This is a genomic window from Agromyces zhanjiangensis (genome assembly GCF_040496055.1).
Lineage (GTDB): Bacteria > Actinomycetota > Actinomycetes > Actinomycetales > Microbacteriaceae > Agromyces > Agromyces zhanjiangensis.
Map to the genome: position 1 here is coordinate 1 of NZ_JBEPKB010000007.1, position 112782 is coordinate 112782.

The following is a 112782-nucleotide window of genomic DNA, read 5'->3' on the forward strand; positions in this document are numbered from 1 at the left end:
GCCGCGCAGGGCCGAGCCGGGCCATCCGCGGGGCGCTCGCCCCCCCCCCCCGCCGGGGCCCCCCCCCCGGGGGGGGGGGGGGGGGCGCCGTCGACTGCGGCCTCAGCGTTGCTGGATGGCCGGCGGGAGGTACTTGTCCTTCGCGATGTCGCTCTTCGGCACGACGCCGTAGACGCGCAGCATCACGTTGAACGTCCCGTCGCGCACCGGGAGCCAGTTCGCGACCGGCACGCCGTCGGGCTGGGTCACCGACATGTAGATCGAGATCGAGCCGTCGGGGTTCGTCTCCAACCCCTCGGTGTAGCTCGCCACGAGGTACTTGTCGAGCTCGTTCGGGATCGGCTGGATGGCCTGCGGCGTGTAGGCGGTCAGCGACCAGAAGCGCTCGGCATCCGGGATCGCGTCGGCCGGGAACGTCAGCACGTAGCCATCGGCGTTCGACCCGTCGAGCGGAGCGCCGTTGCCGTCGAAGAAGGCGTGGTAGTACGCGGCCGTCTCGATCGTGTTGCAGTACTGGCAGAACTCCGTGATCGACGCCCGATCGAGGACGTTCTTCTTCCACGCGCCGATGTTGGTGAAGTGGGTCCAGTTGGTGGTGCCCCGGCTGTCGAGGTAGTTGGCGATGAGGGCGTCGTGCGCCGACCGGGCACCCTGGGCGAACAGCGCGCGCTCGGCGGACGTCAGGCTCGACCCGTCGCCGAACAGCGCGTCGAAGTCATCGGAGAGCTTCTGTTCCTGGCGGGTCAGCGGCGGGGTCCAGCCGTCGTCGGCGACCGCGACCTGCATCTGGCGCAGGAAGTCGATCGGAGCGACGCGGACGAGGTCGTCGGCGATGGTCTTCACCGGGACCCCGAACTCCTCGACCGGCTTGACGGCGGTCGGGACGCCGTCGACGAGGATCCCCTTGCGGAACTCGTTCGCCTCGTCGGTCACGTCCTCGGTGCCGATGTGCTTGTCGACCCGGAAGATCATGATCATGTGCTCGAGCGGCAGCTTGACGACGTTCGCACCCAGCAGGTCGTCCGAGGCGTTCGGTCCGATCAGCGCGTACTGGATGTTCTCCGTGCCCTCGCCCGCCTTCCGCGACGGGATGCCCGACGGGTAGACGTTCCCGTAGGGATCGACGAGCAGCACCGAGTAGCCGACCGGCGTCGCCGGGACGTAGACCCCGACCGGGGTGTCGCCGACCTCGAGCGGCGAGCTCGCGTAGAGCGTGTCGTCGTTGATCGCGACGACCGCCTGGTAGACCGGCGAGATCTCGTTCGGCCCGATGAAGTGGTTGACCGGCACCGGGAGTTCGGTGGTCTGGAAGTGCGTGAACCAGATCGGATAGAAGGTGGTGAGGTAGTTCTCGGTCGTCGAGGCGATGTCCTTGCCCCCGTTGTTGCCGGACGGCGGCGCGGCGGCCGCCGGGGCCACGGTGGTGAGCGCCAATGCGACGGCGGCGGCGGCGAGTGCGGCGATTCGGTTCGGCCCGGTGCGGGCCCGGTCGTGACGATGCATGGTCTTCCCCCTTGCCGGAGCCGGCCCGCCCGACGACGTGACAGGCGGATCCGGCGGCCGATTTCGCGCGGAAAGTACCACAGGACGTGCGGATGCCGTCGGGACCAGTGGCCCTAGCGTCCGACGAGCTCCCGGATGCCGCCGAGCGCGAGTTCGGGCGATCCGAGCAGCGCGACCAGTCCGAGGGCGAGCAGCAGGTTCGCCACCACGGTGGCCCAGAACACGCGACGGAAGCTGCGCTTGCGGGTCTTGTGCCGGAACGCCTGCTGCGCCACGAGCGCCCCGGGCCACCCGCCAGCGAGGTCGACGAGATGCAGCGTCCGCTCGGCGACGCGCGGTGCGCCCCGCCGGGCAGCTGCCTTGTCGGCCCCGTACGCCGCGACGTCGACGAGGCTCGCCGCGCCGAACCAGACGGCGAGCCACCACGGCACGGCCCCGACGAGCAGCCCCACGGCGAGCGCGGCGGCGAACGCGACGAGCACGCCCCAGCTGAGCGCCGCGGGCAGCGGGCGCGAGAGGTCGCGCTCAGGCCGGGCGGCGGGGCGCGGCGGTCGGGATGCCGCGTGCGGCCCGCGCCGCGCGGCCGTCGGTTCGGGTCGCATGACCTCGATCGTACGGGCGGCGCGGGCCGGTGGCATCCGCCCTACTGGTTCGAGAACGCGGCGTCGAACGATGCCGTCGGGCGCGGCCAGATGAGCGAGCGCACGTACTCGAGCGCCTGCGGCCCGCCGTGGAGGCGGTCCATGCCGGCGTCCTCCCACTCGACCGAGATCGGGCCGGTGTACCCGATCGCGTCGAGGGCCCGGAACGCGTCCTCCCACGGCACGTCACCGTGACCGGTGGAGACGAAGTCCCAGCCGCGGCGCGGGTCGCCCCACGGCAGGTGCGAGCCGAGGATGCCGGAACGGCTGTTCGCGGTGCGGATCCGGGTGTCCTTGCAGTCGACGTGGTAGATCCGGTCCTGGAAGTCCCAGATGAAGCCCACCGGGTCGACGCCCTGCCACATCATGTGGCTCGGGTCCCAGTTGAAGCCGAACGCCGGGCGCCGGTCGATCGCCTCGAGCGTGCACACGCTCGTCCAGTGGTCGTACGCGATCTCGGAGGGGTGCACCTCGTGCGCGAAGCGCACGCCCTCGTCGTCGAACACGTCGAGGATCGGGTTCCAGCGGTTCGCGAAGTCCTCGTAGCCCGCGTCGATGACGGAGGCGGGCACGGGCGGGAACATCGCCACGTACTGCCAGATCTTCGAGCCCGTGAAGCCGACGACCGTGTCGACGCCGAGCTTCCGGGCCACGCGGGCCGTGCGCTTGAGGTCCTCCGCCGCGCGCTGCCGCACGCCCTCGGGGTCGCCGTCGCCCCACGTGTAGGGGCGCACGATCGCCTGGTGGCGGAAGTCGATCGGGTCGTCGCACACCGCCTGGCCCGTGAGGTGGTTCGAGATCGCGAACACCTCCAGGCCGTAGCGCTTCAGGAGCTCCTGCTTCTCCTTCAGGTACCCGGGTTCCTCGTCGGCGAGCTTCGTGTCGAGGTGGTCGCCGCCGACGCCGATCTCGAGACCGTCGTAGCCCCACTCCGAGGCCAGGCGCGCGACCTCCTCGAACGGCAGGTCGGCCCACTGCCCGGTGAACAGGGTGACGGGGTGGGTGGCAGGGGTGTCGGTCATGATCGGATCCTCTCTCGGGGTTCGGTGGTCATCGGGGCGCGACACGGTCGCGCTCGGGCGGCTGCGGCATCCGTTCGCCGAGGCCCTGGTGGCGGAGGACGAGGTCGCGCACGGCGGTCGCGGGGACGCGGTCGCCCGCGCCGTCGAGGAACGCGGGATCGGAGGCCAGCAGCAGCGGGGTGTCGGCGGCGCTGTCCGGGAGTCGGCCGTGGGTGCCGCGCACGCAGGTCGGGTCGAGCGGGACGGTGCTCATCGCGTAGCGGAGGCCGAGGGCCTTCCTGGCGAGGTTGCCGGCGGCCTTGGCCTTCGCGAGCCGGTCGGCGGGGTCGAAGAAGAGCTCGGCGGGGTCGTAGCCGGGCTTGCGGTGGATGTCGACGCCGCGCGCGTACTCGGGCGCGCGATCGTCGTCGAGCCAGAAGTAGTACGTGAACCACGCCCCGGGCTCGGCGACCGCGACGAGTTCGCCCGACCGGGGGTGGTCGAGGCCGTACCGGGCCTGCGCGGCACGGTCGAGGACCTCGTCGACGCCGTCGAGCGAGCGCAGGATGGCGGCGACGCGCGGCTCGTCGGCGGGATCGGCGACGTAGACGTGCGCGACCTGGTGGTCGGCGACGGCGAACGCGCGCGAGGTCCACGGGTCGAGCTGCTCGCGGCCGTCCTGCACGTACACCTCGAGCAGGCCCTCGCGGCGGAGGGCCCGGTTCACGTCGACGGGCAGGTCGGCGCGGGCGAGGCCGTATTCGGCGAGCGCGACCACGGTGACGCCCTGCGCGTCGGCCTGGTCGAGGAGCGGAGCCATCGCCGCGTCGAGGTCGGCGGCGGCCCGCGCCGCCTCCGGGGCGTCGGGGCCGAAGCGCTGCAGGTCGTAGTCGAGGTGCGGGAGGTAGGCCATCGTGAGCTCGGGCGCATCGGGTCGGTCCAGCACGCGACGCGTCGCGTCGACGATCCACTGGGTCGACCGGATCGACGCGGTGGGCCCCCAGTACTGGAACAGCGGGAACTCGCCGAGGGCCTCGCGGAGCTCGTCGTGCAGGCCGGGCGGGCGGGCGTAGAAGTCGGGCGACTTGCGGCCGTCGGCGTGGTAGATCGGACGGGGCGTGACGGTCAGGTCGGTGCTCGCGCCCATCGCGTACCACCAGCCGAGGTTGGCGCTGGTGTAGGCGCCGCCGGCCCGGTCCCGCGCGGTCTCCCAGAGCTTCTCGCCCTGCACGAGCCGGTTGTGCTGGCGCCAGAGGAGCACGTCGCCGAGGTCGCGGAAGTACCACCCGTTGCCCACGATGCCGTGGTCGGAGGGCATGCGGCCGGTCAGCACCGTCGACTGGACCGAGCACGTCACGGCGGGCAGCACCGTGCCGAGCTCCGCACGCGACCCGCGCGCGGCCAGGCGCGTGAGGCGCGGCATGTGCCGCAACGCGTCGGCGGTGAGGCCGACCACGTCGAGGAGCAGCACCGGGCGGGTCATGCGGGCTGCCCCTGCCGCTCGGCCAGGCGTGCGGCGGCCCACCGGAGCTCGCCCGCGACGCCCGCCACCAGGTCGACCGGGTGGTCGGCGTCGACGCCGGGGAGCACCGTCCACGTGTACGTCTCGACGTCGACGTGCAGTTCGTCGACCGGCTGGGTCGCGGCGACCGCATCGAGCGAGGCCTCGAGCACGTCGGTGGTCGAGGTCAGCGGCGGCGCCGGCGGCAGGTGCAGCGGCACGTGGAAGTGCACCCGCCATGGCGCCGTCGCGGGCAGTGCGTCGAGCGCCTCGGGCAGGTCGTCGACGCGGAGGACCCCGTCGGCCGCGTCCTCGCGGACCTGGTGCAGGTAGCGGTCCTCCGCGTAGCCGGCGACCGCGTCACGCGCGGCCGGGTCACCCGGGCGCTCGACGTGCAGCGCGGCAGAGGCCTGCACCTTCACCACCCTGATCCCGGCCGCGGCGATGCGGGCCACCTCGGCCCGCGGGTCGGCGAACGAGACCGCGAGGTGGCAGGTGTCCAGGCAGATGCCGACGTGCTCGAGGTCGATCCGGTCGCGATGCGCGTCCAGCCAGGCGACGGTGTCGGCGACGTCGTCGAGCACGCACCCCGGCTCCGGTTCGATCGCGAGGCGGATGACGCGTCCGGTCTCGGCCCGGATGGCGCGCAGCTCGGCGCACAGGGCACCGAGCGCGATGAGGGCGGCGGCGTCGGCCGCGGCATCCCACCCCTCCCGCCACCCGAGCGGCAGCGTCGAGATGCTGCCCGCCCCGCCCGGCGGCAGGAGTGCCGCGAGGACGCGGGCGGCATCGATCGTGTACTCCAGCCGCGCCGGATCGGTCCAGTCCGGCCGGTACACGTCGAGCTTCACGACGTCGGCGTGGAACGCCTCGAACGGGAATGCGTTCAACGTGCGCACCTCGAGCCGCTCCTCGTCGAGGGCCGCGCGCAGCCGGTCGAGCGCCGCCGGCTCGGTCGCGAGCCGCGCCGCGAGCGGCGCCGGCAGCCACAGGCCGACCCCGAGCACGTCGAGCCCGGCGGCACGCCGGATCGGACCCGCCGCGGCGTGCAGCTGCGCCATCACCCCGTCGAGGTCCTCTGCCGGGTGGACGTTGGTGCAGTACGAGAGGTGCACGATCAGCTCGCCTCTGTCGCCGCCGTCGGCACGGCGGCGACACCGCGGAGGATCGAATTGCCCTCGAACAGCTCCGCCTCCGCGCCGACCTCGAACCCGGGCAGCGGGGTCACGTCGAGCCGACCGCTCTGCCCGTAGAACGCGACCGGGTTCTGCCACAGGACCGCGTCGACCTCGGCGGCGGCGAACCCGGCGCCCAGCATGGCCCTCCCGGTCTTCGCCGTGAGCAGCGGATCGGAACGCCCCCAGTCGGCGGCCGAGTTCACGAGCATCCGCTCGGTGCCGAGCCGCTGGAGGATCGCGACCATGCGCTGCGGGTCCATCTTCGTGTCCGGGTAGATGGAGAACCCCATCCAGCAGCCGCGCTCGGCGACGAGGTCGACCGTGACCTCGTTGAGGTGGTCGAGCACCACGAGCTCGGGGGCGATGCCCGAGTTCGCGATGACGTCCAGCGTGCGCTGCGTGCCGTGCTTCTTGTCCCGGTGCGGCGTGTGCACGACCACCGGCAGGCCGTGGCGCTTCGCGAGGTCGAGGTGCGTCTCGAGCACCTCGTCCTCCTCGGGCGTCATGGAGTCGTACCCGGTCTCGCCGACCGCGACGACCGAATCGCGGCGCAGGTACCGGTCGAGCTCCGGCAGCACCTCCCGGCAGCGAGGGTCGTTCGCCTCCTTCGGGTTCAGCGCGATCGCCGCGTGGTGGCGGATGCCGAACTGCGAGGCACGGAAGCGCTCCCACCCCGTGATCGCGTCGAAGTAGTCGAGGTAGCTCGAGACCCCCGTGCGCGGCTGCCCGAGCCAGAACGCGGGCTCGACGATGGCCCGGATCCCGGCGGCGTACATCGCCTCGTAATCGTCGGTCGTGCGCGAGGTCATGTGGATGTGCGGGTCGAAGATGCGCATGGTCAGCGTCCTGTCTCGGGTGATTCGTCGGCGACCGCGGGCAGCAGCGCCCGCAGGTCGTCGGGGATCGGGCGGCCGGCCGCCTCGCGCTCCTCGGCGAGGTCCTGGGCCATGCGCGCGAGTTCGTCGTCGGCCCGTTCGTCGAGCCGAGCGACGCCCGCGAGCGGCACCCCCATGAAGACGAGCTTCACGACGCCGTGCCGCCAGTCGTGGTCCCCGAGGTGGCGGCCGGCGAACGGTCCCATCGCGGCGGCGACGAGTCGCGGGTCGTTCGTCCGGAGCGCATCGCGGACGAGGTCGATGCCCACGGCGCGCACGAGGTCAGGCGCGGCCTGCTCCGCCACGATGCGGTCGAGCACGCCGAGCACCAGGACCCGCTCCTCGGTGTCCCCGCTCCGGTAGCGCGACTCGAGCTCGTCGGCCACGACGATCGCCGGCGCACCGGCCCTCGCCAGCGCCGCGGTCGCTCCATCGCGTCGGGCCCGGACATCGGGGTGGGGTCCCGTGGTCGCGTCGATCATGGTCTTCCGATCTCCTCGAGTACGTCGGTCAGTCGTGCGATGCTCTCCCGCACCAGGCGCGGCGCCGCGTGCGAGTGCCTCGGCAGTTCGACGGCCGCGACGCCGTCGTAGCCGAGTTCGGCGAGCGTGCGGAACGCGAGGTCGAGGTCGAGCGCCCCCGCCCCGAGCTCGAGGTGCTCGTGCGCGTGGGGCAGCATGTCGTCGACCTGCACGTTCACGATCAGGCCGCCCGCGGCCCGCAGCGCGGATTCCACCCCGCCCGGTTCGACCACCACGCAGTGCCCCAGGTCGACCGTCAGTCCGAACTCCGGCGGGTCGCCGAGGTCGGCGCGAAGCCGCAGGGCATCGGCGACGGTCTCGACGAGCATGCCGGGCTCGGGCTCGAACCCGAGCCGGACGCCGCGGGCCCGGGCCGCGGCGACGACCCGGGACATTCGATCGACGAGGCGCGGCCATGCCGCGCCGGGGTCGACGCCGTCGGGCCGCACCCCCGACCACAGCGAGACGCAGTCCGCGCCGAGGATCGCGGCGATCTCGATCGCGCGCACCAGGAAGGCCACGCGCCGCTCAGCCCCGGCGTCGTCGTCGAGCAGGTTCGGACGGTGCTTGCGGAACGGGTCGAGCACGTAGCGCCCGCCCGTCTCGACGACGATCCGGAGGCCGCGCGCGTCGAGGTCGCGGCGGAGCAGTTCGGCGCGGGACTGCCATCCGTCGGCGAACGGGTCGAGGTGCGGATGCCCGAGGGTCAGCGCGATCGCGCCGTAGCCGTTCCGCTGCACGAGGTCGAGCGCATCGGGGAGCGGGTGGTCGGCGAGGCCGTTCGTTCCGTAGCCCAGCACCGGCCGGGCGAGCGCGGTCGGGGCGGTCACGTGATCTCACGTCCCCTCGCGCCGCGACGCGTGAGCACGGCGCCGAGCGCGTCGATCGCGAGCAGGACCACGGCGTCGATCGGGCGGCCGGCGCGCGCCGTCAGCGCCGCCTGCAGCGGGACCATGGCGAGGATGCCGCGACGGGTGGCGTCGCGGACGACCGGGCCGGTCGGCGTGCCGACCGCGGCGGCCTGGGCACGGAGCGCGGGCAGCGCGAACCGAGCGGCGGCGACCCACGAGACGAGGCCCGCGGCATCGGCGGCCGGCCGCACCACGGCGACGGCCGAGCCCGCCGTGACCGCGGCGGCGGCGGCCGCCACCACGGGGCGCGTGCCGTGCACCTCGCCGCGCGCGAGCGCGGTGACGCTCGTGGTGTGTCCGGCCATCACGAGTGCGGGACGCGCGGCGACCCGCGCCGCCCCCGCCCCGGCGCCGAGCAGCACGTCGAGTCCGCGGCACGCGCCCATGACGAGCGGGCCGAGCACGCTGCGCTTGGCCGCGAGGTCGTACGCCCAGATGGCGCCGACGAGCGGAAGGGCCACGGCGAGCGAGGAACGGCCGCCCGTGAGCCCGGCCACCGCGATGCCCGCGATCGTCAGCCCGCCCGCCGTCGCCACGGCGGCCCGCCGCGACACCCGACCGGACGGGATGGGCCGCTCCGGGCGCTCGACGCGGTCGAGTTCGGCGTCGGCGGCGTCGTTCAGCGCCATCCCTCCCCAGTACAGGAGCACCGAGGCGATGGGCAGTCCGAGCCGGGGCAGGACGCCGCGCCGTCCGGTCGCGGCCATGCCCGCGGTCGCATCGCCGAGCACCGTCAGCCCGGCGGGCGCGCGGACCAGTCGGAGGAACGTGGATGCGTCCACCTCACGCCACCTGCGCGGCGGACCTCCGGACCGCGGTCCGGAGCGCCCACGACACGAGTTCGTCGGCCTGACGGGCGAAGGCGTGCACGTCGCTGCCCCAGGGGTCCTTGAAGAAGTAGCCGAGCTCGGCCACCGGGCCGACGACACCGGCGCCGTCGGCGAGGGAGAGCAGTCGCGCGAGGTCGATCACCAGCGGAGCGGCGAGGGTCGAGTCGTACGCGCTCCACGTGGTCTGGAGCGTGATGCGGGTGTCGAGGAAGCCCTCGGCGTGCACGTGGTCCCACGCGGTCTTGAGGTCGCCGAGGTCGGGCACGTTGTCGATGTGCAACGGGGTCACGACGTCGTCGCCGAGCAGGTCGTGCAGGCCGCGGTTCTTCGAGACGAGCTTGGACTGCACCGCGTCGGGGTCGGCGAGGGTCGCGCCGTCGCCGCCCCCGAGGAGGTTCGCTCCCGCCCACGAGAGCACCCGCATGCCGCGGGAGGCGAACATGGGCGCGAGCACCGTGCGCAGCAGCGTCTCGCCGGTCTTGCCGTCCTGACCGGCGATCGGCACCGCCGACTCGGCCGCGAGGTCCCGCAGTGCCGGGATGTCGAGCGAGAGCGACGGGGTGAAGCACGCGTAGGGTGCGGCCGCACCGGCGACGGCGGCGATCGCCGAGAGCGTGCTCGAGGGCAGGGGCTCGGATGCCGAGTCGTCGAGCGCCGCCTCGAGTGCGGCGCGGTCGTGGAATTCGGGTCGGTCGGCGGGGAGCGGTTCGGTCGAGGCGACGTCGATCACGACGACCCGGGCGAGGCCGTGTCGTTCGCGGAAGTCCCGGATGTCGGCGGCGCGGAGCTCGATCTCCTGGCGCTGGGTGCCGCGCGGCGTGCGCGCGACGGGGCGGAGGTCGGCGTCGACCGCGTCGAGTCGTGCGGCGACGGCCTCGACGATCCGGGCGGGAAGCATGCCGCCCGCGGCGAGGCGTCGGGCGCGGTCGGCGAGCGGGGTCTCGTCGACGTCGTGGCCGCCGACGACCAGGTCGGCGAAGCCGGGAAGCGCGACGCCGTCGAACTCCGGTCCGGCGGTGGTGAGGCCGACCGGCGCGGCGAGCCCATCGGCGAGGGCCGCGAGCCCCACGGTCGCGGTGGTCGCGACACTCCCGCGAGCGCCAACGAACCAGATACCGGTCCGTCCATCGTTCATCGTCGAACTCCATTCACTGTGCACCGTTGCGCGTGGGCCGCCAGGCCCGATCTCGAAGCTAGCCGACCTTGAGTCCTCGGTCAATCAGAAGTTGCAGGACTTCGGGGATAACCCGATCATTCCCAGTCGAAAGTCAGGCGACGCGCCCGGGGACGCTCCGCGCGAGTACCCGGAGGTACGCCTCGAGCTCCGCCGGGAGGCCCGCGCCGTCGAGGGCCGACACCGCGTCGGCCGCGCGACGGACGATGCAGGCTCGATGCCGTTCCAACGCACCGCTGTCCCGCATGATCGTGCGGACCCGCTCGACGCCCGCCTCGGAGAGGTCCGCGCGGCCCACGTCGCGGTCCAGGCTCGCCCGCTGCGCCTCCGACGACCCCGCGTACGCGAGCTGGAGCAGGAAGGTGCGCGTGCCGGAACGGATGTCGGAGCTCGTCGACTTGCCGGTCCGCTCCGGGTCCCCGAAGACCGCGAGCTCGTCGTCCATGAACTGGTAGGCGACCCCGAGGTGCCGCCCGAACTCCCCGAGCGCGGCGAGCGCCGCCGCATCCGCCCGTCCCGACGCGACCGCGCCGAGCCGGAGCGGCAGGACCACGCTGTACCCCGAGGTCTTCAGCTCGGCCGTGCGAGCGGGGCGAGCCGCCTCGGGCGGGAGCTCCTCGCCGCGCACGTCCATCAGCTCGCCGGAGATCGCCTGCCCGAGGGCGGTCACGACCTCGAGCACGAGCCCGACCCGGATCCCGTCCGGCACCGGGGCGCGGGCGAGGACCCCGACGGACTCGCCGATGGCGAGGTCGCCGGCCAGGACGGCAGCCGTCGCCGCCCGATGCTCGGCGGTCGCGACCGAGCCGATCGAGCGCAGCGCGTCCCGAGTGACGCCGAACAGGTTCGGCCGACCGTGCCTGCGGTCGTCGCCGTCGATCAGGTCGTCGTGGACGCAGAGCCCGAGGTGGAGCAGCTGCACCGCCGCCGCCAGCGCGTCGCACGCCCTCGCATCGGCGCCGCCCATGCCGAGGTAGGCGGCCGCGGCGAGCCGCGACCTGAGGTACTTCCCGCCGCGCTGCGCCGCGAGCCGGCCGACGAGCTCCGCGAGCTCGGGCTGGTCGTCGGCGGCCGTCGCGATCCCGGCCCAGGCGGTCGCGACCGCCGCCGGCGTGCGCGCGACCGCGGCTTCGACGCGGGCGACGAGCCCAGCCGCCGACTCGCCCTCGCTCCCCTCGACGACAGCGCCGGAGCCCGGCCGCCCCGGCCGCTCGTCGAGCCGGACGGATCCGATCGACGTCATCCCGCACCTCCCCTTCGTTCGCGGAGCCGGCCGACCGATCGCCCGCCCCGGTCAGTCCACGCGGCCGCCGGCGACGCCCACCCACGCCCCCGCGGATCCCGAGCTGTGCTCGACGGCGTCGAGCACCCGCTGCACGTGGAGCCCGTCGGCGAACGACGGACTCGGATCGGACCCGGAGGCGATCGCCTCGACGAAGTCGTGCGCCTGGTTGGCGAAGCCGTGCTCGTAGCCGAGGAGGTGCCCGGCGGGCCACCACGCCGACACCCACGGATGCTCGGGCTCGGTGACGATGATCGAGGTGAAGCCCTGCTCGGCCGCCGGGGCCGACGCGTCGTAGTACTCGATGCGGTTGAGGTGCTCGAGGTCGAACGCGATCGCGCCCTCCGACCCCGACACCTCGACGCGCAGGGCATTCTTGCGGCCCGTGGCCATGCGCGAGGCCTCGAACGAGCCGAGCGCGCCCGAGGCGAAGCGCCCGTGGAAGAACGCGACGTCGTCGACCGTGACCTCACCGATGCCGGTGGCCGGCGCCGACGACCCGCCCGAGATGGCGCCCGACGACGAGCCGGCGATCGGCCGATGCCGCACGAACGTCTCGAGCAGGCCCGACACCTCTGCGACGCGCAGGCCGGTGAGGTACTCCGCCATGTCGACGGCATGCGCGCCGATGTCGCCGAGCGCTCCCGATCCGGCGCGATCCTTCTGCAGTCGCCAGGTCATCGGCGACTCGGGGTCGACGAGCCAGTCCTGCAGGTACGAGGCCCGCACGTGGCGCACCTCGCCGATCCGCCCCTCGGCGATGAGGTGGCGTGCGAAGGCGGTCGCCGGCAGGCGCCGGTAGGTGAAGCCGACCATCGAGCGGATGCCGCGGGCGGCGGCGGCCTCCGCCGCGCGCGTCATCGCCTCGGCCTCGGCCGACGAGTTCGCGAGGGGCTTCTCGCAGAGGACGTGCTTGCCGGCCTCGAGCGCGGCGATCGCGATCTCCGCGTGCGAGTCGCCCGGGGTGACGATGTCGACGATGTCGATGTCGTCGCGGGTGACGACCTCGCGCCAGTCCGACGCCGACTCGGTCCAGCCCCACTTCGCGGCGGAGGCGGCGGCCCGGTCCGGATCTCGACCGACGAGGACGTCCATCGTCGGCTCGACCGACAGGTCGAAGAACCTCGGGGCGACGCGCCATCCCTGCGAGTGGGCGGCCCCCATGAATCCGTTGCCCACCATCGCGACGCGGAGTCGTTCACGCATGCCGATCGAGTGCCTTTCTGGGTAGGGGAGGCTGGGCGCCCCGAGGGGCGCCCAGCCTCGTGAGGGTTCGGGTCAGGACTCGAAGGCGAACTGGATGTACTCGTCCACGTTGTCCGAGGTCACGACCGGCGCGTCGAGCACGATCCGGTTGGCCACGCTCGGCGTGTAGAGGTCGCTCATCGTCTTGCCCTGCGCGATCAGGCGCGCCAGCGCGATGCCGTCGGCCGCCTGGGTCGACGGGTAGATGACCGTCGCCTCGAGCACCGAGTCACCGGACTGGATGGCGCGCATCGCGTTCGCGCTGCCCGCGCCGCCGACCATGAAGAACTCGTCGCGACCCGCGGCGTCGATGGCCGCGAGCACGCCGACGCCCTGGTCGTCGTCGTGGTTCCAGATGGCGTCGATCTCCGGCGCCGCCGAGAGCAGCTGCGAGGTCACGGCCTCGCCGCCCTGGATCGTGAAGTCCGCGGCGACGCGGTTGGTGACCTCGAGGCCGCAGTCGGAGAGCGCGTCGGCGAAGCCCGCAGAGCGGTCCTGGGTGAGCGGCAGCGAGTCGATGCCGGCGATCTCGGCGATCACCGCGTCGTCCTGGCCCTCGAGGCGCTCGCAGATGTACGTGCCGGCGGAGACGCCCATGCCGTAGTTGTCGCCGAGGATCGTCGCGCGAGCCGCGAACGGGCTCGAGAACTCGCGGTCGACGTTGATGACCGGGATGCCGGCCTCCATCGCCTTGGTCGCCGCCTCGGTCAGCGCCGCACCGTCGGTCGGCAACAGCACGATCGCATCGACGCCGTCGTTGACGAAGGTCTCGACCTGGCTGATCTGGAGGTTGGCGTCGTTCGTGCCCTCCGCGACGCGGAGCTCGACATCGGGGTAGCTGTCGGCCGCGGCGATCGCCGCCGAGTTGATGGCGCCGAGCCAGCCGTGGTCGGCCGCGGGGCCCGAGAAGCCGATGACGACCGTGTCGCCGGCCGCAGCGTTCTCCTCGGCGGAGTTCTGGTTCTCCGTGACGTTCGACTCGGAACCGCCCGCGGTACAGCCGACCAGCAGGCCGGCGACCGCGAGGGAAGCGCCCGCCATGACCAGCATGCGGGCTCGTGAGGTGCGGGTGACACTCATTCGTGTAGTCCTCTCATTGGATGTGACGCAGCACCGCCAGATGGACCTCGTTCCATCCGGATGCCACCACATCCAACGGAGTCCACGCTGACGTTTCGTGAGCGTAGCAGAAGATAGCCGGAATTGCGCAACTTATGTTTGTGACGCGTTATAAGTGCATGGCCCGCCAGTTCCCGGACCTGACGCGCGTGAGAGCGCGTTCGGGACGCATTCGAGGAAAATCACTTGCGACATCGCAGGATCCGGTTATGATTTCCGAGTGATCAAAGACGACCATCTTCCGGCATTACTCCGCATGAGCGGGATCTCGAAGAGCTTCGCCGGCGTCCAGGCGCTGAAGAACGTCGACCTCGAGATCGTCGCGGGCGAAGTGCACTGCATCCTCGGCCAGAACGGCGCGGGCAAGTCGACGCTGATCAAGACCCTCGCCGGAGCGCACGCTCCCGACGCGGGCACGATCGAGTGGAACGGCGAGGAGGTCACCCTCCACTCGCCGCAGGCCGCGATCGAGCACGGCATCGCCACGATGTACCAGGAGCTCGACGTCGTCGACGGGCTGACCATCGCCGAGAACATCTTCCTCGGGCATGAGCTGTCCGTCGGCGGGTTCCTCCGCGCCGGCGAGGCGAACTCGCGCACCCGGGCCCTGCTCGAGCGACTCGGCCACGGCGACCTCTCCCCATCCCGCGAGGTGGGCACGCTGAGCGCGGCGAACCAGCAGATCGTGAGCATGGCGCGCGCGCTCTCGCACGACACGCGCCTCATCATCATGGACGAGCCGTCCGCCGTGCTCGACGGCGAGGAGGTGAAGAACCTCTTCCGCGTCGTCCGAGAGCTCACCGCGGCGGGCATCGCGGTGGTGTACATCACGCACCGACTCGAGGAGATCCGGGAGATCGGCGACCGCATCACCGTCCTGAAGGACGGCCGGAGCACGGCGAACGGCCTGGTCGTCGCCGAGACCCCGACCTCGGAGCTCATCCGGCGCATGACCGGCCGCGAGGTCGAGAACGTCTTCCCTCCGGCCACGCCCATCGCCGACGACGCACCGCTCGCACTCGAGGTCGAGGGCCTCTCGCTCGACGGCGTGTTCGCCGACGTCGACTTCACGGTGCGCGCGGGCGAGATCGTCGGCCTCGCCGGCCTCGTCGGGTCGGGTCGCTCCGAGATCCTCGAGACCATCTACGGCGCCCGGCGCGCCACCTCGGGCACCGTCCGCGCGAACGGGAGGGAACTGCGCCGGGGCTCGGTCCGCGATGCCGTCCGCTCCGGCATCGGCCTCTCCCCCGAGGAGCGAAAGAGCCAGGGGCTGCTGCTCGACGAGCCCATCTTCCGGAACGTCACGCTCTCCTCCTTCACCCGGTTCGCACGGGGCGGGTTCGTCGACGAGCGGCGCGAGCGCCGAATCGCCGCCGAGCAGATCGACGCGCTCGAACTCCGGCCGGCCGACCCGGATCGCCCGGCCCGCACGCTCTCGGGCGGCAACCAGCAGAAGATCCTGCTGGCCCGCTGGCTCGTCAACCGCACGTCAGTGCTCCTCCTCGACGAGCCGACGCGCGGCGTCGACGTCGGCGCCCGCGCCGAGATCTACGCCTTGATCCGCAGGCTCGCAGCGAACGGCGACGCCGTCGTCGTCGTCTCCAGCGAGATCGAGGAGGTGCTCGGCCTCGCCGACACCGTCCTCGTCGTGGGTGACGGCCGCATCCTCACCACCGTCAAGTCAGACCAGATCGACGAGCACCAGGTGCTCGACCTCGTCATGAAAGGAACCGCCGCGTGAGCGAGTCCCAGTCCCAGACCATCGCCCCGGCCGAGGCCGGCCCCGAGGCACCGCGGCCCGAGCCGCGGAGCCGGTTCAGCGCGAAGAGCCTCCTGAGCGGATCCGTCGGCCGCAACCTCGGGCTGATCCTGGCCCTCGCCGCGCTCTTCGTCGTCGGCGCGATCACCGCGGGCGATCGGTTCACCAACATCGACAACATCCTCGTGATCGTCCGCCTCGCCTCGATCATCGGCGTGATCTCGATCGGCATGACGTTCGTGATCATCGGCGGCGGCATCGACCTGTCCGTCGGCTCGGTGATGGGCCTCGCGTCGGTGGTCGCCACGCTCTCCGCCATCCAGGCGGCGGCCGACAACTCGACCTGGCTCGTCATGGTCTTCACGGCCCTCGCCGTCGGACTCGCCGCGGGCTTCCTCAACGGCTTCGTCATCGCCTACGGCAAGGTCGTCGCGTTCATGGCGACGCTGGCGATGCTGGTCGCCGCGCGCGGACTCGCCGAGATCCTCGCCAATCGCACGACCCAGGTCGTGCGGATCCCCGAGTTCATCGAGTTCATGAACATGGACCTGCTCGGCGTCGACATGCTCATCTGGATCTTCGTGATCGTCGCGGTCGCCGGGTGGATCCTGCTCAACCGGACGACGTTCGGCCGCCGGACCGTCGCCATCGGCGGCAACCGCGAGGCCGCACGCCTCGCGGGCCTCGCGGTGCGCCGGCACACCATGTACCTCTACGCGCTCGCCGGGCTCACCGCGGGCATCGCGGCGGTCATGATCCTCGGCCGCACGACGGCGGGCACCTCGACCCACGGCACGCTCTACGAGCTCGACGCGATCGCCGCGGTCGTGGTCGGCGGCACCCTGCTCGTCGGCGGGCGCGGAACGATCACGGGCACCGTCTTCGGCGTGCTGATCTTCGCGACGCTCACCAACGTGTTCACGCAGAACAACCTCTCGACGTCCGTCCAGGCGGTCGCGAAGGGCGTGATCATCGTGATCGCGGTGCTCCTGCAGCAGCGCTTCGCGGGCCAGGGTTCGAAGTCGCACTAGCGCGCGGCACGGACGCGGCACCGGGCGTATGCCGGTGGATGCATGTGCATGCGAGTTATGTCGGAAGGTATGGGAGAATCGACGGATGGTTGACGTAAGTGCGCACGGCGAGGCGCGGCCCCATGTGAACGCCCTGGGCTCGACCGCCATGAGCGATCTCTTCCAGATCCTCCGCGACGGCCAGCCGCGCACGCGCAGCGAACTCGCGACGATCACCGGTCTCGCCCGCACGACGGTGGCGATGCGCATCGACGCCCTCACCGACCTGGGCCTCGTCGGCCCGGTCGGCGAGGCCGCCTCGACGGGCGGCCGCCCCTCGTCGCTCTTCGCGATCACGGCGAGCGAGCGGTTCGTGGTGGGCGTCGACATCGGCGCGTCGCACATCCGGGTGGCGCTCGCCGACATCACCGGGCGCATCATCGAGGAGACCAACTCGGTCATCGCGGTCGCCGAGGGCCCCAGGATCGTGCTCGACGCGGTCATCGCGGCCACGCGCGAACTCATCGAGCACACGGGCCGCCGCCTCGGCGACCTGCTCGCGATCGGCGTCGGCGTCCCGGGCCCGGTCGAGTTCAGCACCGGTCGACCCATCAACCCGCCGATCATGCCCGGCTGGGACCGCTTCGACGTCGCCGGCTGGATCCGCCAGGAGATCGACGTGCCGGTGCTCGTCGACAACGACGTGAACATCATGGCGCTGGGCGAGCGCGAGCGGGCCTGGCCCGACACCGACCACCTGCTCTTCGTGAAGATCGCGACCGGCATCGGCGCGGGCGTCATCTCGGGCGGCTTCCTCCAGCGCGGCGCGCAGGGCACTGCGGGCGACATCGGCCACGTCTACGTCTCGCGCGGCGCCGAGATCGCCTGCAACTGCGGCAACTTCGGGTGCCTCGAGGCCCTCGCCTCGGGCAGTGCGATCGCGCGCGCGCTCACCGCCGCCGGCATCCCTGCGAAGAACTCGCGCGACGTCGTCGACCTCGTGAAGAACGGCAACGTCAACGCGATCCAGGCGGTCCGCCAGGCCGGGCGCGACATCGGCGAGGTGCTCACGACGTGCCTCAGCCTGATGAACCCCTCGGTCATCGTGCTCGGCGGCTCCATGGCCGAAGCCGGCGAGCACCTGATCGCGGGCGTGCGCGAGGTCGTCTACCGTCGGTCGATGCCGCTCGCGACCGAGTCGCTGCACATCACGCTGTCCCAGACGGGTGCCGACGCGGCGGTCCTCGGCGCGAGCATGCTCGCCATCCACCACTCGCTCTCCCCCGCGAACATCGAGGCGATGATCGCGCAGTCGGCCGGCGGCGCGCTCCGCGCGGTGAAGTAGCGCCGCGCGTCCTCCGCTGGCGAGCGCCGGGGGCGGCCGGGAGTACCGTGGTCGGGTGACCGACACCCCCTTCGCGCTGTTCGACCTCGAGTCGGTCGCACCCCGCGTCGCGTCGGCGCTCCGCCAGCCTCCCCACCCCCACGAGACGCGCATCGTCGCCGACTCGGGCGACCGGGTGGCCTGGCTGCGGGCGCGCGCCCAGGGAGTGACGGCGACGGATGCCGCGAAGCTCGCCTCCGAGGCATCCGTCCGGGCCGCGGCGAGCGAGAAGGTGTACGGCGGGCGCAGCCGCGGATTCGGCGGCAGCCGGTATACCGACCACGGTCGCGAGCGCGAACCGGTGATCGCCCGATGGGTCCGCTCGGAGCACGGGATCGCGCCGTCGAGCCTGCTCTTCCACGCCGAGGCCGACCGACGGCACCTCGCGACCCCCGACGGGCTGACGGTGCGGGGCGACGGCACGCTCGAGCTGTGCGAGATCAAGACGACGTCGAAGCCGTGGCGAGGGATCCCGCGCGGGTACCTCCGCCAGGTCTGGTGGCAGCAGTACGTGCTCGGCGCCGAGCGCACGCTCGTCGTCTGGGAGCAGCACGACGGCTTCGTGCCGATCGGCGACCCGAAGTGCCGGTGGGTCGACCGCGACGAGGACCAGATCGCGCAGCTCGTCCGCCTGGCAGGGATGCTCCTCGAGGCGATCCGGCCGCAGCCCGGGACCACCGAGCCCGCACGCGTCGGCGGACCCGACCGCTCCTTCTACCGCCCGGGGCCGCTCGCGTGAGCTTCGTGCTCCTGCACGGGCTCGGGGCCGACCGCCGCCAGCCGCTCGACCTCTTCGGACCCGTGCTCGACGCGGCGAACGCGGCGGCCGACATCGTCGCACCCGACGTGCGCGCGCACGGCGCGTCACCGCTGCTCGGCGAGCCGCACGATTTCGCGCTGGACCGGCTGGCCGAGGAGGTCGCCGCAGGCGTCGCCGGCGACGGCCCGCACACGCTCCTCGGCATCTCGATGGGCGCGGCGATCGCGCTGCGGATCGCCGTGCGCGGACTGCTGCACGTGGATCGCGCGGTCTTCGTCCGCCCGGCGTTCGACGACGCCTCACTACCGACGAACCTGCGCGCCTTCCCGGTGATCGGCGAGCTCCTGCGGGAGCACGGACCCGAGGGCGGCGCCGAGCGGTTCGCGCGCACCGAGCCCTACCTCCGGGTCGCCGAGGCGTCGCCGCTCGGCGGTCGTGGCCTGATGGCGCAGTTCCTGGCGACGGATGCCGCGCCCCGCGCCATCCGCCTGGTCGAGATCCCCCGCAACCGCGCCTTCGCGTCCGATGCCGAGCTCGGCGCGCTCGCGAGCCGCGGCATCCGCTCGCTCGTCGTCGGCGCGCCGCGCGACCCGGTGCACCCGTTCGAGCTCGCGGAGCGCTGGGCGGCGGCGCTCGGTGCGGAGTTCGCGCGCGTGCCGGCGCGCGACGACGGCCAGGCGGCGCAGGCGGCGGCGATGCGCGAGGCCGTCGGTCGCCTCCTCAGCCGGTCGTGACGCGGTCGGCGTCCGGCTCGCGACCCGCGCGCGACCGGTCGACGCCCGGCGATGCCCTCGACGGCGCCGCGTGCGGCCACGGCGTCCGACTCAGGGCGAGCACGCCGGCTCCGACCAGCAGGATGAACGCGGCGATCGCGATCACGTAGACCGCGACGCCGCCGTAGCCCGCCGGCTGCGCCGGGTTCAGGAACGGGTACGGGTACCAGCCGATCAGGGCGCCCCGCACCAGCGAGTAGACCGCCCAGGCGAGCGGGAACAGCGCGATCGTCCAGAGCCGCTGCCAGGGGATCCGGTGGCGGCCGGGCGCGAGCACCCAGTCCGCGACGACGTAGAGCGGGGCCCAGACGTGCAGGATCTCGTTCGACCACGGCACGGTCGTCGCCTGGTCGAGCGAGATCTCGCGCAGCAGCAGGTTGTAGACCACGAAGGTCGTCGCCATGTAGGTGGTCGCGCAGGCGCGCACGAGGTCGTACCACGGCGGATCGGCCGGACGGGTGAACGCGAGCCACGCGCCCGCGAACAGCACGAGCGCGGTGAGCGCGTTCGAGAGGATCGTGAAGAAGCTGAAGAAGTTCGCCACGAACGCCGCGCGGTCCTCGACCATCGACCAGCTCACGACGAACTGGCCGACGATCGCGACGATCACCGCCGCCGCCGCGACGACCCGGAGCACCCCGAACAGCGCGCGCATCCATCCCCCTCGAATCCACCGGTCCTCCGCAGCCTAATGTGCCGCAGAATGGTCGGACGGGCGGCGAGCGGACGGGGGGATCGATGCGGGCACTGGTGGTCGACGAGACGGGCGAGGCGGCGGCGTTCCGCATGGCGGAGGTCCCGGCGCCGCTCCGCGTGCAGGACGAGGTGCTCGTCCGGGTGATCGCCGCCGGCGTGAACCCCATCGACCGGAAGACGAAGCTCGGTCGGGGCGTCTCGGCCGCGATCCCGTCGTACCCCGCGATCCTCGGGCTCGACTTCGCGGGCGTCGTCGAGGAGGTGCCCTACGCCGCCCATCCGCTGAAGGTCGGCGACCGCGTGTACGGCATGGGCCGCGTGCCGCGGATGACGGGAACCTACGCGGAGGTCGTCTCGATCCCGTCGATGTCGGTCGCGCCCATGCCCAGGGGGACCGGGTTCGTCGAGGCGGCGGGCATCCCGTGCGCGGCGCTCACCGCGTGGGGCGCGGTCGTCGACGTGGCCCGTGCGCACGACGGCCAGCGCATGCTGATCCACGCCGGTGCGGGCGGCGTGGGGCACTTCGCGGTGCAGCTCGCCGCGTACTTCGGAGCCCAGGTCACGGCGACGGGATCGCCGCGCAACGCCGACTTCCTCCGCTCGCTCGGCGCGGAGCGCGTCATCGACCACACGTCGGAGCGCTTCGAGGAAGTCGCGGGCGAACAGGACGTCGTGATCGACCTGATCGGCAACGTCATCGACGACACGGGCACGCGCTCGCTCGACGTGATCCGTCGCGGCGGCCTCATCGTGAACGTGCCGACGAAGTCGTGGCCGACCATGGCCGAGGAGGCGGCGGCACGCGGCATCCGCTCGACGGGCTTCGTGGTCTCGCCCGACGCGCGCACGCTGTCGGTCATCTCGCGGCTCGTCGACGACGGCGCGATCCGGGTGCACGTCGACGAGGTGTTCCCCCTCGAGCAGGGCGAGACCGCGCACACGCGCCTCGGCGGCGGACACGTACGCGGCAAGCTCGTGCTGCGCGTCGCCGACGACCCGGCCTAGGACCGTTCTCCGCGGGATCCGACCGTCGCTTCCCATCCGCGTGTCCGCGGTGAGGATGCGACGAGCGGTTCGGCCTGCGGATCGGCCGAGCTCCCGCGAAACGAGAGTCGACTCTCCACTTCTCGCCTCGGTTACGCGACTTGCGTTACGAATCATGCAGTTTCTGTTGACGAGATGTCATAAGTCGTCGAGAGTGGATCGCACGTGCTCGAGGGCGACGGAGCCCTCATGAAAGGAAGACCCCATGTGCTACGGATTCGACGGCGACCAGGCGATGCAGGCGTCACTCAGCCAGCGAGGCATCAGCAGGCGCGGCGTGCTGATGGGGCTGCTCGGTGCCTCCGCCGCCGCGCTCACGCTCGGCAGCGGAGCGACACCGGCGGTCGCCGACGTCGCCTCCAAGCCGTGGAAGCGCGTGCCGCCCGGCAAGATCAGCCTCCAGCTCTGGACGGTGCGCGCGGGCCTGGGCGCACCCTGGGGCCCCGGGGACTACGACACGACGCTGCGCGCGATCGCCGACCTCGGCTACCCGAAGGTCGAGCAGGCGCTGGGTTACTTCGGTCGCACCGCGACCGAGCTGCGAGCGTTCTACGACTCGATCGGCATCCGCGCCACCTCGTCGCACGACGGGGTGTCGGCCGACGACGCGGCGCTCGCGCTCAAGCTCGAGAACGCGGCGACGCTGGGCCAGAAGTACCTGAACGTGCCGTACTTCGCCTCGAGCTCCCTGTCCGACTGGCAGGCGCTCGCGGACCGCATGAACGTCGAAGCCCAGGCCGCGACCTCGTACGGCATCGCGTACGGCTACCACAACCACGCCCACGAGTTCACGACCGACCTCGGCGGCGGGCGGACGCCGTGGCAGGTGCTCACCGAGCGCCTCGACCCGGCGCTCGTCCACCTCGAGGTCGACCTGTACTGGGCGGTCACCGGCGGCGTGAACACCGGCGCGGCCGACCCCGTGCAGTTCGCCATCGACACGATCGCCGCCGCGCCGCAGCGGGTGCGCCAGTTCCACGTGAAGGACCGCCACCTCGACGGCGACATGGCCGACCTCGGAACCGGCACGATCGCGTTCGAGCGCATCTTCCGTGCGCACGCGGTCGAGGAGTACATCGTCGAGAACGACACCCCGGACGTGACGCCGCTGCAGACGGCCGAGGTCGGGTACGACTACCTCCGTTCGCTCCGGTTCTGACCGCGGCGGGGTCGTCGGCGGCGAGCGCGAGCGCGCTCGTGCCGTGCGTCGCCGACGACCCGGCCCGACCTAGGCGGCCGTCCGCCCTCCGGCGAGCAGCGCCGAGCCCAGTTCGCTGCGGAGGTAGAGCACGCTCCGACCATGCCGCGTGCTCACGAGCAGGCCGGCGTCGCGCAGGGCGCGGAGGTGCTGGTTCACGGCGCTCGCGGTGACGCCGAAGCGCACGCCGAGCTCGGTCGACGAGGCGGGGTCGCCGAGCGCGGCGAGCAGCGAGGCCCGGGTGTCGCCGAGGATCGCCGCGACGGCCGCCGGGTTGGCGACGCGCTCGGCCTCCCAGAGTGCGCCCTGGCCCCGCGCCGGGTACATGAGCATGGGCGGTCCGTCGCCGACTGGGGCCGACGCGCGCCGCGTGAACATGGTCGGCACGAGCGTGAGCCCGGTGCCGACGATCGCCTGCGTGCGATCGCGCGGGTCGCGCATCCGCACGCGCAGCACGTCGCCGTCGAAGTCGACGGTCGCGGTGAGTCCGTTCAGCATCGCCCCCAGCCCGTGCTGCGCGATCTGCCGGCCACGATGCACGACGTCGGCCTCGAGCACCGCGCGCATGCGCGACCAGTACGGCGCGAAGCTGGCGGCCCACAACTCCTCGAGCGCCGCCACCATGCGGCCGATCGCCGCGCGCGGGGGCCCGTCGAGCGGGTCGGGCACGCGGCCGTGCACGGCGATGAGATCGGCGTGGAACCGGTCGGCGGGCAGGTCGCGCAGCGCGGCGAGCTCGTCGTCGAGCCGGGTGAGCGGCGACGCCGGTCGCGGGTTGAGGAAGTCGGGCGTCCACATGCGGTCGTCGATGAGCGCGTCGAGCGCCTGGTGATCGAGGTCGGCCCGCGAGGCCTCCGTGCGCCGGACCCAGGGCAGCTGCAGCGGGAACCGCTCGGGAGCCTGCACGGCGCGCAGCGACAGCCCGAGCTCGCACAGCGGGGAGATGCCGAAGCGGACGGCGGCGACGTCCTGCTCGTCGAGCACGTAGCGCAACATGTAGCACAACGCTACATCGATTCCTCGGCGGCGGCCCGCCTGCGACAACTGAGTGGTGACCACCGCTCCCGCACGACCGTCGTTCGACACCCGCCTGAGGTCCTCGCTCGCCGACCCGGTGCTGCGCGCCCTCGTCGTCGCGACCATGATCAGCCGCGTCGGGCGCGGGATCTTCCTCACCGTCACCGTGCTCTACTTCACGTTCGTCGTCGGGCTGCCGGCGCACGAGGTCGCGATCGTGCTGACCCTGGCGAGCGCCGCCGGGGTGCTCGCGTCGTTCGCCGGCGGATGGCTCGCCGACCGCCTGCGGTCACGACGGCTGCTCATCGGGCTCTCGATCGCCGACGGCATCGGGCTCATCGCCTACGTCTTCGCCGGCGACTTCGCCACCGCCCTCGTCATCGCCGTGGTCGTCGGCGCCGTCGAACAGGCCGCCAACTCCACCCGGAGCGCGATCATCGCGCGCGCGTTCACCGGGGAGGCCCGGGTCGGCGCACGCGCCGTGCTCCGCACCGTCACCAACGTGTCGATCGCCGCGGGGTCCGGCGTCGGCGCCCTCGCCCTCGCCCTCGGCACGCCGGAGGCCTATCGCGCGACGATCGTGCTCGCCGGCGTCGCCTCGCTCCTCGGTGTGACGCAACTCGTCCGGCTGCCCCACTCCGTGGACGCGCGCGCACCGCGCGCGGCAGCCCCGGTGACCACCGCGACCGGCTCGACCGAAGTCACCGCCTCGCTCCGCGCCGAGCGCATCGCGCTGCGCGCCCACTCGCCCTGGCGCGACCCCCGCTACCTGCTGCTGACCGCGCTCAGCGCCGTCTTCGGCATGCAGTTCGCCGTCACGAACATCGGGGTGCCGCTCTGGGTCGCCCACGCCACCGAGGCGCCCGCGGTCGTCGTCTCCGCCGTGCTCATCCTCAACACGACGGTCGTCGTGCTGTTCCAGCTGCCGCTCTCGCGCGGCACCCACGACCTCCGCGTCGCCGGCCGCGTGTCGGCGATCGCCGCCTGGCTGATGGCGGGCGCCTGCATCGTCTACGCCCTCTCCGCGGGGCTGCCCGCCTGGGGCGCCGTGACGGTGGTGCTCCTCGCCGCGCTCGCCCACGCCTTCGCCGAGGTGCTCTCGCAGGCCGGCGGGTGGGGGCTGAGCTTCGAGCTCGCCGACCCCGTGCGTGCCGGGACCTACCAGGGCGTGTTCGGCATGGGGTACTCGCTCGGCGCGATGTGCGCGCCGCTCATCGTCACCGCGACCGCACTCGAGCACGGCCTCGCCGGCTGGGCCGTGCTCGGTGCGGTGTTCCTCGCCTCGGGCCTCGGCACGTGGGCGATCGCCCGAACGGCCGCGCGTGCCGCCGAGCGGATGCCCAGTCAACCCCCAGCGGCGCCGACGGAGGCCTCGGCTAGCGTCGGACCATGACCGCCACGCCGTCGATCGTCTGGTTCCGCGACGACCTGCGCATCGGCGACCATCCCGCGCTGCACGCGGCCGTCGAACGGGGCGAGCCGATCATCGCCGTGTACGTGCTCGACGAGGAGTCCGCCGGCATCCGCCCGCTCGGCGGCGCGGCGAAGTGGTGGCTGCACCACTCGCTCGCCTCGCTCGCGAACGACCTGCGCGATCGCGGCGTCCGGCTCGTTCTCCGGCGCGGACGGGCGGGGCGGGTCATCCGCTCGCTCATCGACGAGGCCGGAGCCGGCGCCGTCTACTGGAACCGCCGCTACGGCGGCGCCGAGCGCGAGGTCGACGCCGACCTGAAGTCCGCCCTCGCCGACGCCGGGCTCGAGGTGCAGAGCTTCGGCGCATCGCTGCTGTTCGAGCCGTGGACGATCCGGACCGGGTCGGGCACGCCGTTCTCGGTGTTCACCCCGTTCTGGAAGGCGTGCCTCGCAGCCGACGAGCCGCGGCATCCGCTGCCCGCGCCGAGCGAGCTCGACGGCTACGGCGGCCCCGACGGGCGAGGCGGGCCGGCCGGGGACGACCTCGACGACTGGGGGCTGCTCCCGACGCACCCCGACTGGGCTGCCGGGCTGCGCGAGTCGTGGGAGCCCGGTGAGCGCGCGGCAGTGCGACGGCTCCGCGCCTTCCTCGACGACGACCTCGCCGACTACGCCACCGCGCGCGACCGGCTCGACCGGCAGGCCACCAGCCGGCTCTCGCCGCACCTGCGCTGGGGCGAGATCAGCCCGCACCGCATCTGGCACGCGACGCGCGAGCGGGCGGCCGGCACCGAGGGCGCGCGCAAGTTCCTCGCCGAGGTCGGCTGGCGCGAGTTCGCGTGGCACGTGCTCTTCCACTTCCCCGACCTCGCGACGAGGAACTGGCGCGAGGAGTTCGACGCGTTCCCCTGGCCGCGGCTGCACCCGAGCGCGCTGACCGCGTGGGAGCGCGGTCGCACCGGGGTCCCGGTGGTCGATGCCGCGATGCGCGAGCTCTGGCACACGGGGAGCATGCACAACCGGGCGCGCATGATCACGGCGTCGTTCCTCACCAAGAACCTGCTCATCGACTGGCGGCGCGGCGAGCAGTGGTTCTGGGACACGCTCGTCGACGCCGACCACGCGTCGAACCCGTTCGGCTGGCAGTGGGTCGCCGGGTCGGGAGCGGATGCCGCGCCGTACTTCCGGGTGTTCAACCCGGAGCTCCAGCGCGAGAAGTTCGATCCGGACGGCCGGTACGTCGGTCGGTGGGTCCCCGAGGTGGACGACGACGGCTACCCCGAGCCGATCGTCGACCTGAAGGAGACGCGGGCCGCGGCGCTCGCCGCGTACGAGCGGGTGAAGGCCGCGAAGTAGGGCCTACGGCAGCGGGCGCTCGAGCACGTGGTCGTGCTCGATGCGGCCGCCGAGCCGGAACCCCTTCGTGCCGACGACCTCGAAGCCCTGCTTCTCGTAGAAGCGGATGGCGCGGCCGTTCTCCTGGTTCACGCCGAGCCAGACGACCGCGGCACCGGTCGCCTCGGCGACGACGAGGGTCTCGCCCATGAGCGAGCCGGCGATGCCGGCGCCGTGCGCCACCGGGTGCACGTACATCTTGCTGAGCTCGATCGCGGGACGCGTCGTGACGCTCGCCGCGGCATCCTCGTCCGCCGGCACGCCGCCCTCCGTGGAGACGAGCATCGACCAGCCGACCAGCCCGCCCGTCGCTGCGACCTCCCCGGACTCGGCGAGCGCGATGCCCGCCCCCGTCGCGCGGTCGGGTTCGGCGACGAGGATCGTCCGCTCGGGATCGACGAGGTACTCGGCGAAGCGCACCTCGCTGAGCTGCTCGGCGATGAACCAGGCGATCGAGTCGGCCGTCGTCGACGGCGGGCACGCGAGCGGGAACGTGACGGCGGCCAGGCGCGCGAGGGCCTCGGCATCGCCCGGGTTCGCGGGCCGGATCGTGACGGTCACAGGCCTGACGCTACCGCCGCGTCCGCGATCCGGCCATCGATTCCGCGAGCATCGCGTGTCGTGTCATCGCCGGGCACACTCCGCTGGTGGCAGGATCGGGCGCATGGACGCTCCCCTCGAACGCGTGACGGCCCGATCCGACGACGGACGCTCGTTCCGGATCCCCGGCCCGGTCGACGGCTTCGTCGTCGGCGCGCTGGTCGTCGTCGACGACGGCGAGCGGCGCCAGCTCGGCCTCGTCGAGCAGCGCGACGAGGAATTCGGCCACCTCCGCGGGCGGCTGCTGGGCGTCATGGCCGACGGGTTCCTCGAGACGCGCGCGACGCTGCCCTTCGTCGCCGCGAGCGTGGCGGCGATCGACCCGGCATCCGTCGACCTGCTGCACTCGGCGACCGGTGCCGCGCTCGAGATCGGAACCGACCTCACGCCGCCCGGTGGGCCGGCGCGGCTGCTGCCGCACCGGTTCAACCGGCACACCTTCTGGTGCGGGCAGAGCGGGTCGGGCAAGACCTACGCGCTCGGCGTCGTGCTCGAGCAGCTGATCGCGCACACGGCGCTGCCCGTCGTCGTGTTCGATCCGAACTCCGACTTCGTCCGGCTCGGCGAGTTGAACCCGGGTGCGGCGGGCCCGACGGCCGATGCGCTGCGCGAGCGCGACATCCGGGTGCTCCGACCGAACGTGGCGGGCGCCGAACCGCTGCGCGCCCGCTTCGTCGGCATGCCGATGGCGTCGAAGGCGGCGGTGCTGCAGCTCGACCCGGTCATCGACCGGGAGGAGTACAACGCGCTCGTGCACCTGCGCGAGACGCTCGACACGACCGACCTCGGCGCGGTCCTGCCGACCCTCCGCGCATCGGACGATCCGGTGCACCGCGAGCTGGCGCTCCGCGTCGAGAACCTCGGCCTCATGGAGTGGGAGGTGTGGGCCGGCGGCGCCGGCGCGGCGACCGACGTGATCGACGAGCGACCGGATGCCACGGTGCTCGACCTCGGGGGCTTCTCGACGCCCGAGCAGCAGCTCGTCGTCGCGCTCGCGGTGCTCGACGAGTTGTGGGCCCGGCGCGAGGAGCGCCGACCGGTGCTGCTCGTGATCGACGAGGCGCACAACCTCTGCTCGCCCCAGCTCGACTCCCCCGTCGCGATCGCCGTGCGCGAGCGCCTGGTGCAGATCGCCGCGGAGGGCCGGAAGTTCGGCCTGTGGCTGCTGCTGTCGACGCAGCGGCCCTCGAAGGTGCATCCGGGGATCATCTCGCAGTGCGACAACCTCGCGCTCATGAAGATGAGCTCGCCCATCGACCTCGAGGGGCTCGCGACCTACTTCGGCTACGCCCCGACCGGCCTCATCGCCCGGTCGCCGTGGTTCCGCCAGGGCGAGGCGCTCTTCGCCGGAGGCTTCGTGCCGGCGCCCACCCTGCTGAAGATGAACGCGCGCGTCACGCCCGAGGGCGGCGTCGACGTGCCGGTCCCCCTCCGGTGACACGGCGAAGCGGATGCCGCGGGCTTCCCATCCCGCGGCATCCGCTCCTCGTGCGCTGACGCGCGACCCGGCCTAGAGGAACCGGGCGTACGCCCCGACGGTGAGGAACGTCGGGAACTCGGGCTCGAGCGCGACCGACCGGAACACCGAGATGGCGTCGTCGAACCGGTCGCCCTCGAAGCGGGGCAGGTCGGCCACGGCGGCCGCCATGATCCGCACGATCGACGTCTGGTCGATGCGCGTGCCCTCGGCGGTGACCGTGTTGTCGTGCAGCCACTGCCACACCTGCGAGCGCGAGATCTCCGCGGTCGCGGCGTCCTCCATCAGGTTGTCGATCGCCGCGGCGCCGGTCCCTCGGAGCCACGACTCGATGTACCGGATGCAGATCGAGATGTTGTCGTACACGCCGGCCTCGGTGACCTCGCCGCTGATCGACGGGATGTCGAGCAGCTGCGCGGCGGTGACCTGCACGTCCTCGCGGAGGCGGTCGACCTGGTTCGGGCGCTCGCCGAGCACCGCGTCGAACTCGGCGCGCGCCGTCGGGATGAGGTCGGGGTGCGCGACCCAGGTGCCGTCGAACCCGTCACCCGCCTCGCGGCGCTTGTCGGCCGAGACCGCGGCGAGCGCGCGCTCGGTCACCTCTGGGTCGCGGCGGTTCGGGATGAACGCGCTCATGCCGCCGATGGCGTGCGCACCGCGCTGGTGGCAGGTCGAGACGAGCAGCTCGGTGTACGCCCGCATGAACGGCACCGTCATGGTGATCGACTTGCGGTCGGGCATGACCCAGCGGCGGCCGCGCGAGCGGAACGTCTTCACGATCGAGAAGATGTAGTCCCAGCGACCGGCGTTGAGGCCGGCGCAGTGGTCGCGCAGCTCGTAGAGGATCTCGTCCATCTGGAACGCGGCCTGGATGGTCTCGATCAGCACGGTCGCGCGGATGGTGCCGTGCGGGATGCCGATCTCCTGCTCCGCGAACGTGAAGATGTCGTTCCAGAGCTTGGCCTCGCGGTGCGACTCGAGCTTCGGCAGGTAGAAGTACGGGCCGCGACCGCCCTCGATGAGGGCCTTGGCGTTGTGGAAGAAGTAGAGCCCGAAGTCCACCAGCGAGCCCGAGGCGTGCATCGCGCGCCCCGCGCGGTCGTGGAACTTCAGGTGCTTCTCCACGAGGTGCCAGCCGCGCGGCCGGAACACGATGGTCGGCGTCTCGGACGCGGTGACGCGGTACTCCTTGCCCTCGGGGCTCGTGTACTCGAGGTCGCCCCGCAGGAAGTCGAAGAGCGACAGCTGGCCCTCGACGACGTTCGCCCAGGTGGGGCTCGTGGCGTCCTCGTGGTCGGCCAGCCACACCTTCGCGCCAGAGTTCAGCGCGTTGATCGCCATCTTCCGGTCGGTCGGGCCGGTGATCTCGACGCGGCGGTCCTCGAGCCCGGGGCCGGCGCCCGCGACGCGCCAGCTGCGGTCGTCGCGGATCCACTGGGTCTCGGGGAGGAACCTCGGGTCGCGGCCGTTCGCCGCGTCGACCCGGGTCTGCAGGCGGACGGCGAGCAGCTCGTGCCGTGTGTGCGCGAACCGGTCGTGCAGCTTCGCGAGGAACGCGAGCGCCTCGGGCGTGAGGATCTCGTCGTACCGCTCGCCGAGCGGCGCGGTGACCTCCAGGTGCGGCTGCACGGTCTGGAAGCTGCCGGTCGCCGGCGTCGGCTCGGGCGTGGGGGTCTCCGTGCGAGTGGAGCCGAAGGCATCCGTTCGCTCGATGGTGATGGTCATGATCTCGTCTCCTTCGCGGGCGCGCGCCCGTCGATCAGTGCTGGAACTGCTCTTCCTCGGTCGATCCGACGAGGGCGAGGGTCGCGCTGTTCGGGTTCAGCGCCGTGGCGATCTGGTCGAAGTAGCCGGTGCCGACCTCGCGCTGGTGGCGCGTGGCGGTGTAGCCGTCGGCCTCGGAGGCGAACTCGGCCTCCTGCAGCTCGACGTAGGCGGACATGTGGCGCTCGTTGTAGTCCTTGGCGAGCGTGAACATGCCGTGGTTCAGGGAGTGGAAGCCCGCCAGGGTGATGAACTGGAAGGCGTAGCCCATGGCCGCGAGCTCGCGCTGGAACTTCGCGATCTGGTCGTCGTCGAGGTGGCGCTTCCAGTTGAAGCTCGGCGAGCAGTTGTAGCTCAGGCGCTTGCCGGGGAACTTCGCGTGCACCGCCTCGGCGAACCGGCGGGCGAGGTCGAGGTCGGGCTCGGCCGACTCGACCCAGAGCAGGTCGGCGTATTCGGCGTACGCGAGACCGCGCGCGATGACCGGCTCGATGCCGTTCTGCACGTTGTAGAAGCCCTCGGCGGTGCGCTCGCCCGTGACGAACGGCTGGTCGCGCTCGTCGTGGTCGCTCGTCAGCAGGGTCGCCGCGAGCGCGTCGGTGCGGGCGATGATGATCGACGGGACGCCGGCCACGTCGGCCGCCATGCGGGCCGCGTTGATGGTGCGGATGTGCTGGCCGGTCGGGACCAGCACCTTGCCGCCCATGTGGCCGCACTTCTTCTCGCTGGCGAGCTGGTCCTCCCAGTGCACGCCGGCCGCGCCGGCCTCGATCATCTGGTGCATGAGCTCGTAGGCGTTCAGCGGTCCGCCGAAGCCCGCCTCGGCGTCGGCGACGATCGGCGCCATCCAGTCGCGGTCGTCGGCGCCCTGCTCGACCTGCCCGGCGCGCAGCAGCGCGTTGTTGATGCGGCGCACCACGGCCGGCACCGAGTTGGCGGGGTAGAGCGACTGGTCGGGGTACGTCTGGCCGGAGAGGTTGGCGTCGGCCGCGACCTGCCAGCCCGAGAGGTAGATGGCCTTGAGGCCGGCGCGCACCTGCTGCACGGCCTGGTTGCCGGTCAGGGCGCCGAGGGCGGCCGACCACTCCGGGTCCTCCATGCGCTCGAAGGCGGTGCCGGTGTTCTTCTGGATGTTCTCCCAGAGCTTCTCGGCGCCGCGCTTGGCGAGCGTGCGCTCCTCGCGGACCGGGCCGCGGAGGGCGATGACGTCCTCGGCGGTGTAGTCGCGCTTGACGCCCTCCCAGCGAGGGTTCGCGTCCCACTCGAGCTGCAGCTCGGCGGCGGTCTGCGTCTGGTCGCCGGGGCGGTTGATCGTGCTCATCGTGGTGCTCCTTCGGTGCAGCGGTGCGGATGTCTCGGTGTGTCCGTCCGGCGTCTCCTCCGACTCCGTCCGGGGGTCTGTGGAACCATGCTGCGCGTCCCGCACGGGGGTCGAACGACGAATCGGGGGGTGAACTTTCCCGGTTCTTCCGCGTCGCGGAACAACCGCGGGGCGACCGGATGCCTCGGCATCGCCGGGGGCAGAATGAGCACGTGACGCACGACGACGGCCTCACCGACGACGAGCGTCGCCTCGAACGGCGGCGGTCGCGGCTGGGCGTGCTCGGCGTCGCGCTCTTCGTGGGCGGGCCGGTGCTCGGCGCCGCGCTCGTCGTGGTCGGGGTGATCGTCGCGCTCCGCGAGGATCCCCGCTGGGTGCTGGTCGTCGCCGCCGGCCTGGCCGTCGCCTTCGGCCTCACCTTCGCCGGCCTGCGGCTGCTGACCCGGATCGAGCGGGCGCGATCCGATGGCGCGGCTCCGTCGGACCATGGGACGCCCTCACGCGACGTGTCCACCCGCGAGCCGACGGAGCCAGCGGACCCGGCGACCGATCGCGACGCCCGTCCGGGCGCCGCTCCCGATCAGCCCGACTCGGCCTCGCCGGGTCGCACGAGACCGGACTCGTAGGCCGCGACGACCGCCTGCACGCGGTCGCGCACGCCGAGTTTCGCCAGCAGGCGCGTCACGTGCGCCTTCACGGTCGCCTCGCTGAGGAAGAGCCGTTCGCCGACCTCGTGGTTCGACATGCCGCGCGCGATGAGCAGCCACACCTCGCGCTCGCGGGGCGTGAGGTCGGGCGCCGGTTCCGCCGCCGCGCCGGGTTGCGGTGCCGCGAGGTACCGCTCGATGAGCCGACGCGTGAGCGCCGGAGCGAGCAGGGCCTCACCCCGTGCGACCGTGCGGACCGCGTCGACGAGTCGCTCGGGCGGCGCGTCCTTGAGCAGGAACCCGGCGGCGCCCGCCCGGAGCGCGCGGTACACGTACTCGTCGAGGTCGAACGTCGTGAGGACGAGCACGCTCGGCGCACCGGGCTCGGCGCTGAGCCGCGCCGTCGCCTCGATGCCGTCGAGTCCCGGCATCCGGATGTCCATGAGCACCACGTCGGGCCGGAGGCGCCGCGCGGACTCGACCGCCGCGAGCCCGTCGCCCGCCTCCCCGACCACCTCGAGGTCGGCGGCCTCGAGGAGGCCGACGATCCCGGAGCGCACGAGGGCGTGGTCGTCGGCGACGAGTACCCTCGGCGCCGATCCGTCGACGGCGCTCACGCCGCCTCCGCCACCGGGAGGACGGCGTGCACGCGCCATCCTCCCGTTCCGGTCGGCCCGGCCGAGAGCGTCCCGCCGTAGACCCGCGCGCGTTCGCCCATTCCGGGAAGTCCGCGCCCGCTGCCGCGGTCGGCGCCCTCGACGAGGGGTGCGCTCGTCGCGGGAGGCCCGTTGACGACGTCGACCGCGACGGCGCGGTCGCGGCGGTGCACGACCACGTCGACGGGGGCGCCCGGAGCGTGCCTGCGGGCGTTCGTCAGGGACTCCTGCACGATGCGGTACACGGCGAGCGCGATGCCGTCCGGCAGGTCGGCCGCGGCGTCGTCGAGGTCGAGCCGGCAGGCGTGCCCGGCGGCCCGCGTCTCCTCGACGAGCGTCGGCAGGGCTGAGAGCCCGGGCTGCGGCGCGTAGGCGGCGCCGTCCTCGTGCAGCACGTCGAGCAGGTGCCGCATCTCGCCGAGGGCCTCCTGCGCGGTGCGGCGCGTGAGCTGCAGGTGACGCCTGGCGCGCTCGAGGTCCTTGTCGAGGAACTGCTCGGACGCGCCCGCCTGGAGCGCGACGATCGAGAGGGCGTGCGCGACCACGTCGTGCAGTTCGCGGGCGATGCGCGCGCGCTCGGATGCCACGGCGTCGGCCGTGAGGCGATCGGAGCTGTCCCTCGCGCGCTGGAGGGTGATCGCACGGTGCCGGACGATCCGTCCGGCCGCCCACGTCGCGCCCACGAAGAACACGAGGAACACCGTGCCCGCGGTCTCGATGCCCGGCGACCCGAAGTAGCCGAGCGCGTGCGCCGCGAGCATCGCCGCGACGGGGACGAGCCCGAGGAGGGCGGACGCCCACCAGGCGGCGATCCGCTCCGCGACCGTGTAGGTGGCGACGAGCAGGCTCGGGAACGGGTTGAACGTGGCGTCGGCCCCGGCCAGCGCGGCATGCACGACGAGGGCCCCGGCGACGACGAGCATCACGGTCGCCGGGACGCGGCGGCGCACCGCGAGCGGCGCCGACACGGCGATCGCGAATCCGAGCTGGGCGAGCGGATTCGAGGAGGGCACGAGCAGCGCCTCGAGCGATGCCCACATGGCGATGCCGCCCGCGATCGCGAGGTCGAGCGGCGTGGTCCAACGACGCCATCCGGCCGCCGCGCCGGCGCCCCGCCCGCCGTCGGACGCGGCCGAGGACGCGGACGCGTCCGCGGGCGGGGGCGCGGCGCCCCGCGCGGCGGAGGTCTGGTCGGTCGGCACGCGTCGATGCTACGGGCGCGGCGGCCGCCGGCGACAGCGACGAAGGTCGGCATTCCGGGCCGCCCGAAGTCGGTGCGCGGTCACGACTCGGGCGTCGCCGAGACCCGACGAGCGTCGCGGCGTCCGTCGACGACCGGCCGATGCCGGGCCGAGCGCGCCATTCGTAGCGTCGAACCGTCATCGACCGAAACGACCGAAAGGCCATGCCATGACCCCCACCTCCGACCCCGTGCTCGACGCCCGGGCCCGCGCCGCCGAGTTCGCGGCCGGATCGACCGCGAGCGGCGATCCGTCGCCGTCGAGCACCCCTGCCCACCCCCGCGACGGTCGCCTCATCGGCCGCGTGAGCGCCCGCGTCGCCGGCTTCGCGGCGATCGCCGCGGGCGCGCTGTCGATCGTCATCGGCGTCCTGCAGTTCCTCTTCCCGCAGGACGAGGACCCCACGATCGACCCGCGCACCCGGGTCATCCTCGCGATGTTCACGCTCAGCCTCTGGGCGTTCGCCGTGCTCTTCGTCGGACTCGCCCGGTACGCACGCTCGAGCTGGGGCGCGATCACCGCGGCGACCGGCACCGTGCTGCTGACGGTCGGCACCATCACGAGCGCGGTCAACGGCATCGACCTGGAGTTCTTCCCCGCGGTCGCGATGCTGGCGAACGCGATGTGGCTCGTCGGTGCGATCGCGCTGTGCGTGTCGCTCGTGCGAGCGAAGCGCGTGTCCCTGTGGCTCGCCCTGCCCCTGCCGTTCCTGCAGGTCCCGCTGCTCTTCCTCTCGCAGGTCGGCGGCGGCGTGCCGGCGGGCGCGTTCCTGCTCATCCTCGGCGGCGTGCTCCTCGCGGGCCGCATCGAGGGTCGCGCACGTCGCCTCGCCTCGCGCTGACGCCTCGCGAACCCCGCAGCCCGCGGCATCCGTCTCCCCTGACCGGGGCGGATGCCGCGGGCTGTTCCGGCGGGTCCGGGTCGTGTGCTCGTCGGCGGATGCCTCCCCGCCGCGTTTCGCCCGTATGACGAACCCTCGGCCGCTGTTTCGCCCGCGTAACGATCACCCGGACAATCTGTCAGGCGCAACGGTTCCGGGCGATGTTTCGTCCGGTTATCCACGTGTCCATTGCACAGGCGTGCAACAGGGGTTTGAATGGCCGGACGCGACGCGGCGTCAGTGAACCGGAGGTGCCCACAGGTGACGACAGCGACCGAGGCGAGGACCGTCTCACACCCTGACCAGCGGGATGCCGCACCGGGCTCCGTCGAGCTGCAGCAGGTGACGAAGCGCTACGGCGACGCGGTCGCGGTCGACGGCCTCTCGCTCACGATCCAGCCCGGCGAGTTCATCTCGCTGCTCGGGCCCTCCGGCTGCGGCAAGACCACGACGCTGCGCATGATCGCCGGCTTCGAGCAGCCCGACGCGGGCGACATCCGCATCTCCGGACGATCCGTCCTGGGTGCGCCGCCCTACCGCCGCGACGTCAACACCGTGTTCCAGGCGTACGCGCTCTTCCCGCACATGACGGTCGCCGAGAACGTTGCGTACGGCCTCCAGCAGCGCCGCACGCCCAAGGCGGAGGTCCGCCAGCGGGTCGCCGAGGCGCTCGACCTCGTGCAGATGCGCCGCTTCGCCGACCGCAAGCCCACGCAGCTCTCCGGCGGGCAGCAGCAGCGCGTCGCGCTCGCCCGCGCGCTCGTCAACCGCCCGTCGGTGCTCCTCCTCGACGAGCCGCTCGGTGCGCTCGACCGCCAGCTCCGCGAGGAGATGCAGCTCGAGCTGAAGCTCCTCCAGTCGCGGCTCGGCATCACGTTCGTGTTCGTCACGCACGACCAGGGCGAGGCGCTCTCGATGAGCGACCGCATCGCGATCATGCGCGACGGCCGCATCGAGCAGCTCGCCGACGCCGACACGATCTACGCCCGGCCGACCTCGGCGTACGTCGCCGCGTTCGTCGGCCAGCAGAACTTCTTCCGCGGGAGCGCGGCCGAGGGCGGCTCGGCGGTGGAGTCCGCGCACGGCCTCGTGCGCGGCATCCGCTCGGACCGCCTGGCGCCCATCGCCGACGGCGCCTCGGTGCAGGCCGCGGTGCGCCCCGAGTTCGTGCGCATCGAGGCGGATGCCGCGGGCGTCGCGCCGTCGACCGGTGCGAACCGCGTGCAGGGCACGCTGCTCGGCGTCTCGCACCTCGGCGAGACCATGCAGTACCTCGTGCGGCTCGGCGACGACCAGAGCCTCATCGCGCGTCGCCCCACCCCCGAGGCACCCGACCTCGCCGTCGGCCAGGCGGTCTCGTGCTCGTGGAGCGACGCGAGCGTGCAGGTCTTCCCGTCCGACGACGCGGCCGCGGCAGGCGGCTACGTCGCGCCGCCGACGCACTGACGTCCCCCGAGCGCACCCGAACCGCCCGACGCACCACCGAACCCAGCAATCCGCCCGACCCCCAAGGAGCGACATGGCCGAGAAGTCCACCCCCATCCGGATCCTCGCGAGCACCGAGCAGGTGCCGATCCTCCAGCACGCGATCGATCGCCGCCGGTTCCTGAGCTTCGCCGCAGCCATGGGCGGCACCGCGTTCCTCGCCGCATGCTCGTCGCCCGGCGGCGGCACCTCGTCGGCGCCGGTCGCCACCGGCGGCGAGCTCGAGGCCTCGCTCAACATCTACACGTGGGGCGACTACGACTCGCCCGACGTCGTCGCGTCGTTCACCTCGGACTTCGGCCCGAAGGTCACGTTCGACTCCTACGGCTCGAACGAGGAGCTCATCTCCAAGCTCGTCGCCGCGAAGGGCACCTCGGGCTACGACATCATCGTCCCGACCGGCGCCTTCATCCCCCAGATGATCGAGAACGGCATCATCCAGCCGCTCAACAAGGACCTGCTGCCGAACATCGAGCACATGGACCCCGCGTTCCTCGGCCGCAGCTGGGACCCCGAGAACGAGTACACGATCTGCAAGGCCTGGGGCACGACCGGCTTCGTCTACGACAAGACCGTCATCACGCGCGAGCTGAAGGACTGGAACGACTTCCTCGACGCCGCGCAGAACGAGGCCAGCGGCCGGACGAGCGTGCTCGACGACCCGGCCGAGGTCACCGGCCTCTACTACTGGGCGAACGGCATCGACTGGAACACCACGGACGAGGCCGACCTCGCCGCGTGCGAGGACTTCATCGTCAACACGCTCGCCCCGCACATCTCGGCGTTCGACTCCTACCCCGGCGGCCAGGCGATCCCGCAGGCCACCCAGGTGCTCATGCAGGCCTGGAACGGCGACGCCCGCATCGGCATCATGGAGTCGCCCGACCCCGACCGCTGGCAGTGGGTGCTCGGCTCGCCCGCGACCGAGCTCTGGATGGACAACTGGGCGATCCCGGTCGGCGCCCCGCACCCCGAGGCCGCGCACGCGTTCATCGACTGGACGATGGTCCCGGAGAACCAGCTCCTGCAGGTCGACTACATCGGCTACCACACCGGTGCCGCGGGCATCGAGGAGGCCGCGAACGAGGCCGGCCTCGAGATGCTCGACCTCGTGTTCTTCACCGAGGAGCAGATCGCGACCATGCACGACGGCGAGGTCAACGAGGCCCAGCAGGTCAACGTCGACATCTGGAACAAGGCGAAGGCCGCCGCCGGTGCGTAGTCTCCGCCTGCCGAGCTTCGCCCTCGCGATCCCCGCGTGGGCGTGGCTCGTCACCTTCTTCGTCGTACCGGTCGGCGCGGTGCTGTACTTCAGCTTCGGCTACAAGCCGGGCATCTTCGGCACCCACGCGACCGACGTGCTGTCGTTCGACCGGTACGCCGAGGCCCTCTCGCCGACCTTCTTCGAGGTGTTCCTGAACACCCTGTGGGTCGGCATCGCCGGAACGCTCCTGTGCCTGGCCATCGGCCTGCCGGTGGCGTACTGGATGGCCGTGAAGGCGCCCGCGAACCGCCGGGGGCTCCTCATCGCCCTCGTGATGGTGCCGTACTGGACGAACTTCCTCGTGCGTACGATCGGCTGGCAGATCATCCTCGCCCCCGAGGGGTGGATGTCGCAGCTGCTCCAGACCGTCGGCATCACCGACGGCCCGCTCGCGATCCTGTACACGCGCGCCGCCGTGCTGATCGGCGTCGTCTACAACTACCTGCCGCTCATGATCCTGCCGCTGTACGTCGCGTTCGACCGCGTCGGCCCCGCGCTGCGCGAGGCGTCGAAGGACCTCGGCGCGAACCGGGTGGGCACGTTCATCCGCGTGACCTTCCCGCTCGCCCGTCCGGGGATCATCGTGGGCCTGCTGCTCGTCTACATCCCGCTCATGGGCGACTACATCACGGCGACGGTGCTCGGCGGCGCGCAGGGGAACATGGTGGGCCAGTTGGTGGCCAGCCAGTTCCAGGCCGCGCAGAACTGGGCGCTCGGCTCGGCGATGGCGGTGCTGCTCATCCTCGTGATCATGGTCTCGGCGGCCGCGATCGGGCTGCTGCTGTGGCTCGTCTCGCTGCCGTTCCGCGCCCGCAACCGCGTCGTCCTGGAGGCCTCGGCATGACCACCACCGCACCCGAGGCGACGCTGACGGATGCCGCGCCCGGCGCCGCCGAGGCATCTGCGCCGCGCACGCCCTCCGCCCCGGTCGCGCGTCGCGCGCGACGCTCCCCGGTCGACATCGGCCTGACGGTGTGGAGCGTGCTCGTCTTCCTGTTCCTGTTCGCGCCGATCATCGTGATCCTCGTGTACTCGTTCAACAACGGGCGACTGCTCATCGCGTGGAACGAGTTCGGGTTCGAGCCCTACCGGGCGCTGTGGGAGAAGCCCGCCGTGCGCGACGCCGTCGCGGTGTCGCTGCGGACCGGTGCGATCGCGGCGGTGCTCGCGACGCTCCTCGGCACGCTCGCCGGCATCGCGCTCGCACGGAAGCCCGGCAAGTGGGCGCTGTGGTTCATCGGCCTGCTGCTGCTCGTCTCGGTCACGCCCGAGATCGTCGACGCCGTGGCGCTGCTGCCGTGGCTCGTGTTCCTCGGCCAGGACGCGGGGCTGTCGATCTTCAACGACGGCACCGTGCGCCTCGTCGTCGGCCACTCGCTGTTCTCGACCGCGGTCGTGACGTACATCGTGCGAGCCCGACTGGTCGGCCTCGACGCACAGCTCGAGGAGGCCTCCGCCGACCTCTACGCGCGGCCGCTGACGACCTTCCGGCGCGTGACGCTGCCGCTCGCGATGCCCGCCGTGCTCGCCGGCCTGCTGCTGTCGTTCACGCTGAGCCTCGACAACACCGTCGTCGCGGCGTTCGTGCAGGTCTCGGGCTCGACGCCGTGGCCCGTGTACGTGCTGAGCGCGCTGCGCGGCGGCCTCCGCCCCGAGATCGCCGCCGTCTCGACCGTGATGCTGCTGCTCACGCTCGCGGCGCTCGCCCTCGTCGCGGTGGTGCTGAAGCGCGCCGGCGACTCGGCGACGCAGATCGCCCGCACCATGTCGGGCGGCTGAACCCCGCGCGGCCGCGGTCCGACCCGAACGCCGCGGCCGCGCGGCATCCGCTCCACCAGTACGTCCACTCCCGTCCTGCCCGCGATCCGAAGGAGCCCAGCGCCATGACCCACGCAGACCTCGTCTTCACCGGTGGTCCCGTCTTCACGGCCGACACGGTCCGTGCGCGCGCCAGTGCGGTCGCCGTGCGCGGCGGTCGCATCGTCGCGGTCGGTTCGGACGACGACGTCCGCGACCTGATCGGCGCGTCGACGGAGGTCGTCGACCTCCGCGGGCGGCTGCTCGTGCCCGGATTCCAAGATGCGCACGTCCACCCGGTCTGGGGCGGGCTCGACCTGATGCGGTGCGACCTCGCCGAGCTCTCGACGCAGGACGAGTACCTCTCCCGCATCGCGGCGTACTCGGCCGCGCACCCCGACGACGAGTGGGTGCTCGGCGGCGGATGGTCCATGTCCGCGTTCCCCGGTGGAACCCCGACCGCTGCGGCCCTCGACCGGGTCGTGCCCGACCGCCCGGCCTTCCTGCCCAACCGCGACGGGCACGGCGCCTGGGTGAACTCCGCCGCGCTGCGGCTCGCCGGCATCGACCGCAACACCCCCGACCCCGCCGACGGCCGCATCGAGCGGGATGCCGACGACCACCCGAGCGGCACGCTGCACGAGGGCGCGATGTCGCTCGTCAACCGCCTGCTCCCCGAGACGAGCCTCGAGACGCTCACCGAGGCCGTGCTCCTCGGCCAGCAGTACCTGCACTCGTACGGCGTGACCGCCTGGCAGGACGCCATCGTCGGCACCTACGGCGACGCGGGCGACCCCGGGCCCGCGTACGTCTCGGCCGCGAACGCCGGGAAGCTCACCGGCCGGGTCGTCGGCGCCATCTGGTGGGACCGCACGCGCGGGATCGAGCAGATCCCCGACCTCGTCGCCAAGCGCGACGCGTACCGCGCGGGCCGGTTCGCCGCGACGAGCATCAAGATCATGCAGGACGGCGTCGCCGAGAACTTCACGGCCTCGATGCTGGAGCCCTACTGCGACGGCCACGGGCACTTCACCGACAACTCGGGCATCTCGTTCGTCGACCCCGCCGTGCTGAACCCCGCCGCCGCCGAACTCGACCGACTCGGCTTCCAGCTGCACTTCCACGCCATCGGCGACCGCGCGGTGCGCGAGTGCCTCGACGCCGTCGAGCACACCATCGCCGCGAACGGGCGAAGCGACCACCGCCACCACATCGCGCACATCCAGGTCGTGCACCCCGAGGACATCCCGCGGTTCCGCGAGCTCGGCGTCGCCGCGAACATGCAGTCGCTCTGGGCGGCGCTCGAACCGCAGATGGTCGACCTGACGCTCCCGTTCCTCGGCGACCCGCGCAGCGCCTGGCAGTACCCGTTCGGCGACCTGCTCCGCTCGGGCGCGGTGCTCGCGGCCGGCAGCGACTGGTCGGTCTCGACGCCCGACCCGCTCGCCGCCATCCACACGGCGGTCAACCGGAAGTCGGCGCCCGCGTACGCCGAGGGCGACTACGAGGCGTTCCTGCCCGAGCAGGCCATCGACCTCGCGACCTCGCTCACGGCGTACACCGCCGGCTCGGCGTGGGTGAACCACCTCGACGACGTCACCGGCACGATCCAGGTCGGCAAGTACGCCGACCTCGTGGTGCTCGACCGCGACCCCTTCGCGGGCCCGGTCGACGAGATCGGTGCGACGCGCGTCGAGCAGACGTTCGTCGAGGGCGAGCGCGTGTACGCGGCGGCGGACGCCGGCGCGGTGCGCGCGGCCTGAGACCCGATCCGCGTTCCTGCCGGACGGTCACCCATCCGGCAGGAACGGTGATCGTCGACGCCGTCGCCGGTCGCGCGCGCTCAGGCGGCGCGGCGGGCCTCGGCCACCTCGTCGAGCACCCCGGTGTGCTCGGGCTCCCACCCGAGCGAACGCGCGAGCCCGCCCCGGGCCGCCTGGTCGAGCATCAGGCTGTCCGCTAGCGCGGTGCCGAGTCGAGCGCGCGTCGCCTCGGCCGACTCGGGCACGACCCCCGCGGGACCGGCGACCGACTCGGCGATGCTGCGGACGGTCGTCGGGGCGCCGTCCGAGCCGATCACCCGACGGACCGGACCGTCATGCTCCAGCACCGCGAGGTAGAGCCGGGCGAGGTCGTCGACGTGCACCCACGTCCAGTGCTGGCGGCCGTCGCCGATGAGCCGCAGGGCGCCGCCCGCGGAGCGGGGGGCGTCCGTGATCAGCCGGAGCAACCCTCGGCCATGCCCGTACACGACGCCCGGCTCGACGATCCTGGCGTCGACGGATGACGCGAGCAGCCGCTCCTCCAGCGGCACCCGCCAGGCGACGAGCTCGGGTGCCGTGTCGAGCGGCGCATCCTCGACCAGGTCGGCGCCCGCCCCGCGGACCCACACCCCGCTCGTGAGCACGAAGCGACCGCCGCCGTCGCCGAACGCCCGGATCGCGGCCTCGACGACCGCCGCGTTGAGCTCGTCCGCACCCTGCTCGGGAGCGGCGGCGTGCACGGCGGCGTCGACGTCCGCGAACGCGACCGCGGTCGCCTCGACGTCGAAGAGGTCGAGGCGCAGCGCGGTCGCACCGCGGGCCGTCACCTCCGATGCGCTGCGGTCGCTGCGCACGACCGCGCGAACGTCGTGACCCGCGCCGACGAGCACGTCGAGCACGGCTGATCCGATGAAACCGGTTCCCCCGGTGAGCAGAATCCTCATGGCCGAGGACGCTAACGGAATGCCGGCCGGTTCCTTCAACGTTACCTACTGCTGAGGCGGCCGCTCGGCCGCCGTCATCGTCCGCGAGACGTCCCCGGCTGGAGGAGCAATGACGACCGTACCCCCGGTGGCCGGCGCCCACTCCCCGATGACCCGCTCGGACCCACCTGCCCACGGCGTCCTCGATCCCGAGTGCCCGACGCGGGTCGCGTTCGGCCGAGTCGGCGAGCGCTGGTCGATGTTCGTCGTCCTGGCCCTGGCCAGCGGAACGCTGCGCTTCAGCGCGTTGCGCGCCAGGGTCGGCGACGTGACGCGGAAGGTGCTCGCCGAGACGCTCCGGTCGCTCGTGGCGGACGGGCTCGTCGAGCGTCGCGCCTGGGACGGGGCGCCTCCGCGCGTCGAGTACTCGCTGACTCCGCTCGGCCGGTCGCTGCTCGAGCCCATCGAGGCCATGCGCGTCTGGGCGGAGGCGAACGTCCCCTCGGTCCTCGCGTCGCGCGAACGTCACTGGGAGGCGGAGGAGGAGGCGCTCCTCGGACCGGCCTGAGCCGGCCCGACCGGGCCGGGCGTCGTCGATCCGGGCCGTCAGGCGCCGAGCTGCGCTCGCACGGCGTCGTCGAACCCCTCGACCTCGAGGGTCCAGTCCGGGCGCACGAAGCGGTCGCGCTCGAGCCGCAGCAGCACCTCGCGCTCGACATGCTCCCCGCGGGAGACGACGCGCTTCTCCCCGTTCTCGACGTAGCCGAGGTGGCGCGAGACGCCGAGCGAGGAGGCGTTCCAGTCGATCGCCCCCGACTCGGCGACCTCCGCGCCGAGGTGGTCGAAGCAGAACGCGAGCACGGCGGCCCGCATCTCGATGCCGAGGCCGACGCCCTGGCGGGTCGCGGTCAGCCACGAACCGGTCGAGACGGTGCGGAGCACCGCGAACTGCAGCCCGCGCACGTCCTGGATCCCGATCGGCGCACCGTCCTCGATCACCGCGAACAGCAGCGTCCACGCCTCGGGCGTCGTCCCGATGCGCTCGCGCCACACGTATCGCGCGAGCTCGCGGCGCAGGATCTCGGGAGGCTGGTCGCTCCACGGGTGCGCGAACGGCATCACCGATGGGTCGTGGATGCCTCGGATCGCCGCCTCGGCGAGCGCGGCGATGTCGTCGTCGCGCACGAGGCGGAGTTCGAGCCGGGGCGTGCGCAGGGTGAGGCCGAAGGTCGGCCAGACGTCCACCAGGTCCATGGCACGACCATAGTCATGCCGGCCCCGCAGCGACCTCAGCCCTCGCAGGCCGCCTGGAGCTCGCCGACCGCGGAGGCGAGGGTGCTGAGTCCGGCCTGCAGGGTGGCCGGGTCGGCCGTCATCGGATCCTGTGCTGCGGCGCGGGCCTGATCGAAGAACGACGTCGCCGCGTCCGCGGCGGCCTCGGCCGACGGCCGGAGCTCCGGATTCGTGACCGCAGTGGTCGCCGCGACGATCGCGGACTCGACCTCGTCCATCGTGGCGATCGCCGCCTCCGGATCGTCGACGAGGTCGCTCTGCAGTGCCGCCCCGTCCACCGCGGAGAGTTCGTCGAGTCCGGTTCGCAGTTCCGTGCACGCCTCGTCGACCGTCTGGTCGGAGCCGGCCGACGTTCCGGCCGATGCGGTCGGAGCCGTTCCGCCGCCGGGAATTCCGGTGCAGCCGGCGAGCAGGAGCATCGCGATCGCCGGGACGGCGAGCGCGGACGTGGTGCGCAGGGTCATGTTCGGGTCCTCCGTTCGAGTCCGCAGCGGCGGACCGGAACAGCCTGCCACGGCCTGATCGGCCGGTGCACGGGCTCCCAGCGACTTCGGATGACCCTTCAGGGCTCCTCGTCGCGACCGACCCCGGCGTCGCGCGCCAGCGCGATGGCCTCGTCGCGGTCGGCGACGTGGAGCTTGGTGAAGATGTTGGAGATGTGGTTCCGCACCGTCTTCGGGCTCACGTAGAGCTCGCGCGCGATCTCCTGGTTGCGGGCCCCCGACGCGATCAGCTCCAGGACCTCCCGCTCTCGCGCGGTCAGCGTGGGGAAGGCCTCGGCCGCCGGGCCGCCCGCCCGTTCCGCGGAGAAGTAGGCGAGCACCCGGCCGGCGATGCCCGAACCGAACACCGCGTCGCCGGCGGCGACGGCCTCGGTGGCGCGCACGATCTCCTCCGGGGTCGCCCCCTTCAACAGGTATCCCCGGGCCCCCGCGCGCATCGCGGCGAACACGGCGTCGTGATCATCGACCATCGTCAGGACGAGGACCGCGATGTGCGGGCTCGCCCGAACGATCGTCCGCGTCGCTTCGATGCCGCTCAGGGTGGGCAGGTTGACGTCCATGAGCACGACGTCCGGCTGCAGTCGCTCGGCCTCCCGCACGGCGTCGGGGCCGTCGGCCGCGGTCCCGACGACGACGAGTGCGGGCGCCTCGGCGAAGACGCCGACGAGCCCGTCCCGGTAGACGGGGTGATCGTCGACGACGAGCACGCGGATCAGGTCATCGGTCATGACGGGCGCCCTCCCCTTCGGGCGGTATCGGGAGCGCGGCGCGGACGGTCGTCCCGCCGCCCGGCCGCGACACGACCTCGAACGATCCGCCGAGCTCGCCGGCGCGTTCGCGCATCGACCGGAGCCCGATGCCGGCGCCTGCGCCGGCGCCGGCGCCGGCGGCGTCGCTGCCCGTGTCGGTGTCGGCCATCCCGTCGCCGTCGTCCGAGACCTCGATCCGCAGGGCACCGTCGCCTGCGTGGAGGCGAACGAGTACCGAGGACGCGCCGCTGTGCCGGGCGGCGTTGGTCATCGCCTCGGTCGCGATGCGGTAGGCGGCGACCTCGAGCGCGGCGGGCAGCACCACCCCGCGCGTCCGGAGGTCGAGCGTGGTCCGCCCTGGCAGGAGCGAGTCGGCGCGCTCATGGATGGCACCCGCGAGGCCGAGGTCGTCGAGCGCGGGCGGCCGGAGGTCGTCGACGATCCGCCGGATGTCGAGCACGGCGTCCCGAATGCCGCCCTCGAGCCTCGTCACGCGTTCCTCGGCGCCGTTCGAATCGGGCGGCAGCGAGCGCCGGAGGTTCCCCGCCTGGAGCGCGAGCGCGGCGAGCGCCGATCCGATGCCGTCGTGGATGTCCCGTCGGAGCCGCCGCCGCTCCTCCTCGCGGGCGAGCACGAGCTGCTCGCGCGATGCCTGGAGGTCCTCCGCGAGCTGCACGGCCCGCACGGTCCCGGCGACCTGCCTGGCGAGATCCTCCAGCACACGGCGGTCGGCGGCGGAGAACGCCTCGCCCCGGGCACGGAGCCCCACCTCGAGCGTGCCGATCGACTCGCCCTGGTGCACGAGCGGGAACGCCTGCGCCTCGCTCGTCCGGGTTCCGTATGCTGCGATCGGCCGTGCGGAACCTGCCGGGACGACCGCGACGTACGGCACGCGCAGCGCCTCGCCGACGCCGGCGGTCACGGCGGGCATCAGGTCCTCGGCGAGCGCCGTGTCGGCGACCTGGCGGGCCAGGCGCGACATCGCGCGGGCCGGGTTGTCGCGGTCGCCGTACATGAGGCGGTTGACGATGCGCTGCAGCCACTCGCGCAGCGGGTAGGCGGCGATCGCGACCACCAGCACGACGAGCACCGAGACCCGCCAGTCCGCGGACGCGGGCGCGATCGATCCCACGGCGAGGACGACCGCGCCGTACACGGCGAGGGCGGTGATCGTGAGGGCACCGTAGACGAGCGTCCGATTGATGACGAGGTCGATGTCGTAGAGCCGGTACTTCACGATCGCGATCGCTACCGCGAGGAGCACCAGTGCGAGCGGCCCCCAACCGAGGAGGATCGCGACGACGGGCGACCAGTCGCCCCACCCGACGCCGGTGGCACCCGTCGCGAACAGCACGGCCCATCCGACGGCCGCGATGGCCGCCGCCCAGAGCATCCACCGCAACTGCTCGCGCTCATCGCCGCGGGCACGGCGCCGTCGCACGAGGACCGCGGCCCAGCCCGTCGCGATCGCGACCGGGGTCAGCACCATGAGCACGGCGAGGGGGAGGGCGGCGTCCGATCCGATCACCCGAGGGACGTCGACGAAGTCGACCGGCTCGGACGGGTAGAGCGCGTATCCGACGGTGGCGAGGACGAGCCACACGATGAGCGCGATCACCACCGGCCGCCACCGCCGGCTCGGCGGCCGGCCGTCGGGGAAGAGCAGCGGGACGAAGGTGAGCAGCGCGATCATCGCCGGGTACCAGCTCCGCTCGGCGAACCAAGCCGCTACCTCCACGCCGGGCAGGCTCCCGGGAGCGAGGTACCACCCCTCGATCACGATCCACCTCGCGGCGGTGTCCAGGATGATGCTGCCTACGGCGACCATGATGATCCAGCCGATCGGGTGCCGCGGAAGGCGTCGGAGGATGATCGCGGCCGGGACCCCGATGAACGGGACGAACACCGCGCCGCCGACGTAGAACGGGAGCTGGTCGACGATGGCGACGGGCAGGTCGTCGCGCTCGAGGATGACGAGGACCGCGAGGGCGACGGCCGACGTGAACGCGATCGCACACACGACCCACGCCCACGTGCTGGGCGACCGGAGCACGTTCATCGCATCGACGCCTCCTCCGCTGGACGCGGCCTCAGCCCTGGGGGTCAGTATCCACCACGGCCGTGGCGACGGCGACCCATGCCACCGCGAACAGCAGCGGGAACATGCCCAGCATCCACGCGACGGGGACCATCGGGGCGACCACGAACCCGGCCCACGCGAGCCATCTCGGCAGCCGACGCGAGCGCCAGGCGGTCACGCCGAACGCGACCAGCAGCAGCGAGAGTCCGATGGTGCTCACGTTGAACAACTGGCTCGCGAGCATCTCGAGGCCGTACCCGACCTCGGGCACCGGTGCGAAGCCGCCGTCGACGGTACCGGCGGCGACGTGCGCGCCGGCGGACGATGCGGCCCCGGCCACGAGCGACCCGACCGCGAGGATCGCGGCACCGACGACGCCGAGCTGCCCGCCGATCGAGGGCGAGGTGCGTCCGACGTCGACCGATCGTCGCAGGAACGCCGCGGCCCAGGCGACGAGGACGCCGGCGAGCGGGAAGAGCACGACGCCGACCAACGACGTCAGGTTGAGCCGCACGTCGTCGGAATGGGCCGCGGCGAAGTCGTCGAGCGTGCTGCCCTCGTAGACATAGGGCGGCAGGGTGAAGACGACGGTGCCGGCAGCGAACACGACGAGGAAGGCGAGGCCGAGCAGCCGTGTCGGATGGAATCGGCGCCGGGTCCGCGTCGTCGGGATGGCGGGGTCGTCGGCTCGCGTGGACATGGCGGGCTCCTTCCGTGAGGATTTCGATGCCTCCACGCTGGCCGTCCCGGTGTCCCGATCGCACGGGACCGTCGGTCCCATTTCCGCACGGAGTGGCTCGAGCAACGGAATTCACGGTCTTCTTCATCACCGTCCGGCCCCGTCGATCGGTCAGAACGCTCAGAATGCAGCGCTGACGCAGAACTTCGGCAAGTATTCGGTTTGCGCCAGTCGAGTGCGCATGTGAGCATGAGGCATGGTCACCGCCGATCGAGCCCGCATCGCGACCCCGCAGGCCGCGTACACCGCCGCGCCCGAGCCCGGGCCCGACGAGGTCGACGCGCTGACGCTCGGCCGCCGCATCCGCGAGCGCCGACTCGCCGCCGGCATGACCCTCGGGCAGCTCGCCGCGGCGATCGACCGGGCGCCTTCGCAGGTGAGCGCGATCGAGAACGGCAAGCGCGAACCGCGACTTTCGATGCTCCGTACCATCGCCCTGGCGCTCGGCACGACGGCCGACGAGCTGCTCCGGCCCGACGCCCCGTCGGAGCGCGCGGCACTCGAGATCGCCGTGGAGCGCGCGCAGCGCGGCCCGGTGTTCTCCGCGCTCGGCCTCGAGCCGTTCCGCGTCGCGAAGACCATGAGCGACCAGACCCTCGAGACCATCCTCGCGCTGCACAACGAGATCGACCGCCTGCACCGCGAGCGGGCCGCGACGCCCGAGGAGGCGCGCCGGGCCAACGCCCAGCTGCGCGCCGAGATGCGGGCACGCGACAACTTCTACCCCGAGCTCGAGGCGAAGGCCGCCGAACTCCTCGAGGCCGTCGGGCACGCGGGCGGCCCGGTCTCCCACCAGCTGGTGGCCGACATGGCGAGCCACCTCGGCTACTCGCTGCACTACGTCGGCGACCTGCCGCATTCGACGCGGTCGGTGACCGACAAGCGCAACGGACGCATCTACCTGCCGACCCAGCAGTCGCCCTCGCGCGACTCGCGCTCGCCGATCCTGCAGGCGCTCGCCAGCCACCTGCTCGGCCACGAGGAGCCCGGCAACTACGGCGACTTCCTCCGCCAGCGCATCGAGACGAACTACCTCACGGCCGCGATCCTGCTGCCCGAGCAGGCCGCCGTCCGCTACCTGACCGAGGCGAAGAACCTCCGCCGCATCTCGATGGAGGAGCTCCGCGACCACTTCGCGGTCTCGTACGAGACGGCCGCGCACCGGTTCACGAACCTGGCGACGGCGCGGCTCGACATCCCGGTGCACTTCATGAAGGTGCACGAGTCGGGCACGATCATCAAGGCGTACGAGAACGACTCGGTGCGCTTCCCCTCCGACGCGCTCGGTGCCGTCGAGGGCACGACGGTGTGCCGCAACTGGACGGCCCGCACGGTGTTCGACGTCGAGGACCGCTTCAGCCCCTGGTACCAGTACACCGACACCTCGTCGGGCACGTTCTGGTGCACGTCGCGCATCGAGAAGGCCAAGGAGGGCGAGTACTCGGTGTCGGTCGGCGTGCCGTTCGAGCACGTGAAGTGGTTCCGAGGCCGTGAGACACCGCATCGTGCGGTGTCGCGCTGCCCCGACGAGTCGTGCTGCCGGCGCGCGCCCGACGAGCTCTCGGGCAAGTGGGCGGATGCCTCGTGGCCGGCCGCCCGAACCCCGACGTCGCTGCTCGCGGCGCTTCCCACGGGCACCTTCCCGGGCGTCGACCAGACCGAGGTGTACCAGTTCCTCGAGACTCACGCGCCCCGCGCCTGACCCGCACGCCCGCACCTCGCTCGCGTCGAAAGGACGAGTCTCGGCGCCCGTCGGCACCTCGTGCCGCCCGTTTCCGTCCGACCGCAGCCCTGCCGGGTCGTCGCGCGCAGCGCGACCGAGTCAGGCGCCGGGCTCGCCCGCGGCGAGGTCGCGGAACCAGGCGAGTCCGGCGCGGTGCGCCATGAGCCCGTAGTCGAGCGTCGCGCGCTGGTAGCGGAACACCTCGCGGTACTCGTCGGGCACGGCGTCGGCCTGCTCGTCGAGGGCGGCGGCGAACTCCTCGAGCCTGGCGAGTTCGCGCTCGACCTCTGCGACGATGTGGTCGAGGATGTCGCGCCGCTCTGCCGCGTCGTCGACGAGCCCGAGCAGGAAGAGCCGGCTGAGCGCGGCGACCTCGAGGTCGCCGCCGGCGAGCGGCGAACGGATCCACGCGTGGAACGCGTCCCTGCCCTCGTCGGTGATCGTGTGGATCTTCTTGCTGCGCCCGCGCTCGACGACCCCCTCGACGGTCACGTGCCCCGACGCGACGAGGCCCCGCAGCGCGCTCTGCAGGCTCCCGAAGCTCGCCCGATAGAACAGCGACGGTCCGCGCTGGAACTGGGTGTTCAGCGAGTAGAGGGTCTGCGGCCCGAGGAGCATGAGCAGCCCCAGGATCACGTTGCCCATCCGGCGCTCCCTCCGCGATTCGCCCCCGATCACGCACCGCCCCTTGTCGGCGGCCGATCGGCGACGTATATTCCTACTCGTGATATCCCTCTTCGTGATATCACGATCCGAGACGAGAGGATTCTCGCAGATGGTCCCAGCCGAGTCGTTCGCCACACGCCTGGACCGACACCTCGCCCGCGTGACGCGCCGCCGTGGCGAGCTCGGTCCGCCGCAGGTGGCGGTCCGGGCTCCCGCACTCGGCATCGACTACCGCTTCGGGGACGCGGACGCCCGGTTCCATGTCGCGAGCGTCGGCAAGCTCGCCACCGCCACGCTCATCGCCCAGCTCGTCGAGCAGCGGGCGTTCGCGTTCGACACCCGCGTCGCCGACCTGCTTCCGAACGACGAGGTCGCCGGTCTCTTCGCGACGACCTCGATGACGGATGCCGCGGGCGGCGCCACCGTCGACCACCTGCTCTCGCACACCGCCGGCGTGGCCGACTACTTCGACGGGCCGGTCACGAGCGGGCCGCGGATACGCGACCTCGTCGTCTCGGAGCCCGACCGGCTGTGGACACCCGCAGACCTTCTCGAGGCGAGCCGGAACCGTCAACGTCCGGTCGGGCGACCCGGCGAGCGATTCCGCTACTCGGACACCGGATTCGTCCTCCTCGGCCGCATCGTCGAGGAGGCGACCGGCCGCGCGTTCCACGAAGTGCTGCACGAGCGCATCTTCGACCCGGCCGGCATGCGCGACAGCGCGCTGCTGTTCCACTCGACGCCCGACCGTGACCGCGACCGCGCGCTGCAGACCTCAGCGGGCGTCACCGCCGCCTCGACACGTCCGGTCATCGCACCACTCCATCTCGGACGGGTGGAGGCGAGCCGGTTCACGAGCCTCAGCTGCGACTGGGCCGGCGGCGGCATCGTGAGCACGCCCGGCGACCTGCTCGCCTTCAGCCGTGCACTCCATGACGGCACGCTGATCGCGCCGGCGACGCTCGCGTACCTCGCCGAGCCGCGCAACCGATTCCGTCCGGGCATCCGGTACGGAGCAGGCATCATGCAGATCCGATTCGGCGGGCTCTCGCCGTTCCTGGCGGGCCTCCCCCGACCGACCGGCCACATCGGCGTGCTCGCGACGCACCTCTTCCACGACCCGGTCCACGACGCCGACCTCGTCCTGAACTTCGCGTCGACGCGCGAGATGCGGCGCAGCTTCATGACCCTCATCGAGGTCGAGCGCGCACTCCAGGCCGTCGCCCGCACCTGAACGCCGAGCTCACTCCGCCCGGTATCCCCGCACCGCGTGCACCGCGAACGACTCCGGGTAGCGGGCCGCGGCGGGCGGCTCGGGCGGGAACGCGTAGACGTTGAGCATGAGCTGCATCGGGTACTGCGGCGACTGCGCGACGCGCTTGCGGACGAGCCCGTCGACGGAGAAGACGACCTCGTCGGGCCGCCAGTCGACCGCGTAGCGGTGCGGTTCGCGCACGTCCTCGTGCACGCGCACCTGCTCGAAGTCGTCGGTGATGGACGGGTCGTTGAACGGGTGGACGCCCATGCCGACGAGTGCACTGCCGTCGTCGGCGATGTCGCGACCGAAGACCTCGAAGACGCAGATCTCGGCGGACTGCGACGGCTCGTCCTCGAGGCCGATCATCCAGAGGGCCGCCATGGCATGCTCGTCGATCCCGTCGATCGCAGCGACGATCTCGACGCGACCGAAGTGCGGCGTGAACAGCCGGCGCTCGGCCTGCGCCTCGCGGACCACGAGCCCCTCGCGGAACGGATGCTGCCCCGAGGTCGAGCCGAGCGGTCCGGACCGCACCGCGGTCTGCAGGTTCGACACCTGCGTCGGCCCGTCGTACTCGACCGACCACGGCGACTGGTCGGCGTCGACGCGGAGCCGCAGGACGCCGTCGACCACGTCGTATCTGGCGCGCGATCGTTCGCGGCTCGACCACTGGGGCAGGTAGTGCGGGATCCACTGCTCGAGGTCGAGCTCGGGACCGGTGAGATCGGCGTCGAACTCGAGCAGGTCGGGGGCGGGCGGCGGCACGGGAGGAGCGGGCGGCACTGCGGGCATGCGCTCGATCCTCCCCTACACCGCCGACACGAGGGTCCTTCATCCACAGCACCGGGCGGACGGCCGGCGAACCCCGGCCACCCTGTCCGGTCGCCCCCGCCCATCACGACGATCCGCCTATTGTCCATCTGTGCAATATGCGGCAGGATGGAGGGCACCAGACCGACTTGGAGTGATCCCACCCATGGGAACGACCGTCTTCGAACGCCGCCGCCCCGCGGCATCCGTCATCGACCGCAGCCTCGCCGACACCGCGCACCGCGTGTTCTGGCTCGACGACCTCGCCGATGAGGCGAAGCGCGCCCGCGCCCGCCTCGAGGGCACGATCGTCGCCGACCTCGCCGTGGTCGGCGGCGGGTACACGGGTCTCTGGACCGCAGTGCTCGCCAAGCGCGCCAACCCCGACCTGCACGTCGTGCTGCTCGAGGCGAAGCGCATCGGGTGGGCGGCGTCGGGCCGCAACGGCGGCTTCTGCGAGGCGAGCCTCACGCACGGCCGCGAGAACGGCCTCTCGCGCTGGCCCGACGAGATCGACGAGCTCGACCGGCTCGGGCTGGCGAACCTCGACGCGATCGAGGCGTCCGAGGCCGAGTTCGGCATGGACTTCGAGTTCGAGCGCAACGGCGCCCTCGACGTCGCCGTCGAGCCGCATCAGGTCGAGTGGCTGCACGAGGCGGCGGCGGATGCCGCGTCGCGCGGCGACGACACCGTGAAGCTGCTCGACGAGCACCAGGTTCGCGATGAGATCGACTCCCCCACGTACCTCGGCGCCATCTGGAACACGCGCACGAGCGCCATCCTGCACCCGGCGAAGCTCGCCGCCGAGCTCGCACGCGTCGCGGAAGAGGCGGGCGTCGAGATCTTCGAGGGCTCGCCGGTGACGCGCCTCGACACCCCCGGCTCGACCGGTGCGGTGCAGCTCGTCACCGAGCACGGCCGCGTCGACGCGACGCGCGCGGTGCTCGCGACGAACGTCTTCCCGTCGCTGCTGAAGCGCAACCGCCTGATGACCGTGCCCGTCTACGACTACGTGCTCATGACCGAGCCGCTCTCCGACGATCAGCGCGCGGCGATCGGCTGGGCGAACCGCCAGGGCGTCGGCGACATGGCGAACCAGTTCCACTACTCGCGCATGACGCGCGACGGCCGGATCCTCTACGGCGGCTACGACGCGATCTACCACTTCGGCGGCCGCATCCGCGACGCCTACGAGGACCGCCCCGAGAGCTACGAGAAGCTCGCGAGCCACTTCTTCACGACCTACCCGCAGCTCGAGGGGCTGCGCTTCACGCACCGGTGGGCCGGCGCGATCGACACGTCGACGCAGTTCACGGCGTTCACCGGCCTCGCGCGCGACGGCCGCGTCGCCTACGCGTCGGGATTCACCGGGCTCGGCGTCGCGTCGACGCGGTTCATGGCCGAGACGATGCTGGACCTGCTCGCGGGTCGCGACACCGAGCGCACGCGCCTGAAGATGGTGAAGACGCGCCCGCTGCCGTTCCCCCCGGAGCCCGCGGCGTCCCTCGGCATCAACGCCACGCGCTGGTCGCTCGACCGCGCCGACCACGACGGAGGACGACGCAACATGCTGCTGAAGACCCTCGACGCCCTCGGCCTCGGGTTCGACTCGTGACCGCGCCCGAGCCCGCGTTCGCCCGCCTCGAGGCGGGTGCGATGACGGATGCCGCGGCACTCCCGCTCACGCACCGGCCCGTGCCGACCGAACAGGTCGTCGACGGCACGCCCACGACCGGCTACACCGCGCTCGACGAGCCCGCCGACGGCGGACGCGCGGGTGAGCTCGGCGTCTGGGAGATGACACCGGGCGCGATGCGCGACATCGAGGTCGACGAGGTGTTCCTCGTCATCGCCGGCCGGGCGACGGTCGAGTTCGTCGAGCCGGCGCTGCCGGCGATCGAGCTCCGACCCGGGTCGATCGTGCGCCTCGACGCGGGCATGTCGACGGTGTGGACCGTGACCGAGACGCTGCGGAAGCTGTTCATCGCCCGCTGACCGCTGCCGCCCCCGGTCGGCCGCGTCGTCAGAGCTCGCAGTCGAGCGCGAGGGCCGCGTAGTCGAGGACCGCGCGGCGGCACTCCGCCCGGTCGAGGCCGAGCCCGAGCAGGGGGTACATGTCGTACGAGTCCTCGAGCGCGACGAGGTTCCGTGCGATCGCGGCGACGGGCATGCGCGGCCGGAACGCCCCGAGCCCGGCGCCGATCTCGAGCGTCGTGCGGAACAGCATGACCTGCCGCTCGATGATCGATCGATGCAGGGGGCGCAGTTGCGGTCGCTCGGGCAGCAGCGCGATGCTCTCGTACACGATCCGGAGGTCGTCGCTGATCTCGTCGGGGATGCCCGCTTCGATCATGGCCCGAAGGCGCTCACGCGGGTCGGCGACCTCCTCGGCGATCCGGCGGCGGCGCTCGTAGAACTCCTCGAGCACCCCCTCGACGGCCGCTGCGACGAGGTCGTCGAAGGTCGGGAAGTAGTACAGCACGCTGCCCGCGCTGACCTCGGCTTCGGCGGCCACGGTGCGCACGTTCGCCTGCAGGATGCCGCGCTCCCCGGCGACGCGACGCAGCGCCGCGACGAGGGCGTCGCGGCGCTGCGCCTGCTTGGTGGAGTACTTCACGTCACCGTTCCGGGGTCAGTCGGCGGTCGTCTCCGCCAGCGCGGCGTACTGCGCGGGGTTGCGACGGCGGAGGACCAGTCCCCACACGATACCGGCCGCGAACAGCACCGGGGTGGGCAGGATGAGCAGCGCGTTCGCGCCGGGTTCGAGACCCGTCACGTACTGGAAGTTGAGCACGATGAGCAGGAACCCGCCGATCAGGCCGAGCGCGCCGATGACGGGAGCGACCACAACCCGGAACCGGCCGTATCCGCGCCGGTCGCGGGCGAAGAACCCGATGACCGACACGGCGGCGACCGCCTGCGCGAAGACGAGTCCGGCGACGCCGGCGCCGTACGACCAGATGCCGAGCTGCAGGATCGGGTCGGCACCGGTGGCCCAGGCCGCGAGGATCGCGACCACGGCGATCGCGGCGATCGTCGTGCTCGCCACATGCGGAGACTTGCTGGTGGGGTGGGTGCGTGCGAGTCGCTTGGGCAGGAGTCCCTCGCGGGCGAGCGAGTAGGCGTAGCGGCTCGAGGCGTTGTGGAAGGCCAGCAGGCACGCGAAGAAGCTCGTCACGATGAGCACCTGCAGCGCGATCCCCGCCCACGAGCCGAGGTACTGCTCGCCCGCGATGAACACGGTCGACTCGAAGTCGTCGCTCGCGACGAGGTCGACCACGCCCTCGATGCCGAAGGCGACCGTGATCATCCAGAACGTGAACGCGTAGAACACCGCGAGGAAGCCGATCGCGATGTAGGTGGCGATCGGCACGGTGCGCGCCGGGTCCTTCGCCTCCTCGGAGTAGATCGCCGTGCCCTCGAAGCCCATGTACGCGCCGAAGCCCGTGACGAACAGCGCGGCCACGCCCGGCGCGAGGAAGACGGCCTCGGGTGCGAACGGCGCCGCGCTCCACGGCTCCGGGCCGCCGTTCACGAGGACCGCGATCGACAGCACGAGCAGGATGCCCACCTCAGCCGTGAGGAGCACGGCGAGCACCTTCGCACCGACGTCCACCTTGCGGTAGCCGAGGAAGGCGACGCACGCGACGGCGATGAGCGACCAGATCGGCCACGGCAGGTCGAGGCCGACCAGGTTGGCGAAGGTCAGCTGGGCGAAGAAGCCGAGGAATCCGTAGAAGCTGACCGAGAGGACGATGTAGGCGAACACCGTGACCAGGGCCGTCCCGATGCCGACGGGCTTGCCGAGCCCGCGCGAGGCGTACGCGTAGAAGGCTCCGGTGTTGCGGACGTGCCGCGACATCGCGGTGAAGCCGACCGCGAAGAAGACCAGGATGGCGCCGCAGACGAGGATCGCGCCCGCAGCGCCGACGCCGCCGAGCCGCATGGTCGTGGGCGCGGCACTCGCGACCACCGTCAGCGGGGCGGCCGCGGACACGACGAAGAACACGATGTCCCACACGCGGAGCCGGCCGCCGGCGAGCCTGCCGGCTCCGGCCGCCTGCTGGGTCGGCGGGGCGCCGGATTCGATCGTCTCGGGGATCTGTTGCGTCATTGCAAGGTCTCCTCACGCGCTGGGCGCTGGTCGGTGTAAGAACTTGAACATGCATTCAACTTTCTGTCGACGGCTTCTGTCAAGGCTGTTATCGTCGGAAGTCGCAACATCTGAACGATTGTTCGAGTAATGGAGTCGACGATGACCACCACGCCGCAGCCCCCCGCCCGCGCCCGCGACCTCGGCGTGCCCTTCGACGGCACCCCCGGTCCCTGGAACGCGATCACCGACGTCCCCGGCGTCGAGGTCGGCTACGCGACGATCATCGAGGGAGGCCCCGGTGACGAGGTCGTCGCACGCACCGGGGTGACCGCGATCCTGCCGCGCGGCCGCGAGGGGGCGAACGTCCCCTGCGCCGCCGGCGTCCACTCGCTCAACGGCAACGGCGAGCTCACCGGCCGCAGCTGGATCGAGGAATCCGGGTCGCTCACGCTTCCGATCGGCATCACCAACAGCCACGGGGTCGGCGCGGTGCACACCGGCATCGACCGCTGGGCGCACGAGGTGCACCCTGAACTGGCCACCGAGTGGATGCTCCCCGTCGTCGGCGAGACCTGGGACGGCTACCTGAACCAGATCAACGCCGGCCACGTGCGCCCCGAGCACGCGATCCTCGCCATCGAGTCGGCCGCGAGCGGCCCGGTCGCCGAGGGCAATGTCGGCGGCGGCACGGGCATGAACTGCTACGGCTTCAAGGGCGGGTCGGGCACGGCGTCGCGCGTCGTGCGCCACGGCGACGAGACGCACACGGTCGGCGTCTTCCTCCAGGCCAACTTCGGCAGCCGCCACGAGCTGCGGCTCGCAGGCGTGCCGCTCGGCCGGGAGACGGCCGCCCCGAACCCGTACGAGGACATCGAGTGGTTCGTCCGCGACGGCCAGCGGGCGCGCGTGCGCGCGGGCTCGGGCAGCGTCATCGGCATCGTCGTCACCGACGCGCCGCTGCTGCCGGGCCAGTGCGAGGCGCTCGCCCGACGCGTCCCGCTCGGCCTGGCGCGCACCGGCACGACCGGCAGCCACTTCTCGGGCGATATCTTCCTGGCCTGCTCGACCGGCAACCCCGGCTCGTTCACCTCGAGCATCCCAACCTCCGAGGTCGGCGACGAACCGTACGAGACCGCCCGCTACGTGCCGTGGGGTCGAATCGACCCCTACTTCGAGGCCGTCGTCCAGGCAACCGAGGAGGCCGTCGCGAACGCGCTCGTCGCCGCGCGCGACATGGTCGGTCGCGACGGGCACGCCAACGTCGCACTGCCGCACGACGAGGTGCGCGCCGCGTTCCCGAGCCGGGTGAGGCCCTCGGCGGCCTGACGCGGGGAGTCAGCCCGAGGTCACCCGCGCGCGTGGATCCGCCGGAACCCGCACGTCGGCGACCTGCTCGAGGTGCGGATGCCGCTGGTCGCCGTCGTCGACGACGCCCGTGTGCCACGTCAGCCTCAGCTCGTCGGGGCGATCGACGAGCATCGCGAGGTTGTTGGCGAACCACGGCCCCTTCACGGTGCGCCAGCGGAACGGCGCATCGGGCACCTTGGCCGAACGCGCGGCGAGCCGGCCGATCGGCGTCGCCGCGCCGTACGACATCACGACCGAGAACCAGCGCATGACGCGCGGCAGCGGGTTCCGGATGGGCGAGCACACCGCCTGGAGGATCCGCGACCCCGGGACGTCGTCGCGGTCGACCTGGGCGAGATAGGAGTAGTGCACGTCGCCCGCGAGGAACAGCACGTTCTGCGGTGCCGCGCCGCGCTCGCCGGCGGCGAGCTCCCGAACCATCCGCGCGACCTTCTGGAAGGTGTCCTCCCAGGCCGCCCAGTGCTCGAGGTCGACGGCCTGGCGGAGCACCTCGCCCACGCGGGCCGCCCGCCGGCCCCAGGCGCCCTGCGAGATCGCCTCGTCCCACGCCTCGACGTTGTGCAGCCCCATCGGGAGGAGGAACGGGAGGGAGGTCGCGATGAGCACGTGCCGGAAGTCCCCTCGCAGCTGCGCGTCGAACCAGTCGAGCTCGTCCGGATCGAGCAGGGCCCGGGCGTCCGGGTCGAGCTGGCGTGCGGCGCGGGAGTCGACGACGACGAGGCGGATGTCGTCGAAGTCGCGCGTGTAGCTCCATCGCACGCTCGTCGGCTCCCGGTCGCTGCGGTCGGCGAACGCGTCGACCTCGTCGGTGAGGTCGAGCTCGTGGTCGCCGTCGTGACCGGCCACCCGCTGCCAGAGTTCGTCCCGCGACCGCTCCTCGGGCGTCAGGTTGCCGAGGTGCTGGTACACCCAGTACGACCCGAGCCCGGCCACGATGCGGCCGTGCCACCACGAGGTGGCCTCCATCTTCTGCTTCCAGTCGTGCGAGGCGTTCCAGTCGTCGCGCACGTCGTGGTCGTCGAAGATCATCGCCGTCGGCACCGTCGACAGCAGCCACCGGTTCGCCGGGTCCGACCAGGCCAGCCGGTACAGGTGGGCGTACTCCTCGTAGTCCTTCAGCTCCTCGCCCGGCTCCTCGTCGATGTCGCGCTTGTTCCGGATGAACTCCTGCATCTCCTCCGACGTGATGTCGGCGTACACCTGGTCGCCGAGGAACATCATGAGGTCCGGGCGCTCGGCGTAGGCGTCGGCGAGCGCGAGCGCGAACGTGCGCATCGCGTCGACGCCGTGCGTCAGGTTCCCCTTCAGATCATGCGGCACGCTCGTGCGGCACGACCCGTAGGCCATGCGCAGGCGGCGGCCCGGCTCCCAGGTCGCGACGACGGATGCCGGGTACTCCGAGTCCGGCTCCGGCCATGCGCGCTCGCCGTCGACGTCCAGCTCGTACGGCAGCACGGCCCCGGGCTCGAGCCCGTCGAGCTCGACGAGGGCGTAGTGGTGGTCGTGCACGGCGAAGGTCCGCGCCTGCCAGCTCCGGCCGTCGGCCCGGACGCGCACGCTCGCGGCGACCTCCGTCTCGACCCAGATGGTGGCGGAGGTCTCGCCGACGTGGCGGAGCATCGGGCCGAGGATCAGCGGGGAGGTCATCACCTCGTTCTACCTCGCCGCCCCGTCGAACGTCACGGGGTTGCGATCCGCCGGAGGACCGCTCCACCGCGTCCGCTCGGCGTCACGGCCCTCCCCCGCGTCGGGGGTCGCCGGCAGGATCGGCTGCGTCCACGGAAGGAGCTCCCATGCCGCAGTTCGCCGTCCTGATCTACGCCGACGAGTCCGCGCACGCCCGCGACGCCTCCGAGGCCGAGCTCGAGGAGAACGATCGGCACGCCGAGGAGCTCGCGGCCTCGGGCTCGATGGTCCTCGCCTACGCGCTGACGCCGCGCGCCGAGGCGGTCTCGGTTCGCCGGAGCGGGGTCACCGCCGGGCCGTTCGTGCCCGATGCGCCGTTCGTCGCGGGGTACTACGTGCTGGAGGCGCCCGACCTCGACGCGGCGATCGCGATCGCGCGCGAGAACCCGGCGGTCCGCACGAGCTCGGGCGGCGTCGAGGTCCGACCCGTCCACAGCGGGGGCGTGATCGGCGGGTCCGGCTGAGCCGATCCGGGTGGGTTCGTCCATCGGGCGTAGCCGCAGAACTCCTTCGGCACGCCTGCGCCGGCCTGCACTCCGATGAGCGCGACGACGTCGTCCTCGACGACTACGCGGCGATCCGTCCCGCCGCACCCGTCGTCGTCGGGGCCGGGTCGATGCGGAACGTGCGCCCGAAGCGTTCGAGCAGCTCGCCGCCGCCCGTGAGCACGGCGATCCCGGGTGCGCCGGGGTCGCCCGACAACAGTCCGGACAACGCGGTCGGCGCGACGTCGAGCTCGAGCACGGCCTGCGGCACCGGCTCGAGCGCGGAGCGTCGACGCGGCTGCGGCAGGGCGCCGTCGCCGACGGGCACGATGTCGAGCGTGCGGCCGACGACGATCGCCGAGAGCGACACCTCGCCCGTGTGGAGCACGTACTCGGTGGGCGGGAGCTCGGCCGCGGCATCCGGTCGGAATGCCGCGCGCAGCGCGAACGCGAGCGAGTCGGCGCTGACGCCCTCGTCGTCGCCCGGCTCCCCGCCGAGGCCCCACCCCCATCGTTCGAGCGCGACGAGCACGGGTTCGAGGGCGCGGCCGAGCTCGGTGAGCTCGTAGCCGCCGCGCACCATCGGCACGCGGCGGAGCACGCCGGCCTCCTGCAGCTCCTTCAGGCGATCGCTGAGGATGTTGGTGGGGATCCGGGGCAGGCCCGCCTTCAGGTCGCCGTACCGGCGGGGGCCCACGAGCAGGTCGCGCACGATGAGCAGCGCCCATCGGTCGCCGACCCGCTCGAGGGCCCTCGCCGTGCCGCCGTGCTGGCCGTAGCCGCGCGCCGCTCGCGTCGCCATGCGGGGTCGCTCGACCTCGCGGGTCAGGCGCTCGCGGCGGCGTCGACGCCGTGCTCGGCCAGGTAGGCCTCGGGACCCATCTGCGCCGCGGCGGGCTCCATGAAGAGGAACCCGAGGATGTTGCCGTCCGGGTCCTCGAGGTCGCGCGAGTACATGAAGCCGTAGTCCTGTGCCTCGCGCGGTTCGGTGCCACCCGCGGCGAGGCCCTTCGCGAGCACCACGTCGACCTCGTCGCGCGAGTCGCGGGTGAAGGCGATGCTCGTCTGCGCGTGCGTCGTCGTGTCGATGATCTGCTTGTCGGTGAACGTGCCGAGGTACTCCTTCGTGAGGACCATGAAGTAGATGTTCTCGTCGAGCACGACGCAGGCCGCGTTCTCGTCGGTGAACGCCGGGTTGATGGTGAAGCCGAGGGCCTCGTAGAACGACTTGGACCGCTCGAGGTCGGTGGTCGGCAGGTTGACGAAGATGCTGGTGGTCATGGTTTCCCCCTGGATGTCCGGTGGTCGGGTCCGGCCGGTCGGCCGACATCCGATAGCTTGCTCTTTGCAAGTGGACTTGTCAATAGCAAGTGAATGGATGTCGCGCCGGCGAACTCAGCGCGCTCCGCTCCGTCGCACCAGCAGCGCGAGGTGCAGCGCCGTCTGCGTCTCCCCGTCGTCGAGGTCGACGTCGAGCAGGTCGCCGATGAGCGCCAGGCGCTGGTAGAACACCGAGCGCGAGAGGTGACTCGCCTGCGCCGCAGCGGTGCGGTTGCCCGGGTGCGCGAGCATCGCAGCGAGCACGTCGAGCAGGTCGCCGCCGCGCGCGAGGTCGTGCTCGATGAGCGGCGCGAGCATGCGCTCCCCGAGTTCCTGGAGCCGGTGGTCGTCACGCAGGGCCGTGACGAGCCGGACGAGGGGGCGATCCTGCGACCGACGCACGATCGGGCCCCGCGCGCCGCGCGCGACGGGCGTGCGCGAGAGGTCCAGCGCCTCCTGCACCGAGACGAGGAGCCCGTCGACGTCGGCGGAGCGCGCACCGATCGACAGCACGACGCCCGAGGCGTCCGTCGCGCCGTCGGCCCTCGTGGCGAGCTGCCCGGCGAAGCGTCGCGCCGCGTCGTCGTCGAAGCGGGTGCCGGCCGGCAGCGACACGAGCAGCACCCGGGCGGATGCCGCCGCACCCGTGCCGACCGGGCGGCCGTCGAGCGCACGCCCGCCGAGCACGCGAGCCGCGGCATCCGCCTCGCCCTCCGCACCCCGCCCCGTCACGACGACGCCGTAGAGGTCGGCGCCGTACACCGGCAGGCCCGCCGCCTCGAGGCGCGCGGCCGCACCGCCGGACGCCGCGAACCGCCCCCCGAGCAGGTGCTCGACGAGTCGCTGCCGGCCAATGCGCCCCCAGGTGTCGTCCTCGCCGTCGGCGAGCCGGCCGAGCGCGAGGGCGATCGCACCCTGCTCGAGCACGCTGGTCCGACCGGCGGGGTGCGCCGGCCCGGGCAGCGCGATGAGGTGCCCCCACCGGATGCCGCGCGCCTCGACCGGCACGATGAGCCAGGCGTCCGGGGCGGCGGCAGACGACCCCGTCGGCGCCCCGCGCCCGCCGACCCCGTTCGTCGACCAGCGGCGGTGCGCATCGCGCGAGCGCAGCTGCCAGCCCGTGAGCACCTCCTCCTCCGATGCCGGGGGGAGGTCGGCCGCGACGACCTCGTGCGAGAGGTTCTCGAGCAGCACCGGCGCATCCAGCGTCTGCGCGAGCTGCTGCACGACGTAGTCTGCCGGCGCGCCGCGCAGGGCGAGCGCCGTGAACCGCTCGCGCACCTCGTCGCGTGCGTGCAGCGCCGCGGTCTGCTCGGAGATGATGCGGCGGTGCACCGCCTGGGTCAGCCCCACGAACTTCACCTCGCGGTGCAGCGCGGCGAGCGCGAGACCGTGTTCGGCGGCGGTGCGGTGCACGACGGCCGGCACGTAGCGGTAGTGCGCGCCGAGTTCGAGCACCAGGCCCGAGATGCCGACCTCGACGAGTCCGGCGATGAACGCCCGGAGCTCGTCCGGCTCGGTCGGCCAGCCCGATCCGGTCGACAGCAGGAGCTCTCCCCCGTCGAGGAGTCGGGCCACGCCGGCGCTGTCGGAGACGTGCACCCAGCGCACGCGCGCATCGAGCGCCGCGTCGCCCACGAGCACCTCGGGAACCCCCGCGGCGACCGCGTCGAGCGCGAGGATCTCGCCGACCGTCGGCAGCGCGTCGTCCGTCCCGAACGCGCCGGATGCACCGGCCTGCCCGGCCGCCGACAAGCTCGGACGATCCGTTCGATCTGCTTCGTCTTCGCGACGCTCTGGCATCCTCTCGGCCTCTCTGCCTCTGTAAGACTGGGGAAACGCCAGCTTAGACGACGCCGGTCGATCTGTCCGATCCCGACGTTCGAGCCGACCAAGCCACCGACGACGCGCTACCGCGGCATCCGTCGTCACGACCCACCGAAGGACTGTCATGAGCCTCACCGACACGACCGCATCGCCCGCCTCGACTGCCGGGGTGCCGCAGCTCGGCCACTGGATCGACGGCGCGCTGCGCGCGTCCACGTCGGGCCGGACTGCGCCCGTGTACAACCCCGCCACCGGCGCGGTGCAGGCCGAGGTCGCGCTCGCGGACCAGGCCGAGATCGACGAGGCGATCGCGTCGGCCGAGCGCGGCTACCGCGTCTGGAAGGACTACTCGATCGCGAAGCGCCAGACGGTGCTGTTCGCGTTCCGCGAGCTGCTGAACTCCCGCAAGGGCGAGCTCGCGGCGATCATCACGCGCGAGCACGGCAAGGTGCTCTCCGATGCGATGGGCGAGATCCTCCGCGGCCAGGAGGTCGTGGAGCTCGCGACCGGGTTCCCGCACCTGATCAAGGGCGCGTTCTCGGAGAACGCCTCGTCGGGCATCGACGTGTACTCCCTCAAGCAGCCGCTCGGCGTGGTCGGCGTCATCTCGCCGTTCAACTTCCCGGCGATGGTGCCGATGTGGTTCTTCCCGATCGCGATCGCCGCGGGCAACGCCGTCGTCCTCAAGCCCTCCGAGAAGGACCCGTCCGCGGCACTGTGGCTGGCCGAGCTGTGGAAGGAGGCGGGCCTGCCCGACGGCGTGTTCACCGTCCTGCAGGGCGACAAGCTCGCCGTCGACGGCCTGCTCACCAGCCCGGTCGTGCAGTCGATCTCGTTCGTCGGGTCCACTCCGATCGCGCAGTACATCTACGAGACCGCCTCCAAGCACGGCAAGCGGGTCCAGGCCCTCGGCGGGGCGAAGAACCACATGCTCGTCCTCCCCGACGCCGACCTCGACCTCGTCGCCGACCAGGCCGTGAACGCCGGGTACGGCGCCGCGGGCGAGCGCTGCATGGCCATCTCGGTCGTGCTCGCCGTGGAGCCCGTCGCGGACGAGCTCATCGAGAAGATCGCCGAGCGCATCGGACGCCTGAAGATCGGCAACGGCGCGGGCGTCGACGCCGGTGACGGTGAGCTCCGTGAGCCCGACATGGGTCCGCTGATCACCGCGGTGCACCGCGACAAGGTGTCCTCCTACGTCGACATCGCCGAGGCCGACGGCGCGACCGTCGTCGTCGACGGCCGCGGGCTCACGGTCGACGGCCACGACGACGGCTTCTTCTTCGGCCCCACCCTGCTCGACCAGGTCCCCACCACGTCCCGTGCGTACACCGAGGAGATCTTCGGCCCCGTGCTGTCGGTCGTCCGGGTCGCGTCGTACGACGAGGGCCTCGGCCTCATCAACTCGGGCGCGTTCGGCAACGGCACCGCGATCTTCACCAACGACGGCGGCGCCGCGCGCCGCTTCCAGAACGAGGTCGAGGTCGGCATGATCGGCATCAACGTGCCGATCCCCGTGCCCGTCGCCTACCACTCCTTCGGCGGCTGGAAGCAGTCGCTGTTCGGCGACAGCAAGGCGTACGGCGTGCACGGCTTCGACTTCTTCACCCGCGAGAAGGCCGTCACCAGCCGCTGGCTCGACCCCGCCACCCACGGCGGCATCAACCTCGGCTTCCCCCAGAACCACTGACCCCCTTCCACGATTCAGGAGCGCACGACCCGCGCCCTGCGCGGAATTCAGGAGCGCACGCGGCTGTGTGCCCGGTCGGAAGCCGGTTCCGCCATCCGACCGGGCCTCGGTCGCGAGCGCTCCTGAACTCCGAACCGAACGGAGCACTGAGACATGACCGATCTCCTGAATGCTGAGCAGCGCATCGCGCAGACGGCGACGGATGACGCCGCGATCGCGGAGACCGCGGCGACCGCGGCGACCGCGGCGACGCCGTCGTATATCGATTCGCGCGGCACGCGGCATCCGCTGCCCGACACCGCCGCCGAGGCCCAGGTCCGCGCCGACGACCGCGCCCACGTGTTCCACTCGTGGAGCGCGCAGGCGCTGATCGACCCGCTGCCCGTCGCCACAGGCGACGGCGCCACGTTCTGGGACTACCAGGGCAAGGGCTACCTCGACTTCTCGTCGCAGCTGGTGAACCTCAACCTCGGCCACCAGCACCCCGACCTCGTCGCCGCGATCCAGCAGCAGGCCGGACGACTCGCGACCATCCAGCCGTCGATGGCCTCCGACGTGCGCGGCGAGCTCGCCCGACGCATCGCCGAGGTCGCGCCCGGCGACCTCGACAAGGTGTTCTTCACCAACGGCGGCGCCGACGCCAACGAGTACGCCGTGCGCATGGCCCGCGCCGTCACCGGCCGCCGCAAGGTGCTGTCGATGTACCGCAGCTACCACGGCGGTACCGCGACGGCGATCTCGCTCACGGGCGACCCCCGCCGCTGGGCGAACGAGCCGAGCGACGGCAGCGTCGCGCACTTCTTCGGCCCGTACGCGTACCGGTCGTCGTTCAACTCCGAGACGCCCGAGCAGGAGGCCGAGCGGGCGCTCGCCCACCTCGAGCAGGTCATCACGCTCGAGGGCGCGAGCACGATCGCCGCGATCATCCTCGAGACCGTCGTCGGCACCAACGGCGTCCTCGTGCCGCCGCCCGGCTACCTCGAGGGCGTCCGCGCCCTGGCCGACAAGTACGGCATCGTCTACATCGCCGACGAGGTCATGGTCGGCTTCGGCCGCATCGGCGAGTGGTTCGCGGTGAACCACTTCGGCGTGACGCCCGACCTGATCACCTTCGCCAAGGGCGTCAACTCGGGCTACGCACCGCTCGGCGGCGTCGTGATCTCCGAGCGCATCGCGTCGCACTTCGACACCGTCGCCTTCATGGGCGGCCTGACGTACTCGGGCCACCCGCTCGCGTGCGCGCCGGGCGTCGCGACGTTCGAGGTGTTCGAGCGCGACGGCATCCTCGAGCGCGTGCGCGACCTCGGCACCCGTGTCGTCGGCCCGCGCCTGGCCGAGTTCGCCGAGACGCACCCGTCGGTCGGCGAGGTGCGCGGCCTCGGCCTCTTCTGGGCGATCGAGCTCGTGCGCGACGGCGAGACGCGCGAGCCGCTCGTGCCGTTCAACGCCTCGGGGGCGGATGCCGCGCCGATGGCGAAGGTCGCCGCGGCCTGCAAGCAGGCCGGCCTCTGGCCGTTCGTCCACTTCAACCGGCTGCACGTGGCCCCGCCGCTCGTGATCAGCGAGGCCGACCTGGTCCGCGGCCTCGACATCATCGATGCGGCGCTCGACGTCGCCGACGCGGAGATCGCGAGGTAGCACGCCTCCGCGCCGTCTCACGCAGGAGCATCCGCGGTTCGGGCCTCCAGTGCCCTGAACCGCGGATTCCCCTGCGTTCACCCGTCGGGCGGCCGGACGGGTGCCGGGCCGCCGGAGTCCGAGCGGCTAGCCTGAGGCACATGGACGCACGCGGGCCCGCCGGGGGGATGCCACGGCGCGCATTCCTCGCGGCGACCCTGGGCGGCCTCGCGGTCACGCTCGCCGCGTGCACCGACGGCGGCCCCACGCCCACGCCGACGCCCACCCGCACGCCGACCCCGTCGCCGACGGCGGGCGGCGTCCCGGCCCCGCAGGCGTTCCTCCGCTCGCGTTGGAGCCGCGACCCGTTCACCCGCGGCGCGTTCAGCTTCGACGCGGTCGGTTCCACTCCCGACCTCCGCACCGCGCTCGCGGAGCCGATCGCCGACCGGCTGGTCATCGCGGGCGAGGGCACCTCCGCCGACGCGCCCGGGACCGTGCACGGCGCCTACGCAGAGGGGGTGCGGGCGGCCCGCACCATCGCCGACCTCGCCGACGAGGGCGACCGCATCGCCGTCATCGGCGCCGGCGTCGCCGGCCTCGCTGCCGCGCGGACGCTCGCCGATGCGGGGCACGACGTCGTCGTCGTCGAGGCGGGCCGCACCCTCGGCGGCCGGCTCCGCACGGTGGACGACGACGCCTTCGGCGGCCCCGTCGTGCTCGGCAGCGTGTTCGCATCCGACGGCGCCGAGCTCCGACCGATCCTCACCGAGGCGGGCGTGGCGACGCGCCCGTTCACTCCCGTGATCGAGGTCCACACGCCCGACGGAACCGTCGTCGCGCCGTCCACCGAGGGCTGGGACGCGATCGCGACCGCACAGGAGTGGGCCGCCTCGAACTCGGCCGACGTGTCGCTCACGAATGCGCTGCTCCGCTCCGGTGCGGTGCCGATCTCGGGCGAGCCGGCCGCCGACGGGCTGAGCCCGAGGGACTGGCTCGTGAACGCGATCACGACCGGCGTCGAGCCGACGACCGGCGCCGCGCCGACGCGGGTCTCGGCGCAGCGCTTCGACCCCGACCTGGTGTGGCGGCCGACGTCCCGCGTCGTGAGCGGCTGGACGGCGCTCGTCGACCGCCTCGCCGACGGCCTCGCGATCGCAGGGTCGAGCGTCGTCACCAGCATCACGGTGGCCGACGACGGCGTCGGCCTCCGCCTGGACACGGGCGAGTCGTTGCGCATGCACCGGGTGATCGTGACCGCGTCCCTCGGCGTGCTGAAGACCGACACGATCACCTTCGATCCCCCGCTGCCGCTCCTCCACCAGCGCGCGATCGGCGTGCTCGGCATGGGGGCGTCAGATGTCGTGTGGCTCGCGTTCGACGAGCCGTTCTGGCGGGCGGATGCCGCGAGCTCGACCGGCGGCGCAGGCGACGTCGTGCCCGCTCCGACCGAGGAGCCCGCCGCGACCGGGGGCGACGCCGAGGTCGCCGCAGGCGGCGAGACGGACGCCGACGCGAACGTCTTCACCCTCGTCGGCGCGACGCCGACCGTGGCCGCCTGGCTCGACGTCGGAGTGGATCCGCGCCGCCCGATCCTCCTCGGCATCCTCGCGGCCGAGCACGCGCGGCGCATCGCCGAGCTCGACGACGACGACGCGCTCGCCGAGGTCCTGGGCGCCCTCGAGCCGTTCGTCGCACCCTAGCGGTCGCGAGCCGCGCTCACCGGCCGCCGGCGTCGCCGGCCTCGGCGGCGCCCGCCGCACGGTTCCGCGCTGCGACCCGCCGGCGCACCCCGCGCAGGGCGAGTCGTCGGTGCACGCCCACGAGCACGGAGGTCACCCCGACGAAGATGAGCAGGACGAGCACGCAGTACACGGCGACGCCGAGGTAGCCGCCCACCTGGCCGGCGTCGAGGAAGAAGTACGGGTACCACCCGATGTCGGCGCCGCGGATGAGCGTGTAGACGAGCCATCCGGCCGGGAAGACCAGCACCAGGCCGATCGTCGCCCACGGCACCGGCGGGTTGACCGCGATCACGGCGTCGACGGTCCAGGCGACCAGGGCGAGCACGGGCACGACGAAGTGCAGGAGCGTATCCGACCAGGGCACCTCGAGGCGGTAGTCGCGCGTCGACGCCTGCACCGCGATGAGGGCGAACACGATGCCGGAGACCAGCAGGTAGACCGTCACGACGGTGCGGAACGCCGCGAGCACCGGCGGGTCGCGGTGCTGCGTCAGGGCGTAGGCGGCGGCCACGAGCAGCACGACGACGGCCAGCATCGCCGACTGGACGGTGAAGTAGCTGAAGAAGTTCACGGACGCGAAGAGCGGGAACTCGAGCACGTACTGGTAGTTGGCGATCAGCGCGACGATCTCGATCACGGCGATCGCGAGCCGGAACGCCCCGAGCGCGCGCCGCGACCTCGTCGTGCGGGCGAGTGCGGCCGGGTCGATCGCGAGCACGGCCGCGTCGGGCGGGCCGTCGATCGTCCCGGCGTCGGCCGGCGGTGCAGCTCGCGTTGCGGCGCTCCCCGCTCGCGTCGCGGCGCTCCCCGCCCCGGAACCGGAGCCGAGGACGCGCGCGGACATGCCATCACGGTAGTCGCCCCGCCTCCACGCCCGTCGGGGATACGCCGTGCGCGCCCGCCTCAGTCGAGCGGTCGCAGGATCCGGTCGAGGAAGCGCCGCGTGCGCTCCTCGCGGGGATTCGTGAACATGTCCGTCGGCGCCCCGCGCTCGACGATCACGCCGCCGTCCATGAACAGCACCTCGTCGGCCGCCTGCCGCGCGAACTGCAGCTCGTGGGTCACGACGACCATGGTCCAGCCCTCGTCGGCGAGCTCCTTGATGACGTGGAGCACCTCGCCGACGAGCTCGGGGTCGAGCGCGCTCGTGGGCTCGTCGAAGAGCAGCAGGTCGGGCTTCAGCGCGAGGGCCCGCACGATGCCGACGCGTTGCTGCTGCCCGCCTGAGAGCTGGTGCGGGTACTGGTCGTGCTTCTCGGCGAGTCCGACGCGTTCGAGCAGGGCGGATGCCTCGGCGAGCGCCGTCGCCTTCGGCACGCGCTGCACGCGGATCGGCCCCTCGACCACGTTCTCGAGCACGGTCATGTGCGGGAACAGGTTGTGGTGCTGGAACACCATCGCCGAGCGGTCGCGCATGGCCAGGCGCGCGGCCTTCCCGGGAGGGCGCGCGAAGTCGATCGAGGGTCCGCCGTCGAACTCGAGCGTGCCGGCATCCGGCGTCTCGAGCCCGTTGAGCGAGCGCAGCACGGTCGTCTTGCCCGACCCGCTCGGGCCGATGAGCGTCACGACCTCGCCGCGGCGCACCGAGAAGTCGATGCCGCGCAGCACCTCGTTCGCGCCGAACGCCTTGCGGATGCCGCGTGCCGACAGCAGCACCGTGGCATCCGTCGCCCCCGCCCGACGAGGCGCGAGCGGGCCGTCGCCGCCGGAGGGCGGAATGGGGGCGTCAGTGGGCGACATAGCGGTCCAACCTCTTCTCCAGGCGCGTCTGTCCGCCCGAGAGCGCGAGGCAGAACAGCCAGTAGATCAGCGCCGCCTCGAGGTAGAGCAGCATGAACTCCTGGCTGAACGCCGCGATCTGCTGGGCGACGCGGAACAGCTCGGTCACGAGGATCAGCGACGCGAGCGACGTGTCCTTCACGAGCGAGATGAACGTGTTCGACAGCGGCGGCACCGAGACCCGGGCGGCCTGCGGCAGGATGACGCGGCGCAGCGTCGTCGCGGGCGACATCCCGATCGTGTACGCCGCCTCCCACTGCCCCTTCGGGACCGACAGGATCGCGGCGCGGATCACCTCGGCGGCGTAGCCGCCGACGTTCAGCGAGAACGCGATGATCGCGCTCGGCCACGGGTCGATCACGAGCCCGACCGCGGGCAGTCCGTAGAAGATCACGAACAGCTGCACGAGCAGCGGCGTGCCGCGGATCACGGAGATGTAGAACCGGGCGATGCCCGACACCACCCGGTTCCGCGACAGCCGCATGAGCGCCACGGCGAGCGCGAGCACGAGTCCGATCGCGAACGATGCGAGGGCGAGCGGGATGGTGCCCGTGATCCCGCCCCACACGATCGGCCAGAACGACTCGAGGAACAGTTGCAGGCCCTCGTTCACGGGTCACCGCCTTCCTGGGACGGCGACAGGCTACTCGGTGACGTCGGCGCCGAAGTACTTCTCGCCGAGCTCGGCGAGGGTGCCGTCGGCGGCGAGCTCGGCGAGTGCCTCGTCGATCGCGGCGACGAGCGCCTCCTTGTCCTGGGTCAGCGCGAGGGCGCTCTCGGACGTCTCGTCGGTCTCGGCGGCGACCTCGATCGCGGCGTCCGGCGTCGTGTTCACGTAGTCGAGGAAGGTCAGCTGGTCGTTGATCGTCGCGTCGACCCGGCCCTGCTCGAGGAGCGCGACGGCCTGCGCCCAGCCCTCGACGGCCTCGACGTTCGCACCCGACTCGGTCGCGAGCTCGTACCAGTTGCTCGTGAGCGACTGCGCCGTGGTCTTGCCGGCGAGGTCGTCGAACGAGGAGATCGAGCCGTCGCCCTCGTTCACGACCACGACGCCGCGCGAGATCGTGTACGGCGTGCTGAAGAGGTACTGCTCCTCGCGCTCCGGGGTGATGGAGACCTGGTTCGCGATCGCGTCGAAGCGGCCCGCGTCGAGGCCTGCGAAGATCGCGTCCCACTGGGTCTCCTGGAAGGCGATCTCGAGGCCGAGCTTCTCGGCGACGGCCTCGGCCACCTCGACGTCGTAGCCGACGAGGTCGCCCGAGCCGTCCTCGTGGTAGCTGAACGGGCGGTAGGTGCCCTCGGTCGCGACCGTGAGCGTGCCGGCCTGCACCAGGCCGTACTCGTCCGCCGCGGCATCCGCCCCGCCCGGGGCCCCATCGCTGCTCGAGCACGCGGCGAGCGCGAGGAGGGCGGCGGAGGCGGCGGCGAGGCCGAGCAGGGTGCGGGTGCGAGTCATGGATGGTGCTCCGTTTTCGTGACGTGGGAGGGCCCGGTCGTGGCGGGCCCGGTGGATGGTGCCGGCCGCCGGAGGCGGCAGTGGGCCCCGGCGGATGCGGACGAGTCCAGCACGGTCGGGGCCACGAGGTGAAACCGGACGACGCCGCGTTTCATTTCCGATCGGGCCGGATCGGTCGCCGATCCGGGTCGAACGGTCGTGCGGCCGACGACGACGGATGCCCCATGCGCGCGCGGGCATACACGCTCCGGGGCCTGGTGCGCAATGGGCGGCAGCGCGCTTTTCCTCGTGGCTAGGCTGGCGCGGTCGAGGGGCGGATCCCCTCGTCGCACTGCCCCCGCAGAACCGAAGGAACCTGAATGATCACGCTCTCCTGGCTCCTCCTCATCGCCCTCGCCGGCGGCGTCCTCACGATCGTCGACGGCATCTGGCGCCTGCGCGCCCGCGGCGGATCGACGGTGATCGGCATCCTCGAGATCATCGTGGCCGGCCTCTTCGTGCTGTCGCTGTTCCTCACCGGCATCCCCTTCGGGTCGCTGGTGCTCGGCGTCGCGACGCTCGTCGTACTCGTGGTCGCGCTGATCATGCGCGGACGCCTCGGCATGACGCTCACCATCATCGCCCTGATGCTCGTCGCGATCTGGCTCGTGCTCGAGAACCGCTGGCTGGTCATCCCCGGCATCAACAGCTGACCGCGACCGGCGCCGTGCGCCGGATGCGACCGAGGCCGGCGCCCGCGAGGGTGCCGGCCTCGTCGTCTCCACCGGGCCGGCCTCAGGCGGTGCGCGCCTCGGTGACGCGGCGCTTCTCGCGCACGTACACCTCACGGCGCACGCGCGCGACCACGTCGCCGTCGGCGTCCACCACGTCGGTCTCGAACCACTCGAGCACCTTCGCGCCGCCGTGCGTGCGTCGGCGCAGGTCCTCGGCTCGTTCGCGCGGCACCTCGAACCGGGCGGTGAGCACGCCCCGGCCCGGCTTCACGAACTCGATCTCGCCCCTGGTGTCCCACACGACGAACTCGCCGCCGAGCTGGTGACGCACGAGCATGAAGAAGTACGGGTCGGTCATGGCCGACATCGACCCGCCGAAGGCGGTCTTCACGTAGTTCCGCGTGAACAGGTTGACGTGCAGTGCCACCTCGGCGCTCGTCCAGTCCGGCGCGAAGCGCCGCACCCGGATGCCGCTGAACAGGTTCGGCGCCCAGAGGCTCATGCCGATCGCGAGTCGTCGTGGGGTCATGCGCATCGGTCCAGTGTGGCCCGCGCCCGCGGCATCCGCTCGTCCGTCGTGGTTTCCCACAATCGCTCGTGCGCACGTCGGCTGCGCCCATGAACCGTGCGACGAGAGGATGCCGAATGCACCGCCGGACGCGACGAACGGTGCAGATGGCATCCTCTCGTGGCGCCCGCGGTGCGCGGGGCACGCGAGGCGCGCGAGGCGCGCGGGCCACGCGAGGCGCGCCCGGGGCGGTCGCCGCCTGCGGGGAGCGCCGGCCTAGAAGGCGCTCAGGCCGGTCAGCGCGCGGCCGATGACGAGCTGGTGCACCTCGTCGGTGCCCTCGTACGTGCGCACCGACTCGAGGTTCGCGGCGTGCCGCATGACCGGGAACTCGTTCGTGATGCCGTCGCCCGCGAGGATCGCGCGCGCCTCGTGCGCGATCCGCAGCGCCTCGCGCACCGAGTTGAGCTTGCCGACCGAGATCTGCGCGGGGGTCAGCGCGCCGCGCTCCTTCAGGCGGCCGAGGTGCAGCGCGAGCAGGATGCCCTTCTCGACCTCGACGAGCATGTCGGCGAGCTTGGCCTGGATGAGCTGGTTCGCGCCGATCGGCCTGCCGAACACCTCGCGCGTGATCGAGCGCCCGAGTGCGGACTCCAGGCACGACCGGGCCGCGCCCATCGCGCCCCAGACGATGCCGTAGCGCGCCTCGTTGAGGCATCCGAACGGCCCCGACAGGCCGCGCGCACCGGGCAGCATCGCGTCGGCGGCCAACCGCACCCCGTCGAAGGTCACGTCGCACTGGACCGAGGCGCGCATCGACAGCTTGCCGTCGATGGGCGTCGCCGTGAACCCGGGCGTCGCGGTCGGCACGAGGAAGCCGCGGACGACGCCGTGGTCGTCGCCGCCCTCGTCGTCGACCTTCGCCCAGACGACGGCGACGTCGGCGAGCGAGGCGAGGCCGATCCAGCGCTTCGCGCCGTCGACGACCCACTCGTCGCCCTCGCGCCGCGCGGTCGTCGTCATCGCCGCGGGGTCGCTGCCGCCCTGCGGCTCGGTGAGCGCGAAGCATCCGATGAGCTCGCCCGCGGCCATGCCCGGCAGCCAGCGCTGCTTCTGCTCCTCCGAGCCGTACTTGTGGATCGCGCTCATCGCGAGCGAGCCCTGCACCGACACGAAGGTGCGCCAGCCCGAGTCGGCCGCCTCGAGCTCGAGGCACACGAGCCCGTACGCCACGGCGCCGGCCCCGGCGCATCCGTACCCGGTCAGGTGCATGCCGAGGAAGCCGAGTTCGCCGGCCTCGCGCACGAGCTCGCGGCGGAAGACCTTGTCCTCGAAGTCCTGCTCGATGATCGGCGCGATGCGCTCCTGGGCGAAGCGCCGCGCGCGGTCGCGCCATTCGAGCTCATCAGCGGTGAGCAGCGCGTCGAGGTCGAAGACCGCGTCGATGCGGGGTGCGGTGACGGTCGCGTCGGGTTCGGTGACGGTCATGTCGGTCCTTCCAGGTGGTCGTCGGCCCGGTGGGCCGCGGTCGCGGTCAGCCGCGCGGAAACCAGTCGGCGCCTCGGTCGGCGTCGAGCGCGGGAGGCGCGGTGCGATACGTCGCGCCGTCGCCGCCGAGTCGGATGGGGTTCGCGATCGACCGGTGCGACGGCGACGCATGGTCGGGCTCGCGGGTCTCGACGACGGGGTCGAGCCCGAGCGCCTCGGCGAACGCGATCGCCTCGGCGACGTCGTTCACGAGCCCGGCGGGCACGCCGGCCGCGGCGAGTGCGTCGACCCAGTGCCGAGCGGATGCCGCGGCCAGCGCCCGCTCGACGGCGTCGCCCAGCTCCTCGCGATGCGCGACCCGGTCGGCGTTCGTCCGGAACCGCGCGTCGTCGGCGAGCGCGGGGCGGCCGATGACGTCGGCGAGCGCCGCGAACTGGCGGTCGTTGCCCACCGCGATCACGAGCTCGCGGTCGGCGGCGCGGAACACCGCGTACGGCGCGATGCTCGGGTGCTGGTTGCCGAGCCGGCGGGGCGGGACGCCCGTCGCGAGCGTCGACGACGCCTGGTTCGTGAGCGCCGAGAGCAGGCTCTGCAGGAGGGTGACCTCGACGAGGCATCCGACTCCGGTGCGATCGCGCTCGCGGAGCCCGAGGAGGATCCCGGCGACGGCGTTCTGCCCGGTCAGGACGTCGACGAGCGCGACCCCGACCTTCGACGGCTCGCCGTCGGGGTCACCGGTGATGCTCATGAGTCCGCCGACGGCCTGCACGAGCAGGTCGTAGCCGGCGAGCGCCGCGCCCTCGCCAGTGCCGAAGCCGGTGATGGAGCAGTAGACGACGCCGGGGTTCGCGGCCCGCACGTCCTCGTACGCGAGGCCGAACCGGGCCATGACGCCGGGGCGGAAGTTCTCGACGACGACGTCGGCGGATGCCGCGAGCCGGCGCGCCTCGGCGAGCCCCGCGGCATCCGTCAGGTCGAGCGCGACCGAGCGCTTGTTGCGGTTCACGCCGCCGAAGTACGTGGCGCGCCCGGTCGCGTCGACGGGCGGCGTCCAGTGTCGGGTGTCGTCGCCCGCGGGCGACTCGACCTTGATCACGTCGGCGCCGAAGTCGGCGAGCGCCATGGTCGCGTACGGTCCGGCGAGCACGCGCGAGAAGTCGGCGACGCGGATGCCGCGCAGCGCGCCCGCCGCGACCCGGTCCGCCTCAGCCATCCGCCCTCCTCGGCGATCGGACCCGGCCCACCCGGGTCCTCCCGTCACCATACCCACGGGTTTCCGACGCCCCGTTGTACAGCACGTCCATCGGTTCACGACGATGCGCCATCGCGTCGATCGCCTTCCCCGCCGATCCGCCTAGGCTTGGAGACGGCGTGCACCGTCGTCGCCGTCCGGGCTGACGAGTGCACCAATCACCCAGAGGAGTCCCATGACGAACTACGCCGTCGTCAACCCGGCCACCGGAGAGACGGTCAAGACGTTCCCGACCATCACCGACGCCGAGCTCGAGGCCGCGATCGCGAGCGCCGACGAGGCGCACCGCACGTGGGCCAAGTCGACCACGGTCGAGGAGCGCGCCGCCCTCATCCGCCGCGTCGGCGAACTGCACGTCGAGCGCCGCCAGGAGCTCGCCGAGATCATCGTGCGCGAGATGGGCAAGCCCATCGAGCAGGCCCTCGCCGAGGCCGACTTCGCCGGTGCGATCTACGAGTACTACGCCGACCACGCCGCCGAGTTCCTGAAGGACGAGCCCGTCGCGCTGCTCGACGGCGACGGCTCGGCGATCATCCGCCGCAGCTCGCTCGGCCCGCTCCTCGGCGTCATGCCGTGGAACTTCCCGTACTACCAGGTCGCGCGCTTCGCGGGCCCGAACGTGATCATCGGCAACACGATCATCCTCAAGCACGCCGAGCAGTGCCCCGAGTCGGCCGCCGCGATCGAGCAGATCTTCCGCGACGCCGGCGCGCCCGAGGGCGTCTACGTGAACGTGTACGCGTCGCACGACCAGATCGCGACCGTGATCGCCGACGCGCGCGTGCAGGGCGTCTCGCTCACCGGGTCCGAGCGTGCCGGTGCGGCCGTCGCGGAGCTCGCGGGCAAGCACCTGAAGAAGGTCGTGCTCGAGCTCGGCGGCTCCGACCCGTTCATCCTGCTCTCGACCGACGACCTCGACGCGACCGTGCAGAACGCGGTCGACGCGCGCCTCGACAACAACGGCCAGTCGTGCAACGCGGCCAAGCGCTTCATCGTGATCGACGAGCTCTACGAGCCCTTCCTCGAGAAGTTCACGGCGAAGATCGCCGAGGTCGAGGCGACCGACCCGACCTCGTCGGACTCGGCGCTCGGCCCGCTGTCGTCGCTGAAGGCCGCCGAGGGGCTCGACGACCAGGTCAAGCGCGCGCTCGAGCACGGCGCCACGCTCGTGCACGGCGGCTCGCGTGAGGGCGCGTTCTTCCAGACCACGGTGCTGACGGATGTCACCCCCGAGAACCCCGCCTCGAAGGAGGAGTTCTTCGGCCCCGTCGCGCAGGTCTACCGCGCCGCCGACGAGGCGGAGGCCGTGCGCCTCGCGAACGACATCCCGTTCGGCCTGGGCTCGTACGTCTACACGACCGACCAGGAGCAGGCGATGCGCGTCGCCGACTCGATCGAGGCCGGCATGGTCTTCGTGAACCTCGTGCTCGCCGACGGCGCCGAGCTGCCCTTCGGCGGCGTAAAGCGCTCCGGTTCGGGCCGTGAGCTCGGCCGCTTCGGCGCAGACGAGTTCGTCAACAAGAAGATGATCCGCATCGGCTGATCGGCCGTCGCATCGCAGCAGCGCCCCGGGGCACCCGCCCCGGGGCGCTTCCGCGTCCGGGCCGCGGTCAGCTCCGGTCGGCGAGCCCGAACTGCTCGAGCACGCGGTCGGGGGCGCCGACGGCCCGCACCTCGATGCCGGCGGCCTCGGCCGCGGCGGCGGTCTCGCCGAGCAGCTGCTCCGCGATGCCGGCGACGACGGTGACGTCGCCGAAGTCGAGCCGCACGACGCGGGCATCGGTGTGCTCGAGCACGCGCCCGACGTCGTGCACGATCTGCTCGGCCGCGACGAAGTCGAGCTCGCCGCGCAGGTCGAACGCGACGATCCCGGCCTCGGCGTCGACGTCGACCTCCGCCACGGGAGAGACCGGCTCGGCGACGTGATCGAACATGTGCAGCCCGAACCGGTCGGAGAGCGCTACGAGCATGGCGACGCCGCGGGCGCTGTTGCCGGCCTCGTCGAGCGGCGGGGAGTAGACGCCCACCCCGAACTCGCCGGGGCGCACGGCGACGATGCCGCCGCCGACGCCCGACTTCGCGGGCATCCCCACGCGGAAGGCCCACGCCCCCGATCGGTCGTACATGCCGCACGTCGCCATGACGGAGAGCGTGTCCCTGGCGGCCCGCTCGCCGATGACGCGGTCCCGCGTGATCGGGTTCACGCCGCCGTTGGCGAGCGTGGCGCCCATGAGCGCGAGGTCGGCGGTGGTGACACGCAGCGCGCACTGCCGGAAGTACGGGTCGGTCGCCGCGTCGACGTCGTCGGTCGCGAGCGAGCCCGCGGCGAGCGCGAGTCCCGCCAGCGCGCGGTTGCGATGCCCCGTGTCGGCCTCGGACCGGTACACCTCGTCGTCGAGGTCGAGCTCACGTCCCGCGAAGCGGGAGAGCGCGTCGCGGATGCGCCGGAAGCGCTCATCGGCATCGCCGGCGGGCACGAGCGACGTCGTCACGATCGCGCCGGCGTTGATGAACGGGTTCTCGGGCCGCCCGCGTTCGTCGAGGCTGATCGCGTTGAACGGCTCGCCGCTCGGCTCGACGCCGACGCGCTCGTGCACCGTGTCCGCGCCCAGTTCCTCGCAGGCGAAGGCGTAGACGAACGGCTTCGAGGCCGACTGGATCGTGAACGGGGCATCCGCATCGCCGGCGCCGTAGGCCCGGCCGAGCACGCTCGCGATCGTGACGCCGAACGCATCGCGGTCGGCGTCGGCGAGCTCGGGGATGTAGTCGGCGACGGCGCCATCGGAGACTCGGGCGGCGACGTCGCGGAGCGTCTCCGCGAGGACGCGGTCGACGGCGGCGCCGAGCAGGCGCGGCCGTTCCTCGGCGCTCACGCGCGGCGGCGGCCTGAAGCCGCGTCGATCTCGTCGCGGCGCAGGCTCACGAGACGGCGCACGGCGTCCTCGGGCAGCGGATGCTCCGGAGTGAACCGGACGGTGCCCTTGGTGCGGTAGAACCCCTCGAGCAGGTCCGCAGCCCCGTCGATCACGGCGGGACTGAACGGGTAGAGCCCGATGTGCGCCTTGGCCTCCATGACCGCGAGGAGCGGCTTGCCGGCGTAACGCAGAGCGGGCATGCCGTAGCTACGTCCCTCCTCGGCATCGGGCACGACCTCGCGCGCGACGAGGTACACGCCCTCGACGGCCGACCGTGCCGGCTCATGGAGCCCGGCGACGTACTCGGTGACCTCCCCCATGCCGGTCATCGTACGCGGGCCGCTCGGGCGCGGCATCCGTGCGGTCGCGCGACGCGCGGTCTACCCTCGTCGCAAGGGGGTCGCATGATCCGGCAGCGCGTCATCGTCCACGGCCGCGTCCAGGCGGTCGGCTTCCGATTCAGCGCGCGCGTGGAGGCCCAGCGGCTCGGCGTCTCGGGCTGGATCAGGAACCGCAACGACGGCGCGGTCGAGGCGGAGATCGAGGGCGACGGGGCATCCGTCGACGCGATGCTCGCGTGGCTCGACGAGGGCCCGCCCGGTGCCGACGTGAGCTCGCTGAGCACCGCCGACCTCGCGCCGACCGGCGAGCGCGGGTTCCGCGTCTTGAGCTGACCCGCGAACGGATGCCGCGTCCGGCGCACCACCGCCGAGGCGCACCACCGCGGAGGGGCTACGGTTCCGTCGGCGGCGCGGTCGGGTCGCCGGTGACGAGCCCGGTCAGCGTCGCGACGCCGAAGGCCACGGCGACCCCGCCGACGCCGAGCACGAGCACCGTGACGATCGCCGCGACGTACACCGGAAGCCCGCGGCTGCGCCTCGGGACCTCGAATCCCATCGGCGCGGTCGCGTGCGACCCGGTTGGCGCCGGGCGAGCGTCGGCACTCGGGGCGCCCTGGCCCAGTGGCGAGACCACCGCGCCCGGTACCTCGCCGGTGGGCATCGGCGGCGGCTCGGGCACCCGCGTCACGGCGTCCTTCGTGAGCTGGACGAGCGCCGCCGCCATGCCCGTGAGCGGTGCCGCGATCCACGGCGCGACCCCGGTCAGCCCGGTCGTGAGCTGGACGACCACGACCACCCCGAGGAGCAGGAGGTTCACGAGCGCGCCCACGACCACGGCCCGCCCGATCCGCACCCTGCCCCGCCGGTGCACGACGCCGGGCACGGGCCGCTCGCGCGGCCCCAGGTACGACAGCTCGAGCGAGCCGAGCGTCACGCGGTCGCCGTGGTGGAGCTCGTGCGGACCGGCGGCGGCCTCGCCGTTGACGGAGGTGCCGTTCGTGGAGCCCGCGTCCTCGATCGTCACCGTGTCGCCGGTGCGCACGAGCCGGGCGTGCCGTCGGCTCACCCCCTCGACGTCGAGGACGATGCCGCACGACGGGTCGCGGCCCACGACGGTGGTGCCGGGCGGGACCGCGAGGCGTCGCCCTCCCCACCGGCCCCCGACCACGAGGAGGGTCGGTTCCGGTGCTGCGCGCTGCGATGACATCCGACTGCCTGCCAGGGGCCGCCGACGGATCGCCGCGACCACGCGTCGAGCGTACGCCCTGCCGTCGACCTCGACCACCCGCGGGACGTCGCCGCACGTCCGGGACTTCGGTCCCTCGACCGGACGGTCGGTCGGGAATACCGTTGAGACGACACCCAGGTATGGGAGCCGCCACCTGAAGGAGGTTGGTTTCTATGAAGAAGTGGACGCGATGGGAAGACTGGGTGGCGATCGCCGCCGGTCTCGCAGTCGCACTGTCGACGATGTTCCTCGAACCGATGGGAGCATCCGTCTCGATCATGGTGGTGCTGGGCGTGCTGCTCGTCGCCTCGGGCATCGTGAACCTGGCTTGGCCGGGCATGGTGGCCATGGAGTACGTGCAGGGCGGACTCGGCGTGCTGCTGATCATCTCGCCATGGGTCGGGCGCTACGTGGAGACGGGCGCCTTCGGGCCCGCATGGATGTCGTGGATCTGCGGCGCGATCGCATTGGTCGTCGCCGCGCTCGCCATCCGCCCCGCGATGCGCGCGCACCACGACGCGATCACGCACTGATCGAGGCACCCGAGGCCCGGGCGCGCGGGTCATCTCGCGTCCCCGGCGCTTCGGCGCGTCCGCGCGGCCGGAACTGTCGCACGCAGAGCGCGAGCATGATCGCCGAGGCGACCAGGTAGAACGAGTGCAACAGCCAGATCGGCCCGAACGGCAGGCTGTAGACGTACACCGAGTAGACGGCGTTCGCACCGTTGATCATGACGATGCTCCCGAGGCTGTACGACCCCACGTCGTGCGTGCGGAGGGCCTTCCACACCATCGGCAGGTTGGCGGTCGCGAACACCACGGCCGCGACCGTTCCTGCGAGCACCGGTACATCCATGTCCGCGACGCTACGCGCGACGTCCTCCCCGCCGCGTCGGGAGAAGCACGCAACTTCACGTGCGGCGCGCATGGGTCGTTCTACCCATGCCGGCCGTGCAGCGCTCAGACGAGGCGATGCTCGAACGCGTACGCCGTCGCCGCGGCCCGGCTCCGGACGTCGAGCTTGGCGAAGATGTTGCTCAGGTGCCGCGCCACGGTCTTCTCGCTGAGGTGGAGTTCCGACGCGATCTCGCGGTTGGTGATCCCGCGCGTCACCAGCTGGAGCACCTCGACCTCCCGGCCGGTCAGGCGCCCGTCGCCGCGCGCGCCCGCGCCGCGCATCCGGGCGAGCGCCACGAGCGCCGGCTCCGCACCGAGCTCAGAGAACGACGCCTCGGCGAGGTCCTCCTCGAGCGCCGCGGCCTCGTCCTCGCCGAGGTCGCGACGCGCCCGCGCCATGAGCACGCGGCAGCGCGCGACCTCGTAGGGTGCCCCGACCTCGACCCAGGCCTCGCGGGCCGCTCGCAGCCGCGTGAACGCCCCCGACGGGTCGCCGGCGGCGAGGCGGACCTCCCCGTCTGCGTACGCCGCGATGGCGCGCAGCATGACCGACGCGTTCACCCGCTGCATCGCGGCCAACTCGTCCGCGGCGACCCGGGCGGCGTCGAGGTCGCCCACCGCCACCTCGATGCTCACGATCGCGGGCAGCAGGTGGCAGCGCGTCGCATCGTCGGCGCTCTCGGCGCTGCGCCGCACCAGGGCCTGCGCGAGCGCTGCACGTCCCTCGTCAAGGCGGAGCAGCGCCAGCCCGGGTTCGGGATCCCATCCCGATTCGGCGGCCCTCGCGTATCGCGCCTCCGCCTCGTCGAACTCGCCCCGCAGGCGCAGCAGCTCGGCCTGCTGGTAGTGCGCGCCGAACGCGGCCCCGTAGTCGCCCGCGAGCAGCCGCTCCTCGGCGAGCTTCGCCGCCGACATCGCGTCGCCCCATGCCCCGTGCAGCCGGAACAGCTCGGCCCGGTGCGCCTGGCACTGCCCGCTGAAGGCGACGAGCGACGGCTGGTCGCGGCACCAGCGGTCGAGCGCGCGCGTCCACTCGACGGCGCGTGCGAGTTCGAAGGTCAGGTGGCAGTAGCCGATCACCGCGCAGTACACGATCCCGGATGGCATGGGGCCGACCTCGCCCGCCGTGACGGAGACCATCACCTCGTCGAGCATCCGGATGCCACCGGCCGGGTCGCCGGCCATGATCGAGGCCTGGCCGCTGCCGAGCAGCGCGAAGGCGGCGACATCCGCATCGCCCGTGCGTTCGGCGACCTCGGCCGCCCGGCCGAAGAGCTCGAGCGCCCGGCCGGCATCCCCCGTGTAGAGCGCTCCCAGTGCCTCCGGGATGAGCACGAAGCCGGCAGCGGCCCCCGGCTCGTCGAGCCGTTCCACGAGTCGCGTGGCGCGCGCCAGCCACCCCATGCCCTGCGACGGGTTGCCGGAGGTGATCGACTCGAGGCTGATCCAGGTCGCGATGTACGCGGCACGGTCCACGTGGCCGGCGGCGAGGTGGGCCTCGTGGGCGAGCGTGCCCACCTCGATCGCCCGCTCGCTGTCGCCGGTGAGGTCGGCCGCCATCGCGAAACGGTCGAGGTCGTCGCCGGACATCGCGGCGGTGCCGCCCTCGCCACGGGAGAACCATTCGACGGCATCGCTCCACCGGCGCTCCGCGTATGCGGTGCGCGCCTGCTCGAGACTCGTCGATGCGACCATCGCCCTCGGATCGGCCCCCCGCGGCCGGTCGGCAGTCGGGAGCCGCTCCTTCGCGCACGGTACCGCGCCCCCCTCCGAGCGGCAAGGCCCCGCGGCGCTGGTGCCGTGCACCGGCCCCCTCGCAGCACGGCCCGTCACGTCATCGCGTGCAGCGCCGCTCGCGCGTCATCCGTGGGCGTCGGCACCGCCGGCGTGGCGGCGATGCGCTGCGCGATCCGCCGCGCGTCGCGGCCGACGCCGACGAGCGTCCCGGAACCCTCGGACTGCAGCAGGTGCTGGCCCAGCAGGTACACGCCCGGTGCGCCGTCGACGGCACCGTGATCGTGATGCGGACGCCGTCCGCCCCGGAACGCGTCCAAGTGCACCCACCCGAAGTCCTCGTCGAATCCGGTGCACCAGATCACGTTCGCGACGTCGAGCGCGACACCCTCGACGACCGGTCGGCCGCCCTCGGTCCCTGTGGTCCGCGACACCATCCGCACTCCGGCAGCAGCGAGTTCGCGACGCCGCACCCGGATCAGCGGTTCCGCGCGGCCGTTCTGGTGTGCCAGGATCCGTCGTCCCAACGGGCTGTCGGCCGTGGCGACGTGCAGGCCGAAGAACCTCACGACGGGGAAGGCGAAGCGCGCGGCCGCACGGCCGTGGCGGATCGGCAGCTCGCCGCTCGGTCGACCCGAGATCCACGTCTCATGCGATCGCGAGACATCGAGGGCGATCTCCGAGGCGGAGTTGCCGAAGCCGACCACGAGGACCCGACCCGGGGCGAGCTGCCCGGGGTTGCGGTAGCGGTCGGAGTGCAGGCTGACGATGTGCGGCGCGAGTCGACCCGCGAACGACGGCAGACGCGGCACCTGGTGCGGCCCGGTCGCGATCACGACGTTCGCCGCGGCGAATCGCCGACCGCCGGCGGTCGTCAGCACGTAGTGGTCGTCGAGCCGCTCGAGTACGGTGACTCGGGCCCCGGTCACGATCGGCAGCGCCGTGGCGGCCGCGTATCGTTCCAGGTAGTCGGCGAACTCGTCCTTCGTGGGGAAGGCGAACGGGTCGTCGCCGATCGCCAGGCCCGGCAGGGCGTCGTACTTCGCGGGTGTGTTGAGACGGAGGGAGTCCCAGCGCCGCCGCCACGCCTGGCCGACCCGCTCCTGCGCGTCGAGGATGACCTGGTCCCGGCCCAGGCGCGCGAGTTCGGCGCCGATCGTGAGGCCCGCCTGCCCTCCTCCGACCACGACCGTGTCGTGCTGCTCGATCCCGTTCACCGTCGCTCCGGCTGCACGACGCGGCGTGCCCGTGGCATCCATGATCGTCTCCGTCTCCAGCCCGACTCGAAACCGGGCCTCGGACGTCAGGCTAGGAAAGCGGATCCCTCCGCCGCGTCGGCCGGATCACCCATCCCGGTGGGGGCGACATGGGTCGAACTGCGCACGCCCGCTTCCCGGGCCTCCACCTCGCGGAGCCGATGCCCTGGGCCTCAGACGAGCCCGTGCTCGTACGCGTACGCCGTGGCCGCCGACCGCGACGAGAGGCCGAGCTTGCCGAAGATGTTGCTGAGGTGCCGCGCGACGGTCTTCTCGCTGAGCGAGAGCCGCTCGGCGATGCCGCGGTTCGTCAGGCCGGTCGACACGAGTCGGAGCACCTCGACCTCACGGTCCGTGAGCCGCGCGGCGCGCCGCTCACCGAGGACGTCCTCGACGTCGGAGAGCGCCGGCTCCGCGCCGAGCGCGGCGAACGCACGGCGTGCCGCCTCGAGTTCGAGCTCGGCCGCCTCCCGGTCGCCGAGGGCGACGAGGGCACTCGCGGCGAGCACGCGGGCCCGCGCACGCTCGTACGGTGCGCCGGCCGCGAGGAACCCGTCCGCCGCCCGGCGCGCGGACGCGAGCGCCCCGGGGGCATCCGCCGAGGCGGACCGCACGCGGGCCTCGGCGAGGTCGATGACCGCGTCGAAGAGGGGCGTCGCCAGCACGTCCCGGGACCGGACCAGCTCGTCGACGTTCCGGCGCGCCGCGTCGACGTCGCCCGCCGCGAGCTCGATCTCGACCGCGGCGGGCCGCACGAATCGGCCGATGAACGGCACTTCCCCCGCCAGCGTCCGGCGGACCTCGGACTGGGCCTGCCCGGTCCGCCCCGTGACGAGCAGCAGCAGCGCCATGCCGGGCTGGGGCTCCCACCCGGACTCCCGCGCCAGGCGGAAGGACTCGGATGCGGAGTGGAACGCTCCGCGGAGCCGCTGCACCTCGCCCAGCGCGTACGGCGCACCGTGCGCCGCACGGAAGTCGCCCGCCCGGAATCGCGCCATCGCCGACTCCGCGGAGGCCGCCGCGGCGTCCCAGTCCCCACGAACCAGCTGGATCTGCGCCAGCAGTGCGAAGCGCTGACCGCTGAAGGTGACGAGCGACGGCTGCGCACGGCACCAGCGATCGAGGGCCTCGCTCCACGCCGCCGCGCGATCGAGGTCGCTCGCCATGATCGCGTCGGAGACCATCGCGCACAGCACGTCGCCGGTCTGGAACGCCCCGGTCCCGCCGGCCTCGATCACGGCCATCGTGCGGTCGTGCAGCGCGAGTGCCTCCGGCAGGTCGCCCGCGGCGATGAGCGCCTTCGCGACCACCAGCGACGCGTTCGCGATGAGCACCCGGTCCCCATGGCGTTCGGCGACGCCGAGGATCTCCTCGCCCATGCGGCGTCCCTCCGCGAGGTCGCCGCTGCCGAGCTGGGCGACGGCGGGTCCGATCCGGACGGTCGCGGACAGCAGCGGATCGTCGACCCCGGCGGCGACCTGCATCGCACGGGCCGACCAGACGAGCGATTCGGAGAAGTCGCCGGCCTCGACGAGGGCGACCGCCATCCAGCCGGCCCACCTCGCCGCTGACGCGCGATCGAATGCCTCGAGATGGCCGCCGTACGCGCGCGCGCCGGCGTCGAAGGCGGCCGCGCGGTCGCCCCGGAGGATGGCTGCCGTGGACAGGAGCTCGAGATCGGGTGCCGCGAGCCCGCGAGCCGCATCGGCCCGCGCGAGGTACTCGACCGCATCGGACCAGCGCAGCTCCCGTGCCGCGGTCCGGCCGGCCTCGAGCGCGCTCGCCGACGTCATCGTGCTCCTCCGCAGCCGACCCCGGGAGCCGTCCGGCCCGGCGCGGCCGTCGAGCCACAAGCTAGCGCCGTGCTCGCGGCGACCGCAAGGACGCACCGCGGAACGACGAGGGGCCCGCCGGCGAACCGGCGGGCCCCTCGTGACGAGTCAGGCGACTCAGATGGCGTTGACGTCCAGCGGGATGCCGGGGCCGAACGTGGTCGACACGGCGCCCTTCTGGATGTAGCGGCCCTTGGCGCTCGACGGCTTGAGGCGGACGACCTCCTCGAGGGCGGCGCTGATGTTCTCGTTCAGCTGCTCCTGCGAGAACGAGGCCTTGCCGACGACGAAGTGCACGTTGGCGTGCTTGTCGACGCGGAACTCGATCTTGCCGCCCTTGATGTCCTCGACGGCCTTGGCCGGGTTCGGGGTCACGGTGCCGGTCTTGGGGTTCGGCATGAGGCCGCGCGGACCGAGGACCTTGCCGAGACGGCCGACCTGGCCCATGAGCTCGGGGGTGGCGACGGCCGCGTCGAACGCGGTGTAGCCGCCGGAGACCTTCTCGATGAGCTCGGCGCCGCCGACCTCGTCGGCGCCTGCGGCGATCGCAGCCTCGGCCGCGGGGCCGGTCGCGAACACGATGACGCGGGCGGTCTTGCCGGTGCCGTGCGGGAGGATGACGGTGCCGCGCACCATCTGGTCGGCCTTACGGGGGTCGACGCCGAGCTTCAGCGCGACCTCGACGGTCGAGTCGAACTTCGCCGAGCCGGTCTCCTTCGCGAGCGCGACGGCGTCGGTCGGGGTGTAGTACTTGCCGGCCTCGATCTTCTCGGCCGCGGCCCGGTAGGCCTTGGACTTCTGTGCCATGTTGGTTCTCCTAGCGAGAGTGTGGTCATCGCGCCTGGCGGGCGCTGCCACGAATGAGAGTTCTGGTGAACGGATGCCGCGCGGCATCCGCTGCGCCGATCGTCGGTAGGTCACGAAGACCCGCGATCGGCGGGAAGGCCCTACTCGACCGTGATGCCCATCGAGCGAGCGGTGCCCGCGATGATCTTCGACGCGGCGTCGATGTCGTTGGCGTTGAGGTCGGCCATCTTCGTCTCGGCGATCTCGCGAACCTGGGCGGGCGTGATCTTGCCGACCTTGGTGGTGTGCGGGACGCCCGAGCCCTTGGCGACGCCGGCGGCCTTCTTGATGAGCTCGGCGGCGGGCGGGGTCTTCAGGATGAAGGTGAACGAGCGGTCCTCGTAGACCGTGATCTCGACGGGGATGACGTTGCCCCGCTGAGCCTCGGTGGCCGCGTTGTAGGCCTTGCAGAACTCCATGATGTTCACGCCGTGCTGACCCAGGGCCGGGCCGATGGGCGGGGCCGGGTTGGCGGCGCCGGCCTTGATCTGAAGCTTGATCAGACCAGTGACCTTCTTCTTCGGTGCCATGATTTCTCTCTTTCTGTTCGAACGCCCCGAGCGGGGCACTCTCCCGCGATGCCGGCGGATCCGGTCGCGGTGGCCTGTCGTGCGATGTGTCCTGGACGCAGCACAACCCTCCGATGATACCGGAGGGTTGCTGCGGGGGCCCTGTGAGCCCTTAGAGCTTGGTGACCTGGTCGAAGCTGAGCTCGACCGGGGTCTCGCGCTCGAAGAGCGACACGAGCACCGTGAGCTTGCCGCTCTCGGGCTTGATCTCGCTGATCGTGCCGGGCAGGCCCGCGAACGAGCCGTCCTTGATCGTGATGGTCTCGCCGATCTCGAAGTCGACCTCGGCGGGGAGCTGGCGCGCGGCGCCGCCCGTGGCGGCACCCTTCGCACCCTTGGAGGGCGCGACGTCCTTGATGTCGACGAGGCTCTTCAGCATGTTGAAGGCCTCCTCGAAGCGGAGGGGGGTCGGGTTGTGGGCGTTGCCCACGAAGCCGGTCACGCCGGGCGTGTGGCGGATGACCGACCAGCTCTCCTCGTTGAGCTCCATGCGGACGAGCACGTAGCCGGGCACGCGAACGCGCGTGACCATCTTGCGCTGGCCGTTCTTGATCTCGACGACATCCTCCATCGGCACCTCGACCTGGTGGATGTAGTCGGCCATCGCCATGGTCTCGCGGCGCTGCTCGACGTTCGCCTTCACGCGACGCTCGAAGCCGGCGTAGGAGTGCACGACGTACCACTTGCCCGGGAGGAAGCGCAGCTCGTTGCGGAACGCCTCGTAGGGGTCGTGGTCCTCGTCCTCCTCGGTGACGGCGTCGAACGCCGCCTCGGCCTCGTCGGCGGAGTCGACCTCGAGGGCGTCGTCGACGACGGCGTCTGCCTCGGGGTCGGTCGCCTCGGCGATCGCGTCGAGGACGGCGTCGAGGTCGACGTCGTTGCCCTCGTCGTCGACCACGTGGACGGCGCGGTGCTCGGCCGGCTCGACGGAATCCTCGTCGCGCTCGAGCGAGTTGCCCTCCTGCGCCTCGTCCTCTTCGGAGGACTGCTCGGCAGCGGTCGCCCAGTCGACGTCCTGGCGCTCGTTCTTCGACACTTCCTCAATCCTTCTTTCTGCCGTGCCGCCGGAACCCGGCGGGCAGGTGTCGGGCCGACGGCCCGATCAGACCCCCGGCGTTCCGAAGACGAACACGACCAGCCACGAGAAGAGCTGGTCGAGCCCATAGACGATCGCCATCATGATGGCCACGAAGACCAGCACCACCGCGGTGAAGCTCGCCAGCTCCTTGCGCGTCGGGGTGACGACCTTCTTCAGTTCGCCGATGACCTGTCGGATGAACAGGGCGATCCGGGCGAAGGGGTTGCGCCGCGCCGCGCTCTCGCGCTTGGCATTGGCGACGACTTCCTCGCTGGGTTCGTCGAGTACTTTCCGGGCCACCTCGTACACCTTTCATGGGCCGGCCTTCGCCGGCCGGCTCGCAGGGCGGACAGGACTCGAACCTGCAACCTGCGGTTTTGGAGACCGCTGCTCTACCAATTGAGCCACCGCCCTAAGCGATCCGGCTGGCCGGATCACCTCGGGTCGAAGCCGCTTCGATCGACGATCTCGATGGGTGTGTCACCCGCCGAGAAGGCGCGTTCGATCTTGGCTGACTTCAACAACCTCACCAAGTGTATGCGACGCGGGAAGGTGCACCAAACCGTGGCCGGCTTCCGCCGGAGCGCGGCGCTCGGACCGAGGACACGGGACGTACGTCCCTCGCCCTCGATGGCGACCGGCGTATCGTGATCCACGTGACCGCTTCGGCGGGCCACGCAGGGTTTCAGGGAACGCGCCTGTGGGGGCAGGCGCCGGACGCCGCGGCTCGGGGGAACAACCGCCGCGGCGTCCCTTCCGTTCCCGTGGAGATCCGCCGCATGTCCGGGTCCGCGGATCGGCCTCGCACGCCGCCTCCGGGACGATCGGCGGCGACCGGACGATCCGTCCGGACGCGCGTCCGCGAGCGGGCGTTCCCCCGCTGACGCGCACCGTCCCGCGCAATAGGCTGGAACCGTGACCGATCAGCGCCGTCTCTCCGCCCGCATCTCCGCCATCGCCGAGTCCGCGACCCTCAAGGTCGATGCCAAGGCCAAGGCCCTCCAGGCCGAGGGGCGACCGGTGATCTCCTACGCCGCCGGCGAGCCCGACTTCCCGACGCCCGCGCACATCGTCGAGGCCGCGCTCGAGGCGGTCGGCGATCCGCGCAACCACCGCTACACGCCCGCGGCCGGCCTGCCGGACCTGCGTGCGGCGGTCGCCGAGAAGACGCGTCGCGATTCCGGCCTCGAGGTCGGCGCGAACCAGGTCGTGGTCACCAACGGCGGCAAGCAGGCCGTCTACCAGGCCTTCCAGGTGCTGCTCGACGAGGGCGACGAGGTGCTGGTCCCCACGCCCTACTGGACCACCTACCCCGAGGCGATCAAGCTCGCCGGCGGTCGGCAGGTCGACGTGTTCGCCGGCTCCGAGCAGGGCTACCTCGTCACGGTGGAGCAGCTCGAGGCCGCGCGCACCGAGCGCACCCGCGCGCTGCTGTTCGTGTCGCCGTCCAACCCGACGGGTGCGGTGTACCCGCCCGAGCAGGTGAAGGCGATCGGCGAATGGGCGCTCGAGCACGGCATCTGGGTCGTGACGGATGAGATCTACCAGAACCTCACCTACGCCGAGGACCCGGAGGCGGCGCCGCCGCGGGCGCTCTCGATCGTCGAGGCCGTCCCGGGCCTCGCCGACCAGGCCATCCTCGTGAACGGCGTCGCGAAGACGTATGCGATGACCGGGTGGCGCCTCGGCTGGATGGTCGGCCCCGCCGACGTCATGAAGGGCGCCGCCAACCTGCAGTCGCACCTCACCTCGAACGTGTCGAACATCTCGCAGCGTGCGGCGATCGCGGCCCTCACCGGACCGCAGGAACCGGTCGAGGAGATGCGCCGCGCGTTCGACCGGCGTCGCCGCACGATCGTCGCCGAACTGTCGAAGATCGTCGGGATGACGGTGCCCGTGCCCGAGGGCGCCTTCTACGTCTACCCCGACGTGTCCGGCCTCCTCGGCCGGGAGTGGGCCGGGGTGACGCCGACGACGTCGCTCGAGCTGGCCGACCTGATGCTCGAGCGCGCGGAGGTGGCGGCGGTGCCCGGCGAGGCGTTCGGCCCCAGCGGCTTCCTGCGCTTCAGCTACGCGCTCGGCGACGCGCCGCTCCTCGAGGGCGTGCAGCGCCTCCAGGAGCTGTTCTCCTGACCGGCATCCCGCCGATGGATCGCGCGGCGCGGCGCACGCCCGAACCCCGGAGCAGCGCCGACGTCGTCGGCGAGCACTCGCAGTACCGACTCGACCTCGAGCGCGTGCGCTTCTCGCCGTACTTCTCGCGGCTGTCGGCGGTGACTCAGGTCATCGGGCAGCCGGGAGCCGGGCCGCTCATCCACAACCGGCTCACGCATTCGATCAAGGTCACGGCGGTCGCTCGCGCGATTTCCGTGAAGATGACGGATGCCGCGTCGCCGACGCGCGGGTTCGCGCTCGCGCACGGCTGCGACGCCGTCGTCGTGCAGGCCGCTGCGAGCGCGCACGACCTCGGCCATCCGCCGTTCGGGCACCTCGGCGAACGCGTGCTCGACCGCCTCGCTCGCGACACGCTGGGCCTGCCCGACGGATTCGAGGGCAACGCGCAGACCTACCGGATCATCACGACGCTCGACGTGAGCGAGGTCGCGCCGCGCGGGCTCAACCTCACGGCCGCGGTGCGGAGCGCGGTCGCGAAGTACCCGTGGACCCGCCACGTGGACGTCGCGGATCTCGGCGACGGACCGCTGCCGCGCGGGTTCCGTCGCACGGACCGCGGCGTCGACGTGCTGAAGTTCTCGGCCTACGGGATCGACGCGGCCGACCTGTACGAGGCCCGCGACGGGCATCCGCCGCTCCGGCAGTCGCTCGAGTGCTCGATCATGGACATCGCCGACGACATCGCGTACTCGATCCACGACGTCGACGACTTCCACCGCGCCGGTCTCCTCGGCCAGGGCGCCGTGGCACGCGAGTTCCGCGGCTGGATCGAGTCGAGCCTGCAGCTGCGCGACCTCGACGACGACGAGCTCGCGCGGCGCAGCGCTCCGCCCGGCAGTGCGCTCGAGGCCCTGCGCCGGAAGCTCCACGCCTCCGACCCGTGGATCGCCGGCGACGAGGCGTTCCGCGCGGCGGTCGGCGTGGTCGCCGACGACCTCGTCGACGGCCTGCTCGCGAGCCCGTTCGACGGCTCCATCGCGGCGGAGCGGGCGCTCTCGTCGTTCACGAACCGCTGGATCGACCACCTGCAGTCCTCGGTCGTGCCGACGCCCGAGGGCGTCATGCGGGCCGGGCTCGTCACCCTCGACGAGCGGGCATGGCACGAGGTCGAGATCCTGAAGTTCGTGCACCGGCACTTCATCCTCGACCGGTCCGACATCGTGATGTACCAGCGCGGCCTCAGCCGCGTGATCACGCGTGCGGTGAAGGGGCTCACGGCGTGGCTCCGCGACGAGGACGACCGGGATCGCGTGCCGCTGCGGCTGCGCGAGCTGGTCGAGATCGCGACCGACGGGTACGCGCAGCTGCGCGCGTCGCGCCCCGAGGCCGTGCCCGTGCCCGAGGCGTCCGAGGTGACGGCGCTCGGCGTGGGACGAGGGGTGGTCGACTACGTCGCGTCGCTCTCGGACGACCAGGCGCTCGCGGTCTCCGAGGCCATCGACGGACGCCCCGACCGGCTCTGGGACATCGGCCAGAACCTCTGATCAGCCCGGGGAATCGTCCGGCACGCCGCACCGGTGACCAGACCGGCCGGTGTCGGGTGACCGCACCGTGCGGTGACGACTGACCGGTTCAGCCGGTCACGTCGGGGGCGCCGGTTCGAGCGCGCGTCGCGCGTCGCGCGTCAGGCCGTCGGCGATCGCGTCGAGGAGCGGCGAGCCGAGGTTCCACTGCTGCCAGTGCAGCGGGACGTCGACGGGCGGTCCGCCGAGCGCGACGAGCCGGCCGTCGGCGAGTTCGTCGTCGCACTGGAAGCCGGGCAGGAGCCCCCAACCCAACCCGAGCTTGACCGCGGTGGCGAAGTCGTTCGAGGCGGGCACGAAGTGCCGTGGAGGGTCGGCGGCGTCCGCCCCGATGTACCGCAGGTACTCGCCCTGCAGATCGTCGCGCCGATCGAAGTCGACGCGCGGCGCGGCGGCGAGCGACGCGGCATCCGCTCCATCGGGGCACCATCGTGCGAGCCAACCCGGCGTCGCGACGGCGGTGTAGCGCATGACGCCGAGCGGGCGCACGAGGCATCCGGCGACCGGAGTCGCCTGCGAGGTCACGGCGCCCATGACGGTGCCGGACTCGAGGAGGCCCGCCGTGAAGTCCTGGTCGTCGCGATGCAGGTCGAAGACGACTGCGTGGGTCTCGGCGATGCGCGCGAGCGCGGGCAGGAACCAGGTCGCGAGCGAGTCGGCGTTGACCGCGAGCGGCACCGTCGTGGGGCGGGCGGATGCCGCGTCGTCGCCGCCGAAGGCGGCGAGCGCGTCGTGCTCGAGCAGCGCGAGCTGTCGCGCGAGGCGCACCACCGCGGCGCCCGCTTCGGTGGGGCGCACGGGCTTCGAGCGCACGACGAGCACGCGGCCGAGGCGCTGCTCGAGCTGCTTCACGCGCTGCGAGACCGCCGAGGGGGTGACGCGCAGCTCGGCGGCGGCGGCCTCGAACGTTCCGCCGTCGACGACCGCGGCGAGGGTGCGCGCGAGGTCGAGCGGAACCTGCATGAAGCAATGCTAATGCTCGTGAAGAATCCTGAGCTGGAGTTCAGCATTGTGGCGACCTAGCGTCGAGGGCGTGGATCTCTCCGTGCTCGCCGCCGGCCTCGGCCTCGGCTTCTCCCTCATCGTCGCGATCGGCGCGCAGAACGTGTTCGTGCTGCGCCAGGGCATCCGACGCGAGCACGTGTTCGTCGTCGCCGCGATCTGCACGGTCTCCGACGCGCTGCTCATCGTCGCCGGCGTCGGCGGCATGGGGGCGATGCTGCAGGCGATGCCGTGGCTCGTGGGCGTCGCCCGCTGGGCGGGGGCGCTCTTCCTCGTCGGGTACGCGGTGCTCGCGGCGCGGCGCGCGCTGCGCGGGACGGACGAGGGCCTCGTGGTCGAGGACCCCGCCGATGCCGGCGGCCTCGGTGCGGGCCCCGTCGCGCCCCCGTCGACGACCGGCACGGCGACCACCGCGCTTCGCGCCCGCACCGCGGTGCTCCCCGTGGTGCTGACCTGCCTCGCGCTGACCTGGCTGAACCCGCACGTCTACCTCGACACGGTCGTGCTGCTCGGGTCCGTCGGCGCCACGCACGGCGACGCCCGCTGGACATTCGCGCTCGGCGCGGCGATCGCGAGCGCGGTGTGGTTCTTCGGACTCGCCTACGGCGCGCGACTGCTCGGCGGCGTGCTCGCGAGCCCGCGCGCATGGCGCGTGCTCGACGGCATCATCGCGGTCGTCATGCTCGCGATCGCGGTCTCGCTCGTGCTCCCCGCCTGAACGGGGGATTGCGGACCGCGGCCCGACCCGTGCTAGCGTGTCCGCCATCGTGAGCTCCAACACCTGTCGCTGCTGTCGCCGCTAGGCGATCGTCCTCCCCGACGATCCCAGGGCGCGATTCCTCACGCGCCGCCGACCGCAGCCCAGCTCACGCCGCATCCGACGCGTCCGCGTCAGCCCAGCGGCATCCGTCTCAGACCCGCTCACTCCCGACGGGGGCGACGAGACCGGATGCCACGGGGCCGACGTCGAAGGATGCCGGGGCCGCATCGTCGGCGCACCACCCTCCCGGCACCTCGAAAGGACCAGCACATGTCCGGCATCCCCGTCCTCGACCTCTCCCTCCTCAACGGCACCCCCGAGCAGCAGGAGTCCTTCCGCGACGACCTCCGCCGCGCGACCCACGAGGTCGGCTTCTTCTCGCTCGTCGGCCACGGCGTCCCGGCCGAGCTCATCGACCGCGCCTACGAGGTCGCTCGCGCGTTCTTCGCGCTGCCCGAATCCCACAAGCTCGCGATCGAGAACGTCAAGAGCCCGCACTTCCGCGGCTACACCCGGATGGGCGGCGAGCGCACGCTCGGCCGCGTCGACATCCGCGAGCAGATCGACATCGGCGCGGAACGCCCCGTGGTCCCCGTCGCGCCCGACACCCCCGACTACCAGGTGCTGCAGGGCCCGAACCTCTGGCCGGACTCCCTGCCCGAACTGCGCGAGGTCGCCGAGGAGTGGATCCGGCGCCTCGACGAGGTCGGCACCCGGCTCCTCCGCGCCTGGGCGGAGTCGCTCGGCGCGCCGGCCGACGCCTTCGACGCCGCGTTCGCGACGCCGTCGCCGTACATGAAGGTCGTGCGCTACCCCGGCGTCGAGGCCGAGCAGCCCGCGCAGGGCGTCGGCGCGCACAAGGACCTCGGCGTGCTCACGCTGCTCTCGGTCGAGGAGGGCAAGGCCGGCCTCCAGGTCGAGAAGGACGGCGAATGGATCGACGTCACCCCGCCTCCCGGCTCGTTCGTCGTGAACATCGGCGAACTCCTCGAGATCGCCACCGGCGGCTACCTCAAGGCGACGCTGCACCGCGTGGTCTCGCCGGCACCGGGCACCGAGCGCATCTCGATCCCGTACTTCCACGGCCCGTCCCTCGACGCGACCATCCCGACGATCGACCTGCCGCCGGCGCTCGCCGCCGAGGCCGCGGGGGTCACCGACGACCCCGCCAACCCGCTGCACGCGGTCTTCGGCGAGAACTGGCTGAAGAGCCGCCTCCGCGCCCACCCCAACGTGGTCGAGGCGCAGCACCCGCGCCTGCTCGTCGGCGCCTGAGCGAGCGGATGCCGCGTCCCCGCGCCTGGCGGGCGCGGCATCCGCTGAGGAGGTGTCGAAACCGGGTTCCCCCGTTCGTCGTACGTGCGTAGCGTGACCGAGAGAAGGGATTTCCGTCATGGAGTACGCACTGTTCTACGCCGAGGGCGCCGACGCGCTGCCCTACGTGCCCGCCGACGACAACGTGGGCGACTGGGTGGACGACGTCGAGGCGCGCGGCGTCTCCGAGTACGGCGAGCGGCTGCGACCCGAGCAGGATGCCACCACCGTGCGCGTGCGCGGCGGCGAGGTGCTCGTGGTCGACGGACCGTTCACCGAGTCGAAGGAGTCGATCGGGGGCGTCGACGTGATCGACGCGCGCGACCTCGACGAGGCGATCGAGATCGCGTCGAAGCATCCGGTGGCCTCGTTCGGCCGCGTCGAGATCCGGCCGTTCGTGCGATGGCCCGACGCGGACCCGGACGCGCGGATCGTGCCGGCCGACCTCGCCGACCGGCCCGCGCGGGGCCGCCGGTACCTCATGCAGGTGGTCGTCGAACCGGGGGGCGACCGCAGCGCCCCGGCCGACGGCCGCACCTCCGAGGAGCACCTCGACGCCTGGGTGACCGAGATGGACGGCCGCGGGGTGCGCCTGTTCGGCGAGGTCCTCCGTCCGCCCGCCGACGCCACGTTCGTGCGCCGCCGGAACGGCGAGGTGCTCGTGACCGACGGCGGGTTCGCCGAGGCGAAGGAGTGGGTCGCCGGCTTCGACCTCATCGAGGTGCGCGACCTGGCCGAGGCGATCGAGGTCGCCGCGAAGCATCCGATGGCTCGGGGCGGCGCGATCGAGCTGCGGCCGATGTGGCCGTTCGACGTGCGCGAGGACCCGCTCGAGCGGGATGCGCGCGAGCGCGCCGACCGGTTCGTCCGGCTCGAGCCCGCGGCCGCCGAGGCGCTCGCCGGAGCGGGCCTCTGACGGGCGAGGATCGCCGGACGACCTCGGGCGAGGGCGGGACGGACCCGCTCCCGCCTGAGGTCGCCGCAGCGCTCCGCGACGCGTACGCGTCGGAGTGGGCGAGGGTGGTCGCGACGCTCATCCGCGTCACGGGCGACTGGGACGTCGCGGAGGATGCCGTGTCCGGCGCGTTCGCGCGCGCCGCCGAGACCTGGCCGCGCGACGGCGTCCCGCGCACCCCGGGCGCGTGGCTCACGACGGCCGCGCGCAACCTCGCGCTCGACCGGCTGCGCCGCCGCGGGGTCGAGTCGGAGAAGGTCAGGGAGTGGGTCGCGATGGAGGAGCTCTCCGGCAGGGCGGGCGGGCCGCCCGACCCGGCGGACGTCGCGGGCGACGCGCTCGCCGGCGAACCCGAGTGGGACGACCGCCTGCGACTCGTCTTCACGTGCGCGCACCCGGCCCTCCCGATGGAGTCGCGCGTCGCGCTCACGCTCCGCACCGTCGGCGGACTCGACACCGGCGAGATCGCGCGCGCGTTCCACGTGCCGGAACCGACGATGGGGCAGCGCATCTCGCGCGCGAAGCGAAAGATCCGGCACGCCGGCATCCCGTACCGCGTGCCGACCGCCGACCTCCTGCCAGAACGGCTCGACGGCGTGCTCGCCGTGCTGTACCTCATCGCGAACGAGGGCTACCTCGCCTCGCACGGCGACGACCTGCAGCGCCTCGACCTCGCCGCCGAGGCGATCCGGCTCACGCGCCTCGTCGTCGCCCTCATGCCGCGGGCCGAGGAGGCACGGGCGCTCCTCGCGATGCTGCTGCTCCAGCACGCGCGATCGGCCGCCCGCGTCGACGCGCACGGCGACCTCGTGCCGCTGCCCGAACAGGATCGCGCGACGTGGGACGCCGCCGGGATCGCCGAGGGACTGGCGCTCCTCGGGCCCGCGGCGACTCCGACGGCGGGCGCCGGCCGGACGCCGGCCGGCCCCTATCGCCTGCAGGCGGAGATCCAGGCCGTGCACGCCCGTGCGCGCACGGCGGACGACACCGACTGGCGCGCGATCGTCGCCCGCTACGACGCGCTCGCGATGTTCGCCGACTCCCCGTTCGTCGCCCTGAACCGTGCGATCGCGCGCGGCATGGCGTTCGGGCCGCAGGCGGGCCTCGACGACCTCGCCCTGCTCGAGGCATCCGGCCGGCTCCGCGACTACCACCTGCTGCCCGCCGCGCAGGCCGACCTGCTCCGCCGACAGGGCGACGCGGATGCCGCGGCCGCGCGCTACCGCGAGGCCATCGCGCTCGCCCGCACGGCGCCCGAGCGCCGTTTCCTCGAGCTCCGGCTCGCCGAGCTGCACGTCGACTGACCGGGCGGCATCCACCGATCGGTGGAGGCGAAGATCGACCGCCCCACGGCTACCGGCCCGCCCCGCCTGGGAGGAGGCTCGAGGCATGGACACCACCCCAGCAGTCCGGATCCGCGGACTCCGCAAGCAGTACGGCACGGTCGCCGCCGTCGACGGCATCGACCTCGACATCCCGCGCGGCGAGACCTTCGCGCTGCTCGGCCCGAACGGCGCGGGCAAGTCGACCACGATCGAGATCCTCGAGGGCTACCGCCTCCGCACCGGCGGCGACGCGAGCGTGCTCGGCGTCGACCCGGCGCGCGGGGACCTCGAGTGGAAGTCCCGCATCGGCATCGTGCTCCAGTCGGGCACCGAGAGCGGGGCGATGACCGTGCGCGAGCAGCTCGCGCACTTCGCCGGGCTCTACCCGCGCCCCCGCGACGTCGACGAGGTGATCGCCGCCGTCGGGCTCGAGCAGAAGGCGCGCACGCGCATCGCGAAGCTCTCCGGCGGCCAGCGACGACGCCTCGACGTCGCGCTCGGCATCATCGGCCGGCCCGAGCTGCTGTTCCTCGACGAGCCGACGACCGGCTTCGACCCCGAGGCCCGACGCGAGTTCTGGGACCTGATCCGTTCGCTGAAGCAGGAGGGCACGACCATCCTGCTCACGACGCACTACCTCGACGAGGCGGCGCAGCTCGGCGACCGGGCGGGCATCATCATCGACGGCCGGCTCGTCGATGTCGGAGCCGTCCACGAGCTCGGCGGCGCCGAGGCGCGCGTGCCGATCGTCCGCTGGCGCGACCGCGACGGCGACGTCCGGGAGGTCCGCACCGAGCGACCGGCCGAGATGGTGGCCTCCGTCGCACGCGACCTCGGCACCGAACCCGCCGACCTCGAGGTCATCCGTCCGAGCCTCGAGGACATCTACCTGGACCTGGTCCGCGCCTCCGGCGCCGAGACCCGCGAGACCGAGGAGGCCCGCTCATGAGCACCACCGAACTGACGACCGCAGCCGGCTCCGCCGCCGACATCCGTCGCCCCGGGCGCCTCGCGCTCGGCGCCGCCCGCATCGGCTACGAGGTGAAGAGCTACTTCCGTTCGCCCGACGCCGTGTTCTTCACCTTCCTGTTCCCGTTCATCATGCTCGGCATCTTCACGGCCGCGTTCAGCTCGGCCGGCGACATCCAGCCCGGCCCGGGCACCGAGGGGATCTCGGTCGGCGCCTACTACCTGCCGGGCCTGCTCGCCGCGGGCATGCTGCTCTCGGGCGTCCAGAACCTCGCCATCGACATCGCGATCGAGAAGGGCGACGGCACGCTGAAGCGCCTCGGCGGGACACCGCTCTCGCCGGTGTCGTACTTCATCGGCAAGATCGGCCAGGTCTTCGTGACCGGCGTGCTCCAGGCCGCACTGCTGCTGGTCGCCGCCGCGACGATCTTCGGCATCGCGCTGCCCACCGAGCCCGAGAAGTGGCTCACCTTCGCCTGGGTGTTCGTGCTCGGCGTCGGCACCTCGGCCCTGCTCGGCATCGCGCTCTCCTCGGTGCCGCGCTCCGGCAAGTCGGCGGCGGCCGTCGTGATCCCGATCCTGCTCGTGCTCCAGTTCATCTCGGGCGTGTACCTGCAGTTCTACCAACTGCCCGAGTGGATGCAGAACGTCGCGAGCCTGTTCCCGCTCAAGTGGATGGCGCAGGGCATGCGCGCGGTGTTCCTGCCCGAGGACTTCGCGGTGCTCGAGCAGAACGAGGCGTGGGACCTCGGTTGGGTCGCCGTGGCGCTCCTGGCCTGGCTCGTGATCGGCCTCGTCCTCAGCCGCCTCACCTTCCGCTGGATCCGACGCGACGCGTGATCGCTGCGCGACGCGAGAGCCCTGTGGGAGCCTGAGTCCATGCAGAACGTGCGGTGGTGGGATGCCGCGGCGGTCGCGGTCGCGGTCGTGATCGCCGCGATCTCCCTGCTCGACCCTCCGTTCGGCGCCGACGACGTCGGCGTCTGGGCGGTCGCGGGGGCGTTCCTCCTCGTCCACCTGGCCTGGGGGCGCAGGTGCGTGCCGGTCGCGACGCCCCGCACGCACCTGGCGATCTCGATCACGTACGCGGTGCTCCTCGCGGTCGGCACCACGATCGAGCCGTCGTTCGCGATCCTGCAGGCGTTCCTGTACCCGTTCGTCTGGTCGACGTCGCCGAACACCCGCAGCGCGATCGTCGCGAACGTCGCCATCGCGGTCGCGATCGTCGTCGGCTACGCCGTGCGGGCGTGGCCCGCCGGCCTCGCGGTCGGCGCCGCGGTGGCGACGCTGTCGGTCGGCTTCAGCATCGCGCTCGGCCTCTGGATCACGCGGATCGCGCAGTTCGGCGAGGAGCGCGCGCGCCTGCTCGACGAACTGCAGGCCGCGCAGGGCCAGCTCGCCACGATGCACCGCGACGCGGGCGTCGCCGACGAGCGGGCCCGGCTCGCCCGCGAGATCCACGACACGATCGCGCAGAGCCTCACGGGCATGGTCATGGTCGCGCAGCGCACCGAGCGGCGCCTCGCCGGCGTCGACGGCGACGCCGCGGCATCCGCACGGGGCGACGTCGAGCTCATGGAGCGGATGGCGCGCGACGCGCTCACCGAGGCGCGCGGACTCGTCGCATCGCTCGCACCCATCGAATCGGACGGGGGCCTCGGTGAGGCGCTGCGGCGACTGGCAGAGCACTTCGAGCGCGAGACCGGCGTCCGGGTCTCGGTGACGACGGATGCCGCAGGGCTCGACCGGGAGCTCGAGGTCGTGCTGCTGCGCTGCGCGCAGGAGGCGCTCGCGAACGTGCGCAAGCATGCGCACGCGACATCCGCCGAGGTCGTCGTCACGACCGCCGGGACGCCTCCGGAGGTCGTGCTCGCGGTGCGCGACGACGGCGTCGGTCCGGGCGGGGCGTCGCCCGGCGACGGCGGGTTCGGACTGGCCGGCATGCGCGACCGCGTCGCCCTGGTGGGCGGGCGGCTCGAGTTCGGTGCGGGACGCGACGGCGGGACGTCGCTGCGGGTGGTCGTCCCCGCGAGCCGGGCTGAGGAACGACGCGACGAGACGGCGGGAGCCGACGCATGAGCGCATCGATCCGGGTGGTGGTCGCCGACGATCATCCCATCGTCCGTTCGGGCATCGTCGGGCTGCTCGAATCGGAACCGGGCATCGACGTGGTCGGCGAGGCCGTCGACGGCGGCGAGGCCGTGGCCCTCGCGGTCGAGCTGCGACCCGACCTCGTGCTCATGGACCTGCGGATGCCCGTGCTCGACGGCGCCGCCGCGACCGCGCGGATCCTCGCGGCCGCCGGCGCCGCCGGCACCCGGGTGCTCGTGCTCACCACCTACGAGACCGACGACCACATCCTCGCCGCGATCGAGGCGGGCGCGAGCGGCTACCTCCTCAAGGCCGCACCGCAGGAGGAGATCCTCGCCGGCATCCGCTCGGTCGCTGCCGGCGAGACCGTGCTCGCGCCCTCCATCGCGGCCAAGCTCGTCGCCCGCGTGCGCACGGGCGCGACCGCCGCCGCGGCCCCCTCGCCCGCGCTGTCGCCGCGCGAGCTCGAGGTGCTCCGGCTGGTGGCCGACGGACGGTCCAATCCCGAGATCGCCCGGGCGCTCCACATCGGCGAGGCCACCGTGAAGACCCACCTCATCCACGTGTTCGAGAAGCTCGAGGTCGGCGACCGCACGCGCGCCGTCACGCGCGCGATGGAACTCGGGCTGCTCTGAGGTCGCGAATCCCGGTCGCGCCGAGTCGTGCGCGTCGCGTGGTGCGCGTCTCGCCGGTCACGCCGCGTCGTGCGCGTGTTCGCCACGACGGCCTCCCCCGGCCCGTACGCTGGGCCGGTGGGATCCCGTCGATCGACACCGCGCACTGGGCGCGAGGGGCGGCGCACGGGTCGCCCGCGGCGCGGCGCGCGCGCCGCGCTCCCGGCGCCCGGACGCGATCGCATGCTGCCCGCCTCGCCCGACGGCGAGGGCGTGTTCGTCGTCCTGAACCGGGCCGCCGGCACGAGCGTGGTCCGCTCCGACCCTGCGGCCGTGCTGCGCGACCGGCTCCCGGAGGCCGAACTGCACGTCCTCTCGCCCGGTGAGGAACCCGGCGCGGTCGTCGCCGACGCCCTCGCGCGGCCGGCACCGCCGCGCATCGTGGGCGTGTGCGGCGGCGATGGATCCCTGGGCGCGGTCGCGCACGCGGCGCGCGCCGCGGGGGTGCCGCTGCTCGTCGTGCCCGGCGGCACCTTCAACCACTTCGCGCGCACGGCGGGCGTGGCCTCCGCCGACGACGCCGTCGACGCCCTGCAGGCCGGTGAGGGCGTGCGAGCGGATGTCGCCGAGCTCGCGTTCGGCGAGGCCGACCCGATCACGGTCATGAACTCCGCGTCGGTCGGCGTCTATCCCGACGTCATCGCGCTCCGCGAGCGCGTGCGGCCCCGACTCGGGAAGTGGCTCGCAGGGATCTTCGCCGCCGAACGCGTGCTGCGACGCTCCGAACCGGTCGCGGTCGTGATCGGCGGGCGCCGGGCCGAGGTCTGGGCGCTCTTCGTCGGCGTCGGCCGCAACGACCGCGGCATCCACGCGCCCCTGCAGCGGCGGGAGCTCGACGACGGCATGCTCGACGTGCGGGTGCTGCACCGCGGCTCGCGGACGGGCGCGATCGCGGCCCTCGCCTTCGGGCAGCGCGCGGCGGCGGTGCTGCGTCGACTCCGACTCGTGCCCGAGCGCGTCGAGGCGTTCACGACCACCGAGCTCGAGGTCGACGTGCGACCGAGGAACGGGCAGCCGCCGGGATTCGTGCACGACGGCGAGGTCGCGCTCGACGCGCCTGCCGCGGCATCCGCCGACCTGTCGGCCCCCGGCTATCGCACGCGGATCCGGGTGGTGCCGGCGGGGGTCGACGTCTACCGGCCGGCGACGCGGCCGGTCGCCGGCTGAGGTCAGCCGAACTCGACGACCGGAACTCCCGACTCGACCGCCGCGCGGGCGAGCCGGTCATCGAAGGTCGCGAGCGGAAGCCGCGTCGTCATGGCGGCGTCGAGCACGCAGCAGTCCGGCAGCTTCAGCCCGGTCTCGACGCGCAGTCGCGCGAGCCGGAACGCCCCACCTTCGCCGGGTGACCACTCCGCGATGCCGAGCGAACCGAGGTGCTGCTCGGCGACCGCGCCCCGCCCGACGCGGATCGGTCCGACGAGGACCTCGGTCAGCGTCATGGCATGCAGCAGGAACCCCTCGTCGGGGTGGTCCCGGAAGAACTGCGTGGCGGTGGCGTGGTGCGCGTCGTGCGAGGCGAGGTGCGCGATGACCACGCTCGCGTCGAGCACGATCACTCGGGCCACTCCGCACGCAGGTCCTCGAGGTAGCCGGGCTCGTAGGCGACATCGAGGGCGCCTTCGGTGAGATCGACCGTGGCTCGCCACTCGCCGGCCCGTTCGCGCTCCTCCTCTTCGAGCGTCGCCGCGGCGCGCTCGAAGATGTGCGAGACCAGCTCGGCCCGACCAGCACCGGGCCACGCTCTCGCCGCGGCGCGCAATGCGCGCTCGACCTCCGGGGTCTCGGTGACCTGGAATCGCGGTCGAAGGGTGGGCATGTCCCGAAGTGTACCACCGCGAGAAGCGGTGCAACACCTCCGATCGCGAGACGACGCATCGACACCGCGAGCCGCGGCATCCGTCATCGGACCCTAGAGTTCGACGCCGACCAGCACCGGCTCGGGGTGCAGCACGATCCCGAATTCGGCCTGCACGCGCCCCTGCACGAACCGGGCGAGCTGGGCGAGCTCGTCGGCGCTCGCGCCGCCCCGGTTCGTCACCGCGAGCGTGTGCTTCGACGAGATCGCCGCGCGCGAGCCCGGCAGGGCGAAGCCGCGACGGATGCCGCTGTGCTCGATGAGCCACGCCGCCGACAGCTTCACCAGCGGCTCGCCCGGATCGGCGTGGGCGTGCGCCTCGGCGGCCTCGGCCTCGGCCTGGTGGGCGAGGAACGCGTCCAGCGGCGACTGCGCCTCGAGCTCCGCGAGCGGCACGACCTCATCGGGTTCCTCCGGCTCGACGTACCATCGCGGGGCGTCGCCCGGCAGCGTGCGCGCGACGCGCTCCGACACGATCGGGTTCGTGAAGAACGACCCGGCGCTCACCGAGTCGGGGTCGTCGGGGTCGAGCACCATGCCCTTGCCCGAGCGGAGGGCGAGCACGGCCTCGCGCACGTCGGCGATCGGCACGCGGTCGCCGAGCTGCACGCCGAGTGCGCCCGCGAGCTGCGCATAGGCGACGGGCGTGCCGAGCGCCTGGCCGAGCACCTCGCGCTCGGCGGTGGTGTCGTGCAGGGCGACCTCGATCGAGACGACGACCCCGGCGAGCCCCTGCTTCAGCACCGACGTGCGGTAGCCGAGCTCGAGTTCGTCGGCCGACATGCGGCGCGGAACGTCGGCGCCCTCGTCGAGGAACTCGATGCCGATGAGCACGTCGGAGAGCTCCTGGCCGTAGGCGCCGATGTTCTGCACCGGCGCGGCGCCGACGGAGCCGGGAATGCCGCTCAGCGCCTCGAGCCCCGAGAAGCCCCGCTCGACGGTGAAGGCCACGAGCTCGTCCCAGACCTCGCCGGCCTGCACGCGCACGTGCACGCTGCCGGGTTGCGCGCCCGGGAGCACCTCGATCCCCTTCGTGGCGATCCGGATCACCGTGCCCGGGAAGCCGTCGTCGCCGACGAGCAGGTTCGAGCCGCCGCCGACGACCATCCATCGCTCGCCGGACGCGTCGGCCTCGCGCACGAGGTCGACGAGTTCGCCCTGCTGGTTCGCCGTGACGAGACGATCGATCGGGCCGCCCACGCGAAGTGTCGTGAGGTCGGAGAAGGGGGTGCCGTGCTGCTCGGCACTGCCGGCCGGAGCGCCGGATGCGGCGGGCTCGCCGCTGCCGTCTGGGGTGCCTGGCTCGCTCATCTCAGGCGAGCACCACGCGCACCTGCGCCTTGCCGAGCACCGTCGCCCCCTCGAAGCTCACGGTGAGGTCGATGCGAACGGTGCGCGCCTCGGCGTCGAGCTGGCCGACCTTCGCGGTGACGAAGACATCCGCCCCCGCCTCGGGGTCGACGACCACCGGCCGGGTGAAGCGCACCTGGTAGTCGGCGACGCGAGCCGGGTCGCCCGCCCAGTCGACGACGGGCTGCACGGCGAGGCCCATGGTGAGCATGCCGTGCGCGAGCACGCCCGGCAGGCCCACCGACGCGGCGACGTCGTCACGGTAGTGGATCGGGTTGAAGTCCCCGGACGCGCCCGCGTAGCGGACCAGCGAGTCCCGGGTCAGGTGGAACTCGCGCTCGGCGACGACGTCGCCGACGGCGAGCGCGTCGAAGTCGGGGGCGGCGGGGGCCGCGACGGTCTCGGGCATCAGTCGTCTCCTCGCACGACGAGGGTGGAGATCGCGGTCACGACGTGGGCGCCGTCCGCGTCGGAGATCACGGACTCGGCGGTGACCATCGAGTGCGCGCCGAGGGTCTTGACGCTCGAGACGGTCAGCTTCGCCGTGAGCTCGTCGCCGGCCACGATCGGGCGGGTCGAGGTGAACCGCTGGTCGCCGTGGACCACGCGCGTGAAGTCGATGCCCGCGTCGGGCTCGGCGAGCAGCTGCGCGAGCGTGTGCTCCTGCACGACGACCGCGAAGGTCGGCGGCGCGACGATGTCGGCGTGGCCGGCCGCGCGCGCGGCGTCGACGTCGTGGTTGATCGGGTTGGTCGCGAAGACGGCGCGCGCGAACTCGCGCACCTTCTCGCGGCCGACGAGGTACGGCGCGGTCGGCGCGAAGTCGCGCCCCTGCAGCTCGGGGTTCACTGGCACCGTGCCAGTCTACGCAGCACGCCTCGCGGGGCCTCGCCTGCGCCTCGGCTTCCGCGTCCCCGCCCTGCGTGCACCGAGTGGATGCCGAATGCACCGCCCGTCGGCCGCTCCGGTGCATTCGGCATCCACTCGTCGGGCGCACCCGAGCGCAGCGAGCGGGCTGCGCCCGACAGGCGCCGGCGCGGGCGTCAGCGCTTGCCGCCGCCGAGGAGCCCGCCGAGCAGGTCGCCGAGCCCGCCGAGACCGCCGAGACCGCCGGCCGATCCGCCCGACGCCCCCGATCCGGCGGCGGCGCCGCCGAGCAGGCCGCCGAGCAGGTCGCCGATGCCGCCGCCCCCACCCGTCGGGGCATCCGACGACGTTCCCTGCTGGCGCTTGGCGAACTGGCCGGCGAGGAAGCTCAGCACGATCGGCGCGAGGATCGGCAGCAGCTTCTGGATGAGCCCCGGCTCGGCCTTTCCCTCCGCGGACCCGAGCTTCTGCACCACCTGGTCGGTGTTCGCGCCGAAGACGTTGTGCACGATCCGGTCGCCGTCGTCCTCGTCGACGTCGTCGAGGTCCACGCCGCCGTCGAACAGCTGCGGCGGATGGTGCTGCACGGCGCGTTCGAGCGAGGCCGCGCCCGCGGCATCCTGCGCATTCGCGCCCATGCCCCCCAGCAGCGCCGGCAGGGCCTGGTCGACCGCCGCCCGCGCGGTGGCCTCGTCGACGCCGAGGCGTGATGCGAGGTCGGCGATCGGGATGTTGGCGATGATGTCGTCGTACGAGGCCACGGGCCGTCCTTCCGCCTGTGCGCCCTCCCCCGGGCGCCCTCGTTCACGCTAGCCGTCGCCGACGGCGCGCGGAACCCCGCCCGAGTGCCGCGCCACGCGGGTCAGTCGGCCTCGCGGAGCCGCGAGAGACGGAGCCGCAGCGCGTCGAGCAGCAGCTCGAGTCCCTCCTCGAACGCGCGGTCGGACCGTGCGGCGCCGCGCTCGGCGCCGGCGAGCAGCCGCCCGAGGGTCCGGGTGGGTCCCTGCGGCTGCCAGATGTCGTCGGGCGAGGCGAGGTCGAGGCCGAATCCGAGCGCGAACGAGTCCAGGATCGCGACGACAGTGAGCACCTCGTCCTCGGGGAACCCGGCGTCGAGCAGGCCGGTGGCGAGGTTGTCGTAGCTCGCGATGACGAGCGCGTCGGTGATCGTCTTTCCCACGATGAGCGGGATGGCGTTGGGGTGCTCGGCGTACATGCGCCGTTCGGCGCGCATCGTCGCCGCGACGATCTCGTCCCAGGCGCCCTCGGGCAGCCCGGGCAGGTACTGCGCCGCGAGGCGGCCGCGGATGAGCTCGATGATCTCGTCGCGACCGCGCACGTGGTTGTAGAGCGAGGAGGGCGTGACACCGAGCGCGCGGGCGAGGGCGTTGACGCCGAACGGCTGCCCCGAGTCGACGAGTTCGAGCGCCGCGTCGGCGATGCGGTCGGCGGACAGCAGCGGGACCTTCGGCCTCGGCATGCGCACCTCCTCGTCGCGCCCAGCCTAGGGCTGCGTCGGAACGGATTCCGAATCACCCCTTCCCAATGGGCGGGTCGGGGTGAATAATAAACGAACACCATTCGTTTAAGCGGATGCCACACCCGGCGGACCGCGAATCCTCCCCCCGCACAACGACGTGCACTCCCCGACAGGAGACTCCCGTGACCGACCACACTCCCACCGCGCGCGTGCCGCTCCGCCTGCCGGGCGCCGTCGCGACCTTCGGCATCGGCATCGCCGGCTACCTCGGCGTGAACCTCTCGCCGTACATGATCGCCGCGCTCCAGGCCGCCCTCGGCGCCGACGTCCTCACCGCCAGCTGGATCGTCACCGCGACGCTCCTCGCCACCGCGATCACCGGCCTCGTCGTCGCCCGGCTGTGCGCCGGCCCGCAGCGACTCGCGGTCGCCCGGATCGGGCTCGCGGTCGCCGCCGCCGGCTTCGGCATCGCCGCGTTCGTCCCGGCGCCCGCCGCCGTCGTCGCCGGACTCATCGCCGGCGGCATCGGCGCGGGTGGCGCGGTCGCCTCCTCGGGCGCCGCCCTCGCCGCCTTCATCAACCCGGAACGGGTCGCCGGCGTCAACGGCCTCGCGAACCGCGCCGTGATCACCGTGATCCTCGCGATCGTGCCGATGATCGGCCTCGCACCCGCGAGCGTGTTCGGCGTGCTCGCCGTGTTCTCGCTCGGCATGCTCGCCACCACGGCCTGGCTGCCGGCGGCGCCGATCCTCGCGCCCGTCGCGAACGACGCGGTCGCGGCATCCGGCACCGGACGCTCGATCGGCTCGCGACGCGTGACGATCGCCGGGCTCGCCCTGCTCGTGTGCTTCGCCCTCTGGGCCGTGAGCGAGGACTCGCTCTGGGCGATGGCCGGCGTCATCGGCGCCGAGCAGGCCGCACTCACCCCCGAGGGCCTCGGCCTGGCGCTGAGCGGCGCCACCGCGGGCGGCATCCTCGGGGCCATCCTCATCACGGTCGTCGGCGACCGCTTCGGGCGGGCGCTGCCGCTCGCGATCCTGCTCGCCGCGGGCGGCGTCCTGAAGATGATCGAGGCCACCGTGACCGACCCGACCGCGTTCATCGTCGTGTTCATCGTGTGGAACACGATCTACGCGATCGCGTTCCTCTACTTCGTGGCGACCGCCGCGGCGCTCGACGCCGACGGCCGCTGGTCGGGTCCGCTGCTCGCGGTCTACCTCGTCGGCTCGGCGCTGACGCCCGTCATCGGCGCCGCGCTCGTCGAGGCGTTCGGGTTCGCGGGCTTCGGCATCGTGCTGGGTGTCGCGAGCTTCGCGCTCATCACCCCGGTGGTCCTCGTCGCACGCTTCTCGCGCGAGGCGCAGGCCGCCGAGGCGGCGACGGATGCCGCGGCCGCGCGCCCGGCGTCCGCCGACGCCGCCGACGCGCGGGAGGTCCGAGCATGAGCCGCCGCACCGTGTACGTGAACGCCCGCGTGTTCACCGCCGGCGAGGTCGAGTGGGCCGAGGCGATCGCCGTCGACGGCGGGACGATCCTCGCCGTCGGGACGGAGGACGAGGTGCGGGCCGCCGCCGCGGCCTCCGCCGTCGGGGCCTCCGCCGCTGCGCCCGATGCGCCCGGCGCGGGCGAGACGTCCGACGTCGACGTCGTCGACCTCGACGGGCGGCTCGTGCTGCCCGGCGTCGTCGACGCGCACACGCACCTCGTCATGATGGGCGAGGCGCTCGGCCGGGTCGGCCTGACCGACGCGCGCTCGCTCGACGAGATCCGGGCGCGGCTCGTCGCGGCGCACGCCGCGGCACCCGACGCGCCGCGCGTGCTCGGCCGCGGATGGCTGTTCGACTCGGTGCCGGGCGGCGCGCCCACGGCCACGATGCTCGACGAGGTGCTGCCCGACGTGCCCGTCTACCTCGACGCGAACGACTACCACTCGTGCTGGGTGAACGAGGCGGCGCTCGCCGAGCTCGGCATCACGCGCGACACCCCCGACCCGATCGGCGGCCGCATCGGCCGCGACGCTGCCGGCGAACCCGACGGCATGCTCTACGAGACCGCGGCGCAGCAGTACGCCTGGGAGCACCTCGCCGAGCAGGCGACCGACGCCGATCGCGATGCCGCCGTCGAGCGGACGATCGCCGCGTACCTCGCGGCGGGCGTCACGGGTGTCGTCGACATGGCGTTCGACGAGCTCGGGCTCGCCGCGTTCCGGCGGGCGGCGGAGCGGCGCGGCGGCACGCTGCCGATCCGCGTCGTGGCGCACTGGTTCGTCGCGAACACGGGCGACGAGGCGCAGAACCTCGCCCAGGTCGAGCGCGCGGTCGCGCTCGCCGCGGAGGTCGACACGCCCTGGCTCCGGATCGCGGGCATCAAGCTCGTGCTCGACGGCGTCATCGACGCGTGCACGGCCGCGATGCGGCATCCGTACGTCGACGGCTCGAACGCCGAGCCGATCTGGCCGGCGGACGCCCTCGAGCCCGTGGTCGCCGCCGCGGACGCCGCGGGCCTGCAGGTCGCGATGCACGCGATCGGCGACGCGGCGAGCGGCATCGCGCTCGACGCGCTCGAACACGCGCACGCCGTCAACGGCGAACGCGAACGCAGGCACCGCATCGAGCACCTGGAGTACGTCGACCGGGCGGATGTCGCGCGGCTCGCGCACCTCGGCGTCGTCGCGTCGATGCAGCCCGTGCACGCCGACCCGGCGATCTGGGCGAACTGGGCCGCGATGCTCGGCGACGAGCGGGCCGACCGCGGATTCCCATGGACCGAGATCACCGACGCGGGGGCCGTCCTGGCGTTCTCGACCGACGCGCCGACGGCGCCGCACGAGGCGCTGCCCAACCTCTACGTCGCCGCGACCCGGCGGTCGGCCCTCGACGACGCGTTCCCTGCGAACCATCCGGAGTACGCGGTACCCCTGGCGGATGCGGTGCGCCACGCGACGCGCGACGCCGCGTACTCGTGCCGCGAGGAGGACGTTCGCGGACGGCTCGCCCCGGGGCTCGCGGCGGACTTCGCCGTGATCGACCGCGACCCCTTCGAGCTCGGGGACGACGCGCTGCTCGAGGCCCGCGTCATCCGCACGGTCGTCGCGGGGGCCACCGCGTACGAGGCCGGGTCGCGCCTCGCCGAGGTGACGGACGGCGCGGAGCGCGCCGTCGCCTGACGCGTCACGCCCTGCGCCGCGGCGCCGCGGCGCAGGGCCGGCGCGCCCGCGCCCTCGGCGCCGCCCGGTCCTCGGCGCCCGCCCGGCGCACGCATTCGCAGGATGTCCCGCCCGATGCCGCGCCCATCGGGCGGGACGTCCTGCATTTCATTCACGCTTGACTTATATAAGCAGTGAGCGAATAATGGCGTCCGTGCACGCGCTCGACATCCTCGGAGACCCGGTCCGACGCCGGATCCTCGAGCTGCTCGCCGACGGCGAGCTGGCCGCGGGCGACGTCGGGCGCATCGTGCAGGCCGAGTTCGGCATCAGCCAGCCCGGGGTCTCGCAGCACCTGCGCGTGCTGCGGGAGTCCGGGTTCGCGTCCGTGCGCGCCGAGGGCACGCGTCGCCTCTACGCGCTCGATCCCGAGCCGCTCGCCGAGGCCGCGCAGTGGTTCACGCCGTTCGAGCGGTTCTGGACGCCGCGCCTCGACGCCCTCGGCACCGAGCTCGCGCGCGGGCGCCGGCAGCGCCGGCTCGCGGCATCCGCCGACCCGGGCGCACCCTCGCCGCCCGGCCCGCCGGACCGACCCGGAACGCCGGCACGTCCCGGCCCGCCTACGACCGAGCGCCCGAGCCGTCCCGAGACGACCGAGGCGCAATCCCCCGAGCAGGAGCACTGACATGGACATCCGAGCCCAGATCGGCGCGGTCGACCGCGGCGCCGTCACCGAGGAGCGCGACGGCGAGCGCATGCGCGTGCAGAGGCTCGCCCAGACCTACCCCTCCCCGATCGACGACGTGTGGGACGCCCTCACGACGGCCGAGCGCATCCCCCGCTGGTTCCTGCCCATCAGCGGCGACCTGCGCCTCGGCGGCCGGTACCAGTTCGAGGGCAACGCCGGCGGCACCGTCACCGAGTGCGACGCGCCGAACTCGTTCACCGCGACCTGGGAGTACGGCGGCGGCACGACGTGGATCACCGCCCGGCTCACCGAGGTCGATGCCGAGCACACGCGCTTCGAGCTCGAGCACGTCGCACGCGCCGCCGACGTGACCGACGAGATGTGGGAGCAGATGGGCCCCTCCCCCACCGGCATCGGCTGGGACGGCGCCCTGCTCGGCCTCGCACTGCACTTCACCACGCGCGAGATCCGGCCCGACGACTCCGAGGCGTGGCTGCAGACCGACGAGGGCATGGCGTTCATGCGGCTCAGCGCCGACCGGTGGGCCGAGGCGGATGTCGCGGCCGGCTCCGATCCGACGACCGCGGCGGCCGCGGCCGACCTCGTGTACGGGATGTACACGGGCGCCGCGCCCGCCCCGACGGGCGAGTAGCGGGAGCGGGCCGGCGCGCCCGCCCGAGCGTGCGCGGGGCCCCGCGACGCCGAACCGCCCCGCCGGGTGTCGCCGGCGGGGCGGTTCGCGTTCACGCGCGGGGCCGGCACGGTGAGGAGACGCCGGCCCCGCACGGGCTCAGTCGGCGGATGCCCGCGAGAGCACCTCGCCGCGGAAGAACGCCGGGCGCTTGACCGCCTGCCAGACCATGATCACGACGCCCGTGAGCAGCACGACCATGCCGAGGATGAACACGAGGCCCACCCCGCCGATGTTCGACCCGCTGCCGTAGTCGGGGTCCATGCTGTCGACGAGCGTCGTCACGAACAACACCGACAGGATGACACCGCCCACCAGCGGGAACAGCAGCGTGAAGAAGAACTCGCGAACCGAGCGGAACCACGTCCTCCGGAAGAACCACACCGCGGCGAACGCCGTGATGCCGTAGTAGAAGCAGATCATCATGCCGAGCGCCGTGATCGTGTCCCACAGGACGTTCTCGCTCACGAACCGCATGACCGCGTAGAAGACCGAGGCCACGACCGCGGAGACGATCGTCGCGTACCCGGGCGTGAAGAAGCGCGGGCTGACCTGTGCGAACTTCTCCGGCAGCGCGCCGTAGTGCCCCATCGCGAGAAGCGTGCGCGCGGGCGACACGAAGGTCGACTGCAGGCTCGACGCCGAGCTCGTGAGTACCGCGAGCGACACGAGGATCGCGAGAGGGCCGAGCACCGGGCCCGCCAGTGCGAAGAACACGTTGTCCTGGATCTCGGGGTTGCCGAGACCGTACTCGCCCTCGCCGACCCCCGCGAACGAGATGAGCGAGACGGAGATGAGCAGGTAGAGCGAGACGATGATGAGCACCGACAGGGTCGCGGCGCGACCCGGGGTCTTCTCGGCGCCCTTCGTCTCCTCGTTCATCGTGAGAGTGACGTCCCAGCCCCAGAAGATGAAGATCGACAGCGACAGGCCCGCCGCGAGCGCGCTGAAGTCGCTCACCGCGAACGGGTTGAACCAGCTGAGCTCGATCGGCGTCGCGTCGAACGCGTTGCCGTTCGCGACCTCGACGAGGGCGGCGACCGAGAACACGACGAGCACGAGCACCTGGAACCCGACGAGCCAGTACTGCAGCTTCTGCGTGGTGCGCATGTCGCGGTACGAGATCATCGTCGCGCCGAGCATGAACAGCAGGCACACCGCCACGTTCACGAACGGGTTCGCCGCGATGTCCGCGATGTCGGGGTTCCCGACGATCTGCGAGATCGCGAGGAACAGGAAGTCGACCGCGATGCCCGCCAGGTTCGAGAGCACGAGGATCGTCGCCGCGACGAGGCCCCAGCCGGCCATCCACCCGATCCACGGGCCGAAGGCCCGCGTCGCCCACGTGAACGAGGTGCCCGAGTCGGGCATCCGGCGGTTCAGCTCGCGGTAGCCGAACGCGACGAGCAGCATCGGGATGAACCCGAGCAGGATGATCGCCGGAACCTGGGTGCCGACCTCGGACACCGTCGGCCCGAGCGCCGCGGTCAGCGTGTAGGCCGGCGCGATGCACGAGATGCCGATGACGATGGCGCCGATCAGGCCGACCGAACCGGCCGACAGGCCCTTCTTGGTGATGCCGTGCTCGGCCGAGTCGACCGCGCGGGTCGCCTCGGTGAGCGGAGCGGAAGTGGAGGAGTGTTGCGACATTGCAGCGTCTTTCAGGAGCGGGTGGTGCGGGGCACCACGATCATGGGCGCCGGGAGCTCACGCAGCATCTTCGCCGCGGTCGACCCCAGGAACAGGTGGCGCGGCGCCGCGAGGCGGCTCGAGCCGACGAGCACGAGCTCGCCCGGGTGCCAGTCGAGGGCGCGCACGGCGTCCTCGATGGTCTCGCCCGCTGCGGTCTCGACGGTCGCCTCGATGCCCTCGGGCAACGCCTGGCGGGCCTCGTCGAGCACCTCCTCGGCGTGCACCGAGCTCGTGAGCGCGGCGAGGTCGGCGTCGAGGCCGGCGGGAAGGTCGATGGGCACGAGCGAGAGCAGGCGCAGCGGCGCCTGCGTCGCCCGCGCGAGGCGGATGGCCGACTCGAGGAGCGCGTCGGCTCCCGGGCGCGTGCCGACCGCCGCCGTGATGCGCGTGATGCCCTGCGAGGCGGCCAGCTCGCGCGAGCCCGACGGCGCGAGGAGCACCGGCACGTCGGAGGAGTGCAGCAGCTCGTTCGCGACCGAGCCGATGCGCGACCGGCCGAGGAGGCCGCCGCGCGCGGTGCCGATCACGATGAGGCGCGCGTCGAACTCGTGGGCGGCGTCGATGAGGCCCTCGGCGAACGACTCGGCGTAGCGGAGGTGCAGCTTCGACGCGACATCCGCCCCCAGGTG

108 protein-coding genes and 1 tRNA gene (1 of these 109 only partly in view) are annotated in these 112782 nt (G+C 72.6%); 46 read left to right on the top strand and 63 right to left on the bottom strand.

All coding sequences use genetic code 11. From position 1 onward, the window contains the following. Nucleotides 1-102: 102 nt before the first annotated feature. The 13 genes from ABME02_RS13260 to ABME02_RS13320 all read right to left on the bottom strand — a co-directional run bounded on the left by ABME02_RS13260 (nt 103) and on the right by ABME02_RS13320 (nt 13742). Nucleotides 103-1503 (bottom strand): DUF1214 domain-containing protein, encoded by a 1401-nt coding sequence (locus ABME02_RS13260; RefSeq protein WP_353815823.1) that lies wholly within the window; start codon nt 1501-1503, stop codon nt 103-105. A 113-nt stretch (nt 1504-1616) separates the two neighbouring features. Next, a complete protein-coding gene (locus ABME02_RS13265; protein WP_353815824.1) occupies nt 1617-2105 on the bottom strand; it encodes a DUF1294 domain-containing protein in 489 nt (162 codons plus the stop codon). A 41-nt stretch (nt 2106-2146) separates the two neighbouring features. Next, nucleotides 2147-3166 carry a sugar phosphate isomerase/epimerase family protein gene (locus ABME02_RS13270; RefSeq protein ID WP_353815825.1) on the bottom strand — a complete coding sequence of 340 codons (1020 nt, stop codon included), beginning with the start codon at nt 3164-3166 and terminating at the stop codon, nt 2147-2149. A gap of 28 nt (nt 3167-3194) precedes the next feature. Next, nucleotides 3195-4628 carry an alkaline phosphatase family protein gene (locus ABME02_RS13275; RefSeq protein ID WP_353815826.1) on the bottom strand — a complete coding sequence of 478 codons (1434 nt, stop codon included), beginning with the start codon at nt 4626-4628 and terminating at the stop codon, nt 3195-3197. Continuing rightward, nucleotides 4625-5761 carry a metabolite traffic protein EboE gene (gene eboE / locus ABME02_RS13280; protein ID WP_353815827.1) on the bottom strand — a complete coding sequence of 379 codons (1137 nt, stop codon included), beginning with the start codon at nt 5759-5761 and terminating at the stop codon, nt 4625-4627. The genes ABME02_RS13275 and eboE overlap by 4 nt, the downstream gene beginning before the upstream one ends. Nucleotides 5762-5763: 2 nt before the next feature. Continuing rightward, complete coding sequence (locus ABME02_RS13285) at nt 5764-6660, bottom strand: TatD family hydrolase (RefSeq protein ID WP_353815828.1); 897 nt, start codon at nt 6658-6660, stop codon at nt 5764-5766. 2 nt (nt 6661-6662) lie between these two features. Then, entirely contained in the window at nt 6663-7181 is a 519-nt protein-coding gene (locus ABME02_RS13290) for an EboA domain-containing protein (protein WP_353815829.1), read from the bottom strand. Continuing rightward, nucleotides 7178-8050 carry a sugar phosphate isomerase/epimerase family protein gene (locus ABME02_RS13295; RefSeq protein WP_353815831.1) on the bottom strand — a complete coding sequence of 291 codons (873 nt, stop codon included), beginning with the start codon at nt 8048-8050 and terminating at the stop codon, nt 7178-7180. Before ABME02_RS13295 ends, ABME02_RS13290 begins: the two co-directional genes overlap by 4 nt. After that, complete coding sequence (locus tag ABME02_RS13300) at nt 8047-8913, bottom strand: SCO3242 family prenyltransferase (protein ID WP_353815832.1); 867 nt, start codon at nt 8911-8913, stop codon at nt 8047-8049. The genes ABME02_RS13295 and ABME02_RS13300 overlap by 4 nt, the downstream gene beginning before the upstream one ends. Nucleotide 8914: 1 nt before the next feature. Continuing rightward, nucleotides 8915-10096 carry an inositol-3-phosphate synthase gene (locus ABME02_RS13305; RefSeq protein WP_353815833.1) on the bottom strand — a complete coding sequence of 394 codons (1182 nt, stop codon included), beginning with the start codon at nt 10094-10096 and terminating at the stop codon, nt 8915-8917. Nucleotides 10097-10229: 133 nt separating this feature from the next. Then, nucleotides 10230-11378 carry a polyprenyl synthetase family protein gene (locus ABME02_RS13310; RefSeq protein ID WP_353815834.1) on the bottom strand — a complete coding sequence of 383 codons (1149 nt, stop codon included), beginning with the start codon at nt 11376-11378 and terminating at the stop codon, nt 10230-10232. 51 nt (nt 11379-11429) lie between these two features. Next, nucleotides 11430-12623 (bottom strand): Gfo/Idh/MocA family protein, encoded by a 1194-nt coding sequence (locus tag ABME02_RS13315; protein ID WP_353815835.1) that lies wholly within the window; start codon nt 12621-12623, stop codon nt 11430-11432. 72 nt (nt 12624-12695) lie between these two features. Then, on the bottom strand, nt 12696-13742 hold the full coding sequence (locus ABME02_RS13320; RefSeq protein ID WP_353815836.1) for a substrate-binding domain-containing protein: 1047 nt from the start codon (nt 13740-13742) through the stop codon (nt 12696-12698). 295 nt (nt 13743-14037) lie between these two features. Here ABME02_RS13320 and ABME02_RS13325 point away from each other — a divergent pair, with 295 nt between their 5' ends. The 5 genes from ABME02_RS13325 (at nt 14038) to ABME02_RS13345 (ending at nt 19428) form a co-directional block, all read left to right on the top strand. Beyond that, complete coding sequence (locus ABME02_RS13325) at nt 14038-15522, top strand: sugar ABC transporter ATP-binding protein (RefSeq protein ID WP_353815837.1); 1485 nt, start codon at nt 14038-14040, stop codon at nt 15520-15522. Continuing rightward, nucleotides 15519-16571, top strand: coding sequence for an ABC transporter permease (locus tag ABME02_RS13330; protein WP_436408272.1), 1053 nt, complete (start codon nt 15519-15521; stop codon nt 16569-16571). Before ABME02_RS13325 ends, ABME02_RS13330 begins: the two co-directional genes overlap by 4 nt. A gap of 148 nt (nt 16572-16719) precedes the next feature. Continuing rightward, complete coding sequence (locus tag ABME02_RS13335; protein WP_353815838.1) at nt 16720-17895, top strand: ROK family transcriptional regulator; 1176 nt, start codon at nt 16720-16722, stop codon at nt 17893-17895. 55 nt (nt 17896-17950) lie between these two features. After that, a complete protein-coding gene (locus ABME02_RS13340; RefSeq protein ID WP_436408273.1) occupies nt 17951-18673 on the top strand; it encodes a YqaJ viral recombinase family protein in 723 nt (240 codons plus the stop codon). After that, nucleotides 18670-19428, top strand: a complete 759-nt coding sequence (locus ABME02_RS13345; RefSeq protein WP_353815839.1) for an alpha/beta fold hydrolase — start codon at nt 18670-18672, stop codon at nt 19426-19428. The genes ABME02_RS13340 and ABME02_RS13345 overlap by 4 nt, the downstream gene beginning before the upstream one ends. On the opposite strand, the gene ABME02_RS13350 is transcribed toward ABME02_RS13345, so the two are convergent. Beyond that, entirely contained in the window at nt 19415-20122 is a 708-nt protein-coding gene (locus ABME02_RS13350) for a Pr6Pr family membrane protein (protein WP_353815840.1), read from the bottom strand. The genes ABME02_RS13345 and ABME02_RS13350 overlap by 14 nt on opposite strands. 83 nt (nt 20123-20205) lie before the next feature. On the opposite strand from ABME02_RS13350, the gene ABME02_RS13355 reads away from it, so the two are divergent. Together ABME02_RS13355 and ABME02_RS13360 are read left to right on the top strand one after the other, a co-directional pair. Next, on the top strand, nt 20206-21168 hold the full coding sequence (locus ABME02_RS13355; protein ID WP_353815841.1) for an NADP-dependent oxidoreductase: 963 nt from the start codon (nt 20206-20208) through the stop codon (nt 21166-21168). Nucleotides 21169-21412: 244 nt separating this feature from the next. Then, on the top strand, nt 21413-22366 hold the full coding sequence (locus ABME02_RS13360) for a sugar phosphate isomerase/epimerase family protein (RefSeq protein WP_353815842.1): 954 nt from the start codon (nt 21413-21415) through the stop codon (nt 22364-22366). A 69-nt stretch (nt 22367-22435) separates the two neighbouring features. On the opposite strand, the gene ABME02_RS13365 is transcribed toward ABME02_RS13360, so the two are convergent. Next, entirely contained in the window at nt 22436-23401 is a 966-nt protein-coding gene (locus tag ABME02_RS13365; RefSeq protein WP_353815843.1) for an ArsR/SmtB family transcription factor, read from the bottom strand. Nucleotides 23402-23456: 55 nt separating this feature from the next. Here ABME02_RS13365 and ABME02_RS13370 point away from each other — a divergent pair, with 55 nt between their 5' ends. Both ABME02_RS13370 and ABME02_RS13375 read left to right on the top strand, forming a co-directional pair. Further along, nucleotides 23457-24815 (top strand): MFS transporter, encoded by a 1359-nt coding sequence (locus ABME02_RS13370; RefSeq protein WP_353815844.1) that lies wholly within the window; start codon nt 23457-23459, stop codon nt 24813-24815. Continuing rightward, nucleotides 24812-26191 carry a cryptochrome/photolyase family protein gene (locus tag ABME02_RS13375; RefSeq protein WP_353815845.1) on the top strand — a complete coding sequence of 460 codons (1380 nt, stop codon included), beginning with the start codon at nt 24812-24814 and terminating at the stop codon, nt 26189-26191. Before ABME02_RS13370 ends, ABME02_RS13375 begins: the two co-directional genes overlap by 4 nt. A 3-nt stretch (nt 26192-26194) precedes the next feature. On the opposite strand, the gene ABME02_RS13380 is transcribed toward ABME02_RS13375, so the two are convergent. After that, the gene (locus ABME02_RS13380; RefSeq protein WP_353815846.1) at nt 26195-26791 is read right to left on the bottom strand and encodes a GNAT family N-acetyltransferase; all 597 of its coding nucleotides are present in this window, start codon (nt 26789-26791) and stop codon (nt 26195-26197) included. A 103-nt stretch (nt 26792-26894) separates the two neighbouring features. Here ABME02_RS13380 and ABME02_RS13385 point away from each other — a divergent pair, with 103 nt between their 5' ends. Continuing rightward, the gene (locus ABME02_RS13385; protein WP_353815847.1) at nt 26895-28268 is read left to right on the top strand and encodes an ATP-binding protein; all 1374 of its coding nucleotides are present in this window, start codon (nt 26895-26897) and stop codon (nt 28266-28268) included. 72 nt (nt 28269-28340) lie between these two features. Here the strand turns inward: ABME02_RS13385 and aceB are convergent, their stop codons facing one another. Beyond that, a complete protein-coding gene (gene aceB / locus ABME02_RS13390; protein WP_353815848.1) occupies nt 28341-30032 on the bottom strand; it encodes a malate synthase A in 1692 nt (563 codons plus the stop codon). A gap of 34 nt (nt 30033-30066) precedes the next feature. Further along, the gene (aceA, locus tag ABME02_RS13395; RefSeq protein ID WP_353815849.1) at nt 30067-31392 is read right to left on the bottom strand and encodes an isocitrate lyase; all 1326 of its coding nucleotides are present in this window, start codon (nt 31390-31392) and stop codon (nt 30067-30069) included. Between the two features lie 212 nt (nt 31393-31604). On the opposite strand from aceA, the gene ABME02_RS13400 reads away from it, so the two are divergent. After that, nucleotides 31605-32018, top strand: coding sequence for a hypothetical protein (locus tag ABME02_RS13400; RefSeq protein ID WP_353815850.1), 414 nt, complete (start codon nt 31605-31607; stop codon nt 32016-32018). On the opposite strand, the gene ABME02_RS13405 is transcribed toward ABME02_RS13400, so the two are convergent. Further along, the gene (locus tag ABME02_RS13405) at nt 31973-32656 is read right to left on the bottom strand and encodes a response regulator (RefSeq protein WP_353815851.1); all 684 of its coding nucleotides are present in this window, start codon (nt 32654-32656) and stop codon (nt 31973-31975) included. The genes ABME02_RS13400 and ABME02_RS13405 overlap by 46 nt on opposite strands. Further along, a complete protein-coding gene (locus tag ABME02_RS13410; RefSeq protein WP_353815852.1) occupies nt 32653-33897 on the bottom strand; it encodes a sensor histidine kinase in 1245 nt (414 codons plus the stop codon). Before ABME02_RS13410 ends, ABME02_RS13405 begins: the two co-directional genes overlap by 4 nt. A gap of 208 nt (nt 33898-34105) precedes the next feature. Between ABME02_RS13410 and ABME02_RS13415 the strand changes: the two genes are divergently transcribed. The 6 genes from ABME02_RS13415 to ABME02_RS13440 all read left to right on the top strand — a co-directional run bounded on the left by ABME02_RS13415 (nt 34106) and on the right by ABME02_RS13440 (nt 41125). Then, nucleotides 34106-34777: a hypothetical protein gene (locus ABME02_RS13415; protein WP_353815853.1), complete on the top strand. Its 672-nt coding sequence runs from the start codon at nt 34106-34108 to the stop codon at nt 34775-34777. Nucleotides 34778-35077: 300 nt separating this feature from the next. After that, nucleotides 35078-36262, top strand: a complete 1185-nt coding sequence (locus tag ABME02_RS13420; RefSeq protein WP_353815854.1) for an ABC transporter ATP-binding protein — start codon at nt 35078-35080, stop codon at nt 36260-36262. Between the two features lie 73 nt (nt 36263-36335). Next, nucleotides 36336-37523, top strand: a complete 1188-nt coding sequence (locus tag ABME02_RS13425) for a polyamine ABC transporter substrate-binding protein (RefSeq protein WP_353815855.1) — start codon at nt 36336-36338, stop codon at nt 37521-37523. Continuing rightward, the gene (locus tag ABME02_RS13430; protein ID WP_353815856.1) at nt 37516-38409 is read left to right on the top strand and encodes an ABC transporter permease; all 894 of its coding nucleotides are present in this window, start codon (nt 37516-37518) and stop codon (nt 38407-38409) included. Before ABME02_RS13425 ends, ABME02_RS13430 begins: the two co-directional genes overlap by 8 nt. Continuing rightward, nucleotides 38406-39344 carry an ABC transporter permease gene (locus ABME02_RS13435; protein WP_353815857.1) on the top strand — a complete coding sequence of 313 codons (939 nt, stop codon included), beginning with the start codon at nt 38406-38408 and terminating at the stop codon, nt 39342-39344. The genes ABME02_RS13430 and ABME02_RS13435 overlap by 4 nt, the downstream gene beginning before the upstream one ends. A gap of 104 nt (nt 39345-39448) precedes the next feature. Then, the gene (locus tag ABME02_RS13440) at nt 39449-41125 is read left to right on the top strand and encodes an amidohydrolase (RefSeq protein WP_353815858.1); all 1677 of its coding nucleotides are present in this window, start codon (nt 39449-39451) and stop codon (nt 41123-41125) included. An 80-nt stretch (nt 41126-41205) separates the two neighbouring features. On the opposite strand, the gene ABME02_RS13445 is transcribed toward ABME02_RS13440, so the two are convergent. Further along, a complete protein-coding gene (locus tag ABME02_RS13445) occupies nt 41206-42069 on the bottom strand; it encodes an NAD-dependent epimerase/dehydratase family protein (protein ID WP_353815859.1) in 864 nt (287 codons plus the stop codon). Between the two features lie 109 nt (nt 42070-42178). Between ABME02_RS13445 and ABME02_RS13450 the strand changes: the two genes are divergently transcribed. Then, nucleotides 42179-42616, top strand: coding sequence for a winged helix-turn-helix transcriptional regulator (locus ABME02_RS13450; RefSeq protein WP_353815860.1), 438 nt, complete (start codon nt 42179-42181; stop codon nt 42614-42616). Between the two features lie 38 nt (nt 42617-42654). Here the strand turns inward: ABME02_RS13450 and ABME02_RS13455 are convergent, their stop codons facing one another. From ABME02_RS13455 to ABME02_RS13475, 5 genes are all read right to left on the bottom strand, one after another. After that, nucleotides 42655-43302, bottom strand: coding sequence for a GNAT family N-acetyltransferase (locus ABME02_RS13455; protein ID WP_353815861.1), 648 nt, complete (start codon nt 43300-43302; stop codon nt 42655-42657). 35 nt (nt 43303-43337) lie between these two features. Then, nucleotides 43338-43805 carry a hypothetical protein gene (locus ABME02_RS13460; protein WP_353815862.1) on the bottom strand — a complete coding sequence of 156 codons (468 nt, stop codon included), beginning with the start codon at nt 43803-43805 and terminating at the stop codon, nt 43338-43340. A 98-nt stretch (nt 43806-43903) separates the two neighbouring features. Beyond that, on the bottom strand, nt 43904-44572 hold the full coding sequence (locus ABME02_RS13465; protein ID WP_353815863.1) for a response regulator: 669 nt from the start codon (nt 44570-44572) through the stop codon (nt 43904-43906). Then, nucleotides 44562-46652: a sensor histidine kinase gene (locus ABME02_RS13470; protein ID WP_353815864.1), complete on the bottom strand. Its 2091-nt coding sequence runs from the start codon at nt 46650-46652 to the stop codon at nt 44562-44564. Before ABME02_RS13470 ends, ABME02_RS13465 begins: the two co-directional genes overlap by 11 nt. 31 nt (nt 46653-46683) lie before the next feature. After that, nucleotides 46684-47373: a hypothetical protein gene (locus ABME02_RS13475; protein ID WP_353815865.1), complete on the bottom strand. Its 690-nt coding sequence runs from the start codon at nt 47371-47373 to the stop codon at nt 46684-46686. Between the two features lie 235 nt (nt 47374-47608). On the opposite strand from ABME02_RS13475, the gene ABME02_RS13480 reads away from it, so the two are divergent. Beyond that, nucleotides 47609-49114, top strand: a complete 1506-nt coding sequence (locus ABME02_RS13480) for a helix-turn-helix domain-containing protein (protein ID WP_353815866.1) — start codon at nt 47609-47611, stop codon at nt 49112-49114. Between the two features lie 120 nt (nt 49115-49234). Here the strand turns inward: ABME02_RS13480 and ABME02_RS13485 are convergent, their stop codons facing one another. After that, complete coding sequence (locus tag ABME02_RS13485; RefSeq protein ID WP_353815867.1) at nt 49235-49780, bottom strand: PadR family transcriptional regulator; 546 nt, start codon at nt 49778-49780, stop codon at nt 49235-49237. 130 nt (nt 49781-49910) lie between these two features. Between ABME02_RS13485 and ABME02_RS13490 the strand changes: the two genes are divergently transcribed. Next, nucleotides 49911-51035 (top strand): serine hydrolase domain-containing protein, encoded by a 1125-nt coding sequence (locus tag ABME02_RS13490; RefSeq protein WP_353815868.1) that lies wholly within the window; start codon nt 49911-49913, stop codon nt 51033-51035. A 9-nt stretch (nt 51036-51044) separates the two neighbouring features. Here ABME02_RS13490 and ABME02_RS13495 read toward each other — a convergent pair whose 3' ends face one another. Further along, nucleotides 51045-51851, bottom strand: coding sequence for a glycoside hydrolase family 16 protein (locus ABME02_RS13495; protein ID WP_353815869.1), 807 nt, complete (start codon nt 51849-51851; stop codon nt 51045-51047). 184 nt (nt 51852-52035) lie between these two features. Between ABME02_RS13495 and ABME02_RS13500 the strand changes: the two genes are divergently transcribed. Beyond that, nucleotides 52036-53484: an NAD(P)/FAD-dependent oxidoreductase gene (locus tag ABME02_RS13500; RefSeq protein WP_353815870.1), complete on the top strand. Its 1449-nt coding sequence runs from the start codon at nt 52036-52038 to the stop codon at nt 53482-53484. After that, on the top strand, nt 53481-53864 hold the full coding sequence (locus ABME02_RS13505) for a cupin domain-containing protein (RefSeq protein ID WP_353815871.1): 384 nt from the start codon (nt 53481-53483) through the stop codon (nt 53862-53864). The genes ABME02_RS13500 and ABME02_RS13505 overlap by 4 nt, the downstream gene beginning before the upstream one ends. 28 nt (nt 53865-53892) lie before the next feature. On the opposite strand, the gene ABME02_RS13510 is transcribed toward ABME02_RS13505, so the two are convergent. Together ABME02_RS13510 and ABME02_RS13515 are read right to left on the bottom strand one after the other, a co-directional pair. Continuing rightward, the gene (locus tag ABME02_RS13510; protein WP_353815872.1) at nt 53893-54486 is read right to left on the bottom strand and encodes a TetR/AcrR family transcriptional regulator; all 594 of its coding nucleotides are present in this window, start codon (nt 54484-54486) and stop codon (nt 53893-53895) included. 15 nt (nt 54487-54501) lie between these two features. Beyond that, nucleotides 54502-55983 (bottom strand): APC family permease, encoded by a 1482-nt coding sequence (locus ABME02_RS13515; protein ID WP_353815873.1) that lies wholly within the window; start codon nt 55981-55983, stop codon nt 54502-54504. 141 nt (nt 55984-56124) lie between these two features. Here ABME02_RS13515 and ABME02_RS13520 point away from each other — a divergent pair, with 141 nt between their 5' ends. Then, complete coding sequence (locus ABME02_RS13520) at nt 56125-57291, top strand: DmpA family aminopeptidase (RefSeq protein ID WP_353815874.1); 1167 nt, start codon at nt 56125-56127, stop codon at nt 57289-57291. A 9-nt stretch (nt 57292-57300) separates the two neighbouring features. Here the strand turns inward: ABME02_RS13520 and ABME02_RS13525 are convergent, their stop codons facing one another. Further along, nucleotides 57301-58980 (bottom strand): alkaline phosphatase D family protein, encoded by a 1680-nt coding sequence (locus ABME02_RS13525; protein WP_353815875.1) that lies wholly within the window; start codon nt 58978-58980, stop codon nt 57301-57303. Between the two features lie 146 nt (nt 58981-59126). Between ABME02_RS13525 and ABME02_RS13530 the strand changes: the two genes are divergently transcribed. Beyond that, nucleotides 59127-59483, top strand: coding sequence for a YciI family protein (locus ABME02_RS13530; RefSeq protein WP_353815876.1), 357 nt, complete (start codon nt 59127-59129; stop codon nt 59481-59483). Nucleotides 59484-59586: 103 nt separating this feature from the next. Here the strand turns inward: ABME02_RS13530 and ABME02_RS13535 are convergent, their stop codons facing one another. From ABME02_RS13535 to ABME02_RS13545, 3 genes are all read right to left on the bottom strand, one after another. After that, nucleotides 59587-60306: a winged helix-turn-helix transcriptional regulator gene (locus ABME02_RS13535; RefSeq protein WP_353815877.1), complete on the bottom strand. Its 720-nt coding sequence runs from the start codon at nt 60304-60306 to the stop codon at nt 59587-59589. A gap of 23 nt (nt 60307-60329) precedes the next feature. After that, nucleotides 60330-60785: a VOC family protein gene (locus ABME02_RS13540; RefSeq protein ID WP_353815878.1), complete on the bottom strand. Its 456-nt coding sequence runs from the start codon at nt 60783-60785 to the stop codon at nt 60330-60332. Nucleotides 60786-60899: 114 nt separating this feature from the next. Beyond that, entirely contained in the window at nt 60900-62579 is a 1680-nt protein-coding gene (locus ABME02_RS13545; RefSeq protein ID WP_353815879.1) for a PucR family transcriptional regulator, read from the bottom strand. 196 nt (nt 62580-62775) lie between these two features. Between ABME02_RS13545 and ABME02_RS13550 the strand changes: the two genes are divergently transcribed. The 3 genes from ABME02_RS13550 (at nt 62776) to ABME02_RS13560 (ending at nt 67661) form a co-directional block, all read left to right on the top strand. After that, nucleotides 62776-64341, top strand: coding sequence for a CoA-acylating methylmalonate-semialdehyde dehydrogenase (locus ABME02_RS13550; RefSeq protein WP_353815880.1), 1566 nt, complete (start codon nt 62776-62778; stop codon nt 64339-64341). Between the two features lie 153 nt (nt 64342-64494). Continuing rightward, nucleotides 64495-65979, top strand: a complete 1485-nt coding sequence (locus ABME02_RS13555; RefSeq protein WP_353815881.1) for an aspartate aminotransferase family protein — start codon at nt 64495-64497, stop codon at nt 65977-65979. 140 nt (nt 65980-66119) lie between these two features. Further along, on the top strand, nt 66120-67661 hold the full coding sequence (locus ABME02_RS13560) for a flavin monoamine oxidase family protein (RefSeq protein WP_353815882.1): 1542 nt from the start codon (nt 66120-66122) through the stop codon (nt 67659-67661). A gap of 16 nt (nt 67662-67677) precedes the next feature. On the opposite strand, the gene ABME02_RS13565 is transcribed toward ABME02_RS13560, so the two are convergent. From ABME02_RS13565 to ABME02_RS13580, 4 genes are read right to left on the bottom strand one after another with little or no spacing between them, the layout of a single operon-like run. Continuing rightward, complete coding sequence (locus ABME02_RS13565) at nt 67678-68547, bottom strand: Pr6Pr family membrane protein (protein WP_353815883.1); 870 nt, start codon at nt 68545-68547, stop codon at nt 67678-67680. Nucleotides 68548-68606: 59 nt separating this feature from the next. Beyond that, entirely contained in the window at nt 68607-69443 is an 837-nt protein-coding gene (locus tag ABME02_RS13570; protein WP_353815884.1) for an amino acid ABC transporter ATP-binding protein, read from the bottom strand. After that, on the bottom strand, nt 69430-70095 hold the full coding sequence (locus ABME02_RS13575) for an amino acid ABC transporter permease (protein WP_353815885.1): 666 nt from the start codon (nt 70093-70095) through the stop codon (nt 69430-69432). The genes ABME02_RS13570 and ABME02_RS13575 overlap by 14 nt, the downstream gene beginning before the upstream one ends. Nucleotides 70096-70125: 30 nt before the next feature. Then, nucleotides 70126-70938 (bottom strand): amino acid ABC transporter substrate-binding protein, encoded by an 813-nt coding sequence (locus ABME02_RS13580; RefSeq protein ID WP_353815886.1) that lies wholly within the window; start codon nt 70936-70938, stop codon nt 70126-70128. Between the two features lie 359 nt (nt 70939-71297). Here ABME02_RS13580 and ABME02_RS13585 point away from each other — a divergent pair, with 359 nt between their 5' ends. After that, the gene (locus tag ABME02_RS13585; RefSeq protein WP_353815887.1) at nt 71298-71630 is read left to right on the top strand and encodes a hypothetical protein; all 333 of its coding nucleotides are present in this window, start codon (nt 71298-71300) and stop codon (nt 71628-71630) included. Between the two features lie 82 nt (nt 71631-71712). On the opposite strand, the gene ABME02_RS13590 is transcribed toward ABME02_RS13585, so the two are convergent. The 3 genes from ABME02_RS13590 to ABME02_RS13600 form a co-directional block, all read right to left on the bottom strand. After that, nucleotides 71713-72180, bottom strand: coding sequence for a DUF4442 domain-containing protein (locus tag ABME02_RS13590; protein ID WP_353815888.1), 468 nt, complete (start codon nt 72178-72180; stop codon nt 71713-71715). 255 nt (nt 72181-72435) lie between these two features. Next, nucleotides 72436-73647, bottom strand: coding sequence for an acyl-CoA dehydrogenase family protein (locus ABME02_RS13595; protein ID WP_353815889.1), 1212 nt, complete (start codon nt 73645-73647; stop codon nt 72436-72438). A gap of 46 nt (nt 73648-73693) precedes the next feature. Beyond that, nucleotides 73694-74860 (bottom strand): CaiB/BaiF CoA transferase family protein, encoded by a 1167-nt coding sequence (locus ABME02_RS13600; protein ID WP_353815890.1) that lies wholly within the window; start codon nt 74858-74860, stop codon nt 73694-73696. A gap of 214 nt (nt 74861-75074) precedes the next feature. On the opposite strand from ABME02_RS13600, the gene ABME02_RS13605 reads away from it, so the two are divergent. After that, nucleotides 75075-76442, top strand: coding sequence for an NAD-dependent succinate-semialdehyde dehydrogenase (locus tag ABME02_RS13605; RefSeq protein WP_353815891.1), 1368 nt, complete (start codon nt 75075-75077; stop codon nt 76440-76442). Nucleotides 76443-76509: 67 nt separating this feature from the next. Here ABME02_RS13605 and glsA read toward each other — a convergent pair whose 3' ends face one another. Continuing rightward, the gene (gene glsA, locus ABME02_RS13610) at nt 76510-77772 is read right to left on the bottom strand and encodes a glutaminase A (protein WP_353815892.1); all 1263 of its coding nucleotides are present in this window, start codon (nt 77770-77772) and stop codon (nt 76510-76512) included. After that, complete coding sequence (locus ABME02_RS13615) at nt 77769-78134, bottom strand: iron chaperone (RefSeq protein ID WP_353815893.1); 366 nt, start codon at nt 78132-78134, stop codon at nt 77769-77771. Before ABME02_RS13615 ends, glsA begins: the two co-directional genes overlap by 4 nt. 84 nt (nt 78135-78218) lie before the next feature. On the opposite strand from ABME02_RS13615, the gene ABME02_RS13620 reads away from it, so the two are divergent. Beyond that, nucleotides 78219-78488: an acylphosphatase gene (locus tag ABME02_RS13620; protein ID WP_353815894.1), complete on the top strand. Its 270-nt coding sequence runs from the start codon at nt 78219-78221 to the stop codon at nt 78486-78488. A 58-nt stretch (nt 78489-78546) separates the two neighbouring features. On the opposite strand, the gene ABME02_RS13625 is transcribed toward ABME02_RS13620, so the two are convergent. After that, nucleotides 78547-79362, bottom strand: a complete 816-nt coding sequence (locus tag ABME02_RS13625) for an FHA domain-containing protein (RefSeq protein ID WP_353815895.1) — start codon at nt 79360-79362, stop codon at nt 78547-78549. A gap of 194 nt (nt 79363-79556) precedes the next feature. On the opposite strand from ABME02_RS13625, the gene ABME02_RS13630 reads away from it, so the two are divergent. After that, on the top strand, nt 79557-79916 hold the full coding sequence (locus ABME02_RS13630) for an SPW repeat domain-containing protein (protein WP_353815896.1): 360 nt from the start codon (nt 79557-79559) through the stop codon (nt 79914-79916). Here the strand turns inward: ABME02_RS13630 and ABME02_RS13635 are convergent. From ABME02_RS13635 to ABME02_RS13675, 9 genes are all read right to left on the bottom strand, one after another. Then, nucleotides 79906-80238: a hypothetical protein gene (locus tag ABME02_RS13635; protein WP_353815897.1), complete on the bottom strand. Its 333-nt coding sequence runs from the start codon at nt 80236-80238 to the stop codon at nt 79906-79908. The two genes, ABME02_RS13630 and ABME02_RS13635, sit on opposite strands and share 11 nt — an antisense overlap. A gap of 104 nt (nt 80239-80342) precedes the next feature. Beyond that, on the bottom strand, nt 80343-81974 hold the full coding sequence (locus tag ABME02_RS13640) for a helix-turn-helix transcriptional regulator (RefSeq protein ID WP_353815898.1): 1632 nt from the start codon (nt 81972-81974) through the stop codon (nt 80343-80345). Nucleotides 81975-82108: 134 nt separating this feature from the next. Beyond that, nucleotides 82109-83272, bottom strand: coding sequence for a flavin-containing monooxygenase (locus tag ABME02_RS13645; protein ID WP_353815899.1), 1164 nt, complete (start codon nt 83270-83272; stop codon nt 82109-82111). A 170-nt stretch (nt 83273-83442) separates the two neighbouring features. Further along, on the bottom strand, nt 83443-85062 hold the full coding sequence (locus ABME02_RS13650; RefSeq protein ID WP_353815900.1) for a LuxR C-terminal-related transcriptional regulator: 1620 nt from the start codon (nt 85060-85062) through the stop codon (nt 83443-83445). Nucleotides 85063-85218: 156 nt separating this feature from the next. Then, nucleotides 85219-85908 (bottom strand): 50S ribosomal protein L1, encoded by a 690-nt coding sequence (gene rplA / locus ABME02_RS13655; protein WP_353815901.1) that lies wholly within the window; start codon nt 85906-85908, stop codon nt 85219-85221. 140 nt (nt 85909-86048) lie between these two features. Beyond that, nucleotides 86049-86477 (bottom strand): 50S ribosomal protein L11, encoded by a 429-nt coding sequence (rplK, locus tag ABME02_RS13660; RefSeq protein WP_155050323.1) that lies wholly within the window; start codon nt 86475-86477, stop codon nt 86049-86051. A gap of 151 nt (nt 86478-86628) precedes the next feature. Continuing rightward, complete coding sequence (gene nusG / locus ABME02_RS13665) at nt 86629-87552, bottom strand: transcription termination/antitermination protein NusG (RefSeq protein WP_353815902.1); 924 nt, start codon at nt 87550-87552, stop codon at nt 86629-86631. Nucleotides 87553-87618: 66 nt separating this feature from the next. Beyond that, complete coding sequence (secE, locus tag ABME02_RS13670) at nt 87619-87894, bottom strand: preprotein translocase subunit SecE (RefSeq protein ID WP_353815903.1); 276 nt, start codon at nt 87892-87894, stop codon at nt 87619-87621. A 41-nt stretch (nt 87895-87935) separates the two neighbouring features. After that, nucleotides 87936-88008, bottom strand: a tRNA-Trp gene (locus ABME02_RS13675). 501 nt (nt 88009-88509) lie between these two features. Here ABME02_RS13675 and ABME02_RS13680 point away from each other — a divergent pair. Both ABME02_RS13680 and ABME02_RS13685 read left to right on the top strand, forming a co-directional pair. Continuing rightward, the gene (locus tag ABME02_RS13680; RefSeq protein ID WP_353815904.1) at nt 88510-89727 is read left to right on the top strand and encodes a pyridoxal phosphate-dependent aminotransferase; all 1218 of its coding nucleotides are present in this window, start codon (nt 88510-88512) and stop codon (nt 89725-89727) included. Nucleotides 89728-89741: 14 nt separating this feature from the next. Then, the gene (locus ABME02_RS13685) at nt 89742-91253 is read left to right on the top strand and encodes a deoxyguanosinetriphosphate triphosphohydrolase family protein (protein WP_353815905.1); all 1512 of its coding nucleotides are present in this window, start codon (nt 89742-89744) and stop codon (nt 91251-91253) included. Between the two features lie 96 nt (nt 91254-91349). Here ABME02_RS13685 and ABME02_RS13690 read toward each other — a convergent pair whose 3' ends face one another. Next, nucleotides 91350-92255: a LysR family transcriptional regulator ArgP gene (locus ABME02_RS13690; protein WP_353815906.1), complete on the bottom strand. Its 906-nt coding sequence runs from the start codon at nt 92253-92255 to the stop codon at nt 91350-91352. Between the two features lie 70 nt (nt 92256-92325). Here ABME02_RS13690 and ABME02_RS13695 point away from each other — a divergent pair, with 70 nt between their 5' ends. The 9 genes from ABME02_RS13695 to ABME02_RS13735 all read left to right on the top strand — a co-directional run bounded on the left by ABME02_RS13695 (nt 92326) and on the right by ABME02_RS13735 (nt 101549). Next, the gene (locus tag ABME02_RS13695; protein ID WP_353815907.1) at nt 92326-93012 is read left to right on the top strand and encodes a LysE/ArgO family amino acid transporter; all 687 of its coding nucleotides are present in this window, start codon (nt 92326-92328) and stop codon (nt 93010-93012) included. A 312-nt stretch (nt 93013-93324) separates the two neighbouring features. Further along, nucleotides 93325-94329: an isopenicillin N synthase family dioxygenase gene (locus tag ABME02_RS13700; RefSeq protein WP_353815908.1), complete on the top strand. Its 1005-nt coding sequence runs from the start codon at nt 93325-93327 to the stop codon at nt 94327-94329. Nucleotides 94330-94447: 118 nt separating this feature from the next. Then, the gene (locus ABME02_RS13705; RefSeq protein ID WP_353815909.1) at nt 94448-95284 is read left to right on the top strand and encodes a YciI family protein; all 837 of its coding nucleotides are present in this window, start codon (nt 94448-94450) and stop codon (nt 95282-95284) included. Between the two features lie 104 nt (nt 95285-95388). Further along, nucleotides 95389-96627, top strand: coding sequence for an RNA polymerase sigma factor (locus tag ABME02_RS13710; RefSeq protein ID WP_353815910.1), 1239 nt, complete (start codon nt 95389-95391; stop codon nt 96625-96627). 85 nt (nt 96628-96712) lie between these two features. Next, the gene (locus ABME02_RS13715) at nt 96713-97597 is read left to right on the top strand and encodes an ABC transporter ATP-binding protein (RefSeq protein ID WP_353815911.1); all 885 of its coding nucleotides are present in this window, start codon (nt 96713-96715) and stop codon (nt 97595-97597) included. Next, on the top strand, nt 97594-98457 hold the full coding sequence (locus ABME02_RS13720) for an ABC transporter permease (protein ID WP_353815912.1): 864 nt from the start codon (nt 97594-97596) through the stop codon (nt 98455-98457). The genes ABME02_RS13715 and ABME02_RS13720 overlap by 4 nt, the downstream gene beginning before the upstream one ends. Before the next feature lie 39 nt (nt 98458-98496). Beyond that, nucleotides 98497-99696 carry a sensor histidine kinase gene (locus ABME02_RS13725; RefSeq protein WP_353815913.1) on the top strand — a complete coding sequence of 400 codons (1200 nt, stop codon included), beginning with the start codon at nt 98497-98499 and terminating at the stop codon, nt 99694-99696. Next, entirely contained in the window at nt 99693-100343 is a 651-nt protein-coding gene (locus ABME02_RS13730) for a response regulator (protein ID WP_353815914.1), read from the top strand. The genes ABME02_RS13725 and ABME02_RS13730 overlap by 4 nt, the downstream gene beginning before the upstream one ends. Nucleotides 100344-100565: 222 nt before the next feature. After that, nucleotides 100566-101549, top strand: coding sequence for a diacylglycerol/lipid kinase family protein (locus tag ABME02_RS13735; RefSeq protein ID WP_353815915.1), 984 nt, complete (start codon nt 100566-100568; stop codon nt 101547-101549). A gap of 2 nt (nt 101550-101551) precedes the next feature. On the opposite strand, the gene ABME02_RS13740 is transcribed toward ABME02_RS13735, so the two are convergent. The 7 genes from ABME02_RS13740 to ABME02_RS13770 all read right to left on the bottom strand — a co-directional run bounded on the left by ABME02_RS13740 (nt 101552) and on the right by ABME02_RS13770 (nt 105937). Continuing rightward, entirely contained in the window at nt 101552-101950 is a 399-nt protein-coding gene (locus ABME02_RS13740) for a type II toxin-antitoxin system VapC family toxin (protein WP_353815916.1), read from the bottom strand. Continuing rightward, nucleotides 101938-102201, bottom strand: coding sequence for a hypothetical protein (locus ABME02_RS13745; RefSeq protein ID WP_353815917.1), 264 nt, complete (start codon nt 102199-102201; stop codon nt 101938-101940). The genes ABME02_RS13740 and ABME02_RS13745 overlap by 13 nt, the downstream gene beginning before the upstream one ends. Before the next feature lie 93 nt (nt 102202-102294). Then, nucleotides 102295-103551, bottom strand: coding sequence for a UDP-N-acetylmuramate dehydrogenase (locus ABME02_RS13750; protein ID WP_353815918.1), 1257 nt, complete (start codon nt 103549-103551; stop codon nt 102295-102297). Nucleotide 103552: 1 nt separating this feature from the next. Beyond that, complete coding sequence (locus ABME02_RS13755) at nt 103553-103999, bottom strand: MaoC family dehydratase (protein WP_353815919.1); 447 nt, start codon at nt 103997-103999, stop codon at nt 103553-103555. After that, nucleotides 103999-104445, bottom strand: a complete 447-nt coding sequence (locus ABME02_RS13760; RefSeq protein ID WP_353815920.1) for an FAS1-like dehydratase domain-containing protein — start codon at nt 104443-104445, stop codon at nt 103999-104001. The genes ABME02_RS13755 and ABME02_RS13760 overlap by 1 nt, the downstream gene beginning before the upstream one ends. A 188-nt stretch (nt 104446-104633) precedes the next feature. Further along, nucleotides 104634-105218 (bottom strand): DUF937 domain-containing protein, encoded by a 585-nt coding sequence (locus ABME02_RS13765; protein ID WP_353815921.1) that lies wholly within the window; start codon nt 105216-105218, stop codon nt 104634-104636. A 101-nt stretch (nt 105219-105319) separates the two neighbouring features. Continuing rightward, nucleotides 105320-105937: a TetR/AcrR family transcriptional regulator gene (locus ABME02_RS13770; RefSeq protein ID WP_353815922.1), complete on the bottom strand. Its 618-nt coding sequence runs from the start codon at nt 105935-105937 to the stop codon at nt 105320-105322. Between the two features lie 182 nt (nt 105938-106119). Between ABME02_RS13770 and ABME02_RS13775 the strand changes: the two genes are divergently transcribed. From ABME02_RS13775 to ABME02_RS13790, 4 genes are all read left to right on the top strand, one after another. Next, nucleotides 106120-107382: an MFS transporter gene (locus ABME02_RS13775; RefSeq protein ID WP_353815923.1), complete on the top strand. Its 1263-nt coding sequence runs from the start codon at nt 106120-106122 to the stop codon at nt 107380-107382. Next, nucleotides 107379-109103 carry an amidohydrolase gene (locus ABME02_RS13780; RefSeq protein WP_353815924.1) on the top strand — a complete coding sequence of 575 codons (1725 nt, stop codon included), beginning with the start codon at nt 107379-107381 and terminating at the stop codon, nt 109101-109103. Before ABME02_RS13775 ends, ABME02_RS13780 begins: the two co-directional genes overlap by 4 nt. Nucleotides 109104-109296: 193 nt before the next feature. Then, nucleotides 109297-109767 carry an ArsR/SmtB family transcription factor gene (locus tag ABME02_RS13785; RefSeq protein ID WP_353815925.1) on the top strand — a complete coding sequence of 157 codons (471 nt, stop codon included), beginning with the start codon at nt 109297-109299 and terminating at the stop codon, nt 109765-109767. A gap of 1 nt (nt 109768) precedes the next feature. Beyond that, the gene (locus tag ABME02_RS13790; RefSeq protein WP_353815926.1) at nt 109769-110422 is read left to right on the top strand and encodes an SRPBCC family protein; all 654 of its coding nucleotides are present in this window, start codon (nt 109769-109771) and stop codon (nt 110420-110422) included. Nucleotides 110423-110560: 138 nt separating this feature from the next. Here the strand turns inward: ABME02_RS13790 and ABME02_RS13795 are convergent, their stop codons facing one another. Then, the gene (locus ABME02_RS13795) at nt 110561-112111 is read right to left on the bottom strand and encodes an APC family permease (protein ID WP_353815927.1); all 1551 of its coding nucleotides are present in this window, start codon (nt 112109-112111) and stop codon (nt 110561-110563) included. Nucleotides 112112-112122: 11 nt separating this feature from the next. Next, a protein-coding gene (locus ABME02_RS13800) for a universal stress protein (protein WP_353815928.1) crosses the window boundary here: on the bottom strand, nt 112123-112782 show its 3' portion. It continues 216 nt past the right edge of the window; the window shows 660 of its 876 coding nt (coding positions 217-876); its start codon lies beyond the right edge, outside the window; the stop codon is at nt 112123-112125.

Coding starts and splice junctions, on each gene's coding strand:
- ABME02_RS13260 (WP_353815823.1), bottom strand. CDS start 1,503: ATGCATCGTCACGACCGGGCCCGCACCGGGCCGAACCGAATCGCCGCA.
- ABME02_RS13265 (WP_353815824.1), bottom strand. CDS start 2,105: ATGCGACCCGAACCGACGGCCGCGCGGCGCGGGCCGCACGCGGCATCC.
- ABME02_RS13270 (WP_353815825.1), bottom strand. CDS start 3,166: ATGACCGACACCCCTGCCACCCACCCCGTCACCCTGTTCACCGGGCAG.
- ABME02_RS13275 (WP_353815826.1), bottom strand. CDS start 4,628: ATGACCCGCCCGGTGCTGCTCCTCGACGTGGTCGGCCTCACCGCCGAC.
- ABME02_RS13285 (WP_353815828.1), bottom strand. CDS start 6,660: ATGCGCATCTTCGACCCGCACATCCACATGACCTCGCGCACGACCGAC.
- ABME02_RS13290 (WP_353815829.1), bottom strand. CDS start 7,181: ATGATCGACGCGACCACGGGACCCCACCCCGATGTCCGGGCCCGACGC.
- ABME02_RS13305 (WP_353815833.1), bottom strand. CDS start 10,096: ATGAACGATGGACGGACCGGTATCTGGTTCGTTGGCGCTCGCGGGAGT.
- ABME02_RS13310 (WP_353815834.1), bottom strand. CDS start 11,378: ATGACGTCGATCGGATCCGTCCGGCTCGACGAGCGGCCGGGGCGGCCG.
- ABME02_RS13315 (WP_353815835.1), bottom strand. CDS start 12,623: ATGCGTGAACGACTCCGCGTCGCGATGGTGGGCAACGGATTCATGGGG.
- ABME02_RS13320 (WP_353815836.1), bottom strand. CDS start 13,742: ATGAGTGTCACCCGCACCTCACGAGCCCGCATGCTGGTCATGGCGGGC.
- ABME02_RS13325 (WP_353815837.1), top strand. CDS start 14,038: ATGAGCGGGATCTCGAAGAGCTTCGCCGGCGTCCAGGCGCTGAAGAAC.
- ABME02_RS13335 (WP_353815838.1), top strand. CDS start 16,720: ATGAGCGATCTCTTCCAGATCCTCCGCGACGGCCAGCCGCGCACGCGC.
- ABME02_RS13350 (WP_353815840.1), bottom strand. CDS start 20,122: ATGCGCGCGCTGTTCGGGGTGCTCCGGGTCGTCGCGGCGGCGGCGGTG.
- ABME02_RS13355 (WP_353815841.1), top strand. CDS start 20,206: ATGCGGGCACTGGTGGTCGACGAGACGGGCGAGGCGGCGGCGTTCCGC.
- ABME02_RS13360 (WP_353815842.1), top strand. CDS start 21,413: ATGTGCTACGGATTCGACGGCGACCAGGCGATGCAGGCGTCACTCAGC.
- ABME02_RS13365 (WP_353815843.1), bottom strand. CDS start 23,401: ATGTTGCGCTACGTGCTCGACGAGCAGGACGTCGCCGCCGTCCGCTTC.
- ABME02_RS13375 (WP_353815845.1), top strand. CDS start 24,812: ATGACCGCCACGCCGTCGATCGTCTGGTTCCGCGACGACCTGCGCATC.
- ABME02_RS13385 (WP_353815847.1), top strand. CDS start 26,895: ATGGACGCTCCCCTCGAACGCGTGACGGCCCGATCCGACGACGGACGC.
- aceB (WP_353815848.1), bottom strand. CDS start 30,032: ATGACCATCACCATCGAGCGAACGGATGCCTTCGGCTCCACTCGCACG.
- aceA (WP_353815849.1), bottom strand. CDS start 31,392: ATGAGCACGATCAACCGCCCCGGCGACCAGACGCAGACCGCCGCCGAG.
- ABME02_RS13415 (WP_353815853.1), top strand. CDS start 34,106: ATGACCCCCACCTCCGACCCCGTGCTCGACGCCCGGGCCCGCGCCGCC.
- ABME02_RS13425 (WP_353815855.1), top strand. CDS start 36,336: ATGGCCGAGAAGTCCACCCCCATCCGGATCCTCGCGAGCACCGAGCAG.
- ABME02_RS13435 (WP_353815857.1), top strand. CDS start 38,406: ATGACCACCACCGCACCCGAGGCGACGCTGACGGATGCCGCGCCCGGC.
- ABME02_RS13440 (WP_353815858.1), top strand. CDS start 39,449: ATGACCCACGCAGACCTCGTCTTCACCGGTGGTCCCGTCTTCACGGCC.
- ABME02_RS13445 (WP_353815859.1), bottom strand. CDS start 42,069: ATGAGGATTCTGCTCACCGGGGGAACCGGTTTCATCGGATCAGCCGTG.
- ABME02_RS13450 (WP_353815860.1), top strand. CDS start 42,179: ATGACGACCGTACCCCCGGTGGCCGGCGCCCACTCCCCGATGACCCGC.
- ABME02_RS13455 (WP_353815861.1), bottom strand. CDS start 43,302: ATGGACCTGGTGGACGTCTGGCCGACCTTCGGCCTCACCCTGCGCACG.
- ABME02_RS13460 (WP_353815862.1), bottom strand. CDS start 43,805: ATGACCCTGCGCACCACGTCCGCGCTCGCCGTCCCGGCGATCGCGATG.
- ABME02_RS13465 (WP_353815863.1), bottom strand. CDS start 44,572: ATGACCGATGACCTGATCCGCGTGCTCGTCGTCGACGATCACCCCGTC.
- ABME02_RS13470 (WP_353815864.1), bottom strand. CDS start 46,652: ATGAACGTGCTCCGGTCGCCCAGCACGTGGGCGTGGGTCGTGTGTGCG.
- ABME02_RS13475 (WP_353815865.1), bottom strand. CDS start 47,373: ATGTCCACGCGAGCCGACGACCCCGCCATCCCGACGACGCGGACCCGG.
- ABME02_RS13480 (WP_353815866.1), top strand. CDS start 47,609: ATGGTCACCGCCGATCGAGCCCGCATCGCGACCCCGCAGGCCGCGTAC.
- ABME02_RS13485 (WP_353815867.1), bottom strand. CDS start 49,780: ATGGGCAACGTGATCCTGGGGCTGCTCATGCTCCTCGGGCCGCAGACC.
- ABME02_RS13490 (WP_353815868.1), top strand. CDS start 49,911: ATGGTCCCAGCCGAGTCGTTCGCCACACGCCTGGACCGACACCTCGCC.
- ABME02_RS13495 (WP_353815869.1), bottom strand. CDS start 51,851: ATGCCCGCAGTGCCGCCCGCTCCTCCCGTGCCGCCGCCCGCCCCCGAC.
- ABME02_RS13500 (WP_353815870.1), top strand. CDS start 52,036: ATGGGAACGACCGTCTTCGAACGCCGCCGCCCCGCGGCATCCGTCATC.
- ABME02_RS13515 (WP_353815873.1), bottom strand. CDS start 55,983: ATGACGCAACAGATCCCCGAGACGATCGAATCCGGCGCCCCGCCGACC.
- ABME02_RS13520 (WP_353815874.1), top strand. CDS start 56,125: ATGACCACCACGCCGCAGCCCCCCGCCCGCGCCCGCGACCTCGGCGTG.
- ABME02_RS13525 (WP_353815875.1), bottom strand. CDS start 58,980: ATGACCTCCCCGCTGATCCTCGGCCCGATGCTCCGCCACGTCGGCGAG.
- ABME02_RS13530 (WP_353815876.1), top strand. CDS start 59,127: ATGCCGCAGTTCGCCGTCCTGATCTACGCCGACGAGTCCGCGCACGCC.
- ABME02_RS13535 (WP_353815877.1), bottom strand. CDS start 60,306: ATGGCGACGCGAGCGGCGCGCGGCTACGGCCAGCACGGCGGCACGGCG.
- ABME02_RS13540 (WP_353815878.1), bottom strand. CDS start 60,785: ATGACCACCAGCATCTTCGTCAACCTGCCGACCACCGACCTCGAGCGG.
- ABME02_RS13550 (WP_353815880.1), top strand. CDS start 62,776: ATGAGCCTCACCGACACGACCGCATCGCCCGCCTCGACTGCCGGGGTG.
- ABME02_RS13555 (WP_353815881.1), top strand. CDS start 64,495: ATGACCGATCTCCTGAATGCTGAGCAGCGCATCGCGCAGACGGCGACG.
- ABME02_RS13560 (WP_353815882.1), top strand. CDS start 66,120: ATGGACGCACGCGGGCCCGCCGGGGGGATGCCACGGCGCGCATTCCTC.
- ABME02_RS13565 (WP_353815883.1), bottom strand. CDS start 68,547: ATGTCCGCGCGCGTCCTCGGCTCCGGTTCCGGGGCGGGGAGCGCCGCG.
- ABME02_RS13570 (WP_353815884.1), bottom strand. CDS start 69,443: ATGTCGCCCACTGACGCCCCCATTCCGCCCTCCGGCGGCGACGGCCCG.
- ABME02_RS13580 (WP_353815886.1), bottom strand. CDS start 70,938: ATGACTCGCACCCGCACCCTGCTCGGCCTCGCCGCCGCCTCCGCCGCC.
- ABME02_RS13585 (WP_353815887.1), top strand. CDS start 71,298: ATGATCACGCTCTCCTGGCTCCTCCTCATCGCCCTCGCCGGCGGCGTC.
- ABME02_RS13590 (WP_353815888.1), bottom strand. CDS start 72,180: ATGACCCCACGACGACTCGCGATCGGCATGAGCCTCTGGGCGCCGAAC.
- ABME02_RS13595 (WP_353815889.1), bottom strand. CDS start 73,647: ATGACCGTCACCGAACCCGACGCGACCGTCACCGCACCCCGCATCGAC.
- ABME02_RS13600 (WP_353815890.1), bottom strand. CDS start 74,860: ATGGCTGAGGCGGACCGGGTCGCGGCGGGCGCGCTGCGCGGCATCCGC.
- ABME02_RS13605 (WP_353815891.1), top strand. CDS start 75,075: ATGACGAACTACGCCGTCGTCAACCCGGCCACCGGAGAGACGGTCAAG.
- ABME02_RS13615 (WP_353815893.1), bottom strand. CDS start 78,134: ATGGGGGAGGTCACCGAGTACGTCGCCGGGCTCCATGAGCCGGCACGG.
- ABME02_RS13620 (WP_353815894.1), top strand. CDS start 78,219: ATGATCCGGCAGCGCGTCATCGTCCACGGCCGCGTCCAGGCGGTCGGC.
- ABME02_RS13625 (WP_353815895.1), bottom strand. CDS start 79,362: ATGTCATCGCAGCGCGCAGCACCGGAACCGACCCTCCTCGTGGTCGGG.
- ABME02_RS13630 (WP_353815896.1), top strand. CDS start 79,557: ATGAAGAAGTGGACGCGATGGGAAGACTGGGTGGCGATCGCCGCCGGT.
- ABME02_RS13635 (WP_353815897.1), bottom strand. CDS start 80,238: ATGGATGTACCGGTGCTCGCAGGAACGGTCGCGGCCGTGGTGTTCGCG.
- ABME02_RS13640 (WP_353815898.1), bottom strand. CDS start 81,974: ATGGTCGCATCGACGAGTCTCGAGCAGGCGCGCACCGCATACGCGGAG.
- ABME02_RS13645 (WP_353815899.1), bottom strand. CDS start 83,272: ATGGATGCCACGGGCACGCCGCGTCGTGCAGCCGGAGCGACGGTGAAC.
- ABME02_RS13650 (WP_353815900.1), bottom strand. CDS start 85,062: ATGACGTCGGCGAGCGCGCTCGAGGCCGGCCGGACCGCGGCACGGGAG.
- rplA (WP_353815901.1), bottom strand. CDS start 85,908: ATGGCACAGAAGTCCAAGGCCTACCGGGCCGCGGCCGAGAAGATCGAG.
- rplK (WP_155050323.1), bottom strand. CDS start 86,477: ATGGCACCGAAGAAGAAGGTCACTGGTCTGATCAAGCTTCAGATCAAG.
- ABME02_RS13685 (WP_353815905.1), top strand. CDS start 89,742: ATGGATCGCGCGGCGCGGCGCACGCCCGAACCCCGGAGCAGCGCCGAC.
- ABME02_RS13690 (WP_353815906.1), bottom strand. CDS start 92,255: ATGCAGGTTCCGCTCGACCTCGCGCGCACCCTCGCCGCGGTCGTCGAC.
- ABME02_RS13700 (WP_353815908.1), top strand. CDS start 93,325: ATGTCCGGCATCCCCGTCCTCGACCTCTCCCTCCTCAACGGCACCCCC.
- ABME02_RS13705 (WP_353815909.1), top strand. CDS start 94,448: ATGGAGTACGCACTGTTCTACGCCGAGGGCGCCGACGCGCTGCCCTAC.
- ABME02_RS13715 (WP_353815911.1), top strand. CDS start 96,713: ATGGACACCACCCCAGCAGTCCGGATCCGCGGACTCCGCAAGCAGTAC.
- ABME02_RS13720 (WP_353815912.1), top strand. CDS start 97,594: ATGAGCACCACCGAACTGACGACCGCAGCCGGCTCCGCCGCCGACATC.
- ABME02_RS13725 (WP_353815913.1), top strand. CDS start 98,497: ATGCAGAACGTGCGGTGGTGGGATGCCGCGGCGGTCGCGGTCGCGGTC.
- ABME02_RS13730 (WP_353815914.1), top strand. CDS start 99,693: ATGAGCGCATCGATCCGGGTGGTGGTCGCCGACGATCATCCCATCGTC.
- ABME02_RS13735 (WP_353815915.1), top strand. CDS start 100,566: ATGCTGCCCGCCTCGCCCGACGGCGAGGGCGTGTTCGTCGTCCTGAAC.
- ABME02_RS13745 (WP_353815917.1), bottom strand. CDS start 102,201: ATGCCCACCCTTCGACCGCGATTCCAGGTCACCGAGACCCCGGAGGTC.
- ABME02_RS13750 (WP_353815918.1), bottom strand. CDS start 103,551: ATGAGCGAGCCAGGCACCCCAGACGGCAGCGGCGAGCCCGCCGCATCC.
- ABME02_RS13755 (WP_353815919.1), bottom strand. CDS start 103,999: ATGCCCGAGACCGTCGCGGCCCCCGCCGCCCCCGACTTCGACGCGCTC.
- ABME02_RS13770 (WP_353815922.1), bottom strand. CDS start 105,937: ATGCCGAGGCCGAAGGTCCCGCTGCTGTCCGCCGACCGCATCGCCGAC.
- ABME02_RS13780 (WP_353815924.1), top strand. CDS start 107,379: ATGAGCCGCCGCACCGTGTACGTGAACGCCCGCGTGTTCACCGCCGGC.
- ABME02_RS13790 (WP_353815926.1), top strand. CDS start 109,769: ATGGACATCCGAGCCCAGATCGGCGCGGTCGACCGCGGCGCCGTCACC.
- ABME02_RS13795 (WP_353815927.1), bottom strand. CDS start 112,111: ATGTCGCAACACTCCTCCACTTCCGCTCCGCTCACCGAGGCGACCCGC.